The sequence below is a fragment of the Chryseobacterium arthrosphaerae genome, from assembly GCF_001684965.1.
GTDB lineage: Bacteria > Bacteroidota > Bacteroidia > Flavobacteriales > Weeksellaceae > Chryseobacterium > Chryseobacterium arthrosphaerae.
The window spans coordinates 1-115,343 of sequence record NZ_MAYG01000032.1 but is presented as its reverse complement, the minus strand read 5'-3'; the positions used below and the strand labels follow the sequence as shown (position 1 = coordinate 115,343).

102 protein-coding genes and 1 tRNA gene (1 of these 103 running past the window's edge) are annotated in these 115,343 nt (G+C 37.3%); 63 read left to right on the top strand and 40 right to left on the bottom strand.

Features of this window, described 5'->3' with window-relative positions; genetic code table 11:
• The 3 genes from BBI00_RS22660 to BBI00_RS22650 all read left to right on the top strand — a co-directional run.
• Positions 1-140, top strand: partial view of a S8 family peptidase gene (locus BBI00_RS22660; protein WP_065401108.1) — the end only. 1,117 nt of this gene lie to the left of the window's left edge; 140 of the gene's 1,257 nt are visible here — the last part of the coding sequence; the start codon falls outside the window, past its left edge; it ends in the stop codon at positions 138-140.
• 2 nt (positions 141-142) lie between these two features.
• On the top strand, positions 143-346 hold the full coding sequence (locus tag BBI00_RS22655; RefSeq protein ID WP_123902336.1) for a hypothetical protein: 204 nt from the start codon (positions 143-145) through the stop codon (positions 344-346).
• Between the two features lie 67 nt (positions 347-413).
• Positions 414-1,241, top strand: a complete 828-nt coding sequence (locus BBI00_RS22650) for an endonuclease/exonuclease/phosphatase family protein (RefSeq protein ID WP_065401106.1) — start codon at positions 414-416, stop codon at positions 1,239-1,241.
• A gap of 2 nt (positions 1,242-1,243) precedes the next feature.
• On the opposite strand, the gene BBI00_RS22645 is transcribed toward BBI00_RS22650, so the two are convergent.
• Complete coding sequence (locus tag BBI00_RS22645; RefSeq protein WP_065401151.1) at positions 1,244-1,930, bottom strand: response regulator transcription factor; 687 nt, start codon at positions 1,928-1,930, stop codon at positions 1,244-1,246.
• Entirely contained in the window at positions 1,920-3,239 is a 1,320-nt protein-coding gene (locus BBI00_RS22640) for a sensor histidine kinase (RefSeq protein ID WP_065401105.1), read from the bottom strand. The genes BBI00_RS22645 and BBI00_RS22640 overlap by 11 nt, the downstream gene beginning before the upstream one ends.
• A gap of 251 nt (positions 3,240-3,490) precedes the next feature.
• On the opposite strand from BBI00_RS22640, the gene BBI00_RS22635 reads away from it, so the two are divergent.
• Both BBI00_RS22635 and BBI00_RS22630 read left to right on the top strand, forming a co-directional pair.
• Entirely contained in the window at positions 3,491-5,860 is a 2,370-nt protein-coding gene (locus tag BBI00_RS22635) for an outer membrane beta-barrel family protein (protein ID WP_065401104.1), read from the top strand.
• A gap of 107 nt (positions 5,861-5,967) precedes the next feature.
• Entirely contained in the window at positions 5,968-7,833 is a 1,866-nt protein-coding gene (locus BBI00_RS22630) for a M1 family metallopeptidase (protein WP_065401103.1), read from the top strand.
• Positions 7,834-7,872: 39 nt separating this feature from the next.
• On the opposite strand, the gene BBI00_RS22625 is transcribed toward BBI00_RS22630, so the two are convergent.
• The 11 genes from BBI00_RS22625 to clpB form a co-directional block, all read right to left on the bottom strand.
• Positions 7,873-9,258, bottom strand: a complete 1,386-nt coding sequence (locus BBI00_RS22625; protein WP_065401102.1) for a phosphatase PAP2 family protein — start codon at positions 9,256-9,258, stop codon at positions 7,873-7,875.
• Between the two features lie 91 nt (positions 9,259-9,349).
• Positions 9,350-10,354 (bottom strand): zinc metalloprotease, encoded by a 1,005-nt coding sequence (locus BBI00_RS22620; protein WP_065401150.1) that lies wholly within the window; start codon positions 10,352-10,354, stop codon positions 9,350-9,352.
• A gap of 411 nt (positions 10,355-10,765) precedes the next feature.
• A complete protein-coding gene (locus BBI00_RS22615) occupies positions 10,766-11,782 on the bottom strand; it encodes a zinc metalloprotease (protein WP_065401101.1) in 1,017 nt (338 codons plus the stop codon).
• Between the two features lie 446 nt (positions 11,783-12,228).
• Positions 12,229-13,239, bottom strand: coding sequence for a zinc metalloprotease (locus BBI00_RS22610; protein WP_065401100.1), 1,011 nt, complete (start codon positions 13,237-13,239; stop codon positions 12,229-12,231).
• Positions 13,240-13,491: 252 nt separating this feature from the next.
• A complete protein-coding gene (locus BBI00_RS22605) occupies positions 13,492-14,130 on the bottom strand; it encodes a response regulator transcription factor (RefSeq protein ID WP_065401099.1) in 639 nt (212 codons plus the stop codon).
• Positions 14,127-14,912 (bottom strand): sensor histidine kinase, encoded by a 786-nt coding sequence (locus BBI00_RS22600; RefSeq protein WP_065401098.1) that lies wholly within the window; start codon positions 14,910-14,912, stop codon positions 14,127-14,129. The genes BBI00_RS22605 and BBI00_RS22600 overlap by 4 nt, the downstream gene beginning before the upstream one ends.
• Positions 14,891-15,535 (bottom strand): hypothetical protein, encoded by a 645-nt coding sequence (locus BBI00_RS22595; RefSeq protein WP_065401097.1) that lies wholly within the window; start codon positions 15,533-15,535, stop codon positions 14,891-14,893. Before BBI00_RS22595 ends, BBI00_RS22600 begins: the two co-directional genes overlap by 22 nt.
• Before the next feature lie 26 nt (positions 15,536-15,561).
• Positions 15,562-16,101 (bottom strand): hypothetical protein, encoded by a 540-nt coding sequence (locus tag BBI00_RS22590; RefSeq protein WP_065401149.1) that lies wholly within the window; start codon positions 16,099-16,101, stop codon positions 15,562-15,564.
• Positions 16,102-16,286: 185 nt separating this feature from the next.
• A complete protein-coding gene (locus BBI00_RS23490; RefSeq protein ID WP_165602580.1) occupies positions 16,287-16,439 on the bottom strand; it encodes a hypothetical protein in 153 nt (50 codons plus the stop codon).
• A 140-nt stretch (positions 16,440-16,579) separates the two neighbouring features.
• Entirely contained in the window at positions 16,580-17,485 is a 906-nt protein-coding gene (locus tag BBI00_RS22585) for a hypothetical protein (protein ID WP_065401096.1), read from the bottom strand.
• A 97-nt stretch (positions 17,486-17,582) separates the two neighbouring features.
• Positions 17,583-20,177 carry an ATP-dependent chaperone ClpB gene (gene clpB, locus BBI00_RS22580; protein WP_065401148.1) on the bottom strand — a complete coding sequence of 865 codons (2,595 nt, stop codon included), beginning with the start codon at positions 20,175-20,177 and terminating at the stop codon, positions 17,583-17,585.
• 277 nt (positions 20,178-20,454) lie between these two features.
• Here clpB and BBI00_RS22575 point away from each other — a divergent pair, with 277 nt between their 5' ends.
• The 21 genes from BBI00_RS22575 to paaZ all read left to right on the top strand — a co-directional run bounded on the left by BBI00_RS22575 (position 20,455) and on the right by paaZ (position 44,803).
• Positions 20,455-21,588: an ABC transporter ATP-binding protein gene (locus BBI00_RS22575; RefSeq protein ID WP_065401095.1), complete on the top strand. Its 1,134-nt coding sequence runs from the start codon at positions 20,455-20,457 to the stop codon at positions 21,586-21,588.
• 6 nt (positions 21,589-21,594) lie between these two features.
• Positions 21,595-23,037 carry a hypothetical protein gene (locus tag BBI00_RS22570; RefSeq protein ID WP_065401094.1) on the top strand — a complete coding sequence of 481 codons (1,443 nt, stop codon included), beginning with the start codon at positions 21,595-21,597 and terminating at the stop codon, positions 23,035-23,037.
• A gap of 5 nt (positions 23,038-23,042) precedes the next feature.
• Positions 23,043-23,621 (top strand): TetR/AcrR family transcriptional regulator, encoded by a 579-nt coding sequence (locus BBI00_RS22565; protein WP_065401093.1) that lies wholly within the window; start codon positions 23,043-23,045, stop codon positions 23,619-23,621.
• Between the two features lie 175 nt (positions 23,622-23,796).
• Positions 23,797-25,113, top strand: a complete 1,317-nt coding sequence (locus BBI00_RS22560) for a phenylacetate--CoA ligase family protein (protein WP_065401092.1) — start codon at positions 23,797-23,799, stop codon at positions 25,111-25,113.
• Positions 25,113-26,198: a 2Fe-2S iron-sulfur cluster-binding protein gene (locus BBI00_RS22555; RefSeq protein WP_065401091.1), complete on the top strand. Its 1,086-nt coding sequence runs from the start codon at positions 25,113-25,115 to the stop codon at positions 26,196-26,198. Before BBI00_RS22560 ends, BBI00_RS22555 begins: the two co-directional genes overlap by 1 nt.
• Positions 26,199-26,313: 115 nt before the next feature.
• On the top strand, positions 26,314-27,252 hold the full coding sequence (gene paaA, locus BBI00_RS22550; protein ID WP_065393409.1) for a 1,2-phenylacetyl-CoA epoxidase subunit PaaA: 939 nt from the start codon (positions 26,314-26,316) through the stop codon (positions 27,250-27,252).
• A 102-nt stretch (positions 27,253-27,354) separates the two neighbouring features.
• Entirely contained in the window at positions 27,355-27,636 is a 282-nt protein-coding gene (gene paaB / locus BBI00_RS22545) for a 1,2-phenylacetyl-CoA epoxidase subunit PaaB (RefSeq protein WP_002981782.1), read from the top strand.
• 70 nt (positions 27,637-27,706) lie between these two features.
• Positions 27,707-28,456: a 1,2-phenylacetyl-CoA epoxidase subunit PaaC gene (gene paaC / locus BBI00_RS22540; RefSeq protein WP_065401090.1), complete on the top strand. Its 750-nt coding sequence runs from the start codon at positions 27,707-27,709 to the stop codon at positions 28,454-28,456.
• Positions 28,457-28,495: 39 nt separating this feature from the next.
• On the top strand, positions 28,496-31,354 hold the full coding sequence (locus BBI00_RS22535) for a T9SS type A sorting domain-containing protein (RefSeq protein ID WP_065401089.1): 2,859 nt from the start codon (positions 28,496-28,498) through the stop codon (positions 31,352-31,354).
• Positions 31,355-31,375: 21 nt separating this feature from the next.
• Positions 31,376-31,843 (top strand): 1,2-phenylacetyl-CoA epoxidase subunit PaaD, encoded by a 468-nt coding sequence (paaD, locus tag BBI00_RS22530; RefSeq protein ID WP_065401088.1) that lies wholly within the window; start codon positions 31,376-31,378, stop codon positions 31,841-31,843.
• Between the two features lie 157 nt (positions 31,844-32,000).
• Entirely contained in the window at positions 32,001-33,755 is a 1,755-nt protein-coding gene (locus tag BBI00_RS22525; protein ID WP_065401087.1) for a Rossmann-fold NAD(P)-binding domain-containing protein, read from the top strand.
• A 182-nt stretch (positions 33,756-33,937) separates the two neighbouring features.
• Positions 33,938-35,773 (top strand): right-handed parallel beta-helix repeat-containing protein, encoded by a 1,836-nt coding sequence (locus tag BBI00_RS22520; RefSeq protein WP_123902335.1) that lies wholly within the window; start codon positions 33,938-33,940, stop codon positions 35,771-35,773.
• 192 nt (positions 35,774-35,965) lie between these two features.
• Entirely contained in the window at positions 35,966-36,766 is an 801-nt protein-coding gene (locus BBI00_RS22515; protein ID WP_065401085.1) for an enoyl-CoA hydratase/isomerase family protein, read from the top strand.
• A gap of 62 nt (positions 36,767-36,828) precedes the next feature.
• Entirely contained in the window at positions 36,829-37,980 is a 1,152-nt protein-coding gene (locus tag BBI00_RS22510) for a 3-hydroxyacyl-CoA dehydrogenase NAD-binding domain-containing protein (protein ID WP_228394822.1), read from the top strand.
• A gap of 72 nt (positions 37,981-38,052) precedes the next feature.
• Positions 38,053-38,361 carry a hypothetical protein gene (locus BBI00_RS22505; RefSeq protein WP_065401083.1) on the top strand — a complete coding sequence of 103 codons (309 nt, stop codon included), beginning with the start codon at positions 38,053-38,055 and terminating at the stop codon, positions 38,359-38,361.
• Positions 38,362-38,366: 5 nt separating this feature from the next.
• Positions 38,367-38,780: a PaaI family thioesterase gene (locus tag BBI00_RS22500; RefSeq protein ID WP_065401147.1), complete on the top strand. Its 414-nt coding sequence runs from the start codon at positions 38,367-38,369 to the stop codon at positions 38,778-38,780.
• Between the two features lie 54 nt (positions 38,781-38,834).
• On the top strand, positions 38,835-39,551 hold the full coding sequence (locus BBI00_RS22495) for a DUF6624 domain-containing protein (protein WP_083988625.1): 717 nt from the start codon (positions 38,835-38,837) through the stop codon (positions 39,549-39,551).
• Between the two features lie 123 nt (positions 39,552-39,674).
• Positions 39,675-40,880: a 3-oxoadipyl-CoA thiolase gene (gene pcaF, locus BBI00_RS22490; RefSeq protein ID WP_065401082.1), complete on the top strand. Its 1,206-nt coding sequence runs from the start codon at positions 39,675-39,677 to the stop codon at positions 40,878-40,880.
• A gap of 115 nt (positions 40,881-40,995) precedes the next feature.
• Positions 40,996-41,589: an acyltransferase gene (locus BBI00_RS22485; RefSeq protein ID WP_065401081.1), complete on the top strand. Its 594-nt coding sequence runs from the start codon at positions 40,996-40,998 to the stop codon at positions 41,587-41,589.
• A 71-nt stretch (positions 41,590-41,660) separates the two neighbouring features.
• Positions 41,661-42,239, top strand: coding sequence for a transposase (locus tag BBI00_RS22480; protein ID WP_065401080.1), 579 nt, complete (start codon positions 41,661-41,663; stop codon positions 42,237-42,239).
• A gap of 68 nt (positions 42,240-42,307) precedes the next feature.
• On the top strand, positions 42,308-44,803 hold the full coding sequence (gene paaZ / locus BBI00_RS22475; RefSeq protein ID WP_065401079.1) for a phenylacetic acid degradation bifunctional protein PaaZ: 2,496 nt from the start codon (positions 42,308-42,310) through the stop codon (positions 44,801-44,803).
• Between the two features lie 100 nt (positions 44,804-44,903).
• Here paaZ and BBI00_RS22470 read toward each other — a convergent pair whose 3' ends face one another.
• Entirely contained in the window at positions 44,904-45,593 is a 690-nt protein-coding gene (locus BBI00_RS22470; RefSeq protein ID WP_065401078.1) for a CPBP family intramembrane glutamic endopeptidase, read from the bottom strand.
• 142 nt (positions 45,594-45,735) lie between these two features.
• Here BBI00_RS22470 and BBI00_RS22465 point away from each other — a divergent pair, with 142 nt between their 5' ends.
• Both BBI00_RS22465 and BBI00_RS22460 read left to right on the top strand, forming a co-directional pair.
• Entirely contained in the window at positions 45,736-46,422 is a 687-nt protein-coding gene (locus BBI00_RS22465) for an SMUG2 DNA glycosylase family protein (RefSeq protein ID WP_065401077.1), read from the top strand.
• A gap of 53 nt (positions 46,423-46,475) precedes the next feature.
• Positions 46,476-49,157, top strand: a complete 2,682-nt coding sequence (locus tag BBI00_RS22460; protein ID WP_065401076.1) for a DEAD/DEAH box helicase family protein — start codon at positions 46,476-46,478, stop codon at positions 49,155-49,157.
• Between the two features lie 85 nt (positions 49,158-49,242).
• Here BBI00_RS22460 and BBI00_RS22455 read toward each other — a convergent pair whose 3' ends face one another.
• Both BBI00_RS22455 and BBI00_RS22450 read right to left on the bottom strand, forming a co-directional pair.
• Positions 49,243-50,064: a T9SS type A sorting domain-containing protein gene (locus tag BBI00_RS22455; RefSeq protein WP_065401075.1), complete on the bottom strand. Its 822-nt coding sequence runs from the start codon at positions 50,062-50,064 to the stop codon at positions 49,243-49,245.
• A 37-nt stretch (positions 50,065-50,101) separates the two neighbouring features.
• On the bottom strand, positions 50,102-50,653 hold the full coding sequence (locus tag BBI00_RS22450; RefSeq protein ID WP_065401074.1) for a phage tail protein: 552 nt from the start codon (positions 50,651-50,653) through the stop codon (positions 50,102-50,104).
• A gap of 315 nt (positions 50,654-50,968) precedes the next feature.
• Between BBI00_RS22450 and BBI00_RS22445 the strand changes: the two genes are divergently transcribed.
• From BBI00_RS22445 to BBI00_RS22400, 10 genes are all read left to right on the top strand, one after another.
• Positions 50,969-51,733 (top strand): enoyl-CoA hydratase/isomerase family protein, encoded by a 765-nt coding sequence (locus BBI00_RS22445; protein ID WP_065401073.1) that lies wholly within the window; start codon positions 50,969-50,971, stop codon positions 51,731-51,733.
• 140 nt (positions 51,734-51,873) lie between these two features.
• On the top strand, positions 51,874-52,491 hold the full coding sequence (locus BBI00_RS22440) for a hypothetical protein (RefSeq protein ID WP_065401072.1): 618 nt from the start codon (positions 51,874-51,876) through the stop codon (positions 52,489-52,491).
• Positions 52,491-53,138, top strand: a complete 648-nt coding sequence (locus tag BBI00_RS22435) for a hypothetical protein (RefSeq protein ID WP_065401071.1) — start codon at positions 52,491-52,493, stop codon at positions 53,136-53,138. Before BBI00_RS22440 ends, BBI00_RS22435 begins: the two co-directional genes overlap by 1 nt.
• Before the next feature lie 156 nt (positions 53,139-53,294).
• The gene (locus tag BBI00_RS22430) at positions 53,295-53,585 is read left to right on the top strand and encodes a winged helix-turn-helix domain-containing protein (protein ID WP_065401070.1); all 291 of its coding nucleotides are present in this window, start codon (positions 53,295-53,297) and stop codon (positions 53,583-53,585) included.
• A gap of 60 nt (positions 53,586-53,645) precedes the next feature.
• Positions 53,646-53,936, top strand: coding sequence for a hypothetical protein (locus BBI00_RS22425; protein WP_065401069.1), 291 nt, complete (start codon positions 53,646-53,648; stop codon positions 53,934-53,936).
• A gap of 25 nt (positions 53,937-53,961) precedes the next feature.
• Positions 53,962-54,801: a metallophosphoesterase gene (locus BBI00_RS22420; RefSeq protein WP_065401145.1), complete on the top strand. Its 840-nt coding sequence runs from the start codon at positions 53,962-53,964 to the stop codon at positions 54,799-54,801.
• Between the two features lie 5 nt (positions 54,802-54,806).
• Positions 54,807-55,100 carry a hypothetical protein gene (locus tag BBI00_RS22415; protein ID WP_065401068.1) on the top strand — a complete coding sequence of 98 codons (294 nt, stop codon included), beginning with the start codon at positions 54,807-54,809 and terminating at the stop codon, positions 55,098-55,100.
• Between the two features lie 12 nt (positions 55,101-55,112).
• Positions 55,113-55,598, top strand: a complete 486-nt coding sequence (locus BBI00_RS22410; RefSeq protein ID WP_065401067.1) for a Coq4 family protein — start codon at positions 55,113-55,115, stop codon at positions 55,596-55,598.
• An 11-nt stretch (positions 55,599-55,609) separates the two neighbouring features.
• Entirely contained in the window at positions 55,610-55,897 is a 288-nt protein-coding gene (locus BBI00_RS22405) for a hypothetical protein (RefSeq protein ID WP_065401066.1), read from the top strand.
• A 34-nt stretch (positions 55,898-55,931) separates the two neighbouring features.
• Complete coding sequence (locus BBI00_RS22400; protein ID WP_065401065.1) at positions 55,932-57,302, top strand: DUF4153 domain-containing protein; 1,371 nt, start codon at positions 55,932-55,934, stop codon at positions 57,300-57,302.
• Here BBI00_RS22400 and BBI00_RS23485 read toward each other — a convergent pair.
• Complete coding sequence (locus BBI00_RS23485; protein WP_165602579.1) at positions 57,296-57,451, bottom strand: hypothetical protein; 156 nt, start codon at positions 57,449-57,451, stop codon at positions 57,296-57,298. The two genes, BBI00_RS22400 and BBI00_RS23485, sit on opposite strands and share 7 nt — an antisense overlap.
• 19 nt (positions 57,452-57,470) lie before the next feature.
• Here BBI00_RS23485 and BBI00_RS22395 point away from each other — a divergent pair, with 19 nt between their 5' ends.
• Both BBI00_RS22395 and BBI00_RS22390 read left to right on the top strand, forming a co-directional pair.
• Positions 57,471-58,010: a hypothetical protein gene (locus BBI00_RS22395; protein WP_065401064.1), complete on the top strand. Its 540-nt coding sequence runs from the start codon at positions 57,471-57,473 to the stop codon at positions 58,008-58,010.
• A gap of 60 nt (positions 58,011-58,070) precedes the next feature.
• Positions 58,071-58,583 carry a hypothetical protein gene (locus BBI00_RS22390; protein ID WP_065401063.1) on the top strand — a complete coding sequence of 171 codons (513 nt, stop codon included), beginning with the start codon at positions 58,071-58,073 and terminating at the stop codon, positions 58,581-58,583.
• A gap of 138 nt (positions 58,584-58,721) precedes the next feature.
• Here the strand turns inward: BBI00_RS22390 and BBI00_RS22385 are convergent, their stop codons facing one another.
• From BBI00_RS22385 to BBI00_RS22370, 4 genes are all read right to left on the bottom strand, one after another.
• A complete protein-coding gene (locus tag BBI00_RS22385; protein ID WP_065401062.1) occupies positions 58,722-60,386 on the bottom strand; it encodes a S8/S53 family peptidase in 1,665 nt (554 codons plus the stop codon).
• Positions 60,387-60,599: 213 nt separating this feature from the next.
• On the bottom strand, positions 60,600-61,736 hold the full coding sequence (locus BBI00_RS22380; protein ID WP_065401061.1) for a serine hydrolase domain-containing protein: 1,137 nt from the start codon (positions 61,734-61,736) through the stop codon (positions 60,600-60,602).
• 36 nt (positions 61,737-61,772) lie between these two features.
• Complete coding sequence (gene dtd / locus BBI00_RS22375) at positions 61,773-62,222, bottom strand: D-aminoacyl-tRNA deacylase (RefSeq protein ID WP_065401060.1); 450 nt, start codon at positions 62,220-62,222, stop codon at positions 61,773-61,775.
• Positions 62,223-62,236: 14 nt separating this feature from the next.
• On the bottom strand, positions 62,237-62,695 hold the full coding sequence (locus tag BBI00_RS22370) for a hypothetical protein (protein ID WP_065401059.1): 459 nt from the start codon (positions 62,693-62,695) through the stop codon (positions 62,237-62,239).
• Between the two features lie 109 nt (positions 62,696-62,804).
• Here BBI00_RS22370 and greA point away from each other — a divergent pair, with 109 nt between their 5' ends.
• The 9 genes from greA to BBI00_RS22325 all read left to right on the top strand — a co-directional run bounded on the left by greA (position 62,805) and on the right by BBI00_RS22325 (position 72,269).
• Positions 62,805-63,275: a transcription elongation factor GreA gene (greA, locus tag BBI00_RS22365; RefSeq protein WP_047098138.1), complete on the top strand. Its 471-nt coding sequence runs from the start codon at positions 62,805-62,807 to the stop codon at positions 63,273-63,275.
• A 58-nt stretch (positions 63,276-63,333) separates the two neighbouring features.
• Positions 63,334-63,723, top strand: a complete 390-nt coding sequence (locus BBI00_RS22360; protein ID WP_065401058.1) for an HIT family protein — start codon at positions 63,334-63,336, stop codon at positions 63,721-63,723.
• 65 nt (positions 63,724-63,788) lie between these two features.
• A complete protein-coding gene (gene clpX, locus BBI00_RS22355; protein WP_065401057.1) occupies positions 63,789-64,976 on the top strand; it encodes an ATP-dependent Clp protease ATP-binding subunit ClpX in 1,188 nt (395 codons plus the stop codon).
• A 74-nt stretch (positions 64,977-65,050) separates the two neighbouring features.
• Positions 65,051-67,045, top strand: coding sequence for a T9SS type A sorting domain-containing protein (locus BBI00_RS22350; RefSeq protein WP_065401056.1), 1,995 nt, complete (start codon positions 65,051-65,053; stop codon positions 67,043-67,045).
• A 6-nt stretch (positions 67,046-67,051) separates the two neighbouring features.
• A complete protein-coding gene (locus BBI00_RS22345; protein WP_065401055.1) occupies positions 67,052-67,288 on the top strand; it encodes a signal peptidase in 237 nt (78 codons plus the stop codon).
• 61 nt (positions 67,289-67,349) lie between these two features.
• Positions 67,350-68,642, top strand: a complete 1,293-nt coding sequence (locus BBI00_RS22340) for a peroxiredoxin family protein (RefSeq protein WP_065401054.1) — start codon at positions 67,350-67,352, stop codon at positions 68,640-68,642.
• 44 nt (positions 68,643-68,686) lie between these two features.
• Positions 68,687-68,760, top strand: a tRNA-Met gene (locus BBI00_RS22335).
• A gap of 372 nt (positions 68,761-69,132) precedes the next feature.
• Complete coding sequence (locus BBI00_RS22330) at positions 69,133-70,872, top strand: hypothetical protein (RefSeq protein WP_065401053.1); 1,740 nt, start codon at positions 69,133-69,135, stop codon at positions 70,870-70,872.
• A complete protein-coding gene (locus tag BBI00_RS22325) occupies positions 70,869-72,269 on the top strand; it encodes a hypothetical protein (RefSeq protein ID WP_065401052.1) in 1,401 nt (466 codons plus the stop codon). Before BBI00_RS22330 ends, BBI00_RS22325 begins: the two co-directional genes overlap by 4 nt.
• 54 nt (positions 72,270-72,323) lie before the next feature.
• Here BBI00_RS22325 and BBI00_RS22320 read toward each other — a convergent pair whose 3' ends face one another.
• From BBI00_RS22320 to BBI00_RS22275, 11 genes are all read right to left on the bottom strand, one after another.
• Positions 72,324-73,622: an HlyD family secretion protein gene (locus tag BBI00_RS22320; RefSeq protein ID WP_065401051.1), complete on the bottom strand. Its 1,299-nt coding sequence runs from the start codon at positions 73,620-73,622 to the stop codon at positions 72,324-72,326.
• A gap of 44 nt (positions 73,623-73,666) precedes the next feature.
• On the bottom strand, positions 73,667-73,861 hold the full coding sequence (locus tag BBI00_RS22315; protein WP_065401050.1) for a hypothetical protein: 195 nt from the start codon (positions 73,859-73,861) through the stop codon (positions 73,667-73,669).
• A 72-nt stretch (positions 73,862-73,933) separates the two neighbouring features.
• Positions 73,934-76,126: a peptidase domain-containing ABC transporter gene (locus tag BBI00_RS22310; RefSeq protein ID WP_065401049.1), complete on the bottom strand. Its 2,193-nt coding sequence runs from the start codon at positions 76,124-76,126 to the stop codon at positions 73,934-73,936.
• 83 nt (positions 76,127-76,209) lie between these two features.
• Complete coding sequence (locus tag BBI00_RS23480; protein WP_165602578.1) at positions 76,210-76,374, bottom strand: bacteriocin-like protein; 165 nt, start codon at positions 76,372-76,374, stop codon at positions 76,210-76,212.
• Positions 76,375-76,468: 94 nt separating this feature from the next.
• The gene (locus BBI00_RS22305; RefSeq protein ID WP_065401048.1) at positions 76,469-77,980 is read right to left on the bottom strand and encodes a vitamin K epoxide reductase family protein; all 1,512 of its coding nucleotides are present in this window, start codon (positions 77,978-77,980) and stop codon (positions 76,469-76,471) included.
• Between the two features lie 234 nt (positions 77,981-78,214).
• Positions 78,215-79,309 carry a grasp-with-spasm system SPASM domain peptide maturase gene (gwsS, locus tag BBI00_RS22300; RefSeq protein ID WP_065401047.1) on the bottom strand — a complete coding sequence of 365 codons (1,095 nt, stop codon included), beginning with the start codon at positions 79,307-79,309 and terminating at the stop codon, positions 78,215-78,217.
• The gene (locus BBI00_RS22295) at positions 79,306-79,491 is read right to left on the bottom strand and encodes a hypothetical protein (RefSeq protein WP_065401046.1); all 186 of its coding nucleotides are present in this window, start codon (positions 79,489-79,491) and stop codon (positions 79,306-79,308) included. The genes gwsS (BBI00_RS22300) and BBI00_RS22295 overlap by 4 nt, the downstream gene beginning before the upstream one ends.
• Positions 79,488-80,390, bottom strand: coding sequence for a grasp-with-spasm system ATP-grasp peptide maturase (gene gwsG, locus BBI00_RS22290; RefSeq protein ID WP_065401045.1), 903 nt, complete (start codon positions 80,388-80,390; stop codon positions 79,488-79,490). The genes BBI00_RS22295 and gwsG (BBI00_RS22290) overlap by 4 nt, the downstream gene beginning before the upstream one ends.
• Positions 80,368-81,261 (bottom strand): hypothetical protein, encoded by an 894-nt coding sequence (locus BBI00_RS22285; RefSeq protein WP_065401044.1) that lies wholly within the window; start codon positions 81,259-81,261, stop codon positions 80,368-80,370. The genes gwsG (BBI00_RS22290) and BBI00_RS22285 overlap by 23 nt, the downstream gene beginning before the upstream one ends.
• A 72-nt stretch (positions 81,262-81,333) precedes the next feature.
• Positions 81,334-81,540, bottom strand: a complete 207-nt coding sequence (locus BBI00_RS22280; protein WP_165602577.1) for a TIGR04139 family peptide modification target — start codon at positions 81,538-81,540, stop codon at positions 81,334-81,336.
• A 242-nt stretch (positions 81,541-81,782) separates the two neighbouring features.
• Positions 81,783-83,528 carry an AraC family transcriptional regulator gene (locus tag BBI00_RS22275; RefSeq protein WP_065401042.1) on the bottom strand — a complete coding sequence of 582 codons (1,746 nt, stop codon included), beginning with the start codon at positions 83,526-83,528 and terminating at the stop codon, positions 81,783-81,785.
• Between the two features lie 205 nt (positions 83,529-83,733).
• Here BBI00_RS22275 and BBI00_RS23475 point away from each other — a divergent pair, with 205 nt between their 5' ends.
• The 5 genes from BBI00_RS23475 to BBI00_RS22260 all read left to right on the top strand — a co-directional run bounded on the left by BBI00_RS23475 (position 83,734) and on the right by BBI00_RS22260 (position 89,593).
• Positions 83,734-83,904 carry a hypothetical protein gene (locus BBI00_RS23475; protein ID WP_165602576.1) on the top strand — a complete coding sequence of 57 codons (171 nt, stop codon included), beginning with the start codon at positions 83,734-83,736 and terminating at the stop codon, positions 83,902-83,904.
• Positions 83,905-84,106: 202 nt separating this feature from the next.
• A complete protein-coding gene (locus tag BBI00_RS23470) occupies positions 84,107-84,277 on the top strand; it encodes a hypothetical protein (RefSeq protein WP_165602575.1) in 171 nt (56 codons plus the stop codon).
• Between the two features lie 74 nt (positions 84,278-84,351).
• Complete coding sequence (locus BBI00_RS22270; protein WP_065401041.1) at positions 84,352-86,556, top strand: prolyl oligopeptidase family serine peptidase; 2,205 nt, start codon at positions 84,352-84,354, stop codon at positions 86,554-86,556.
• A gap of 1 nt (position 86,557) precedes the next feature.
• Positions 86,558-88,738 carry a lantibiotic dehydratase family protein gene (locus tag BBI00_RS22265; RefSeq protein ID WP_065401040.1) on the top strand — a complete coding sequence of 727 codons (2,181 nt, stop codon included), beginning with the start codon at positions 86,558-86,560 and terminating at the stop codon, positions 88,736-88,738.
• A 9-nt stretch (positions 88,739-88,747) separates the two neighbouring features.
• Entirely contained in the window at positions 88,748-89,593 is an 846-nt protein-coding gene (locus BBI00_RS22260; protein ID WP_228394821.1) for a thiopeptide-type bacteriocin biosynthesis protein, read from the top strand.
• 71 nt (positions 89,594-89,664) lie between these two features.
• Here BBI00_RS22260 and gwsS (BBI00_RS22255) read toward each other — a convergent pair whose 3' ends face one another.
• The 4 genes from gwsS (BBI00_RS22255) to BBI00_RS22235 form a co-directional block, all read right to left on the bottom strand.
• On the bottom strand, positions 89,665-90,744 hold the full coding sequence (gene gwsS, locus BBI00_RS22255; protein WP_065401039.1) for a grasp-with-spasm system SPASM domain peptide maturase: 1,080 nt from the start codon (positions 90,742-90,744) through the stop codon (positions 89,665-89,667).
• A 192-nt stretch (positions 90,745-90,936) separates the two neighbouring features.
• Positions 90,937-91,839 carry a grasp-with-spasm system ATP-grasp peptide maturase gene (gene gwsG, locus BBI00_RS22245; protein WP_065401037.1) on the bottom strand — a complete coding sequence of 301 codons (903 nt, stop codon included), beginning with the start codon at positions 91,837-91,839 and terminating at the stop codon, positions 90,937-90,939.
• Between the two features lie 43 nt (positions 91,840-91,882).
• The gene (locus BBI00_RS22240) at positions 91,883-92,788 is read right to left on the bottom strand and encodes a hypothetical protein (protein WP_083988624.1); all 906 of its coding nucleotides are present in this window, start codon (positions 92,786-92,788) and stop codon (positions 91,883-91,885) included.
• 62 nt (positions 92,789-92,850) lie between these two features.
• On the bottom strand, positions 92,851-93,087 hold the full coding sequence (locus BBI00_RS22235) for a grasp-with-spasm system A modified peptide (RefSeq protein ID WP_065401035.1): 237 nt from the start codon (positions 93,085-93,087) through the stop codon (positions 92,851-92,853).
• 349 nt (positions 93,088-93,436) lie between these two features.
• Between BBI00_RS22235 and BBI00_RS22230 the strand changes: the two genes are divergently transcribed.
• Both BBI00_RS22230 and BBI00_RS22225 read left to right on the top strand, forming a co-directional pair.
• A complete protein-coding gene (locus tag BBI00_RS22230) occupies positions 93,437-95,161 on the top strand; it encodes a helix-turn-helix transcriptional regulator (protein WP_065401034.1) in 1,725 nt (574 codons plus the stop codon).
• Between the two features lie 166 nt (positions 95,162-95,327).
• The gene (locus tag BBI00_RS22225) at positions 95,328-97,559 is read left to right on the top strand and encodes a CocE/NonD family hydrolase (protein WP_065401143.1); all 2,232 of its coding nucleotides are present in this window, start codon (positions 95,328-95,330) and stop codon (positions 97,557-97,559) included.
• 523 nt (positions 97,560-98,082) lie between these two features.
• On the opposite strand, the gene BBI00_RS22220 is transcribed toward BBI00_RS22225, so the two are convergent.
• The 4 genes from BBI00_RS22220 to BBI00_RS22205 all read right to left on the bottom strand — a co-directional run bounded on the left by BBI00_RS22220 (position 98,083) and on the right by BBI00_RS22205 (position 101,809).
• Positions 98,083-99,039 (bottom strand): DUF3810 domain-containing protein, encoded by a 957-nt coding sequence (locus BBI00_RS22220; RefSeq protein WP_228394820.1) that lies wholly within the window; start codon positions 99,037-99,039, stop codon positions 98,083-98,085.
• A 94-nt stretch (positions 99,040-99,133) separates the two neighbouring features.
• Entirely contained in the window at positions 99,134-100,579 is a 1,446-nt protein-coding gene (locus BBI00_RS22215) for an MFS transporter (RefSeq protein WP_065401032.1), read from the bottom strand.
• Positions 100,580-100,618: 39 nt separating this feature from the next.
• On the bottom strand, positions 100,619-101,347 hold the full coding sequence (locus BBI00_RS22210; RefSeq protein ID WP_083988621.1) for a lysophospholipid acyltransferase family protein: 729 nt from the start codon (positions 101,345-101,347) through the stop codon (positions 100,619-100,621).
• A 3-nt stretch (positions 101,348-101,350) separates the two neighbouring features.
• Complete coding sequence (locus BBI00_RS22205; RefSeq protein WP_065401031.1) at positions 101,351-101,809, bottom strand: GtrA family protein; 459 nt, start codon at positions 101,807-101,809, stop codon at positions 101,351-101,353.
• A gap of 365 nt (positions 101,810-102,174) precedes the next feature.
• Here BBI00_RS22205 and BBI00_RS22200 point away from each other — a divergent pair, with 365 nt between their 5' ends.
• From BBI00_RS22200 to BBI00_RS22170, 7 genes are all read left to right on the top strand, one after another.
• A complete protein-coding gene (locus tag BBI00_RS22200; RefSeq protein WP_065401030.1) occupies positions 102,175-102,438 on the top strand; it encodes a hypothetical protein in 264 nt (87 codons plus the stop codon).
• An 85-nt stretch (positions 102,439-102,523) separates the two neighbouring features.
• A complete protein-coding gene (locus BBI00_RS22195) occupies positions 102,524-103,375 on the top strand; it encodes an ATPase (RefSeq protein WP_065401029.1) in 852 nt (283 codons plus the stop codon).
• A 15-nt stretch (positions 103,376-103,390) separates the two neighbouring features.
• Positions 103,391-105,679, top strand: a complete 2,289-nt coding sequence (locus BBI00_RS22190; RefSeq protein ID WP_065401028.1) for an NADP-dependent malic enzyme — start codon at positions 103,391-103,393, stop codon at positions 105,677-105,679.
• A 230-nt stretch (positions 105,680-105,909) separates the two neighbouring features.
• Complete coding sequence (gene ruvA / locus BBI00_RS22185) at positions 105,910-106,494, top strand: Holliday junction branch migration protein RuvA (protein ID WP_065401027.1); 585 nt, start codon at positions 105,910-105,912, stop codon at positions 106,492-106,494.
• A gap of 57 nt (positions 106,495-106,551) precedes the next feature.
• A complete protein-coding gene (gene sov / locus BBI00_RS22180) occupies positions 106,552-113,571 on the top strand; it encodes a T9SS outer membrane translocon Sov/SprA (RefSeq protein ID WP_065401026.1) in 7,020 nt (2,339 codons plus the stop codon).
• A gap of 106 nt (positions 113,572-113,677) precedes the next feature.
• Positions 113,678-114,055, top strand: a complete 378-nt coding sequence (gcvH, locus tag BBI00_RS22175; RefSeq protein ID WP_065401025.1) for a glycine cleavage system protein GcvH — start codon at positions 113,678-113,680, stop codon at positions 114,053-114,055.
• On the top strand, positions 114,030-114,407 hold the full coding sequence (locus BBI00_RS22170) for a VanZ family protein (protein WP_083988620.1): 378 nt from the start codon (positions 114,030-114,032) through the stop codon (positions 114,405-114,407). The genes gcvH and BBI00_RS22170 overlap by 26 nt, the downstream gene beginning before the upstream one ends.
• Positions 114,408-115,343 lie beyond the last annotated feature (936 nt).

The window sequence follows — 115,343 nt, the reverse complement described above, 5'->3', positions numbered from 1 at the left end:
TTTCAGGACTTGCTGCTTTATATATGGAACAGTTTTCCGGTTCATCAGCAAAAGAGATCTGGGCACTTATTGAAAATAAAGCCAGACCCATTGAGGGAATTAAATATAGAGACATAGGAAACGGACTAATACAAATATGAATATGATCACTTATCTGGCAGTTTTAAAAAAAGAGATCAATCTGGAAAAACTGAAAATCCTTCTCAAAAGCAGACATATCAGACTTGCTGCTCATTATACAGCCATCGGAGTTATGAAACTGGAGTGTGAACAGCCAATTTCAGCTGACGGATTTCAGGATTACTTCCTATCGGTAGAAGAAGATCAGAATAATTTAACAATATAATCATATCAGTAAGGCTTCCCTGTCACAGATAAGTTTTATTTTTGTCTCTTATTGATAAAATAAGCGTATGAATTTCAGATTTTCAATGATGCTCCTGATGCTTTCAGTATTGGGATTTTCGCAGGACCTCACCGTAATGAGCTTCAACATCAGGCTGAATGTTGAATCGGATAAAGAAAATGCCTGGCCGCAAAGAAAGCAGGACGTTGCTGACCTGCTGACCTATTATCATCCTGATTATTTCGGCGTGCAGGAAGCATTGCCGGAGCAGATGAAAGACCTCAAAACCGGGCTGAAAAATTATAACTATATTGGCGTAGGAAGAGATGACGGGAAAGAACAGGGGGAATTTTCTGCTATTTTTTATGATACCGGCAGGCTTGATGTGGTAAAATCAGGAACATTCTGGCTGTCCGAAACTCCGGAGAAACCTTCAAAAGGATGGGATGCAGCACTGAACAGAATCTGTACCTATGCGGTTTTTAAAGATAAAAAATCAAAAAAAGAATTCCTGGCCATGAATCTTCATTTCGATCATGTGGGAAATGTGGCAAGGGTAAAATCTTCAGAACTGATCCTTAAAAAGATCAAAGAGCTTAATCCAAAAAATCTTCCGGTAACGTTGAGCGGTGACTTTAACCTGACCGATGATTCCGAACCGATTAAAATACTTTCCAAAAATATGAAAGATACTTTCTATCACTCAGAAACCAAACATTACGGTCCGGTAGGAACCTTTACGGCTTTCAATGTGAATGAAATTCCAAAAGACAGAATCGATTATATTTTCACAAAAGGATTTACCATAAGATCTCACAGGCATATCAATGACAGAAGAGAAAACCTTCTTTATCCGTCAGACCATTTCCCGGTTATTGTGAATCTTTCCCTATAAAATCATCCGGCTGGAAAATCAACCTCAAATCCAATTCCTCTCAGGGATTGGATTTTTACTTCAGGATCATGGCTGAAATATTTCCGGATTCTGCTGATAAATACATCCAGGCTTCTTCCCGTGAAGTAATCGTTGGTTTCCCAGAGGTTATCCAGGATATTATCTCTTGTGATCATAGAATGATTATGCTTCAGAAGATAGAGAAGCAGTTCCTGTTCACGAACTGTCAGCCGCACATTCCCTTCAGGATGCGAAAGCTGAAGTTTCTGGGTATCCAATTGATATTGCCCGATTCTGATGTGAGTTTCTGTAACAGCCGGTAAGGTTCTCTTCAGGATATTTTTAATTCTTAAAACCAGTTCTTCCGGGTCACACGGTTTGGGAATATAGTCATCAGCCCCTATTTTCAGCCCGGTCAGCCGGTCTATTTTCTGATTTTTTGCAGTAAGGAACAGAAGCGGAAAATTACTTCTTTCCTTTACAATGATTTTAGCCAGAGAAAAACCGTCCATATGGGGCATCATCACATCTAAAATACCAATATGGAAAGGGAAACCTGAAGTTACAAGAGGAACAATATCTTCAGGATTCTGAAACCAGGTGACTTCAAAATCTTCCAGTTCCAGATATTGTTTCAGGATCATTCCGAAATCCGGATCGTCTTCTGCCAGAAGGATTTTAGTTTTCATAAGGAATTGATATTTTAAAAGTACTTCCCATACCAGGCTGGCTGGAAACATCTATTTTACCGTGATAAGAAGTGATTATTTTTTTGACAAAATAAAGCCCGAGCCCAAGTCCTTTACTGTTGTGCACATTATTGGACTGTATTCTGTAGAACTTTTCAAAAATGTTGGCAAGTTCCTTGTTTTCCATGCCCTGGCCATTGTCTGAAATTTCAATTTCCAGGTTTTGAGCGGCGCAACCGGTTTTTACCCTGACAAGGGAAGCGCCGTATTTGATACTGTTTTCACAAAGATTTTTAATGACGGTTTCCATAAGGTTTTTATCAAAAGGAAGCTTTCCTGTGACCTTATTTTCGAATGTAAATTCTGTCTGGGGATAGGTGAATGCCAGGTCCTGAATGAAAAAATCCCAGTCTTCAGGTTGTACAGCTGTGATTTCTTCAGGTATCTCATCCTTGTGGAGCTGGTACATCAAACTTTCAAGTCTGGAAATCTGCCGGTCAATAAGGGGAAGGGTATCAGGGTTCCAGCCTTTTTTTAAAGTTTTGGAAGCTATCTTTAAAGTGGCTATAGGGGTTTTAAACTCATGGGAAATATTATCCACAACGGTATGGAGAACTTCTACCTGCTTTTGCTGTCTGATCAGGTTCCTGATCGTAAAAATATAGAGAAGCAATACACTGGCAAGCAGGATAATGCAGCATAAAATCAACAGGGTAAGTTCTTTGAAAACAAGAAATTTTATATTCTGAATTTCAAAATCGGTCTGGCTGCTGACAAAAAATGTTTCTCTCTCCCGGTTAATTTCTTTCCCTATATTTTCCTTGGTAGAAGAAGTTCTCCAGGTTCCTGTAGTAGTAATTTTAGGCTTTTTTACTTTAACTTTTGTTTCGAAAATAATGATGGGCTGACTGATCAGTTTAATGCTGTCCGGAAGATGAATGATAGAAGTGTACTGAATTCTGGCAGATATTTGATAACCGTCTTTTTTCAGGCGGTCCTCGATATAATTATTCAGTCTTTCTTTTGAAGCTTTTCTGTCTTCTATAAAATGACGGATAAATTCCTTCTGGCTGATTTCCTTATTATAGTATTTGCTGATGTTCCTCTGAAGGGTATCACTTTTCATTTCCTCAGCATCGTGAATGTTTTCAAGCTTGTCCGCATAGCTGCTAAGACCGTCACTTACGGATCTGTAAATATCTCTTTCCTTGACCTGGTAGGTTTTGTACATAAAGTAAACCTGTATTCCCAGCAGAAGAAGGAATAAGGTGGCAAAGAGGAAGATCAGATTTTTGCTCTTGGATATCATCTAAACAAAGATAAAGCTTTAGCCATTTTCCTGAAATAATATTGAGGGATTAACCTTTCATTAACCATATGATAGAGGTGAACTGTAAAAGTAAGTCCGTAAGAGAATAAGGTGGTTTGCCGGGAAATTTTCAGGCAAAATGGCATTAACCCATTATTAACCTTCCATTAACTGAAATTCTCCCCGCCAATGTAGAATTTTGCCCCGTAAAACAACCGCAATATTGTTTGCATCCATAAAAAACAATGATTATGAACAAAATTATTCTTTTTCTGTGTTTTCCCGTGTTGGTTTTTGCCCAGAAGCAAAAGATTGGCGGAACAGTTGAAAACCCGGAAAATGAAAAACTCCAGGCGGTAAAAATTGAGCTTTTTAATTCTAAGAATGAACTGATCAAAGAATTGAAAACAGACAGCAAAGGGAACTTTATTTTAGAAGGGATTGCAGAACAGAATATAAAACTGGTGGCTACGGTGAAAGGATATTCTTTATATGAAGAACTGCTGAACCTGGAAAACCCTGAAGACCTGCGGATTATCCTTAAAAGGGAAACCCGGGAAATAGAAGGGGTTGTCATGACGAAAAGAAAACCACTGGTGAAAAGAAAAGTGGACCGCCTGGAATTCAATGTGGAAAACAGCAATATTTCTTCACTGAATGCCTGGGAAATTTTAAAGAATACTCCCAATGTGAGTGTCAGCAATAACGTACTTACAGTGAAAGGAAGCACGGGAATCCTTGTGACAATCAATGATAAAAAAGTAATGTTGACGGGAGACGAACTCAAAAACCTTCTGGAAAATACACAGGGAGATGAGATCAGATCTGTAGAAGTGATCACAAACCCGCCTGCAAAATATGAAGCTTCGGGAAGTGCCGTGCTGAATATTGTGATGAAAAAGAATAAGATTGAAGGCTACCGGGGAATTCTTTCGTCCAGGTATATACAGACTCAATATGCGAAAGGAGTTTTTGGCCTTTCCCAATATTATAAAAAAGATAAGCTTTCCGTTATGGCAAGCTATTACAGGGGCTTAGGAACGTACTACAGAGAAGGGACAGACTATGTCAGCTACTCTGAGAGCCAGACCAGATGGGGCAGTACGATGAACAGGAAGGATAAAAACAATAACCAGAATACCCTGAACTTCAACGTGGAGTATGAGTTGGACAGTCTGACCAACTTAAGCCTCAACTATTCAGGGTATTTTTCTCCGAAATCTTTTGGAACTTACAACGTTCCCACCTATATCTACAATGCACAGGACATAGCAGAGTCTGACTATGCTACGATTAACGATCATCACTCCCGGGCAATCAATAATTCTTTGAGCTTTCAGATAGACCGGAAACTGAATAAGAAAAGCAGTTTGTCCTGGATCAGTTACTTTACAGGAAATAATGCCAGAAAATATCAGAATGTGGCAACCCACCTGAATTTTGCTGGTCAGCCGCCGAGAGAAGATAATTTCATGACCCAGAATAAAGCAGATGTGCAGCTGTATTCTACTCAGCTCGATTATCAGTGGAAAAATGAGCAGTGGGAACTGGAGTCCGGTACAAAATACAGTTTTGTAAAAACCGGCAGTATACTGGATTTTTCAGACAATGAAAACGGATCATTGGAATACAGACCTGAAAAGAGCAGTATTTTTGATTATAAGGAACATAATTTTGCCCTGTATTCTTCACTTTCCTACAACATCGGAAAGTGGAATTTCAAAGGTGGACTTCGTGCTGAAATGACCAGTCTTGAAGGGGTCGTCTCTGAGCCTTACGAACTTAATAAAAGCGATTACTGGAAGTTTTTTCCAACCTTTTATGCACAATATACCACAGAAAATAAACAGGAATTCGGATTTTCGTATGGTAAAAGAATCAGCAGGCCTTCCTATTCATGGCTGAATCCGGCGAAATCTTACTATAATTTGTTTTCATACTTTCAGGGAGATCCACGGCTAAAGGCAACGATTACGCACAATCTCAATCTTACCTATTCCTGGAAGAACTGGAATGTGGATCTGTACTACCGTAAAGAACTGTTTCCGTCTATGGAAATTTCTTATCAGGTGCCTGAGACCAATAATGTAGTGTATCATTTCACCAATATTGAAAAAGGACAGGCATTTGGCTTAAGCTTATATAAAAATTTCGAGATAAAGCCCTGGTGGAATATTATTGTGTCTGAAAACCTTGAGCATAATGAAAACTATTTTAATGGAGTTGACGGAATCCTGCACCGGAATAAAGTATGGAACCTGAGTTCCAATATTTCTACAAGTTTTACTTTGGATAAGGCAAGCGACTGGAAAATGGAAATGGGTCACCGTTATTATTCTCCGGGAATCCAGGGACCTTTCAGAATTTCAAGTAACTGGTCCGCATATTTTGTGATGAACAGGAAATTCTTTAATAAAAAGCTTGAAGCATCTCTGATATTCAGTGATATTTTCAGGACAACAGGCCAGAAGGTCAGTACAAAGTATGCCAATCAGGACAATTACTTCCTGGATTATACAGATGCACAGGGCGTTACGTTTTCATTGAAATTCAATTTCGGAAACCAGTCTGTGAAAAATGTTAAAACAATCAGGAAGACTTCTGAGCAAGAAAGGCTGTAAAATATTATAAGTGAAAAATTAATTATCATAAAACATTATTACAAAAGAAATTACCACCCGCTGTCACTTTTTCGCTATTTTTGATACCTATCTTTAAAAGGATCGATATGAAGAAAATTTTTTCCGGAATGCTGGTGGTCGTTTCGCTGATGCAATGGTCTGCGCAGGAGTTATATATGCCCAGAAATATCAAAAAAGCCTATGAAAAAGGAACCCGTGATGTTTCAGGAGCACCTGGTAAAAACTACTGGCAGAATAAAGGAGTATATAATGTAGAAGTAAAAGTGGATGCCGGAACAAAGGTAGTTTCCGGAAAAGAAACAATTGTGTATACCAACAACAGTCCGGATGCATTGAATGAGCTGGCTATAAGATTTGTGAACAACCTTCATAAGCCGCAGTCGCCAAGATCTGGATTTGTATCTAAAGATTTTCTCTCTTCCGGGCTCAGAATCAAATCTTTCATTGTGAATAATGAGAAATATGATATTGACAGCGATGACTGGGGGACTGTGGAAAAAGTAAAATTAAAATCAGCTCTGAAATCAAAATCTAAAGCTGAGGTTAAGATAGAATGGGAATATCCCCTTTCTGTACAGAGCGGAAGGGAAGGGCAAATAGATCCTGAAACGTTCTATGTAGCGTATTCTTTCCCGAGGATTTCCGTATACGATGATTATAACGGATGGGATATGCTTCCGCATTCAGACAGGCAGGAATTTTACAATGACTTTAATGATTACAGCTTTGCCATCACGGCTCCGAAGAATTATGTAGTCTGGGCAACCGGTGATTTCCTTAATCCGGAAGATGTGCTTAGCACAGAATACCTGAAAAGGTATAAAGCTTCGTTGAAGAGTGATAAAGTAATGCATATTGCTACGGAACAGGAAATGAAATCCGGGAAAGTTACCCGCCAGAACAAATGGAATACCTGGAAATTCAAAGCTAATCATATTACAGACTTCTGTTTTGCTATGAGCAATCACTATGTATGGGATGCGGCCAGTGTTCAGCTGAAAACAAAGCGGGCCAGCGTACAGGCCGGATACAAAAACGGAGCAAAAGATTTCGAACAGTATGTAGGGTGGATGCAGTATAACCTGGATTGGTTTTCTAAAAACTGGCCGGGAGTAGAATACCCTTATAATGTAATGACTGCAATCCAGGGATATGCCGATATGGAATACCCAATGATGATCAATGATACCAGCATTCCTGATGATTTGAGAGATGCAAGGCTTACGGCTGACCATGAAATAGCCCATACCTATTTCCCTTTTTATATGGGAATCAACGAAACGAGATATGCTTTTATGGATGAAGGCTGGGCAACTACACTTGAATATCTTATCGGAATTGATGAGAACGGAGAAGAAGCAGCTAAAGAATTTTATAAAAATTTCCGTGTCAAAAAATGGATCACTGATCCTTCAGCAGAACAGGATCAGCCTTTGATTACCATGAGTACCCAGGTAAGCGGAGCCGGATACGGAAACAATTCTTATGTAAAAGCTTCCCTTTCTTATCTGGCCCTGAAAGATTATCTCGGGGACGAGTTATTCAAAAAAGCATTACATCATTATATGGATAACTGGAACGGTAAACATCCTGTGCCATGGGATTATTTCAACTCGATGAACACAGGTTCCGGAAAAAATCTTAACTGGTTTTTCCAGAACTGGTTCTATACCAATAATTATATAGATCTGAAAGTGGAAAGAGCTTCTCAGCTGAATGACCTGCTTACAGTGAATGTAACGAATGTAGGAGGATTCGCTATTCCATTTGATGCAGTGCTGACCTATGAAGACGGAACAACTGAAAAACTGCATTTCTCACCTTCTATCTGGGAAAAAGATCAGAAAATGACAGATCTGGTCATTCCTATCAAGAAAAAAGTGAAATCTGTAAAGCTTGATGGTGATATTTTCATGGATTATACCCCGGGAGACAATACAAAAACATTATAAAAATGAAAGCCTTCATAAATATCTGAAGGCTTTTTTATTTTAAAAATACGCAGTTAACCGTAAACCTAACGTGACGTAATTGATCTTTTCTTTGGTGATCAGATGATTGAGTTCTTCATTCATTTCAGCACTTTCTTTGATGTCGTCACTGAAATGATAACGTATAGTAGAGTTGATCTGAGTATAATCTGTATAAAAAGTAAGTCCAAGTCCCGGATTAAATTTATAGGTCATAGAAGCTCCTGTATTCCATCGGAAAGCCGGTTTAGGCTTGTATTTCGCTATCTGGAGCTCATGGTTGGGAGCATCAATCTCATCTCCTTTTACAAACACTTTGCCACTGGCGGTTGCAGAATATCCGGCAGTTGCTTTTACCATAAGCTGCCATTTATCTGAAAATTCATGAGAAAAATAAGGACCTATCCCCGCTGCCAGGAACCCCATAGACTGGGTTCTGATGCTATGGTCCCCAAAGTCCTGTCCGTCATCAAAAGTTATTCTTTGAGGCTTAATAGGAAAACTGCTGAAAGTGATATCTGCTCCTACACCCCATTTTTTTGAAAAGAAGTAAGCGCCCTCAAGCCCGCCTTCAAAACCGGTTTGTTTTTTGTCATCCAGTTCTGATTCCCGAAGGAAATTGGTGGTACCTAATGCTGCCCCCATTTTTAGAGAAAGGAAAGATGGGTAGTCGTTGCCTTGTATTCTGGACAGAATACTTAAATTATCTCCTTTGTTTTTATAAATTTTATCGATGAAGAAATAGCCTAATTCTGTAGAAATAATCCCGATCCCTGCACCGGCAAGAATATCAGGAACCCAGTGCCTGTTATTTAAGTTCCGGCCAAGACCGGTAATGGTTGCGGCACTATACCCGCCAATGCTGTATGCCGGGTTTACGAGTCCATATTCTTTATGAAGGAAACTTGCATTGGTGAAAGCCATGGCCGCATGTCCGGAAGGGAATGAATTATTTTTGGAACCATCCGGTCTCTCTACTTTTGATGTATATTTAATGGAGTTTACCAAAATAGCCATGATTGCCAAACTGGTACCATATGAAAGCGTAGCTCTCCCAAGGTTGTTCCGACCCTTTACTCCGGAGAGTTTTAATCCGTATACGGCCACAGCAGGCGCATACTGAAGATAGTCGTCATATTTGACTTTAAAATTAGGAAGATAGCGGTTTCTTACCTCACGGATATTTTCTTTTTCGCCCCATGTAGCAGCGGCAGCTGTGAAAAGAATAGCAGGTGCCACCGATTTCTTTACCCATTCCTTTTTAAAGAATGGCTTTTTTTCCTGGAAAGGCATATCGGAACGGATCATTTCAAGATCTGCCTGGAGATTTCTGGTCTGAATGGTGTCTTGTGCTTTATAACAGTACAGATGCAGTAATATGCATGATGCCAGTGCTATTTTTTTCATCGCTATGATCCCTGAGATTTAAGTGGCGTAAAAGTATAAAAAAAATCTATCCCATAGATGAGATAGATTTTAAATATATAAAAAATTGATTTTAATATACTCTTAATCCGGATCTGGCACCGGTAGAAGCTACTACAGCCTGCATTCTTGTTTTTTGGCCGGCAGAGAACATAAACATGGCTCCGTCATCTACATAATCCATATAATTCATGAACATCACAGATCTGTTGACACCACCGCAGGTATTATAAAGAGGATAAGTAGGTTTTCCGTAATTAGCCGTTGTCTGGGTAGGGGTGTCGCTTACCTGGTCATTTCCGCAATTGGCATCTCCCCAGATGTGTCTTAGATTCAGGTAATGCCCTACTTCATGAGTCGCTGTTCTTCCTAAGTTGAAAGGAGAAGATGCGCCTGTTTTGCCAAAAAATGGTGCGGCAATTACAACACCGTCATTGGATAATCCGGCAGATTCAGGGAATGTAGCGTATCCCAGGATTGTTCTTCCCTGGCTGGTCATTTTGCCTACCACCCAGATGTTCAGATAATTTGTAGGATTGGTAGCATTAATTCCTCCTTTCGATGCCTTTTTCATATCGTCATTCGTAGACCAGCTTGTTTTGGAGGTCGATTTTCTGATGGTGTTTACCAATCTGAACTTTACCTTCGTATCACCGGAGCTTACAGACTGAAATTCCGAAGGAATTTTGCTGACATCACTGTTTGTACCGGAGTAATCGGCATTTAAAACAGCAATCTGCTCTGCAATCCTTGAATCGGAAACATTTTCTGCTGTTGTTTTGTAGATGACATTGACAACTACAGGGATTTCCACGGTTCCGTCAGCAAGCACTCTTCCGAGTTTGATATCGTTACTGAATTTTTCTGTATTGTTTTCCAGGGCTGCGAACCTTTGTCTGAGTTCAGGGCTGTTTTTTAAAGCTTCCTGACGTATTTCTTCAGAAGCACATCCTCTCTGGGCTATACCAGCGGAAAAGGCAGTTTCATCAGCCGGAGCTTCACTTTGATTATTAATGTTGTCGCTGTTACAGGCAGACATTACGCCGAGCATAAGTGCTCCAAAAAATAGTTTTTTCATAATCATTATTTTGAATTTTTGAGAAAACTAATTTATGTACTTTTTACTTTATTTACAAATTATATTTGTAATTATTAATTTAATTACGTTTTATTTGAGTATAATTCACTGTATTTATATTTGTTTTGAATTTTAATTAATTTAATTTAAAGTTGATGGATTTCAAATTAAAGTTTGTTTTTAAATGTAAATAATTTTATTTTTTATTAAATATATAGAATATTTTTAATAGAAATGAAGATCAGGATAGATGTGATTTTTGTTTTGTCATAAAATGGATCATGTGTTCCCCGGTTTTTGAACCTGATCCCAATAAAATATGCGTTATGATACGTTCACTATGGACCTGAAAAAAATCTATCCCTGATAGAGATAGATTTTAAATGTTTTTATTGTTAATGAAGATGGTGATTATCTTAAACCGGATCTTGGGCCAGATGCTGAAACTACAGCCTGCATTCTTGTTTTCTGGTTGGCAGAGAACATGAACATGGCTTTATCATCTACATAATCCATATAGTTCATAAACATCTGAGAACGGCTTACGCCTCCGCAGGATCTGTTAAGGGGATAAGTTGGAGTTCCATAGTTAGGGCCGGGAGAAAGCGGTGTGTCATTAGAGTAATCTGTCTGGCATCCTGCATCGCTTGATCCCCAAAGGTGTGGAAGATTCAGGTAATGTCCTACTTCATGCGTTACTGTTCTTCCAAGATTGAATGGGGCAGAAGCTCCTGTTTTCCCGATATAGTTGTAGCCAATTACAAGACCGTCATACCATTGTCCTGCATGTTCAGGATAATAAGCATACCCTAAGGTCCCCGGCTGATTATTTTCGTCAAGTATTGAGTTGACTACCCAGATATTCATGTTTTTGGTTACATCAGTAGCTGTAATCCCTCCTGTACTGGCTTTTTTCATTTCTTCAAGATCAGATCGCCAGCCTGTTTTTGAGCTTTGCTTCCGGTTGGTCGCCACCAGTTTGAAACGGATTTTTACATCACCTGCTGCTGAGGGCTGAAATGCTGAAGGGATCTTAGTAACATCGGAGTTGGTGCCGCCGTAATCAGCATTCAGAACAGCGATCTGTTCTGCGATTCTTGCATCAGAAACATTCTGGGTTGCAGTGTTGTAGATTACATTAAAAACAACCGGGATCTCTACGGTTCCATCTGCCAGAACTTTGCCTAGTGCAAGGTTATTGGCATATCTCTCGGCTCCGACTTCAATTTCATTCATTTTTTGTCTCAGGGCAGGGTTTTTCTGCAGCATTTTCTCTCTTATTTCTTCTGAAAGACAGCTTCTTTTCGCAGCGCTTCCTGCAGGAACCTCATCCTGGTTCATAGGGGTTTCATTTTGATTGGTAAGGCTGTCGGTATTACAGGCCGACAGTAAGCCCAGAATCAGGGCTCCAAACATGAATTTTTTCATATCACTATATTTTGAATTTGAGGATGTGAAATTATATTATTTAAAATTGATATACAAATTATTTTACATTTTATTTAAATTATTCTTATTTAATCAGTGTTTTAATTGATTATATTTTATATTAATTGATTATATTTTGAATTTTAATCAATTTTATAGATTTTTAGTTGTATTTCACTGTTAAGTGTATTTTTAAATGTAAATAATTTTGTTTTTTGTTTAATTAGTAGAATGTTTTTTACTATAATTTCAATCAGAAAACTATTTTTTAAGCAAAACAAAAGGTCTGAATGTCATGGTTTATTCTTCTTTTTAATGTTTTTATAATAATATTATCATTCTATTGTTGTTTTTGCTGATTTTCTGAGATTTAACAGGCGTAAAAGGATAAAAAAAATCTATCTCAGAAACCGAGATAGATTTAAAATATTTTAAAGGTTATGGGCTTAGTATTCTCTTAATCCGGATCTGGCACCGTTAGAAGCTACTACAGACTGCATTCTTGTTTTTTGTCCGGCTGTAAACATAAACATAGCTGCGTCGTTTACATAATCCATATAATTCATAAACATTACGGATCTGTTTTTCCCGTTACAACGATTGTAAAGCGGGTAAGTAGGGGTATCGTAATTTTCTGAGGTTTGTGTTGGGGTATCAGCTACCAGGTCATCACCACATTTTGCATCCCCCCATATATGTCTTAGATTAAGATAGTGTCCTACCTCATGGGTTGCTGTTCTTCCCAGGTTGAAGTTGGCTGCGGCTCCTGTTTTTCCAAAATAAGGGGCAGGAATTACAACTCCGTCATTCCATAATCCGGCAGACTCAGGGAAGGTGGCGTATCCAAGAATGGTTCTTCCGTCACTGCTTACTACTTTACCCACTATCCATATATTAAGATAATTGGCCGGGCTGGTAGCATCTATTCCGCCGTTAGCTGATTTTTTCATGGTGTCTTTTACCCAGCTTGTAGTGGTTGTGGACTTTCTTACGGTATTGGCCAGTCTGAATTTTACTTTTACATCTCCGGCTTTTACAGGCTGGAATTCTGAAGGAACTTTTGTGATGTCTGTATTGGTGCCGCTGTAATCAGCATTCAATACTTCAATTTGTTCTGCAATTCTTGCGTCAGAAATATTTTCGGCAGCATTGCTGTATAAAACATTTACCACTACAGGAATTTCAACAGTACCGTCTGTAAGAACTTTTCCCAGTTGTATTTCATCGGAGAATTTTTGGGTATTGGCTTCCAGTTCGGCAAATCTCTGTCTCAGTTCCGGACTGTTCTGTAAAGCTTCCTGTCTTATCTCCTCAGAAAGACAGCTTCTGCTCAGAGAGGCAGCTCCTGCAGCCGGAACAGAAGTATCTGTGGATTCTTCATTCTGATTATTCACATTGTCACTGTTACAGGCTGTCATTAAACCAAGCATAAGCGTTCCAAATAAGATTTTTTTCATATCACAATTTTTTTATTTTTTTGAGGGTATGAAATTATATTATTTGAAATTAATATGCAAATGATTTTATTATTTATTTAAATTATTCCTATTTAATGATTGTTTTTATTGAATATATTTTATTATTTTTAATTTAATATTGAATTTTATTTAATTTTGTAAAAATGGTTTTTGTTTTTAGTTTTTGTGATTCTTTTTAAGAAATAATTTCAATATTAATTATTATTGTAAGAATATTTTTAATGTATCTTTTTAGCCTGCAAATCCATTTTTAATAGCAAAAACAGCCAGCCCCACACGGGTTTTAAGATCCAGTTTTTCACAAAGCTGATCCCTGTAGCTTTCTACGGTTCTCGGGCTGCAGCACATTCTGTCTGCAATTTCCTTGTAACTTAGTTCTGTCACAGTATATTTCAGAAATTCTTTTTCGCGTTCGGAAATCTTTATCGACACTTCCGATTCTTCTTTGCCAAGATTGGAGAAGATGATTTTTGATGCCCACTCAGGATAGAAGAATCCATCGGTATTCAGTCTGGAAAGTGCTGTTTCAAGATCTTTCGGATGTGTGTTTTTCAGAAGATAGCCTTTTGCGCCGTTTTTGATCATTTTGATCACGCTGTTGTCGTCACCCTGCATACTGAGGGCCATGACCTTGATGTCAGGATGGTTTTTTGTAAGCCATGCTGCCGTTTCAAAGCCATCCATGATCGGCATGCTGATGTCTAAAAGGATAATATCCGGAATGCGGTTACCTTCTTCGAATTTTTCAATAAGGTCTTTGCCGTTTTCACAGACGTAAATGACCTCAAATTCACTGAAATTACTGATAATGCCTTCCAGGGCTTTGGCGATAAGTATATGGTCGTCAACGATTACAATAGATTTTTTCATGACTGCTTTTTAAAAATAATATTAAGTGTGGTCCCTTTGTTTTCCTGGCTTTCAAGACAGAATTGGGCACCTATGATCTCGGCCCTGTTCTTCATATTGGTAAGGCCGATCCCGTTGGAAGTTAGTTTTGTGGTGTCAAATCCTTTACCGTCATCATGAATGGTAAGTTCCCAGAGAATATCCTCCGATGTATTCAGGCTGATGAAAATATTCTGACAGCCGGAGTGTTTTATACTGTTCTGGATAAATTCCTGGGTAATTCTCAGAAGTACATTTTTATGAACAAAACCCAGATCAAGCTGATTGAAATTATGTTTAAAACTTACTTTACATTTCCTGAATGAATTGGTATTGTCTACTTCTTCCTGAATCAAAGTTACAATTTCCTTCTGGTTGATATTGTCATCCGTTAAGGTTTTTGAAAGACTCCTGAGATCCTGCAGAGACTGGTTGATGATCTGCGAGACCTGATCAATCCTTTCATTGGCTTCCGGTGCCCTATTTTCGTAGAGCATCTGCTGTACGTACAGGCTTACCAATGTCAGCTTTTGGCCAATATTGTCATGAAGCTCACGCCCGATCTGCTGCATGGTGGCCTGCTGAATCTCCAGCTGGGTAGACAGGAGTTCCCGCTGATGAAGTTCATTTTTCATCTCAATTTCATTCAGGTATTCCTTTTTGCGCCGTCTGTAGTTGATGATATAGATCATCACTGCAACGATGAACATTACAAAAAGTATATTAAACAGAATGATGACGATTAAGAGCTCCGTTTTCCCCATATGAATGAACTTGCAAATAAAATATACAATACGAACCCGGAGATCAGGAAATAACTGAAATAGATATCCCAGATCTCTTTGTATTTTACCAGAAGTGACATAAATGCCATAAAAGGTAACGTTCCTATATAGGCCAATGTAATCCCCAGGTTAATATAAAACATTTTGTTCTTATAAAAATTGAGAATTTCCTGTGAAGTAATTTGTTTATAATACTCCATGATTACCAGTATCATCAGCATAAAGCACCCAAATGTGTAATTGAAGGCAAATACTATTTTATTCTTCGCAAAATACAGCTCGTTGGGAATAAATGAAAGTAAATATAAGATGGATAATATCCAGAACAGCTTAGGTCTTCCTAAAGATTTTGCTGCGTACAGCCAATATAAAAATATGAACTGGATAGGTATTAAAAGATAATTATAATACTGGGCTTTGGTAACATGAGAAAAGTATCCCCATTTACTATATGCTTCCCCCAGAAAAATGATAACCAGATACACCACAAGGAGCTTCCATTGTAGTTCTTTTAAACGCCTGTAATATAAAAGTGCAACGAATGCAGCAAGCCCTTCAGAGAAAAGCATGCTGTTTTGAACAAATACCTGGAAATCAGTCATGTTGTGTTTTGAAATATAAATGGTAATTAATAAGATTCACCCATAGGTGCTGATGGCGGGATAAGCAGTCCGTGATTTTCCCCGATGGTTCCGTCATCATCTGAAGACCCGTCATTGGAAGTTCCTCCTCTTTTGGCTGCACTTAATCCTAAAGACCTGCCGCTGGCCTGAAGTGTATTGAAGTCAGAATGAAGAACATTTCCATCTTCATTGGTGCTTTTCACTGTAGGAATCATCACCAATGTATGTTTTTCAGCATATTCCTTAGGGACCGGATGGGAAGCCATGATATCCCAGTTTTCAGCTTTGGGATAGGAAGCGTAGTAAAATCTGATCCCAAGATCCTCATCGGTAGTTTCAGGATTGGTTTTAAGGGCTTCTGCTTCTACCATTGCAATAAACCTTTTCAGTTTCGGAAGATCAAACCATATAGAATGAGCGTCTTCTATTCCTAAGTTATTTTTAATAACAGTCAAGTGGTTCTGGCGATAATTGTCTACTAAAACTTTAATAAGACTGTTAGACATTACACCTGGTTGTAGGGGGTTGTTTGATTCTGTACTCATAGCTTTAGTGTTTATAATATACATTTCAGTTAATATGCAAATTTCGTGAAAAATTTCCTAGAAAACACATGGATGAAATGGGAATTATACTGTTAATTTTACCGGGTTTTTACGGATTGTGCAAGTACAGAAACAGTTGTGAATGATATAAAAAGCGGAGAATGATCTCCGCTTTAAAATTTTCCTTAAATGCAAGGGTATTTCCTCCAGTCCCTGCAGATGTATCCTTGAGTGCAGCACAGATTGGGTGGGCAGTTCATATTTTCATCACACATGATGATCGGCGCAATGACTCCGCCGTCAATTTTCTTTAATTCACTTCTTTTTAACTTTTTCATACTGATTTTGTTTTAGTTAATAATTTGTTGGTGTATTAAAGATAGTAATATTTCACATTAAAAGGATAAATATGATCTGGAATTGTTGGATAGATTAATTTATTACCGGGAATAGATGATGTTTATATTAAAAATACGGATTACTCCTGCATCTTAAAGTCACGGATGTCAGTCATCTGCAGTGTTTTGTCATTGATTTTGAGCTCTGTCCGGGAACTTACGGTCCAATACGTTATATACCACATCGGAATTCTGTCATCACTTTTAAATTTTTGAGTGCTTTTTTGGGCGTACTTTAAAAAATTGGCTGCCATTTCTTTAGCCTGAAAATCACTGATCCGGCTATCATTACTTTTGATCTTTTTCAGGATATGCTGCCGGACTAATTGATCACCGGCTGCCAGCACCTGGGCTTTATTGTGTCTGAATTCCTTTTCCCAGTCAGCTTCAAACAGAAGTTTTCCGATCATGTTGTACTCTTTCGAAATTCCTGTGATCTCCCGTTCTGCGCCTTCCTGTGTTGGAAGAATATAGGAATCGGTTCTTTTCAGCTGGCCGTTGCTGTTGAAATATTGATTGACTGTGGCTATTTTTTTATTATGAAGATATTCAGTGTCTGTATCTTTTCCGAATACATATTCTATTGTTACATTCTTATGATCAGAAAGAATCAGTTTCAGGGTATCGTAAATATAGAAATCATATCCTTTTCTGTTCGTGGTAAAATAGGCATATTGCAGATAATATTGCTTGTTGCTTTCTGCATTCTGAAGAGCTTCCCCGGTAATTGCAGAAGGATCAACCCCTTTTCTGATCCATTCCTGTCTTATGATGTCATGCTTTATGGCATTGACACTGTCCAGTTTCTTTTTTGAATAGTAGAATCTGTTTTCAGGAACAATATCCGGATTATTCTTGATGGCTTCAAGGTACTCAGTACGCATATTCTGATAATCGGTAAGAGAAAACGGGGATGTCAGTTTATTCTGAGCACTGGCAAGAAGTGATGTTAATAAAAATAAAAAGGTTATTAATTTTCTATGCATCAGCAAAAATTTGCCTTAAAAGTACAGAAAAAATAAGTGCCGCAGATTTCTCTACAGCACTTATCTACAAAAATTAATGTATATGAAAAAAAACTATTTATTGTTCGGTAGGTCTGAATACCAGGCCTGTTTCAACGAAGTAATCCAGTGTAATTCTGTCACCGTCGTTCACTTTTCCGGCAAGGATTTCTTTAGAAAGCTTGTTCAGCACTTCCTGCTGGATCACTCTTTTTAAAGGTCTTGCCCCGAAAGCCGGATCATAACCTTTATCCATCAGATAATCTACGGCATCCTGGGTAAATGTCATCACGATATTCCGTTTTGCTAACATATCATTGAATCCTCTCAACTGATACTGAACGATTTTTCCGATTTCTTTTTTTCTTAAAGGCTGGAACAATACGATCTCATCAATCCTGTTCAGGAATTCAGGACGTAAAGTCTGTTTCAGAAGATCAAAAACCTCTTCTTTGGTTTTTTCCACAATCTCATCCTGGTTTTGCTCGGTAAGATTTTCAAAATTCTCCTGAATCAGATGCGATCCTAAATTCGAAGTCATGATGATGATTGAATTTTTGAAATTCACCACACGCCCCTTGTTGTCAGTCAGACGTCCGTCATCCAAAACCTGCAGTAATGTATTGAAAACATCAGGATGCGCTTTTTCAATCTCATCCAGAAGTACAACCGAATAAGGTCTTCTTCTCACAGCTTCAGTAAGCTGCCCGCCTTCATCATATCCCACGTATCCCGGAGGCGCACCTACCAGCCTGGAAACACTGTGGCGTTCCTGATATTCACTCATATCAATCCTTGTCATATTATTTTCATCATCAAACAGGAATTCTGCAAGTGCTTTGGCAAGCTCGGTTTTTCCGACTCCGGTTGTTCCGAGGAATAAGAAAGATCCGATAGGTTTCTTATCATCGCTCAGCCCGGCTCTGTTTCTTCGGATAGCATCCGCTACGGCTTCAATGGCTTCATCCTGTCCTACCACTCTGTGATGGAGCTCAGACTCCAGATTCAACAGTTTATCTCTTTCTGATTGCAATAACTTGGTAACAGGAATGCCTGTCCATTTAGCAATAACTTCGGATATATTTTCTGCGGTTACTTCTTCCTTGATCAGCTCATTCTGGTGGTTCTGCATTTCCAGTTCCACTTTGGCAAGCTCGTCTTCTTTTTCACGGAGTTTTCCATATTGGATCTCCGCTACCTTTGCATAATCTCCGGCTCTGGAAGCTCTTTCTGCCTCTAATTTCAGAGATTCAATATCTTTTTTGATCTGGGTAAGATCTTCACTTTTTTGTTTTTCTTTCAGCCATTTGGCATTGATTTCATTTCTCTCTTCAGAAATTTTAGCAATATCTTCTTTTAAATGGTCGATTTTTGTCTGGTTACCCTCCCTTGAGATTGCTGCCAGTTCAATTTCCAGCTGCATCAGTCTTCTGTCTAAAACATCCAGTTCTTCCGGCTTGGAGTTGATCTCCATTCTCAGTTTGGCAGAAGCCTCATCAATAAGGTCAATCGCCTTATCCGGTAAAAAACGGTCAGAAATATATCGCTGGGACATTTCTACAGCAGCAATAATCGCTTCATCTTTGATTCTTACCTTATGGTGAGCTTCATATTTATCTTTGATCCCACGAAGAATGGAAATTGCAGACTCCGTATCCGGCTCTTCTACCATTACCTTCTGGAAACGTCTTTCTAATGCTTTATCCTTTTCAAAATACTTCTGATACTCATTCAGCGTTGTGGCTCCGATGGCTCTCAGCTCACCTCTTGCCAAAGCCGGTTTCAGAATGTTGGCAGCATCCATGGCGCCTTCGCCGCCACCGGCACCTACCAATGTGTGGATCTCATCGATGAACAGGATGATCTGCCCGTCTGATTTAATCACTTCGTTGACTACAGATTTCAGACGCTCTTCAAATTCACCTTTGTATTTGGCGCCGGCGATCAGTGCTCCCATATCCAATGAGTATAAAGTTTTATCCATCAGATTTTCAGGAACGTCACCGCTGATGATTCTGTGGGCAATTCCTTCAGCAATTGCTGTTTTACCTACACCCGGTTCACCAATGAGGATCGGGTTGTTTTTTGTTCTTCGGGAAAGAATCTGCAAAACCCTTCTGATCTCTTCATCACGTCCGATCACAGGATCCAGTTTTCCTTCCGCTGCTAATTCATTGAAGTTTTTAGCATATTTATTCAGGGATTGGTAAGTCTCTTCAGAGCTTGCAGAAGTGGCTTTGCTCCCTTTTCTTAATTCTTTAATTGCTCCCTCCAGTAAGCTTTTGGTTACGCCCATATCTTTCAGCATTTTGGAAACTTCAGAACCTGTCTCCAAAAGGGATAGCCATAAATGTTCAATCGTTACATATTCATCGCCCATTTTTTTGGCAATATTGGGTGCGTCCAGCAAAACTTTGTTGGCGGATTGTGAAAGGTAGATGTTCCCTCCCTGTACTTTAGGGAGTTTTTCCAGGCTTTCACGGTTACGCTCTCTCACCAGGTTGGCATCTGCTTCAGATTTTTTAAGTAAGAAAGGTGATATATTTTCATCTACCTGAAAGATACCTTCAAGTAGGTGTTGAGGTTCAATACTTTGGTTGCCGAGTTCCATGGCAACCTGTTGTGCTGCCTGGATGGCTTCTTGTGATTTTACAGTATATTGGTTTAAGTTCATATTTTTATATTTTTGTAATGATATGTTCCGGTTTAATTTTCCTAAAAACATCAAGAAACTAAATTTTCAGGCTCAGTTTCTTAATGCCATCAATTATTTAATCATTTAATCGATTAGCTTATCGCAAAAACTGTTCAATTATTAAATTTACAAAAAATTAGGACAAAATTTCCGGATTTGTTATTTTTAACGTAAAATTAACTTGACAAAATTTCCGGATTTGGTATTGTGGAGGAAAAACAAATATTTAATATCTTTTCGTCCGAAATAAAAACCGATGAAAACTTTTCATGAGCATAAGGAAGAAGTAACGGAACAGATCAGTTCCGGAAACTATGACCACGCCCTGAAGCGGATCATAGATTTTACCCTGGATACCGAAAATATCAAACTGTATAAAAAGACCAATGCATTTCTTGCATGGTATGATTCTCACCAGAATTCTGAGGAACTGTCCCGGAAGCTTACGGCACTTTTGTCTGAAATCAGCAGTGAGCTGCAGAAAAAAGAGCCCTTGGACCGCCATATCCTTACCAAAATGATCGGATGGGAGAAAAAATACTCCAAAGCTTTTACACTGGGACCCATGAACCTGGAGATCAGAACCGGTGAGATTGTAGGCCTGGTAGGGGAAAACGGTAACGGGAAGACCACACTCCTCCGGTCTTTGTGTGGCGAACTGAGGGCTGATAAAGGAGAGCTTTATTATCTTTTTCCCTATACGGATACCTATGACTTACGTTCCAAACTGATTTATATTCCACAGCGTACCCCATCATGGCGGGGAGGTCTTCTGCAGAATCTTTTATTTACAGCAGTTTCATATGGTTATTCTCCAGGTGAAGCGGTTGAAGTTACAGAACTTATCATGGCAAGACTCGGACTGAGAAGATTCAGAGAATATTCCTGGAAAAATCTGAGCTCAGGATATAAAATGCGGTTTGAACTGGCCAGAATGCTTTTAAGAAAGCCAAAGATCCTGCTGATTGATGAGCCGCTTGCCAATCTGGATATCATTGCTCAGCAAACCGTTTTGGAAGACCTCAGGCAGATCGCAGGTTCACCGTTCAGACCTTTGGCGGTAGTGCTCAGTTCCCAGCAGCTGTATGAAGTTGAAAAGAATTCCAGCCAGATTATCTTTCTTAAGAACGGAAAACAGCAGGATCTGAACAGGGGCGAAGTTGTATCCCTTATTATAGAGTTTGAAACTGATGAAAATATTACCGAACTTAAGTGTAAGCTCTCACAGCTTCCTCTTCAATCTCTGGAACAGAACGGAAGTACTTTTGTAGCTGTTTTCCACAAAGAAATGAAAAGGGAGGATTTTATCCGTTTCTGTCTGGAACAAGCTGTCAATATTGCTTATTTCCGTGATATTTCAAAATCAAGCCGGGTTTTCTTTTTAAAATAGAGTCTTATGTTTAAAAAAATTGATACTGCATTACTGCTTCGTTTCCCCATGCTATGGAATACCAAGTTTCCTTATATGATTATAATAGGACTCCTGTTTTGGCTGCTCGCCTTCTTTATAGGTTTCTGGTTCAATGATTTTGGTGAAAACCTGTATGATCAGAATACTTATTTTAATAGAAACCGGGATATTGCAGCAGCAGGAACCGGAATTACAGGAGGAGTTATTGCACTTGTATGGTTTTTCTTTTATATCAGGAATAACGGTTTCAAATCATTATATCCCAAAAAGAAAACGGATCTTTTTAAGGAATGGCTGATCGTATTTATCATCCTGTCTTTTCTTTCAATGGCATTCTTTTGTGTGATGCTTGGAAGTAAATACGCCGCCCTGACTGTCTTTTCACAGGATGAGCTCAAGCGGAATGCTGAAATTGCCTATAAAGGCAGGTTGCTTTTGCTGAATGACGATTATAATAAAGAAAGGCAACAGGTTCTTTATTTTAAAGATCCGGTGGATTCTATAAGCTACAGCGCAGACAGTGATGTCTTCAAATATAAAGGCCGTGAGTATCCCTGGAAAAGCATGATCGCCAACCAGGACCGGGATGTTTATTATTTCAATAGCGATATGGATTCTTTATATACGGATCAGGTCAGGATGCTTTATTATAATAATGATTCTGTACGGTTGGAAAAAACATTGAAACAGTTTTTTGAACTGCTTAAAAGGCATGACTTAAAAACTAACGTTACTCCCGCAATATGGTTTAAGTATTTCTATCATAAACCGGATTTTGTATCCAACGTACATATTTACGACGGAAGCGAATATACTGTTTCATTTCCTGAGGAATCTATAAATACAAAACAGCTGTATGTAGAATCCTATCTGCTGAAGAGCTATTATGAAAAAATCATCAACAGCCGGGAAACTGAGATTTTTAATCCTGAGGTTTTTGTAGCCTTATTATATCTGGCGCTTAGCCTTTCTACGGTTGTTATTGCATTCAGGGTTTCTTCAATACGGCAGTGGTTTGTTTCTTTAGTCACAGTATTAGTGATGGTTCTAATTAATGCTGCTTTACTGGGGCTTACCGGAGACTATTTCACCGACTTTAAAAATTTTTTGATAGCTTTGCTCGCGGAATTAATTATTTTCGTGTTGCTCATTCTTGTATCCGGATACAGGAAAAATCTGTCTGCAGTGGCACTGAATGTACTTATTTTAGGCTTTCCTTTTGTGGTTCCTTTTATCGCTATTGTAGTTTATAAAGTGTTTGGGAGTTTGCAGGATCGCCAGTTTGAGATACCATACATTCAGGGTGAATACTATAGTAATGACAGTTTTTTAAGAGATGTGGCAGCCGTAAATCTTATTGTAGTAGGTATGGTATTGTTCTTTTTACTGAAAACGGTACGGAATCGTAAAGCCCTTCCAGGAAACTGAGAAATATGGAACTTAAAGAAAAACAAAGAAAAATATTAGACGTAGCCGTAGAACTTTTCAAAGAGAAAGGTTATATGGGAAGCTCTGTAAGGGATCTCGCTACGAAACTCAATATCAAGGCGGCATCGCTGTATGCACATATCCGTTCAAAGGAAGAAATTCTGGAATGGATCTGCTTTGGGATTGCTCAGGAGTTTTTCGATGAGCTTCAGGAGGTTAAAAATACTGAGATTGAACCCAAAGAAAAACTGAACCTTTTTCTGGATAAACACCTGTCTGTTGTTCTTAAAAACAGAGATGTTACTCATATCTATTCCAATGAGTGGAGACACCTGGAAGAAAGACTTCCCGAATTTGTAGAACTCAGGAAAAATTATCAGCAGGAAGTGGAATCGCTGATCTCAGAAATTTATCAGGCTGAAAAATGGGAACTGAAATCCCCGTCATTTACTACAAGATTTATTCTTCATACGCTTAACAATTCCTATTTCTGGTTCAAAAGAAACAGTGATTCTACAGATGAAATTACAGAAGAAATAAGGGATAAGATCCTTTATGGACTTTTAGGAAACCAGAATAGATAAGACCCTCTTTGCTCTTCTGACAATCGAAGGTCACAGTATTAAACTTCTGTGTCTTAACAGCTCACAATTTCAGGCAGGTTATTTAGAATCATTCAAAATATGACGAAAATCATAAAAATTTTGTCACCTTCCAAAATCTTTTTAAATTTACACCTAACAAATGTTAGTTAGTTTTATGGATTTTTCAGTTGAATATCTGGAGCTGGATCAGTTGAGACAGCTTCAATCCGGCCGGTTGATCAGTCTGATCGATTATTTGGGAGAGAAGTCGGAATTTTATAAAAAGAAATTTGATGAATTGCAGATCTCTCCACAGGAAATAAGGTCGATAGAAGATATTACGAAACTTCCGATTACTTACAAGCAGGATTTAAGAGATAACTATCCCTTCGGACTGTTTACTGTTCCTAAAAGTGAGCTTCAGAGAATTCACTGTTCAAGCGGAACAACCGGGAAACCAACAGTAGTGGGATATACAAAAGAAGATGTAGACCTTTTCAGCGAAGTGGTGGCCAGATCTTTATATGCAGCCGGAGCCAGACCTGGGATGCAGCTTCACAATGCCTATGGCTATGGAATTTTTACAGGCGGACTGGGACTTCATTATGGTGCTGAAAAGCTCGGGATGAGTGTTCTTCCTATCTCGGGAGGTATGACAGCCAGACAGGTGGATCTGATTATGGACTTTAAACCTGAAGTGATCTGCTGTTCGCCGTCTTATGCGTTGACCATCGCTGATGAATTTGCTAACAGGGGGATCTCTGCACAAGATATCAGCCTTAAATATGCTGTATTAGGATCAGAACCCTGGACGGAAATTATCAGAGGTCACATTGAGGAGAGGTTAGGAGTTCATGCCACCAATATTTATGGATTAAGTGAAATTATCGGGCCGGGAGTTTCCATGGAGGATTTTGAAGAAAAAGGCGGCTCTTACATCTGGGAAGACCATTTTTATCCTGAAATTCTGGATCCGGTAACGAAACAGCCGTTACCTTTCGGAGAAGAAGGAGTTTTGGTGATCACTACTTTAACGAAGCAGGCGATGCCGCTTTTACGGTACTGGACAAATGATATCACAAGCCTTTATTATGACGAAAATGCCAAAAGAACCATGGTGAAAATGAAACCGATTATTGGCAGAGCAGATGATATGCTGATCGTAAGAGGAGTAAACGTTTATCCCAGCCAGATTGAAGATGCTTTTTCACATGTAAAAGGAGTGGTTCCCAATTACTATCTTACACCGGTTGAAAAAGAACAGATGTGTGTAGCCTTAGATATTGACGTTGAAATTGATGACGAACTGGTAAAGGCTCAGAAAATAGAAGCAGATACCGACGATTATTTTAATTTTGTCGGAAGCTTCGGAAAAAATATAGAAAACGAAATCAAGAAAAGGGTTGGCATCACTACAAAAGTGAAAGTTCATGCCCAGGACAGTTTGCCGAAGTGCGAAGGTGGAAAAATTAATAGAATACTAAAAAAATAATGAATTCATTTTATAAACTTAAAACGGTCAGAGTTCAGAAAGATACTTCAGACGCTGTTAACGTAGCGGTGGAAATTCCTGAAGAGCTGAAAGACAAGTTCAGGTTCAAACAAGGACAGTACCTTAATTTCCGGATGATGATTAACGGAAACGAAGAGAGACGTTCTTACTCCATCTGTAACGCTCCAAGCGAAAAGGGGAATACCCTGGAAGTATTGGTGAAATTATTGGAGGGAGGAAAGGTATCAGGATATTTCAATGAGCATCTTCATATGGATGAAATGCTGGAAGTAATGCCTCCGATGGGTGGTTTTAATACGTCTTACCACCCGACCAACGTAAAAACTTATATCGGGTTGGCAGCAGGAAGCGGAATTACTCCGGTGTTGTCCAATATTAAAGAAAGTCTTTATCAGGAGCCTAAAAGCAATGCTTATCTTTTCTACAGCAACAGAAGTATGAACCATGTTTTGAGAAAAGCTGAGATTGATAAGCTGGTAGAGCAGTTCAACGGAAGGCTTAAAGTGATTTATCTGGTAAGCCGTGAGAAGCATGAAGATCCTGTTTTTGAGGGAAGAATTTCTGCTGAAAAATTAGATCAGCTGTTTGAAAGATATTCAGAGATCGATGTAAAAGAAGCAACTTATTTTATCTGTGGTCCTTCAGAAATGATCAAAGGAATTGCAGATTACTTAAAGAAAGATAAAAAAGTACCTGCCATCCAGGTTTTATTTGAATATTTCACCGCTCCTGACGAAGAAAATACAGAGGAGATGAGTGATGAATTCAAGGCAATTGCCAATATTGAAAGTATGGTAACGGTGATCATTGATGATGATGAATATTCGTTCCATCTTAATTCCAAAAAAGAGAGTATCTTAGATAAAGCATTGAAAGACAATCTTCCTGTTCCTTTTGCATGTAAAGGAGGAGTTTGTTGTACGTGTAAGGCGGAAGTTCTGGAAGGAGAAGTTTTCATGGAGAAAAACTACGCACTTACCGAAGAAGAAGTAGCAAGAGGCTATGTTCTTACCTGCCAATGTCACCCGACGACAAATGTGGTGATGCTTAATTATGATGTTTAGGATAATTTGAAAATGAGTCAATGGGTAAATTTGAAAATGTCATTATCGTATTTTAATTTTCAAATTGCCTGATTCTCAAATTTTCAAATTAATTAATTTTTCAAATTAAAAAATTATGGACTTAGAAAAATTTGTTCAATACGTTCACGAAGAAAATAAAGTAGAACCCAAAGATGTAATGCCGGATGATTACAGAAAACTATTGGTTCGTCAGATTTCACAGCATGCCCATTCTGAAATTGTAGGAATGCTGCCGGAAGCCAACTGGATCTCCAGAGCCCCTTCATTGAGAAGAAAAATGGCTCTTCTGGCTAAAGTTCAGGATGAGGCAGGACATGGTTTATACCTGTATTCTGCTACTGAAACCTTGGGAGACGGAAGCATCAGGGCAGACAGAGATGCTACTTATGATGATATGCTGGAAGGAAAAGCAAAGTACTCAAGCATCTTCAATTATCCAACGCTAAGCTGGGCAGATATCGGTGCGATCGGCTGGCTGGTAGATGGAGCGGCTATTATGAACCAGGTAATGCTGATGGGGAATTCTTACGGGCCTTATTCAAGAGCGATGGTGAAGATCTGTAAAGAAGAATCTTTTCATCAAAGACAGGGATATGAAATCCTGATGGCACTTTGCCGTGGTACCAAACAGCAGAAAGAAATGGCTCAGGCTTCGTTAAACCGTTTCTGGTGGCCGGCTTTAATGATGTTTGGCCCGAATGATGACAGCTCACCCAACTCTAAAATCTCTATGAACTACAGGGTAAAGAGAGAAAGTAATGACAGCCTTCGTCAGAGGTTTATCGACGTTACCGTTTCTCAGGCTGAATTCCTGGGATTGACGATTCCTGATAAAGATCTGAAATGGAACGAGGAAAGACAGCATTATGATTTCGGAGAACTTCCCTGGGATGAATTCATGGAAATCTTAAAAGGAAACGGACCTTGTAATAAAAAACGTATCGAAACAAAGAGAAAAGCGCAGAGAGAGAATTCCTGGGTAAAAGAAGCGGCAATAGCCTTTGCAGAGAAACAACAAAAAGAAGTAATATAATTTAATGCATTCGTTTGAAAATGGGCAAATTTGAAAATGTAGCTGCTGCAGATTAATTTTCAAATTACCTGATTTTCAAATTTTCAAATTCTCAATTAAAATATGGCAAATTTAGATATGTGGGAAGTGTTTATTCAGACTAAACCGGGATTATCTCACAAACACGTTGGAATTGTACAGGCGCCAACAGCAGAAATGGCCTTACAAAACGCAAGAGACGTATACACAAGAAGAAAAGAAGGAACTTCTGTATGGGTAGTACCAAGTAAGTATATCGTGACTTCAGAAGGAGTAGACAAAGAAGCTTTCTTTGATCCGGCTGATGACAAACTGTACCGTCACCCTACTTTCTACGAAATCCCAAACGATGTAAAAAATATGTAAAACATCTATTGGCTGATAGCTGCCTGCAACCTGCCAAAAGCTATACGCCAAAAAACAAAAGCTAAAAATAATGAACCCATTATATAATTATCTATTAAAATTAGCAGACGACAGTTTCATTATGGGACAGCGTCTGTCTGCGTGGTGCGGTGAAGGTCCTTATCTGGAGGAAGATATCGCATTGACGAATATTGCGTTGGATGAACTTGGTCAGGCGAATAACTTTTATGTGTATGCTTCAAGAGTGATTGACAACGGCAAAAGTGAAGATGATATCGCATTTTTGAGATATGAGCACGAATATCTAAATGCCCACTGGACAGAACTTCCCAACGAAGACTATGCACAGACAATTCTTAAAGTATATGTGTTTTCTGTATATCAGAAGCTGATGTATGAAGCATTGTCAAATTCTTCTAATGATGAACTTTCTGCAATTGCCCAGAAATCACTGAAAGAGGTAAGATACCACTATACGCACGCTTCTTCCTGGATGAAAATCTTTGCCCAGGGAACAGAAGAAAGCCGCCAGCGTCTGGAGAAAGCCATCGAAAATATCTGGGAATATACCAAAGGCCTTTTTGCCAAAACAGAAGGTGAAGACGATCTTGTTGCTTTAAATATCGTTCCGGATACAGATGTTCTTTATGAAGACTTTCTTACGATAACGAAGAAAGATTTCCAGGACTTTGGGCTAGAATATCCAACCAATCTGTTTATGCAGCCAAAATCGAGAACAGGATATCATACGGAATACTTCGGATATATTCTTTGTGAGCTTCAGTATATGCAGAGAGCGTATCCTGGGTGTACGTGGTAGATTAAGTTTCCCTTTCATTCACACTAATAACCGAAAAATATGAAATACTTTTGCAGCCTATTACTTTTTTCTGCCACCTTAGGAGCACAGGTGCAACCTGTTATCTATGATACCATAGCTCTAAACCTGGGGAATGATACTATTAAGGCTAATAATACTACAATACAAAATGTAATTACGCTTAGTAAAACATTTAGAGGACTTCCTAAACTAATAAAGATTGATACGGCTAATAATTATCAACCGGTTTTTAGCAGTGATACGTGGCCGCCAGGTGCATGGTCAAGAGGTTATTTTAGTGGATATATAGGGAACTACAAAAAATTCTATGAATATGATCCGGATGCAAAGTATTCTGGTTTCTGGAGTAGCCATCCCCAACCAAGAGATACAAGTAAGCAGATACGTGCTATGATTCACTATGATAATTATTATTCAAACTCCCAGAATTCTCCTACAATTATTCAAGGATTAGAATATTTAATATCACAACAGGTTAAAAATCCAGCTAATAGTTTAGCATTTGGTGGTTATATTTACTGGTGGTCAAGAGAAGGTAAAGATATATTTGACCAAATTGATACCCTAGGAAATATATCCCAGAATAGCGTACATGTATTTGAAACAGGCAGTGCTATAGCAGGGCTTTGTGAAGGGTATCTATATTTGAAAAAAAATAATATTCAACTTCCGGGAGGTTTATATGACGCTATTGTTAATGCTGCGGATAACTTAAATACGGTAGATCTAATTGGATATAATTCTGAAAATTACACTGCTTTTGGATTATGGGGGCTTACAAAGGCTTATAAAATAACACAGAACTGTAAGTATTTAGAAAAAATTATTCAGCTTAGTAATTGGTTGCTAGATCAGCAGTCCAATGAAACAGGGATATGTAATGGCACCTGGAAGAATGGTGTAGAAACACTTCCTAATGGTCAAAAAGTATATCATGAATCAAAAATTAATTACCATGCAATTATTTTAAGGGGACTAATTGAGTCTTTAGACGGGATCCCCAAGTCAAATGTTGTATTAAGAGAGAGACTGATTGCAGGTATTAAAAAGGGTATTAATCATATTATTAAATATAGGGTGGAATATGAAAATGCTTCTTATTTAGGAACTTTAAGCACTTTTTATAGTACCATAGAGTGTGAGAAAATAGCTAATTTGAATAACAAAGACTATTATTCTTTTTTGTACTCTGATGATATTGTTGAGATGTTTGCGCTTTTGGCATATTATGCAAATTTTAATAAAGATAATTTTAGTCAAGCAGAAAATGATAGGTTAAAGAAACTTCTAAATATCATAAGTATTCATGCACAAACACGAATAGATCCGGATAATAATGGTGTACCTCCAGAGTTGACTCCTGATGAAAAAAAAGAAGACCAAAAAAGAAGAGCAGTCGATCAGATGGCCTCATTAGCTTACTATTTAGACTATACAAAAGCAATTAAAAACAATACAAAAGTCTTTGAAGTAGACAATACCAACTTCTTTGATTCAGAAAAAACATCAAAACCTGTTTCTTTAGATTTTGATCATGATGGGGTAAGAGATGAGGTAGCCTATTTCAGTACCAATGGGGATAAAACATTTTTAAATGTGGCTAAAATGGCCCCTGACGGATCTATATCTTCCGTGAAAAATGTTTGGGGATCCGCGGGATATCCGCTTGAATTATTTTCAGATAGAATCGTTTCCGGAGATTTTAACGGTGATGGCTATTTTGATGATATAGCTGTGATGTATTATTATGGAGGAGGAGAAACAAGGATACATGTATTTGAAGGAACCGGATCCGGTTTTATTTATAGTAATGAAGCCCAGGGATGGTGGAAAGAGACAGGTTATTATGCTAATCTGATTGGTGACAGGATGGTATCCGGAGATTTTGATAATAATAACATTCATAATGATATAGCTGTAATGTATGATTATGGAAATGGAGAAACAATAATACATGTATTTCAAGGACAGGGAAGTAATAAGTCTTTTAAATACCTTGGGGCGGATGGTTTTTGGAAAAGTACATCCTATCCAGCAAATAATATCATAAGTAATATTGTATCCGGAAATTTTGATAATGACGGCAGACATAATGATATTGCAGTTTTCTATAAAAATAGTAACGATGCCACTGCTGTACATGTGTTTCAAGGAATGGGCTCAAGTTTTGTTTTTCATCAATGGTGGGCTGATAGCGGCTATCCTTTTAATCAGTTTGCCAAAAGGATTGTTTCCGGTAATTTTTATGATGGAAACAAAAGAGATGATATTGCGGTACTTTATGAATCTGATCCGGAGCATACAAATCTGCAGCTTTTCCAGGGAAAGGGAGATCACTTTAATTATTTAGGATCTACAGGATATTGGGCGTCCACAAACTATGATTCCAAAAAGATAAAAGGAAAACTTGTTGATTTCAATATTGAAAATGATGATAAATCCCAGATTTTTGCCATGTATAATGTTTCAAACAAAGATTCAAAACTACAGGTATTTAAAAATAATATGTACAACACACCGCCGAATTTTGCGCTCAGTGAGGTAAAGGACTGGTGGAAGAATACATGTTATGGGGATGTCAATTTACAGAATCAGCATGTACCGTCAAGCGTAAGCAGAATGGTCGGTAGACCTTCAGAAAAGGATACTTCAGATAAAATTTCGGACATCAGGATATATAAAGATTCCGGCTTCTATGAAGTGGTATCTCAGGAGAAAATAAAAAGTATACAGATTGTTGATTTCTCAGGTAAGGTGATACAGGAATACACTGGGATTTTTTCAAACCGATTCAGGTTTGATATTTTAAAAGGAAACTATATTGTAAAAGTATCTGATATTAATAATAAAATTTCAACTAAGAAAATACTTGATTAATAGTATTTTCAAATTTAAAATATGCAAAACAATATTTTAAACTTATTAAAAACCATTCCCGATCCGGAAATCCCGGTGATTGATATCGTGGAGCTGGGAATCGTAAGAGATGCACAAATCACAGGTGAGAATACTTGTGAAGTAACGATTACGCCTACTTATTCTGCATGTCCTGCAATGTTTACCATTGAAGAGGATATTATCAAAATGATGAAAGAGAACGGATGGGATGCCAAAGTAGTCACCAAAATGTTCCCGATATGGACAACAGACTGGTTGACAGATGAAGCGAGAGAAAAACTCCGGGCCTATGGAATCACTCCCCCGGAAAAAGGAGCAGACGAACACCACATCGGGAAACCGAAAAAATGCCCGCGTTGCGGTTCTGAACATACCAAACAGATCAGCCGTTTCGGGTCTACACTTTGTAAGGCTTCTTACCAGTGTTTAGACTGCCTGGAGCCGTTCGATTATTTTAAATGTCATTAGAATAATTCGTGTTGCCTGTTTATGTTCTGTGAGATCTCAATTTACTTTTTAAATAAAAAAATAATACGACGAGTTTTGTCGTTAACGGCCATTAGTTTTGTTACAGTATCATTCTTTAATGATCAGATTAAAAAATTAACTAACACAAACATTAATTATGACAAATTGTAACAAACCTACATTTCCTTTAATTTGTAATGATGCAGATTTTAGCGAGCTATTTCACAATACGGGAGAGCAGATCTATTATCAGAAAATTGATCCTGTGCATGCCAGCCATGTAGATGGAGTAGTTCTTCTTGAAAGAAACGGAAACTATTATAAAGCGATTTACACAGAAAACACCATCAATATTGAATGGTACAGATGTCTTTATACAAACCCGTTGATTGATAATGATGAAGCTATGATCACTCAGGCGATTAAAACTGCAGCATATTTAGGAGCAACGTTAAGATTTGATGCAAGAGAGTATATTGTAAACAGACAATTGGAATTTCAAAATCTTTCCTGCTTCAAGCTTTTGGGAGATGGACAGCGTACATGGATCAAATCAAGTAGTAAAGAAAAGATTGAAGGAGCTTATTTCAATTTTACGGACTGTGATAATTTTATTATAGAAGGTTTGAAGTTTGACCTGAATAAAAGTAATCTACCTGTTTATAATTCTGTAGATAATTCTACAGATAAAGAATATAATGGGGGAATATTCATTACTAAATCATACAATATAAAAATTACAAACTGTCACTTTTTTGATTTGTATAATCGTGCAGTACATATTTATTCTTGTCTTAAAGGGAATATTATTGTTAGTGATAATCTTTTTGAAAGCGGGCTCCAGGAACAATCTTACATGATGGAGCATTTGGTAATTGCGCAATGTAGCTGGGCAAATGTAGTTGTAGAAAATAATAATTTCATAAATGCTGAAAACCATAATCCTGATCATGGAGTGGTAGCTATTTATGCTTTTGAACTTGGTGAGTTTGGATCTGTGCTAATAAATAACAATAATTTTGAATATTGTGGAAGAAATCATGCGGGGGGGCACAGGCTTTATGCAATTGATTTCTATGATTATGTCGATAATTTTATTATTTCAAATAATACATTTAAAAACTTAACCTGGGGAGCTATTAGATTTGATGGAACCCGAAAAAATGGCATTATCTGTGATAATATTTTTCATCAATTGATCGCAGATGAGGACGGAATGATTATGGTAGCTTCAAGAGAAGAAGAAAAATATAATCAAACAGTGTTCAAAAATATCAGAATTCATAACAATATCCTGGACTCTGAAAATGAACTAAGCTACGGTATTACAGTACAAGGTCTTTCTCCTTTTTGTGCAGCAGAAAATATTGATATTTCAAATAATACAATGTACAATCTAAGATATGGAATTACAATTCATGGAGATGTAAGTGTTGTATCAATAAGTAATAATCAGGCTTTTAATCTTATAGGAATTGGTATTAGGGTAAAAGGATTTAAAACAGGACATGGAGATGTTCCTTTACAGCCTAAGAAAATAGAAAAAATTTATATTAATGATAACCATCTGAATGGGAGACAGGAACTTAGTTACAATGGATTTGTAGGAATCCAAATAGATGGATTAGATGTTGCAGATAAATTCATGGGTAGGGTACTCATTAATAATAACTTTATTTCGGGGAATACTACAGGAATGGGAGTAGTTATTAATATTGGTAAAACACTTGAAAACGTTGTTACTATTGCAAATAATACTCTTGAAAAACTGAAAACAGGTTTTTTCATACGAACAAAACAGGTGTTTGTTAAAGATAATTTGATTTATAATACCTCTGAACCTATTAGCGATGCAGATGTACCCGGCCAAACAATTTATCATGAAAATTTTAATAATAATGTAATGATTTAAAATGATTGCATTATAGTAGATAAAAATGATACGACAAGTTTTGTTGTTGATAGCGCTTAGCTTCAGTATCATTTTTAAATCTTATTTAAAATAATCGAAAAAAAATAATTATGACAAATTGTAACAGCCAGAAATTTCCTTCAACGTGTACCATTGGCAATTATGGGCACAAGGAATTTTTCATGAACACAGGAGAAGAAGTTTATTATCAGAAAATCACGGGAAGTAATTTGCCGGAAGATGACGTAGTTATCATTCTTAGAAATGGAGAGTATTATAAAGCTCTTTTAAACGAAAATACTATTAATATTGAATGGTATAGGTGTAATAAAAGATATACCAATGATGAGGCTATGATCACTCAGGCGATTAAAACTGCAGCATATTTAGGAGCAACGTTAAGATTTGATGCAAGAGAGTATATTGTAAACAGACAGCTTGCTTTTGAAAATCTCAATTGTTTTAAACTTTTGGGAGACAAACAGCATACTTTGATTAAGTCAGATACAACTGAGCGTTTCCGGTCTTATTATCTGAAATTTGTTAATTGTAATAACTTCATTATAGACGGAATTAAAATCGATCAGAATAAAAGCCATATTTCTCAGGTTTATACTGAAGCTGATTATAACATTATAGGGAGTGATGATACATTAAGAGACTTTAATGGAGGTATTTATATAACATTTATTCAGGATAGTTATACCGGAGGAACCATCAATATAGAAATTAAGAATTGTAGTTTTTTGGATCTGTATACGAGAGGATTGCAGTTCTATAATTGTAATACGGAGGGAGAAATAAAAATTACAGATAATTATTTTGAGAGTGAGATACAGACCCAAATGTATAGAATGGAACACCTGACGCTTTCTCAGTCCCATAATATAAACTTTACAATTGAAAATAACGTTTTCAAAAATAAAGTTCTAAGAGAAGCAAACGGTACTCCAATACCTAACTCGGCTCAAATGCCTTGTGGTATTTCTGCTTCCGATTGTGGACTGGTTGGTTCATTGTTGGTAAATAATAATTATTTTGAACTTTGTGGACGTGATAATACTGGTCACCATAGACTATTTGCAATAGATTTTTATGATAATGTAGATAATTTTATCATTTCAAATAATATTTTCAAAAATACAACATGGGGGGCAATACGTTTTGATGGCACTAGAATGAATGCGATTATTACGGATAATTATATCCATCAATTGATTACAAATGATAGTGGTATTATTAATTCAGCGACTAGAGAAATAGAGGGTGGTGTTGTCAAAAACTTCTCAATTTGTAATAATATTATTGAAGGAGTTGTTGGTAATAGTTATGGAATTCTTGTACAATCACAGGTCAATAACACAATAGTGGAGAATGTTAATATATCGAATAATACTTTTGATTATTTAAAAACAGCTGTACTGATTGTTGGAAGCATGAATAATATAAATGTTTCAAATAATATAGCTACTAATATGAGTGGAGTTGCTGTTGATTTTAAAGCTCATACTTCAATCCATACTTATGATTCTAATGGAAATATAATATCATCAGTACATCGCATTGCAGTACCTTTAGGAAAAGTGATGGTAAATAATAACAATTTTAAATCAATAACAACAGGTGAAGGGTTTGTTGGAGTTCAAGTAGATGGACTAAGTATACTTTCACAACAAAACTTAGATCATTATAAAAACTCGACAAAACGTATTGTAATTTCAGATAATCTATTGTATAGTAATAATGAAGGATATGGGGTTATCGTAAATTCAGTCCCTGAAATTTGGCCGGTCCCAACCTCAGGAGGACAGACTCTTCCAATCTTAGGAAGCTCATTAGATGGCAAAGTAACCGTTTCCGGGAATGAAATTAATGATGTTAAATATGGACTCTATTTAAGAGCTCATAAAACAATAGCAAAAGAAAATATTCTCTTTAACTGCAGTGTACAACCACTTCTGGAAGATTATATAGATAATATAAAGTTCAATAATTATTATAATAATATTCCAGTCTAAATTAAAAAGAATAAATAAAATATCACCAAAACGAATTTATAATTATTTAGTCATGAATATATTTATTTAACAATGTGAAAATACAACAGCATCAATAATGTATAGCATTGAAATATTCAGCTTTTCATTTGTGAATTGTTAATGCATATGCCGTTAAATGATTATATTTATCTGATTTAAAAATGATTTTTTATGTATACACAACTTGATATTGAAACGCATTTTGACGGAAAGCTCAAAATCGCTTATCTAAATCAGCCTGAAACGATGAATGCCCTTACAAAGCCGGCTTTGGCAGATCTGAAAGATTTTGTCAAAGAATGCAGCGAAGACGAAACCGTAAGATGTGTTGCCATTTCCGGAAGAGGAAGAGCGTTCTGCTCAGGGCAGAACCTGGATGAGGCGTTTGTAGTGGGAAAAGAGCATCATGATAATGACATTATCAGAAAAATTGTAGTAGATTACTACAACCCATTGGTAATGGAGGTGACCCGTTGCAAAAAACCGGTTATTGCTTTGGTAAACGGTCCTGCAGTAGGAGCAGGTGCAATGCTGGCATTGATCAGTGATTTTGTGCTGGCACATGAGAAAGCTTATTTTGCACAGGCGTTTTCAAATATCGGTTTGATCCCTGATACAGGAGGAACATATTTCTTACCGAAACTTTTAGGCAGACAGCTGGCCAATTATTTAGCCTTTACAGGGAAGAAGTTATCCGCTGAAGAATCTAAATCTTATGGCCTGGTAGCAGAAGTTTTCAGCGAAGAAGAATTCGGACCAAAATCAATGGAAATCCTTGAGAGAATGGCTAATATGCCGACAGCAGCACTTAAGCTGACCAAGAAAGCCTTTGCTCATTCTTATACGAATACCTTGAAAGAACAGTTGGAACTGGAAGGAGATCTTCAGCAGGAAGCTGCAGAAACTGAGGACTTCATCGAAGGTGTAAATGCCTTTTTACAGAAAAGAAAACCTAATTATAAAGGAAAATAAATAATAGAAACCAGAAGTTAGAAGTGAGATCTTAGTGAATCGAACTTCTAACTTTTGGTTTTTTGCATCATCTATTAAAAATGAAAAATGTAGGAATTATCGGTGCCGGAACAATGGGAATCGGCATTGCACAGGTAGCCGCAACGAACGGATGTAAGGTTTGGGTATATGATGCCAATCCGAAACAGGTAGAAACGGCAACCGTAGGTCTGGAAAAAACATTAACAAAGCTTGTTGATAAACAGAAAATTTCATCAGAAAAAATGGTTGAAATTTTATCCAATATTTCCATTGCTACAGAACTGAAAGACTTCAAAGATTGTGAACTGATCATTGAAGCGATTATTGAAAACAAAGAAATTAAGACCAAAGTTTTTACAGAACTTGAAACCCATGTTTCTGAAAACTGTATCATTGGTTCCAATACTTCATCCATTTCCATCACCTCACTTGGTGCCGAGCTCAGAAAGCCGGAGCGTTTTATTGGGATACATTTCTTCAATCCTGCTCCACTGATGCCTTTGGTAGAAGTTATTCCATCTTTATTAACAGAAAAGAGCTTACCGGAGAAAATCTACAGCCTCATGAAAGAGTGGGGAAAAGTACCTGTAATCGCTAAAGATATTCCAGGGTTTATTGTCAATAGAATTGCAAGACCTTATTATGGAGAAGCGCTGAGAATTGTTGAAGAAAATATCGCAACTCCTGAACAGGTGGATGATGCGATGAAAACCCTTGGAAACTTCAAAATGGGTCCTTTCGAACTGATGGACCTTATTGGTGTTGATGTCAACTTTGCTGTGACAACAACCGTTTACAAAGACTATTTCTACGATCCTAAATACAAGCCGTCTTTACTTCAGCAGAGAATGTCTGAAGCCAGACTGCATGGAAGAAAGACAGGAAAAGGATTCTATGATTACAGTGAAGGAGCAGTAAAATCAGAAGTCCAAAAGGATGATGCACTTTATCAGCAAATCTTTTTAAGAATCATTTCAATGCTGATTAACGAAGCTGTAGAAGCCAAAAGATTAGGCGTGGCCAATGATGAAGATATTGAACTGGCCATGCAGAAAGGAGTAAATTATCCGAAAGGATTACTGAGCTGGGGAAAAGAAATCGGGTATTCTAAAATTTCCGGAACCCTGCAGGATCTTTACGGAGAATATCAGGAAGAAAGGTACAGACAGAGTCCTTTACTTCGTAAACTATAAAAAAAAATTTTACCAATATGTCAAACTAGCTTATTGATAAACTGAGATATATTGGTAGTTACATTGAGAAAAATGAATATAGATGAATTCAGGGCTGAGCTGGAAACAAGGCTTTCGATAGAAAAACAGTATTTAGCTCAGGAAGCCTATTCTGTAGATAAGCAGGAAAGGCTTGAATTATTGGGGAAGTTTAACGAAAAATATAAAGAGGTGATCAGAAGATTAGCTCAGGAAAATGGAATTGATTTAGAGGCTTCCTATCCAGCAGAAAATTCATCAGATTCAAAAGCTCTTTCATATGAGCAGATCATTCTGGGAAAAACTATGAATGTTTATGACAGATTATCCGATGAGCTGTATGAAGAAATAACAAACCTATGACAGAAATGAACCCAAGACAGGTAGCAGATTATATGCTCAATCAGGATGAGTTTTCCCAGTGGATGAATATCAGACTGATTGAAGTAAAAGAAAACTATTGTTTAATAGAAATGCCCATCAGGAAAAATATGATTAATGGGCTTAAAACGGTACATGGCGGTGTTACATTTGCCTTTGCCGATTCCGCACTGGCATTTTCATCCAACAATACCGGGGATGCAGCAGTTGCACTGAACTGTATCATCAATTTTACCAAAGCCGGCCGGGAGGGAGATGTTTTCAGGGCAGAAAGTATTTTGGTGAATGATACCAGAAAAACAGCCGTTTATGACATTAAAATAACCAATCAGAATAATGAATTGATTGCAAAATTTGTGGGGACAGTTTATAAAATAGGGAAAAAAGTAACAGAACTTTAGCCGTCCAGAGATCAATATTGTAAAAAACTCATATTCCGGTAAAAAACAATTATCATGAAAAAAATATTTTTACTTTTTTTAGGACTATCTTCATTTCTGATGAGTGCTCAGCAGCAGAAACTTAATGAAACACTGAAGAAAGAGTTGAAGGATATTTATTATTGGGATCAGATCTATCGGGAATATTTTGATAACTCGATTTCAGCAAAAAGGAAATCGGAGATTAAAAATGAACTTTTCAAAAAAGGGGTTGATACCACCAAAATGACCTGGGCATTAGCGGTGGAAAAAGACAGTGCCAACATGATCAGGGTGGAAAAGATTATTGAAGAATATGGTTATCCGGGAAAAACAATGGTGGGAGAACCGGAAAATAAAACGGTCTGGTTCGTTATTCAGCATTCAAAGAAAATAGGAAAGTATCTTCCCTTAATTAAAGAAGCCGGTAAAAAGAATGAAATTCCGTTCAGACAGGTGGCAACTATGGAAGACAGGTATCTTATGGACCAGGGGAAAGAGCAGATCTACGGTACCCAGGGATATGGAAGCTTTTGGAATGAAAACGGAAAAGATTACAAAACCGAGTACATCTGGCCGATCAAAGATCCGGAAAATGTGAATAAAATAAGGAAAGAAGCAGGCTTTACCAAGACCGTGGAAGAATATGCCAAAGATATTTACGGGAAAGATTTTGTGTATAAAGTATATACTTTGGATGATGTAAAAAACGGTAAGATCGAAATCAAAGAAGACAGGCGCCATCGGCACTGATAAAATTGAACCGGATAATGAAAAAACAGGATATCATCATTAAAAAAATAAATAAGATTAATAATAATTGAGCTAATGAAATAATTTCAAATTATCCCATTATCAAATTTTCAAATCAAAATTATGAACAACGTATACATCATAGATTACGTAAGGACTCCCATCTCAAAACTACAGGGAGGGCTATCAGAAGTAAGGGCAGATGATCTGGCTGCTATTGTTATTAAAGAAGTGGTTGCAAGAAACCCGGAAGTACCTGTTGAAGAAATTGAAGACGTTATTTTCGGCTGTGCCAACCAGGCAGGGGAAGACAACAGAAACGTGGCCAGGATGGGACTTTTATTGGCAGGGCTTCCTTATAAAATCGGGGGCGAAACAGTCAACAGGCTTTGTGCTTCAGGAATGTCAGCCGTAGCGAATGCATTCCGTTCCATTGCTTCAGGGGAAGGAGAAATTTATATTGCAGGTGGCGTAGAGCATATGACCCGCTCACCTTATGTCATGTCAAAACCCGGCGCTGCTTTCGGAAGAGACAGCCAGATGTTTGATACTACTTTCGGATGGCGTTTTATCAATCCTAAGATGAAAGAAATGTATGGTGTGGACGGAATGGGAGAAACTGCCGAAAACCTTGCAGATATGCACCATATCAGCAGAGAAGATCAGGATAAATTTGCTCTCTGGTCTCAGCAGAAAGCTACAAAAGCTCAGGAAAGCGGAAGATTGGCTGAAGAAATTGTAAAAGTTGAAATCCCACAGAGAAAAGGAGAACCTGTTATTTTTGAAAAAGATGAATTTATCAAACCCGGTTCTTCTATGGAAGGTTTAGGAAAACTTCGTCCGGCTTTCAGAAAAGAAGGAACCGTAACGGCAGGAAATGCTTCAGGAATGAATGACGGTGCTGCAGCCCTTATTCTGGCAAGTGAAGAAGCTGTAAAAAAATATGGGTTAAAACCAAAAGCTAGAATTTTAGGTTCATCCGTAGCAGGAGTAGAACCGAGAATTATGGGAATAGGACCGGTGGAAGCAACACAGAAACTGCTTAAAAGACTGGATCTTTCCTTAGAAGATATGGATATCATTGAACTGAACGAAGCATTTGCAGCGCAGGCTTTAGCAGTAACAAGAACTTTAGGGTTAAAAGATGACGATTCAAGAATAAATCCGAACGGAGGAGCTATCGCTATCGGTCACCCGCTGGGAGTTTCCGGCGCCAGAATTATCGGTTCTGCTGCAATGGAACTTCAGAAACAGAATAAGAAATATGCCTTGTGTACACTTTGTATTGGGGTAGGCCAGGGATATGCAATGGTAATTGAAAAAGTATAATCAATTTGAAAATGAGGTAATTTGAAAATTCCTGACTAAAATTTTACCGGAATTACGGCAATCTTTTAAATTCACTTTCAAATTATCCTATTCTCAAATTTTCAAATCAAAAAATATGAACATCTATTCGTACCACGGAATCCGTCCCATCATAAAACCTTCTGCTTATATTCATCCGCAGGCAGTTATCATTGGGAATGTGGAAATTGGTGAAGAAGTATATATCGGACCTAATGCAGTCATTCGTGGTGACTGGGGGAAAATTATCATTAAAGACGGAGCCAATGTTCAGGAAAACTGTACCCTGCATGTTTTCCCGAATATCGAAACCATATTGGAGGAATCTGCCCATATTGGCCACGGCGCTATTATCCATTCCGGACACATCGGGAAAAATTGCCTGATCGGAATGAATGCTGTAGTGATGGACAAAGCGTATATCGGTGATGAGAGTATCGTCGGTGCTTTAGCTTTTGTTCCTGCCAATTTCAGATGCGAACCCAGAAAACTGATCGTAGGAAGTCCTGCAAAAATAATCCGTGACGTTTCTGACGAAATGATCCACTGGAAAACAGAAGGAACAAAGCTGTATCAGGAACTGGCAAGAGAAGGCAAAGAAGCTATTCTGCCTTGCGAACCTTTTACTGAATATGTTCAGCAGACCCCAACAAAAACTGTTGATTACAGCATCTGGGACGATGTGAAGTAATGAGCACTCTAAACCTAACAGGTTTCAAAAACCTGTTAGGTTTTTAACATAAAACATCAATTTAAAATAGAATGATTAATACAGAAAATTTTGAATTTGAAGGCACTTACCACATTTTTTCTCATGGCAACGGGAAAGAAATGATTTTTCGTGAAACTTCAAATTATCAATATTTTCTGGAAAAATTAGAAAAATATATCCTTCCTGTCGCTGATATTTATGCTTATTGTCTAATGCCCAATCATTTTCATCTCTTGGTAAGATTTAAAAGCTTTAAAGAGATAGAAACAGAGGGTGAACATCAGTTTCTAATGAAACACTTTAGTAACTGCCTTAATGCTTATTCCAAAGCGTTCAATAAGGTATATAACAGAAAAGGCGCCCTTTTTCTGAATACTGTAAAAAGGAAAAAAGTTCAGGACGAAAAATACTTAATCAAAGTACTGCATTATATTCATAACAATCACATTAATCATGGTTTTGTAGATCAGATTGTAGATTGGAAACATTCATCATATAACTCATATATGAATCAGGATAAGCCAAGTAAACTTTATAGATCGGAAATTATGCAATATTTTGATACATTAGAGAACTTTATTGCTTATCACAGATCTAATGTGGAATATGATTTTCTAAGCTTAGAATAATACTTAAAAATAGCTAAACCTGACAGGTTTTTAAAACCTGTCAGGTTTCTGTAAACAATAAAAAAGAAATGGAAAAACTGAAAAACTATATCTACGGCCAATGGGTAGAAGGAACAGGAAACGGAGTTCCTTTGTACAATGCTGTTACCGGAGAACAGGTAGCTGTTTCCGATACGGAAGGGCTGAACTTTGAACAGGCTCTTGACTACGGAAGAACAGTAGGATACAAAAATCTTTCTTCAATGACTTTCTACGACCGTGGGGAAATGTTGAAAAAAGTAGCCCTTTACCTGTTGGAAAGAAAGAAAAAATATTACGAATTATCATATAAAACAGGTGCTACACATGTGGATTCATGGGTAGATATCGAAGGAGGTTTCGGTACATTCTTTACCTATTCAGGGCTGGCGAAGAGAATGCTTCCCAATACACCGTTCTGGGTAGATGGGGATACACAGAAAATTTCTGCCAATGGAACTCACCTTGGAACTCATATATTAACGCCGAGTGAAGGAGTTTCTGTGCAGATCAATGCCTATAACTTCCCGGTTTGGGGAATGCTGGAAAAATTATCCACATCATTGTTGGCGGGTGTTCCGTCTATTGTTAAACCGTCTCCTTTCGGGTCTTATCTTACCAATGCAGTATTTCAGGATATGATTGAAAGCGGGGTATTACCGGAAGGTGCTGTTCAGTTAGTATGTGGAGAGCCCGGAAATATTCTGGATTATGTTCAGGATGGAGATTCCGTATTGTTTACAGGTTCAGCCCACACAGGGAGAAAATTAAAATCCCTTCCGTCTGTTGCTGGAAATGCAGTGCGTTTCAATATGGAAGCAGATTCGTTGAACTGTTCTATTCTGGGATTGGAAGCAAAGCCGGGAACTCCTGAATTTGACTTATTCATCAAAGAAGTCCGCAACGAAATGACTACAAAAGCGGGACAGAAGTGTACGGCTATCAGAAGAATTATAGTACCTGAGCATTTAATCGGGGATGTTCAGAATGCTTTATCTAAAGCTTTAGATCAGACGAAGATTGGAAACCCGCTGAGCAGGGAAACAAGAATGGGATCTTTGGTGGGAAGACAGCAGTATGAAGAAGTACTGAGAAAGGTCAATATTTTAAAGTCCGAAACAGAGCTTGTGTATGACGGAAAACACGAACTGGTAGATGCAGATTACGAAAACGGGGCATTTATGAGTCCGAAGTTATTCCTGAACGATAAACCTTTCGAAAAAAATATATCTCATGATGTAGAAGCTTTTGGCCCGGTTTCAACCCTGATGCCGTATAAAGATGCTGAAGAAGCGGCTGCATTGGCAAAAAGAGGAAAAGGAAGTTTGGTAGGATCTATCGTCTCTCATGATGAAGACTTTATCGCAGAAACTTCATGGAAAATGGCTTCCCAGCACGGAAGGATTTTCGTTCTGAACAGAGACAATGCAAAGGAAAGCACAGGTCATGGTTCCCCACTTCCGACATTGATGCACGGTGGACCCGGCAGAGCAGGAGGTGGAGAAGAAATGGGCGGATTAAGCGGTTTGCATTTCTTTTTACAGAAAACAGCCATTCAGGGGTCTCCGGATGTATTGAAAGCAATTACTAAAATCTATCAGCAGGGAGCTGAGAAGAAATTCTCAGACAAACATCCTTTCCAGAAATATTTTGAAGAGGTAGAAGTGGGTGATTCTTTAGAAACGGCAGGAAGAACAGTTACTGAGGCAGATATCGTAAACTTCTCCAACGTTTCATGGGATCATTTTTATGCCCATACCGATGCTACAAGTTTAACGGGAACAATCTTTGACAAAACAGTAGCTCACGGATACTTCATTCTGTCAGCAGCAGCAGGATTATTTGTTTCCGGTAAAAAGGGGCCTGTAATTGCGAATTACGGACTTGAAGAATGCAGCTTCTTTAAACCTGTATACGCAGGAGATACCATTACGGTTTATCTTACAGCAAAAGAAAAGATCAACAGGGGAGTAAAAGGAAGAAATATTCCTTCCGGTGTTGTAAAATGGCTGGTTGAGGTTGTTAACCAGAGAGATGAGGTCGTTTGTGTAGCAACAATCTTAACTTTAGTAGCAAAACAATCTCCGTTCATTGATCTGACTGTAAAAAATGTTCAGAAAATAGTCAGCGGATTAAAAGAAAATACTCCTGCTCTTTGGGGTAAAATGTCTCCGCAGCAGATGATTGAGCATCTTGAACAGGCTCTGTTGGTAAGTCTGGGCGACCCGGAAGCAGATCAATGCTTCACCCCTGAAGAACACCTGGAAAAATGGCAGGATTCCCTTTACAATCATAGAAAAATGCCAAAAGAATTTACAGCACCGTTCCTGCCGGCAGATGGTAGCCTGCCGGATCCGGTACATAAGAATTTTGAGGTGGCAAAACAGTCATTCATTGACAACCTGAAGAGATTTGTGGTTTACTACAAAGAAAATCCACAGGCAGAACATATGAATTTCGTATTTGGAAAACTGAATAAGGAAATGTGGGAACTGATGCATAAAAAACATTTTACTCACCACTTCGAACAATTCGGATTGATATAATTCAGAATAAGAATACCATAAAAAACAGCATTTTAGAAATAAGATGCTGTTTTTTTGTTCTATATGTATACTTGACAAGGATGACTTCTCAAGGCTATTCTCAATTCTTACCCCTAGCCCGTTCCTTAAACTTAAAATACCCAAACACCAAAAGCGGCAAAGCCACTATCTGAAACAAAAAAACAAGCAGTGAAGGAATACCTTCCAGGTGACTTTCATTTGCTTTCATAAAGAGTTGCTTACCAAGCGGGCCGTTAGAGAATAGGACAATATTAAACAGATTCCAGCCCAGATGAAGGCCTATTGGCAGATACATCGATTTTGTCTTAGCGAAAGACACTGCAAGCATCCATCCAAAGATAGCTGTCATCACAAAGATAATCCCCATCTGAAAAGGATTTCCGAAAGCATTATAGGAAAACCAGTGATAGACTCCAAAGCAGACTGCAGAAAAAATACAGGCTTTAGTACTTCCCCATTTTTCGATGGCAAGATAGAGCAAAGCACCTCTGAAAAGTAATTCTTCAAACAACACAGATTTCAGAACCCACCATAAACTCATCAATGCGGCTGATAATGTGAATTGTTTATTCAGGATCCAGCTGTTGCTGATCAATGCGGTTGTCATCAAATGATAAAGACTGCAAACCGCTGCAGCCAGAATAAAACCAACGCTCCAATGAATGAGTCTTATTGAATTGGGTTTCAATCCTAAAACAGACAAATCCTTTTTTGCAATGAACCGAAGCAGGAGCCACGAGATGATAAGTTCAGTTATAATTCCGATCATGGTTAAAAGTTTTTGAGTTGATGAAGTCTTATTCCATTGAAAACGAAGTTAATAAAAAAAAGGCTACGAATGATAAGGCTATTATGATCCAAAAAAATTATCTTTAAATTTCAATCATGAACGAAAACCGGATCTATTGTTAATGAGTAAAACTTTCGCAGACCAGGTCATCGATTTTAACCGGAATCTTACCTATGCAGGAGAGCTTCCTGAAGATTTTGCCGTTTTAAACCCGTATCTGGATAATCCGGAAACGATGGAAGTGATGCAGAAATTTTATCACAAATATTATGATGACTCCGATAAAAGAAAATTTATTGTGGGAATCAATCCCAGCCGTCACGGAGCAGGAATTACAGGAGTTCCGTTTACAGATACCAAAAGACTGGAAAGTGTCTGCGGAATACCAATGAGATCTGCCTATACCCATGAAGTTTCTTCGGTTTTTATATATGATATGATTGCAGAATATGGCGGTGCAGAATTATTTTACAAAGATGTGTATATCAATTCTCCATTTCCTCTGGCTATCGTAAGGAAAACAAAAAACGGATGGCTTAATGCCAATTATTACGATGATAAACAATTATTTGAAGCCGTTAAAGATTTCATGATTGAATCCCTGAAGAAGCATATCAGCCTGAATCTGGACACTTCGGAAGTTTTCATTCTGGGGAAAAAGAATGCTGATTTTATTGCAAAATTAAACAAAGAAGCAAAACTGTTCGATCGCATGACTGTTCTGGAGCATCCGAGATACATTCAGCAGTATAAATCAAAAGAAAAACAGCTGTATATAGACAAATACATCCTGGCCCTGAAAAAATAAACGCTCCTTTTATTTTCCACAATGGAATGACTGTTTTTTATTAAATTGTGCTTATGAATGTTTTCCCAAAAGATGCAGGTTTCAAATACAGTTGGCGAACTTACCAGAAAAAGTTTCTGGACCATTTTGAAGAATATCTTGCAGACAGTCATTTACACGTTTCAGCACCTCCGGGATCCGGGAAAACAGTTCTTGGGCTGGAAATGATGCTGAGACTAGGCAGGCCCACACTCATCGTTGCCCCAACGTTAGCGATCAAAAATCAATGGATTCACCGGTTCTGTGAACTCTTCCTGAATACGGAAACCGTTCCGGAATGGATCTCTTCAGATATTAAAAAGCCGGGAATCATTACGGTAACAACCTATCAGGGACTTCATTCCGCTTCAGGAACGGATGAAGAAGAATCTGCAACAGAAAAATCTTCAAAAGTCTCCCCTGCAGAAATCATTAAACGATTAAAAAAACAAAAAGTAGGAACCCTCATCCTTGACGAAGCCCATCACTTGAAAAATGCCTGGTGGCAGACTTTGATGGAGCTGAAAGAGGAGATCAATCCTATCGTTGTAGCCCTTACGGCAACTCCTCCTTTTGATGTTTCCGGTGCAGAATGGCAAAAATACATCAGGCTCAACGGCCCTATTGATGCAGAAATATCTGTCCCGGAGCTGATGATAGAAGGAGACCTGTGCCCACATCAGGATTTGGTTCATTTTACTTTACCCTCACAGGAAGAACAGAAGAAGATCGAATATTACCATACACAGGCATCCGCTTTCTTTGAAGAAATAAAAAAAGATAAAGTCCTTCTCAACGCTATTGGGCAGCATCCGGTTTATCAGGATCCGACGGAGCATCTGGACTGGATCTATGACAATATATCGTCTTACACTTCAGGACTCGTTTATCTTCATTTCAGAGAAATAGAAATTCCGGATATTCATTTTGAAATTATTGGTGATCAGCAGAAATATGTTCCCGAATTTGATTTCTTCTGGATGGAAGAACTTCTTGACTTTTACCTGCTGACAGATGACGCCGGTTTTAAAGATTATGAAGAACATCGTACAAACCTCGGAAACCGGTTGAAAAGACTGGGCTTTTTTGAGCAAAAGACAATCAGTTTTTTCAACAGTAAAAATCTGAATCAGATCCTGAACTCAAGCATTGGTAAGCTTCAGGGAATACAAGATATTGCTGACTTTGAATTTTCTGTCCTTAAAGACGAGCTCAGGATGGTAATTCTTACGGATTTTATTAAAAAAGAATACTTAAGCACCACAGAAGAGAACAGCCTGAATCTTGACAAAATAGGAGCTGTTCCGGTTTTTGAAAAACTAAGAAGAGAAAACGTTCAAAATAAAAAATTAGGAGTACTCACCGGCAGCCTGGTCATTATTCCTGTGAGTGCAAAAGATATGTTTGATGAATGCTGTGCCCGGAAAAATGTATCAGCCGTTGCATGCTTTCCACTTACCTATGATAAGAACTATCTGATGATTGGTCTTACAGAGCAGATCCGGCATACTATAGTTCATATCATCACAGACATTTTTCAGGCTGGGGAAATACAGATATTGACCGGAACCAAATCTCTGCTGGGAGAAGGTTGGGATGCCCCTAAAATGAATACCCTGATTCTGGCAAGTTTTGTGAGTTCTTTTGTTCTTTCCAATCAGATGCGGGGGCGGGTAATCAGGACAGACAAAGACAACCTTCATAAAACTGGGAATATCTGGCATCTGGTATGCTTTGATGCAGCAGACGGCAATGGAGGTCAGGATCTCAATATCATGAAACGGCGATTCAAAACCTTTGTAGGAATTTCCCATAAGGAGGAGCCCACGATCGAAAATAACTTTGAAAGACTCAATCTTCAGGTTATAGAAAATACAGAAAGAATCCCCGCCGTTAATCAGGCAACCTTTGCCATGGCACAAGACAGAACAGGACTTGCCAGGCGTTGGAAACTGGCATTGGATAAAGGAAATATTCTGGTAGAAGAAATTCAGGTTCCTAAGGAAAATATGAGGGCAATGAACGAAATGAGAATGGATTATCTTGCCAGGATGACCGTAACTTCTGCTAAACTGATCGTTTCTTCCATACTCTTGTTCTTCCAGGATCTGCTGTTGGGACTGCTCAAAAATATAGATTCCGTAAGCTCTGTGAAAAGTTTTTCTATTCTGGCTTCTTTACTGGGGATTGCCGGTTTTATAGTGTATGGAAGAAAACTATACTTATCCGTACACCAATACAGGAAATGTAAGAATCTTGCCAGCCAGCTTGAATCACTTGCCAATGTTGTTATGAGCAGTCTGATCCATGAAAAAATAATCCGCAGCTCTATTGATAAGTTGAGAATTGTAAGCTCATCCAAAAAGGAAAAAAATGCGTTCTGCTACCTTGAGGGCGGAAGTCAGTATGAAAACGCTCAGTTTATTCAGACACTGCAGGAGCTGGTTTCTCAGATTGATAATCCCAGGTATATCGTGAAGCAGAAAAATAATTCAGCCTTTTTTAAAAAAGATCTTTATTATCCGGTTCCGGAAATCTTTGCAAAAAATAAGAAAAGTGCAGAATTCTTTAAAAAGACCTGGGACAAAATGATCGGAAACGCTGAACTGATCTTTACAAGAACCATCGAAGGCCGCAAAATTCTGTTAAAACTAAGATTTCAGGCTTTGTTAAAAAGAAACGGAAGAATAGAACATCTTCATAAATGGACCAGATAAAATAACAAAATCCCTTATTGCTAAGGGATTGTCATTCATGAATTAGAATCTTTATGAGAACAAATACGAATGTGAACTGTCTTTATTAATCTTTAATAACCTTGGTAGATTCATTTCCTGTCCTGATAAAATAAACCCCTTTCGGAAGATCAGAAATATCAGTTTCGTTGGTGCCTTTTTGAGTGGCTACCTTTCTCATCAGCTTTCCTTCCTGGCTATAAATACCGGTTTCTGAAGCCTTATCCGTTTGAATGGTAAGTGGACCTTTGGTTGGATTAGGATAAATAGCCTTATTTTTTTCAGAAACTTTTGCTTCAGTAGCGCCCAGTACAAGATTGCTGTCTTTTACCCAGGTGAAGGCATCAAGGCCAACATATCTGAATCCTCCGTTTGCAGTGATAACAAGCTCATCAATGACGATATTTGAATAATTCTGGCCATTCAGGTTGGCAAGGTCGATCAATGTGTATCCGTTATTGGTGGTGGTACTCGTATTGAACCCGCTTGTTTTTGTTTGGGTAAATTTTGTTATCCCACTCAGTTTCCCGGTTATGGTAAGTGTACCTGTTACATTCGGATCCAGATTCAAAGCAGAAAGATACATCCAGAACTTACTTACTTTAAACAGATTGGATGTTGTCCTGATGCTGAAAGAAGGAGGGAATTCCTGATTGTTGGAATTATCAATATATCTGTTATCATTTGCCGTTCCACTCCAGCCGGTACCGGGGAAGTTACCCTGAATATCAAAAACGCTTACATGAGAGATAATATTGAATATTACACCGTTATCAGTAAAACTTGTACTTCCGTGTGATTCCGTTTCAAAATACTCTGTACTGGTCTGCCCGAATGAAAAAATTGAAATGAGCAGACTACAAATAATTAAAAAGGTAGTGCTTTTCATGATTTCTGTTTTAAATGTTAGGTTGTTTATGAATGATTTAGCTGCGTGGAGGATAAATACCTTCAACACAGATGATATAATTGAGCCCAAGGTAAGGAGGCATATTATTCACGGGTAAATTCTGACCTACAAATGAAATACTCTGGCCGTTGATAGCCGTATCAGGATTGGCATTATTCACAAAGCTTGGGACAACATTGAAATCCCTTCCAACCTGTGTTCCTGTGATCGCAATAGATACTGCGGCGCTGGGAGTGGATGTGTTTGCATTTTTATTCGCTACTTTCAATTGAAAACCTCCTCCAATACTTGGGAGATTTGATGCTAAAAGTGTGTTTTGAGTCGTTCCCGAAACTATTCCCAAAGGATAATTTTCGCTGGAGTTTACAGTTCCGGCGCCTAATGCCATACGCCCTTTCAGATTAGGCAGAGCAAACGTAGTTCTTCCGTCCCCACCGTAAGTGGTTCCTAAGATTGAGAATAAAGCACTGTTTTGTGCAATACTTAGTAAACTTCCGTCACAGAACATCCATCCTCTTGGTGCGAAATTTCCTGCAAATAATTTGACAATTCCAATGTATTCTTCCATGGTAAAATAGTTTTCAGTTTAGTTTTTCCTACTCTTTTTCAATGGCTTTTCGGAGACCGCCGTTGGTTAATTTTGTTAAGTCAAAGGAACGATTAATGGAAAAGTGATGCTAGCGTAGAAAATACCAAATTAAATATTACGTATTTCTACCTACTGATAACTGAAAGAATCCGAAAACAAAGATAAGAGCCGTACTTCTTCTGCCAGTACTTCCAACTTCCTGCTTCCATCTCCATTCCCTTTCAAAAAATTCCGTTTAAGTTTCCCGGAAAGCACTGTAATTCGTATTTTTGTAATAATCCAATAACAATAAAAATGAGCGAATTTGTAGCATCAGAAATTAAAAATAATATTGCCGAAATTACTTTCGGAACCCCAAAAAGCAACTCCCTTCCGGGTGCCATTTTAGAAAAACTGGCTCAGACCATTCTGGAAGAAGGGGCAAAAGATGAGGTAAAGGCTATCCTGGTAAAAAGCGAAGGTGAAAAAGCGTTCTGCGCAGGAGCGAGCTTCGATGAGCTTTTGGCTATTGAAGAGCTGGAAGCTTCCACCCAATTCTTCGGTGGTTTTGCCAAAGTACTGAACGCCATGAGAAACTGCGGAAAAATAGTGGTGGTAAGAGTTCAGGGAAAAACAACAGGTGGAGGAGTAGGAATTGCCTGTGGGGCAGATTACTGTTTTGCAACAAAAGATTCAGCATTGGCACTTACAGAGATCAATCTGGGAATTGGTCCTTTTGTGATTGGCCCTTACGTAGAAAGAAAGATCGGTAAATCACAGTTCTCGGCAATGGCTATTGATGCAGATTTCAGATCTGCTGAATGGGCAGAGCAGCACAATATTTACCATTCCGTATCAGAGAATATTCAGGAAATGGATGAAAAGCTGGAGAAATTTTTACAGACACTGGCCTCAAGAAGCAGTGAGGCCCTGGCACTGATCAAAAAAGTGTCGTGGGAAGGAACAGATCATTTCAATGAACTGATGCCGGCAAGAATCCACATGAGTGCAAGCCTTATCCTGGAAGATTCTGCAAAGAAAAATATTGAAGCGATTAAAGAAAGACTGAGAGCAAAATAGTTTTTCCACTCATAAAAACAGACAGCCGTTGATTTCATCAGCGGTTTTTTTATTGATGGCTGTCTTTATATAATATATTTTCAAAAAAATATTTTGCAGGTTCATAAAAAATTATAACTTTGTAATTCAAAGTTCTTTCTATGGAAACAAAAAACTATCACGAAGACTTATCCCATATCCGTTCCATGATGGAGCGGTCTTCCAGATTTATTTCTTTGAGCGGATTATCCGGAGTTGTGGCAGGGCTGGCAGCTATTATTGGTGCGGCATATGTCTATTTTGTTTTTAAAAGAGAAGGGATTGATTACTTTGATGGTGACAGGAATATTTTCAAACCTGCCTTAGTGAGAGAACTTGTATGGATCGGTATCGCTATTTTAGTGGCAGCTATTTTCAGCGGATATATTTTTACAGCCAATAAAAGTAAAAAGAAAGGACTCAAAATCTGGGATGCAACCACCAAACGGCTTTTGGCTGCTTTTGCTGTGCCTTTGGTAGCGGGAGGATTTTTCTGCCTGGCGCTTCTTTATCACCACCTGTTTGTATTTATTGCACCGGCTACGCTGATCTTTTATGGGTTAGCTTTGGTAAATGCGGAAAGATATACCCTGACGGATGTAAAATATTTAGGATATTTTGAAATTATTTTGGGATTGATATCTCTTTTCTTTTTGGGTTGGGGATTGGTTTTCTGGGCAATTGGCTTCGGTGTCCTGCATATTGTGTATGGATTGATCATGCATAAGAAATATCAATAATGGGAATAGGGTTTGTCATACTGATACATCTTGTCATTCTCTTTATTCTGAGTTTGATCTGTGCTGTTATAGCAGGCATTGTTACATATTTTGTCAGTAATAAAAACAGGAGAAAGAGAAAAACAATACTGGCAATAGCAGCGCCATTTGTAGGATTGTATACATTCTATATTTGTGGAATTATCGGGTTTTCATTAGTTACGGATAAAAAGAAAGTAGATATAGGGATTGGTGATGCATGGTATGTTCCTTTGAGGAATAATCATCAGCTGCTATTTATTGATATTCCGGAGCAGGCAAGTATTAACGGGAAAAACGGAGAAACTCAGGTTTCAATGGTTGCAGAAATTGAAGAAGATGGAAATAAGATCCTGGGTAAAACTTTTGATAACGGGTACTTTTTGTTAGATACAACAACAGATGAGGTAAAAACTTTTAATACAGAAAAAGAATTGATTGCGGTGTATTCAGGTAAGAAGCCCAATCTGGCAGAGGTCACTGAATTTTATTCGGAAAGAAAAGACCGTATAATGGGCTTATGGCCGTTCTGTATCGGGATTTTATCTCTGATCATCAGTGGGGGAACAGTCTGTATTTTGAAACTGATCATTGATGGTCTTTTTGGAAAAGTACATACATTAAAATAGAAATCATAATCGTGAAGAAATAGATCCTGTTTTTAATCCTTATTTTTGCACCGTTTTTTGAAACGGAGAAAAGCTGCTAAGACGGAGCTTGTGCAGGATAGGGAAATATAAATAGTCAGGGGATGACGATTTCAGAATAAATAAGACAACAGTAAAATGATTAAAATAAGTCAGCTCAATAAAGAATTCGAAAGCCGTGTAAGACTGGGCATTATGTCCGTTCTTATGGTCAACGACTGGGTTGATTTCTCTGAAATGAAGGGGTTGCTTGAAATTACTGATGGCAACCTGGCCAGTCACAGTAATGCACTGGAAAAAGCCGGTTATATTGAAGTGAAAAAAGAATTTGTAGGTAAGAAGCCGAAGACCTCTTATCGGGTTACACAGAACGGAAGACAGGCCTTTACGGAGCATCTGGATGCCCTTGAAAAACTATTGGGACGTTAGTCCTATATTTTTTTTGAACATTAACTTTGAATTGCAAAGTACTTTATAAAATAAAATACAATGATAACACAAAAACAAAAAACACTCGCCATTTATGCATTTCCTTTGGTTGTGCTGACTGTTCCAATGTTGGGAAACATTTTCTCTAAAGAAGTTAACTGGACCGTCTCTGATTTTCTGGTAGCAGGAATTTTACTCTTTACAACCGCTTTTCTGATCAATATGGCCAGAAATAAAATCAAAAAGCAAAGCCTGAAAATAATACTCTGCATTTTCACTTTGCTGGCTCTTGTACTGATCTGGCTTGAACTGGCCGTAGGAATTTTTGGAAGTCCCTTCGCGGGAAGTTAAATACCGGATGTATTAGCTTATGAACATGACCAGAAAAGAATTTTTTAAAAGAATGATGTGGCTTTCGGTTGCAGGAATGTTTCCGGCATTATACTCATGGCAGATAGAACCTTTCTGGGTAGAATTTGTTGAAAAAAAACTGCCCATAAAGAATTTACCCTCATCGCTGGAAGGAAAAATACTGATGCAGATTTCTGACCTGCATGTGGGAGACCGTTTCGACTGGAATTTTCTGATTGAAACTTTTAAGGAAGCCAGAAGGTTTAATCCTGACTTTGTAGTGTATACCGGAGATTATGTGAATTATGGAACTGCGGAGGAGCAGAATGCCCTTAGGAAAGTTATGGAAAACTGCGTAATGGGAACAGCCGCAACTTTCGGAATACTGGGGAACCATGACTACGGAGTAAGCTGGAAAGATCTGGAATGTGCAGACCGGATCTGCGAAATTTTAGAAAACAGAGGAATTGTTATGCTCAGAAATGCTCAACAGGAAACAGAAGGATTAAATTTTATAGGATTTGATGATCTGTGGTCACCGGAGTTTCGTCCGGCAGAAGCCATGAAAGAATACGATCCCGCAAAAGCCAATATCATACTCTGTCACAATCCCGATGCCTGTGACCTCGATATATGGAACGGTTACCGGGGCTGGATTCTGAGCGGACACACGCATGGCGGACAATGCAGGATACCGGGAATTATCACTCCGGTTCTCCCGGTGAAAAACAAAAAATACACTTCGGGCGAGATTGATCTGGAAGACGGGAGAATGCTGTATATCAACCGTGCCATAGGACATTCTTTTCAGGTCAGGTTTATGGTGCGTCCGGAAATTACTGTTTTTACTTTAACGCAGGCTTAATAATTATGAAAGATCAACACATTTTAAACATCGCAAAAACGGTATTTGCCCTGTTTTTTCTGGCCGGAAATATTTGTCTTTTCGGATATATACTGACAAAAAATGAGTGGTTTGCAGGGTCAGGCTATATGGTGATCATCTTTGGAGCCATGTCAAGTCTGGCTGTTATACTGGCATTGCTGGTATATAGTTTTATCAACTGGGACCGGTTGGACATTTGCCTCAAAGCAATTGGTATCCTGCTGCTCAATATCCCCATTGCTGTTCTTTATGCTTTAATAGGAATCAATCTTCTTTAAATACAATATACTATGAAAAAAATACGGGTTCAGTTTCTGCTTTTTGTGTATGATAAAACTCAAAAGCTGTACAGAAAATACTTTAAAAAGAAAAAAAGACAATGGCAGTTCAATGAAAAACAGCTGCTGGAATTCCAGGAAGACTCCCTGGGCAGAAAGCTCGGAGAATTTTACAGGAAACACGGTTTTTCAATGATTCCCAAAATGGAAAATCATGATGTACACCATCTGATTACCGGCTGCGGGACCAACTTCGAAGACGAAATTGCCATGCAGTACCTTCTCCTGGGAAATGGTAAGCTCAATGCCCACCTTCTGGCGGCTATCGTATTGGGAACATTTATCTTGCCTGAATATGTGAAAATTTATATCAAAGCATACAAAAAGGGTCAGAATATGAGAACGTTTCATCACTGGGATTTTGAAGAACTCCTGTGGCAGAATTTTGACCATGTGAAAGACTTCATTCAGCAGAAAGAAACCGTTGTGCTTCACTAAAAAATAGCATTATGGATAAAATAAAATTCAGTCCGCTGGGAAAAAGAACATTTTTGATTTCTTTTCTGGCAGGAACATTTCTGTGGATTCTGTTTCTGATTACCCAGTCGGATTTTCTGGTAATGATTGGTTTTTACTATGTACTCACAGCAATAATCGTTAATGTGATCATCCTCTTGCAGGAGCTGATCATATTTATAACAAATGTCAGTGAAGAAAAAGCTTCAGGAAACTCGGTTGTTCTTCTGCTTGCCAATATTCCCATTGCACTGGTCTATCTTTTTATTATTCTCAACTAATAATCAGTTATTAACCTCCAAAGTTTTTAATCTTATGAAAACACATCACTATATATTCATCACAGCCCTTCTGTTTGTTATCGTATTCTACGATCAGGATACAGGGCTGAACCTTGCAATCCTTGGAATTGTTTATTCCTTATTGACCTGGTTTAAAACTCCGGGAAGAAATAAAACCGGAACCCTGCGCATTCTTTTAGGGACAAGCATCCTGTCATGTGCCGCATTCGCATGGTATGGCGATTTTGCATCCTTTCTCGCTCTGGTAAGCTCATTGCTTTTGCTGGGATACCGGGCCAGAAACAGAAATATGAAGATCCTCTTTCTCATTCCTGTTTTTATTTCCAATGGATGTACTTCGATCTGCCGGATCTTCAGCTTTGATCAGTGGCTGCCCAAAAGGAATGTTTCAGGGCTATGGCAGAAGACATTCGCCTTTATCCTGATTCCGTTGATCCTGATATCTGTTTTTTTCGGGATCTATTCTGCAGGAAGTGACCATTTTGCCGCTCTTTTTACAGACTATGAGCTTGATCTTAACCTCTGGCAGGTGTTCTGTCTTTCTGTTCTGGGATTTTTTATTGCATTCAACTACTGGAACTTTGCCGTTGAAAGGCTGATCTACAAAACCCACTGTATTTTGGATAATGATTTTCAGAGTACCCCCCGGATCCCGAAGGCTACCTATTCTTTTCTTGATCTGGATGCAGAAAGAATGAGTGGAGTGATCTCTTTCGTTTCATTGAATATTCTGCTGATCTTTTTCATTATCACCTACAACTACGAACAGTTTTACGAAGTATCAAAAACGCCCGTTCAGCTTTCTGAAGAAACCCATGAGAGAGTGAATGCCGTTATTTTATCAATTATCATGGCGATTTTGGTCATTATGTTTTACTTTAAATCAGACTTTAATTTTGATCCGAAGGCCGGCCTGATGAAAATTTCAGCAAAAATCTGGATTCTGCTGAATGCAGTGCTTGTAATTTCAGCAGCTGCGAAAAACTTTGAGTATATTGTCAATTATGGCTTTACCTATAAGAGACTTGGTGTTTTTTTATTTCTGATTTTAGCCCTTACCGGACTTGTTCTGACCTTTATTAAAATTCAAAAGAAAAAACGGAATGCCTACCTCTTCAATACAATGGCCTGGTATCTTTACGGGACCATCTTAGTATGCAGCTATATCAACTGGGGAGGCTTTGTAACGTCGCAGAATATGGCCCGAAGGAACTTTAATGTTTATTACCATCTTAAAGATGTTAACTTCAGTGAAAAAGCCCTGCTGAACTATGCCAATGAAAAAAATGACGGAAAACTTAAAAAGAATATCCATGATAAAATAAAAGGAGAAAAGTCCAAAACCTTTCTTTCTGAGATCCTTTATTATCAGACCATTCAATAGTATTTCGTTACAGCAGAATCCAGTCCTGAATGCAGATCCCGGAATGAACTTGGAACAATTTTAGCATGTAAAAAGAACTGATTAACCAGGATGGTGTTAATAGAAAGGAGAACTTCCATCTCCAGGCCTCCGGCTTTCATCTTTTTCACTTCCTTAAAATTAATTATTATGAAAAAAAGCTTATTGTTAATTCCATTGATTATCGTTGCCTGTAAAAAAGAACCTGCTGTGACTGTAACGCAGGATAAAGACTCTACCGTAGTCACTGAAATGCCGGATTCCGTTTATAAAACAGATTCTGCAGCATTGAAAACTAAAGATTCAATTATTAACAATGCTCCGGCTACCAAAGAAGTCCTGCGCAAAGGAGTGATGAGAAGCGAAAAAGAAGGCCAGATCGTGAGAACGGCTGATGCATCACAGCTTCCTTTTACATTAGGAGAAGAGTTTACTAAAGATGATCAGGAACTGGTATTGAAGCTGACTCATTATGACCAGGCGAATATCAAAGCAAAAATTTCAACCAAAGAAAAAGATTTTAATATCCGTTTCAATCAGATAAAACTCCCTAACGGGGACTATGACGGACCTTTCGGAAGAGAGATAACGTATGAAACTCCGGGAAAAGGAGAGGTGTGGCTCATCATCGGTAAAAGTAATATGGCTTCGGGAAACACCAAAGGAAGCTTTACCGTAAGTGTTGAATAAATTTCAGCTATTTTGGTACAGTTTCTGCAAAGTATACTCTGAAGTTTAAAATTTAATATTATGAAAAATATAGTTCTAACAGCAATGGCCGCTTCAGTTGTACTTGTAAGTTGCGGAACCGTACAGTCGCTGGTTCAGAATACCTTTCCCTACACAACGAATGTTCTGGTATCTACAGGAGTACCTGCTGATAAAGAAGTATCTTCAACGGCAACTGCTACCAATGTTCAGACCTGGTTCGGGGGAAATAACAATGCACAGATCAAGGATGTAAGAATTTCAGATGCTAAAATTTCAGTAGCATCGCCTTCAGGAGGAAATCTGAGTGCATTCAAGACCGTTAAAATTTATGTCTCGTCAGCCGGAACCGGTGAAAGACTGATTGCATCACGTTCGAATATATCCACCAATTCTTCCAGCCTGAATCTGGATCTTAATGATACCGGTTTTCTGGATGAGATTGTAAAAAGTTCAGGTTTGACTGTGAGAACAGTTTACGAACTGAGGAACCAGACTTCTTCAGATATGAATATTAAAGTTGCGCTGAATTTTAGCAGCGTACCTGCAAAATAAATTTTTGTTAAGACCATAAAGAAAATCCACCTTTCAGAATTTCTGAAAGGTGGGTTTATTATACAGCTGTTACGTTTTTCTATTTTGTAAAACAACATTTGAAGGAAGTATCATTCCATTCCTTCGGCGGACTGTCATTTACAGTTTCGTGAATTTCTCAACCACTCTTCTTGAACCTTCATTGATATTGATGAGGTATTGACCTGTTGGCAGTTGTGAAACATCAATTTTTTCATCCGGTGCAACCGTGCTTTTCATAACTGTTCTTCCCTGAAGGTTGATGATTTCAATATCCAGTTTTTTATCTTCATTACTTTGAATAGCGATATATCCGGTAGAAGGATTAGGATAAATCTTTACCGTTAAAGAAGGAAGACTTTGGGTTTTACCTGTAAATCCGCTTTCCAGCTTTAAAATGGCATTCTTTACATTAGGCAGCGGACCTATCTTTTGACCTGTTACCGTACCTCCCTGCGGAATTCCTGTAGAGATCAGAAGATTCTTCATTGCTGTCGGAGTCAGATACTGCCCGGTATTCTGATAATAGTAGGATTGTATCAATACAGCAGCAGAAGCTACAACAGGTGTTGCAGAGCTGGTTCCGCTGAAGTAATTGTAAGTCCTGTTGTTATCATTATCATATTTGGCATAAGAACCGTAGCCTGCTGCCAGAACACTGCTTCCCCAGCCCTGTACATCCACTCTGTTTCCAAACGTACTGAAGCTGAGTTTTGAATGCGTCGTATTAGGAGATCCTGCTCCTACAATGATGGCTCCGCTATTACCTCTTGACAGATATGAGGCATAGAAAGGATCATCCAGATTCTGGTTTCCGTTCCCTGCTGCTGCTATAATGATGATACCGGAATCTGTAGCTGCTTTGGTCAGATCCCAGATTACTTTGTCGTATTCTGCAGGACAATACTGGCCGTCTTTCCCACCGGTCTGCATTTCATATAAGATAATATCTCCGGCCTGAGAGGCATTGATAGAGCGGCTTACCGCTGAAGCCCTGTTATAGCCCAGAGTAGTCCATTCCATATATCCTTTGATATCAGAAGCGCTGTAAACAGAACCTGTGAGCCCGATATTGTCTTTTACTGAACCGAGGATACTGACTACAGCAGTGCCATGATCCCTGTAATTATTGCCTGATAATCCTGAGTTCGGACTGTATCCGGGTTCCAGTTGAATAGAATTTTGATTGGCCAGCATTTCGTGGGTTTTATAGAAACCGTATTCCACGTCACGGATGCGTATATTCTGACCTGTAATCCCTCTTGACCAAGCATATTTTGCATTGATTCCCGGATTATCATTCAGGTAAGTCTGTACGCTTTCCAGATCAGGAGTGGCTACAAACATATTGACCAAAGGAGGTTCTACCGGTACACTACTCATTACCGATACATATTCCACTTCAGGGAATCTTTCTAGGGCACGGACCAATTTTTGGGTAGCCTCTTCATTCTGCAGCGGAATATCTGCTTTGAAAATTCTTTTCAGTTTTTCCACAGACTCCCCGGAATTTCCGTTTTCCTTACTGCTTCTTGTCATTTCATCCAGTTTGTGATCCGAAAACCCAAGGTCATAAGTGAATGAGATTTTATTTTCCTGTGTAAACTTTTCCAGGGCAGCATTTCTGCTGAAAGCCGCTTTGTCTGAATGAATGCCTTTTGAAAAACATACATAGACAATAGCATTCTGGTCTGTGTTATGGATGGATTTGCCGGTTGGGTCCTGTCCGAAGGATAATGACGTGCAGAAGGTGAATAATGCAAAAAGTTTAATTTTTGTTTTCATATTATTTTTGTTAAATGGTTGTGAATCAGATTTGGTTTGATCAAAAATAATAATAAAATGAAAACAAATCACGTTTTTGTGAATTTATTTAAAAAAATAATATTATGCCGAAATTGTCAGTATAGTATCAGGGCTTCCGCAGGACGAATCCTCAAATGATTACCGGGCTTTTACAAAAAAACGTCTTTCAAATGTATTGAAAGACGTTTTGATTTAGTCAATATATTTCAGCTGAAGCAATATTCTTCTGATGTGGCCGGTAATAAATGCATTGTTATTCGTGAGCCAAATAATAGATATATCTTTTTCAGGGATCATTAGTAAATGGGATTTAAAGCCTCCCTGATCTCCGGCGTGCTCTATCACTTTTACTCGTTCTTCTGTTTTTATATCGGAATAAAAACCGTTATGAACAAACCAGGTGCCCGTATGGTCTGCAGGTTTATCACCCTTCCAGTTGACCGGCTTACGGACTGTCTGGGATTCTTTAATGCTTGTACAGTCTGTAAACTTACAGGCTTGAATGGCAGAGATATATTTTTTAAGATCATCAATAGAACTCCAGACCCCTCCGTTACCTGCCGCTGCAAATGTGGGACATTCACCATAGTCATATTCCTGGTACACTTTGTCTTTCAGGATGTAACCATGAGCTACATTTTTGTCGGGGAAGCTTCCATCAGTTATGGTACTGTTTTTCATTCCTGAGGGTTTGAATATATTTTCTGAAATAAAGCGCTGCCATTTCATATGGCTTACCTTTTCAATAATCAATGCCAGTCCATTGTAAACGGGATTGGAATATTCATATTGGGTACCCGGCTCGAATTTTAATGAATCGGCAAATTTTAAAGGCTTAAAATTTTCTTCATCTTTTGCTGTAAGATAAAAAATACTGTCTTTTTCAACATGTCTGAGATCCGGAAGTCCGGAAGTATGGGTGAGAAGATGCTGAAGCTTAATGGAAGATGCTATTTTCTTGTTTTTAAAATCCGGAAAAAAAGTGAGAAGGTTGTCATCAGTGGAGAGCTTTTTTCTATTCTGAAGTATTAAAATTCCGTAAGAAACAAATGTCTTGGAAATAGAACCTAAATTTGAAACGGTCTTACTGGTGAATTTTTCTTTTGTCTTAAGGTCAGCCAGTCCGAATGAATTTTCATACAGGATTTTGTTTCCCTGCTGGATCAGAATACTGCCTCCTGGATTATTAGCCTGAAAAACTGTTGAAAATGCGGAGTCTAGTTTTATTTTTAAAAGTTCCTCCCGGTTTTGGCCAGAGCACAAAAGTCCTGTACTGAATAAGACCAAAGCCAGGGATTTTAACTGAAGATTTTTGAGTATATAAATCATTAATTCGTTGATGAGGTAGTTCTTGTTTTTCTCTGATCAGCTTTTTGTGATAGAATCCATAACAATGGTCACAGGCCCGTCATTGATCAGGGATACTTTCATATCAGCCCCGAAAATTCCGCTTTCGGTTTTTAATCCGGACTTAGCCATTTCTTCTTTAAAATAGTCAAACAGCGGAACGGCTTTATCAGGTTTTGCAGCCTTAATGAATGAGGGGCGGTTTCCTTTTTTATAGTCAGCAATTAACGTAAACTGACTGATGCACAGGAGCTCTCCAGAAATATCCTTTACAGAAAGATTAAGCTTGCCATCTTCATCGCCAAAGATTCTGAGGTTCAGTACTTTTTGTACCAGCCAGTCTGCATCCGGTTTTTCATCATTTTCATCAATACCTACGAGCAGCATCAGTCCTTTACCGATTTCACCAACGATCTTTCCGTCTACTTTTACGCTGGCTTCTGAGACTCTTTGTATAACAATCTTCATGGGATTCTAAATAGTTAATAGTAAATACTTAACGTTTTGCTTACCGGATCATAATTGTAAGAATTATAAGTCTTTGGAGGAAGAGATGTTTTGGAACCTGATTCCGGCTGTCCGGTTCTTAAGATCCATCGTGAATTGTCTTTGGGACATACGATAATGATATTGTCTTTTACCTCAAGTGTTGTATCATTGTCCGGGCATATATGAGGAGCATTCCGGTCATATATTTTGAATGCGTTTCCGGTACGTACAGCAATTAGACCTCTGGTTCCCGACTGCTGTTCATTGATGTAAATCCATCCGCCGTCATAATTTAAATTATTATAAGCCGGAAGGTTCAAATTTAAAGTTACATTGATCGGGTTATTGGGAAAGCAGTTCACGGTATCTTCTCTGTTACTGCATGAGTTTATAGTTAAATTACTGATAATCAATAAGGTGAAAATAGCTAAGATTGAAAAAGTTTTTTTCATTTCAATTTAAATTTTTATATATTTGTAAAAATTAAACGATTACAACACGAAAACATTGTCCGGCAAATGTCGGATTATTTTTTTATACTAAAACTAAATTTTGAAAATTATGGCAAGCTATGTAACAAAGGAGGGCCTTGATAAGATGAAAGCTGAGCTGGAACAGTTGGAAACTGTAGAGAGACCAAAGATTACCCAGCAGATCGCAGAAGCAAGAGACAAAGGTGATTTGTCTGAAAATGCAGAATATGATGCGGCTAAAGAGGCTCAGGGAATGCTTGAAATGCGAATTTCCAAGCTGAAAGATGTTATTTCTACTTCTAAAATTATAGATGAAAGCCAATTAGATACTTCAAAAGTTTCTATCCTGACAACGGTGAAACTTAAAAACAATGCGACTAAACAAGAGCAGGTATTTAAATTGGTACCGGATAACGAAAGTGACCTTAAAACAGGAAAAATTTCTGTGAATACCCCAATCGCAAAAGGACTGTTAGGAAAAGCTATCGGCGAAACCGCAGAAATCACTTTACCGAACGGAAACAAACTTTCTTTTGAAGTATTAGACATTTCTCTATAGTCTGATACCCCTTTCTATTTCTAAACTTTTGATTACCTAACCTCTAACTTCTAAAAAAATGAGCACTATATTCACAAAAATCATCAACGGCGAAATTCCCTCATACAAAATTGCAGAAAATGAAGACTTTATAGCATTCTTAGATGCAATGCCTTTGGTGAAAGGACATACCCTGGTAGTCCCGAAAAAAGAAGTGGATCTGATTTTTGATCTTGAAAGTGAAGAATACAAAAACCTTTGGGGATTTGCCCAAGAGGTAGCCAAGAAGATCAAAACTGCAGTTCCATGTGTAAGAGTAGGAGTAGCGGTAGTAGGACTGGAGGTTCCTCATGCCCATATCCATCTGATCCCTTTGAATAAGATGGAAGACATGAATTTCAGAAATGAAAGATTAAAATTAACGAACGAAGAATATACAGAGATCCAAAACTCAATTATTAATTCTTAAAAAAACAGGAAAACGTAAAAAAGTGATTTTTTACGTTTTTCTTTAACATATACCTATTATATAATATGAACTCAAACCAATGTTCTTTCTGTGGAAGAAAAAGAAATGAAGTACAAATGCTGATTTCCGGGCAGAATGGTTTTATTTGCGAAAATTGTATAGAGCAGGCACATACTATTGTAAAAGACAGTGCCTCCAAAACAGGATACGCTCCGGCAGACAGTATGGAAGAACTTAAAAAGCCGAAAGAAATCAAAGTATTTCTTGACCAATACGTGATCGGGCAGGACCAGGCGAAAAAGCAGCTGTCGATTGCCGTATACAACCATTATAAAAGATTACTTCACGCTCAGGACGAAAACCGGGAAGTGGAGCTTGAAAAATCAAATATCATCATGATAGGGGAGACAGGAACCGGTAAGACACTCCTGGCCAAAACAATCGCCAGAGAACTTAATGTTCCTTTCTGTATTGTAGATGCTACTATTCTTACGGAGGCAGGATATGTAGGGGAAGATGTTGAAAGTATTCTTTCCAGACTTCTGATGGTGGCAGATTATGATGTGGAGAAAGCTGAAAAAGGAATCGTATTCATTGATGAGATTGATAAGATCGCAAGAAAGTCAGATAACCCAAGTATTACAAGAGATGTTTCCGGAGAGGGAGTACAGCAGGGATTGCTGAAACTGTTGGAAGGAAGTATCGTAAATGTACCGCCGCAGGGAGGAAGAAAGCATCCGGATCAGAAATACATCCAGGTGAATACTCAGAATATCCTGTTTATTGCCGGAGGAGCTTTTGACGGGATCAAGGAAATCATTGAAAGAAGAATGAATAAGCAGGCGATTGGTTTCAGCTCTGAAAAAATCAATAAAACTGATGAGGATGAATATGTATTAACAAATATTAATGCTATTGACCTTCGTTCTTTCGGGCTAATTCCTGAACTTTTAGGAAGATTTCCAATCATCACTTACCTTGATAAACTCACAAAAGAAACGTTGGTAAGAATCATGAAAGAACCTAAAAATTCAATTGTGAACCAATTTGTGGAGCTTTTCAAGATGGATGGTACGGATTTGGTAATTACAGATGGTGCTATTGAAAAAATAGTTGAAGAAACGATTGAAAAAGGATTGGGAGCCAGAGGTCTGAGAGGAACCACAGAAAAGGTTTTGGAAGACTATATGTTTTCAATCGGAGAAGAGAAAGAAATTATCTTAACGGAAGATAATATTTTGATTAATAGATAAAAAGTTTTTTTTTCTAAGAAAAAAATAATACCTTTGCGGGTGAAGATTGTATTAACACACAAATAATTTATACAATGAGAAAAAGTTTATTTGCTATAGGTCTTTTAGCCGTTAGCTATTCTGTTCAGGCGCAGAATGTTTTATGTCACGTAGATGCTAACGCTACTATGTATGTGAGCGACGGCACCCTAGTTTATAGTGGTGGCGGTGTACAAACAAGAGACAATGGTCTCATGGAAGTACACGGGAACGTAATGGTTGTAGGAACCGCAGCGGATGCTTTTAAAACAATTGATGCCGGTGGTGCGGATAAAACTACCGGAGGTAATATTGTTTTAAAGATGAATAATCCGTCAGGCTTTACTACTTCTACTTACGGACAACTGTACATTGACGGATTAACCCAATCCAACATTACAGGTGTTGTGACTAAAGAATACCTTGCAACAAACAACGGTACTACAAGTAATTATTTCCAGCAAGTTGCCCTTCCTTTCTCCGGTAAAGCCTTTAATTCACTATCTTCTGAATTAGGTAAGACTTTTAATATCGGAAGATACAGTAATCCAATTTTGAAATGGGATAATGAAAATGCTGTTGCCATTACTAACCTGAATCTGACTCCTACTGGGGTTACTTGGGATCCGTCAGGGTATTATATGCTGAAAGTTAGCAATAGTGACTGGAATCCAAGTGCTCCCGCTTCCGGAAATGTATTCAAAATTAACGGAAAACCATATGCACCATATTCTGGTGTTGTAACATTACAGAATGCAGGAAAGTCTAATGTAGGCACTTCTAATGTTGTGTTCGGAGTTAATGGTTATGGTTTAAACCAATACCAGGAACGTTACTACACTTATCTTGACGATTCTTTTGAATATACTGCTACCCCTTGGGCAGGAACATTTGGTCAAAACTGGTATCAATTCGGTAACCCTTTCCTTACAAATATAGATTTATCTAAGATTGGATATACTGAAAGTGCTACAGGATCTGACGGAAACGCAGTGAAAAATATCTGGGGTGTTGAATATAACCCGGGTACAATTGTTACGCTTCCAAATGGTTCTACTTACGCTACAGGAAATAAGGTTGTTACCTTCGTAAGTACAGGCGACGGAGTTGCTCCGGCTGTAGGTGATGTAGATTTGGTAGTAGTAAAACCAATGCAGACATTTAAAATCAAGTTAAGAAATAACACAGTTCAGACATTAAACTTTAATACACTAAGAAGATTTAAGTCAACAGCAAGAGCGGCAGGTATTGATTATGATGTAAATGCTGCTAAGATGACTAATGCAAATGGTAAGACTAATGCCAACAGCATAAAACAACTTGGTGTAATTGGTTTGGATGCGAACGGAAATGAACTTTCCAGAACATACTATGTGGTATCTCCGGACTTAACAACAGGTCACCAGATTTCTCCAGCAACTTCAGTTCAGGCTTCAGCAGGTGTAAATATCATCGGTACATTCGAAGAATCATTGAATGGAGGATATGATGATAACTATAAAAACAGCTACTGGTTATATATTAATGAAGCTAATGAGAATAACTTCCAGGGTAAGAATGTTAAGTTAAAGAACTTCTTCATGGATAAGGTGAAATCTTATAAATTCGAGATCAGAGAAAATACTGAGTTAATTCCGGCAGGTTCCCATCAGTTATCTTCAGGAATCGGTTTCTACTATAAAGCTGAAAACGGTAATCTTATAGAAGCTAAACAAGGAGATGTAGTACCTGTAACGAATGAGGAAGCTAACTTATATTACGGAGAACCAAGTAATATAACTCTGGGATTAGATAAGAATAAACCAAGTATTTCTAGTACACTTGTAATTTACAATCCGGCAATTTCAAATTATATTGTTAGATTTGATCCAAAATGGAAAAAAGCAGACATTCAAGTTTATGATATGAGCGGTAAACTGGTAATCTCTAAAAAAGCGGTTGAAACATCGAGAGATTTTGTAATCGAATTAGATGACTCAGTTAAAAGTTCATATGTTGTAAAAATTGTTTCTGATAAAGGAGAAACTGTTAATACTAAAATTTTAAAATAAACTACAATGAAGACTATTAATAAACTAGTATTGGCTTTTTTCATGATTATTGTATCTCTGGTAAATGCCGAAACCCCGCCGCAACCTGATGTACAACCCGCTTCTTTCGCAGGAGGAGGTGGTGGTGGAAATGGAACAGGAGCTCCTGCTTCGCCCATCGATATGTATGTATATATATTAGGGATTGTAGCAATTGCATTCATTTTCTATTATACTAAAAAATATAAAAGCGTAAAAGCATAAAATTTTATTAAAATAATATTAAACTCTCTGATTAGTCAGAGAGTTTTTTTATTTTTACTCTATGAAAAAGATTTATACGCTATCTGCGATTTTAGCAGCATTTGCTTTGCAGGCTCAATTTACAGTCACAGTTCAGACTCCTGCAGATTTTAAAGATCAAGATGCAATTTTATATACACTAAACGGTTCAAAGGATATTATTGTTACAAAAGAAAAGATTAAGAATAATACTTTGACATTTAAATATCCGGGACACTATATGGGCATGATGAAAATCTATTTCCCGGACTCCAATAATACGGTAAGCTTCATTTCTGAAAATAAAAATGTAAACTTTAAACTGAATACCCAGAATAATAAAGTTAAAGACGTTATTTATCTGGATGAAGCGAACGATTTGATGAGCAAACAGCAGGAAGGCTCCCAAAAGAAAGAGCTGATCCTGCCTGCACTGACGCAGATCAAAGAATATTATAAGGATAATACAGACTTCGGAAAAGCATTGAAAACGGAGATTGACAGGCTTTCCGGTACTTCTGCCTCTATTGATGCAGCACAACATCCGTTTATAGCGTATTACAACACCAATTACAGCAAGTTTTTAGGAAATCAGTCTGATCCATCCAAAAAAGTAAATCAGGACGAAATTATCAACTTTCTGGACAAATCCGGTGATATGCTCGAAAGTTCCTCTTTATTGAGACCCGTATTGGTTGCTTATCTGAACTCCGGAGGAAATACCAATGTTACAGGTTCTGTAGATAAACTTTTGGACCGTCTTAAAGTAGAAACTCCAAGAGGGCAAACCGTTTTATCCGAATTGATCGATATTTTTGATGTATATCAGATGGATGAATTTAAGAATAAATATCTTACCCAGGCGAAAAATCTTAAATGTACCATTAATGACAGACTTGCTTCTACATTAAAATCCAATGCTAATGTTGAAATGGGAGCTGTTTTCCCTAATACTAAGTTTGTGTCGGCTACCAATACCACCGCAAAAACATTACACGATATTAAGGCAGATAAGAAGGTGGTTGTCTTCTGGTCATCTACCTGCTCGCACTGTGAAAGTGAACTTCCAAAGCTTTTAGAAAAGTACAATGAGCTGAAAGCAAAAAATATTCAGGTTGTTGGCCTGTCTTTAGATGTAGACAAAAATTCTTATACCCAGAAAATCGCTGCATTTCCTTGGGTGAATGATTCAGAATTGAGAGGATGGAACAGTTCTTATGTAGATATGTATAATGTTCATGCAACTCCGACGTATTTTATTTTAGATGCTAACAATAAGATAATCAACAAACCAGATCATGTTGGAGATGTTTTAGAATATTTTAAGGCAAAATAATTTTGGAGGTAAAAAATATTTTTCTATATTTGCACCACCAAAACGGCGAGGTAGCTCAGTTGGTTAGAGCGCAGGATTCATAACCCTGAGGTCACGGGTTCAATTCCCGTCTTCGCTACAATAAAAGGAAAAGCAATGTCGGCTTTTCCTTTTTTCTTTTATATACTTTTTGAAAATCCATTCTTTCAATTTATTCAGCTTGCTTCCATTTTAGGGCATTTTTCTAAACTCAATATCATTACATTTTATTATTTTTCACATTAAAGGGAAAAAATACGTATTTATACGTAAAAGATTCCGGCAGATAATTTCTAGTTTTGAAGTAGTAATCATCACTTATATGATCATGTTGAAAATTACCCGAAAATATTCAGAGGATAAGTGATCCGCTCAGATTTCTGAATTTTGAGTGTAATCATATTCCTTCTACGGGACCAATATAGATTAAAATATTCATCAATTATAACTCCAAAAACTAAAAATTGAAACCATGAAAAAATTTAACACCCCCGCCTATCAGGCCGAGAAGGATTTTAAACAGTATCCGCATTTAGGAGAGCAGCTTGAAAATGCCTGGAGCAATTATGTAAAATACTGTACCATCAATTCAATCATGGGAAATCCCTGGTCAAGTACGTATGATCATCCCAGAAGCTGGTATTATAATCCTCTGGTGGATGATGTCGTACCTACAGAACAGAATACCGTTCCTATACAGTGGAATGCCTTTCCCAACAGGATCAATCATTATTTTACCGGGCTTTTCACCAAACAATTTGGCAGCACTGAATATGAAGATAAACTGCATGAGCTGGCTGATATAGGTCCGGCTGCTTTTGGAAAAAAATATAATATGGATCTTACAGTCCCTAAAAACCCGTGTGATCCTTCTGATACCCGTACGAAACCATTTGGCCCGTCAGGACCTCGCGGGTGGCAGGATGAATATTGTGAATGGGCTGTTACAAGGGATGAAAACGGGGATATCACAGCTGTTGATTTTACCCATGAGAATCCGGAGTACTGGTTTCATATGTGGAAAGTTTCTCCGGATATAGTGGTCGCACTTTATCAGGAAATCCTCAATAATAAGAACGTTAAAAAAGAAGACCTGTACCTGCTGGACAGCACTGGAAATCCAGTTATCGTAAGAGAAACAGGAGAACCTGCCTACAACCCGATTAATAAATGGAATAATGGCCCGGAGGCAACTCCTGAAGGCGGAGGAGCCGTACATCTTACAAGTCCTCCAAATTCATTGGGTGCTGAAATCTACCTTGGAGCGGCAGCCACTATCTTACGGGTAAAAAACAATCAGGTGATTACAGACGCCAATGCTTTGATCTGCGCTGCCCAGTACGGACAAATTTATAGAAACAGTGATCCCCGCATAGGACAGAATGTTAATTCATTGGTGTATAACCATAAGCAACAAATAACTTTAACCAATCCTATTGCACTCTATGGGCAGGTTCCGGATTTCGATCAATTTGAAATGCCTTCTACCGCCGGCAGTTACAAAATTCAGGATTGCTATACTGTTGTACGAGGGGAAGAACGGAATAAAGGAATTACTTTCTATCCTTTTAATATGCTTTTGCACACAAGATTTTCTGTTCCGAAAGGCGCCAATTTTAAGCTGAGTGAAATAAAAGTAAAAGGAAAGCTCTTAAAATGGGGCTCACAGATTGCTGACACCTTTTTCGTACAGCTGGCAGGTACCGGAAAAAGTCCCGGGGCCGGAGAGCAGCCTGAAAAATTTCCTCCGGTAGGAGATCCCGCAACAACTCTTCCTAATGTACAATATCTTTTGGATAACAATTTGCTGCAGGCAAGTCTTTACAATAAACTGAATACTTTTTCTAATCTGACATCCTGCATTACACAGATTGAAGCAGGAACGAGTACTGAAGGTATTGCTGTTCTGACGAATGCGGCCACGAAGGAAACCCGGTTTGATTTCGGTCCCGGAATCAGTGTTATGGTCACTGATTTCCAGAATATCGATGAGGATACACAACTGTTTCTGATTACGATTACAGCAGATGCTGATACAAGCCTGGGAGAAAAGCCATTGAGCCTGTACAATAATGCTTCAGATCCTAAGTATGCTCTATCCGGAGTATTGGAGGTAGTACCCAATGGTTCTTTACCTAAAATGAATACAACTCCTAATCTTGCATTGCTTTCGGGGCAGCAAGTTGAACAAGTTAAAAAAATATTGAAATGAAAACTTTAGTATTTTCGCTTTTCATATTGAGCTTCATCTCATGTGAATCCGGTAAGAAAGACCAGCGACTGAATTCAGCAACCGGTTTTTCAAAAGTAGCAGACAGTGAATCGATCTATTGCGGTGCGTTTTGTGATCCTCCTTCTATTACTTATAAACTTGCCGGGGATTCCACCTGTGCACACAGTTCGCAGGATGTACTGAATTGTTTTGCATGGAAGAATTTTATTGCACTAAACTGGGCTGCTTCTGCTCAAAGAGGTGTTCCGGATACCACTGCAACAGCAGCCAATTATGGTATGCCCGGGGATTACAGCCCTACAGTTTGGGAGAGCTTTGCTAGCAATGACGAAGTTTTTGCCCCCAAAAATCTTCTAACATGGAACCTGAAAAGTAAGAATGGGTATGTAAAACAAATTAATGAGATTAATAAGTTTACAGATATTAATATCAGTATTCCCAAAGCTACTCTCAGAGCTGCAGTAGGAAATAGTAATGTTGATGAAATATTACAGGCTGAAGGTTCCTGGCTTACTGATCAGAGCGGAAATATTGTTTGGTATGAAATTAAAATCAACAATATTGAAAGTGATTTTATCCGCCGGAATAAGCTTTACGATTATAATAGTCTGAAAGAGTATGGTACTGCAAATAACGGCGTGTGGCTGCCCATGGAGTCTATAGAACTTAAAGCTGCCTGGCGTATCATTCCTGAAGATAAACTTGACTCTTTGAAAAATTATTATAAAATTTCAAAAGCCATGGTTCCGGAAATTAAAGGTTTTAAAGATAAAAAGCCTGTTTTTGGAAAATCCACACAGAAATATTTGGGACTGGTGGGCCTCCATATTATCCGGAAAACTCCACAGTCACCTCAGTTTAACTGGATGACATTTGAGCATATACATAATGCTCCTAATGAAGGACAGGCTGACCCCTCTGTAAGGTATTGCTTCTACAATCCTAAAAGTACAAAGACTCCCAATATCGCTCCGGTAATAGGGCAGGACAGTCTGAATACTCCTGTTCAGGTCGTACGGGTGAACAAAATCAAAACAAAGCTTCAAAAGCTGAACACCCAGATGCAGCAGCTTATCAGGGCAAGTAACCCCAAATCAGTATGGCAGTATTACCAGCTTGTGAATATCCAGTGGCCGGAAAATCCGATACAGGATAATGGAAATAATAAGTCTGCTCCACTTATGGAAGGAGGGATTACCCCTTCGGATATTTCGAATACAACGATGGAAACCTATGCTCAACAAAAACAGTGCATGGACTGTCATAAGTATGCTTCAGTGGTGGGGAGCGGTATGCCGCCTACCGATTACAGTTTTATATTTTTAAAGGTAAAACCGGAAAAGCAGATTCCAAAAGGAAAAACTCCTGTAAAATAACATAAAAAGTAAACCCGCAAGATTGCGGGTTTACTTTTTTTATGGTGTTGTGGTTTAGCTTTGGTAGCCGAGTAATTTTCTGATCTGATAGAAAAATCTTTCAATAAGTCTCAGATCTTCAGTTACAATTTCTGCACTTCCTCTAAGTTCCTTATCAAAGGTAAGTGTCTTATTGTAGCTTGTTTTTAGTCCTTTAGGCAATACAACATCTACATAGTAATTTCCTTTTTCGTCAGGGATCAGGGATATGTTCTGAACTTTTCCTTCTATGATTCCATATTCCTGGAAACGGTAATTATCAAGTTTGATCAGAACCTTTTCTCCCGGAATTATCTTTCCGGAGTTGGTGGTAGGTACAGACATTCTGCCGACTAATTTCTCCTTATTTTCAGGAAGGATAGATAAGATAGGCTCACCGCTTTTTACAAACTGATTTTCGCCAAAAAACTGCTGGAAGCTGGCAACGCCATCTGTAGAAGATATGACAAGATAATTCTGTTCCCACTGTTTTAAAGATTTTCGCAGCTGTTCAAACAGCTGTAAGGTCTGTGATGAGTAAGTAATTTTGTCTTTTTCCGTATTAATGGCAGTTCCGCTTCTGGTTTTATTCAGGTTTGAAATTCCTTCCTCAGCCTGGGAAATGGAGATATTGATATTTTCAAGGTTTTGTTGAGCCTGAAGATATTTGATCTTTTCATTTTCAAGTTCCATGGCAGAGATAACTCCCTGGTTGAAAAGTTCCTGGGATCTGTTGAAATTTTTCTTTGTCAGATCGTATTTTAAAGATTCAAGATTTTTTTGCTGCTTTAAAGTGGTCATTCTGACTTTATATTCCGAAAGGCTCTGATTGGTTGCCAGGTTTTCCGGAGCATAAGGCTGTAGTCTGGTAAACAGCTCTTCATCCTGAAAAGCCTTAGCAAAGTTGTTATATTCCCCCTGCAGTTCCCCAAGCTTAAATCCTGCCGTTCTGTAAATAGGGAAGGAGTACAGCTGATTGGGAGCGGTGGAATCTACTATTTTCTTCAGCTCTAAAATATCTTTGTAATTGGCTGCAGACTGCATCACCATCAATACTTCATTTTTCTTAACCGGCTGATGGTCTTTGATGAATATTTTCTCTATTTTGGAACTGATCCTCGCTTCTATTTTCTCCGGTGGATTCTGAGAGGTTACAATAATAGGAGCGGGTACGAATTCCGGGTATTTTATAATGTAGCTCATCACAAGGATAAGGAGCAGGATAATAAATATAACGGTATTTCCCCAGCGGATCATCCAATGGGGTGGCTGGGTAAGAATATCCTGTACGCTTTCTGAGCGGAGTTCAATATTGTCTAAAACGTCTTCTTTCATTTTTCTGAGGTAAAATTTCCCCCGATGTTTCAGGGGAATATAATTTAAATACTTGGGCAGGTCCCGTCATACCATGACGGCGGTGAAGTATCTGCATCAGGCGGGCATGCAATATGCTCCATATGGCAGGACATCCAGCTGCCAAGGCACCATGATCCACAGCAGCCCTGATCCGGATATATTACACCTCCGCTGACAAATGCTAAATCTTTTCGGGTAAGTTTTTTTAGATTTTTCATAATTAACAGATGTTTTTTATTTCCTACTCTATAAGCTTTTCGGAATCCGCTATCTGGTGTTTTTGGTGTTGATTAGCTTCCTAACTCAAGCTGATTTCTTACCAGCCTGTAATATTCTCCCCGTAGATCTACCAGTTCTGCATGGCTGCCTTCTTCCACTACCTTTCCTTTATCCAGCACAATGATTTTATCAGCATGTCTTACTGTGGAAAGTCTGTGGGCAATGACTACTGCTGTTTTGCCTTTAAAGAACTGCTCAAGGTTTTCCATAATGACTTTCTCATTATTGGCATCCAATGCTGACGTTGCTTCATCGAACAGGATGTACTCCGGAGATTTGTATACGGCTCTTGCAATGAAGAGTCTTTGTTTTTGTCCGCCGCTTACCCCTACCCCTTCATTTCCGATCTTTGTATTATAGCTTAACGGAAGACTCTCAATAAATTCTTTGATATTGGCAATTTCTACCGCCCTTCTTAGTTTCTGCTTGTCAATATGATCTTCGCCTACAGCAATATTATTGGCTATTGTATCATTAAATACATATCCTTCCTGCATTACCACGCCGCAATGATCTCTCCAGAATCTTGGGGAAACGTTTTTAAGATTGGTATTTCCGATTTTGATTTCTCCCTGATCCGGATCATAAAATTTCATCAGGAGTTTCAGAAGAGTTGTCTTCCCACTTCCGCTGGCTCCTACAATAGCTGTAGTCTGGCGGTAAGGAATGGTAAGGTTCAGATTTTCAAAAACAGGAACATCAGACCCGATGTACCTGAAAGACATATCAGTGATCTCGATGTCTTTTTGCGGAACATCCATTGCATAATGTTCGTTCTTATCTTCTTCGTCGTCTTTATCATGAATCTCACCTAATCTTTCAAGGGAAATTTTGGCATCCTGGGTTTGTTTGATAAAGTCGATGAGCTGTAGAAGAGGGCTGTTCAGCTGTCCGATAATATACTGTACGGAAAGCATCATTCCCAGGGTAAGATTACCGCTTAAAACAAGCTTGGCAGAAAGGAAGCTTACAATGATGTCCTTCATCTGGTTGATGAAGTTTCCTCCTACAGACTGCCATTGCTCTAATGAAAGCGATTTTATTCTGATCTTAAACAGTTTTACCTGTAAAAATTCCCAGTCCCAGCGTTTCTGTTTTTCAGCATTATGCATTTTAATTTCCTGCATTCCGTTGATCAGCTCTATCACTTTACTCTGTTCCTGAGAAACCTGGGAGAATCTTTTGTAATCAAGTTCTTTTCTTTTTTTCAGGAAGAATGTGATCCATCCGATGTAAGATACGGCACCTACAAGATATACAATGAAAAGCCTGTAATCATAAAATAAAAGGACAATACTGAAAATAATAAGATTGACAAGCGAGAATAAAGTATTCAGTGAAGAGCTTGTCAAAAGCTGTTCGATTCTGTGGTGGTCATTGATCCTCTGCATGATATCACCGGTCATCCTTGTATCAAAGAAGCTTATAGGAAGCTTCATCAGCTTGATAAAGAAGTCGGAGATAATCGAAATATTGATTCTTGCAGACAGGTGAAGGAGGATCCAGCTTCTGATGGTTTCTATCCCCATTCTTCCAAGGAACAGCATGACCTGGGCAAGCAATACCAGATAAATAAAATTAATATCCTGATTCTGTATCCCGACGTCTACAATACTTTGGGTAAGAAACGGAAAGATCAGGGAAAGTAAACTCCCTGCCAGTAATCCTACGGCTAGCTGTATGACAAGTGTCTTATATTTGAAGAGGTATTTGGAAAGAAACGTGAAGCTGGCTTTGCTTTCTTCACTGTCAAACTCTGTCTGAAAGAATGACGGGGTTGTTTCCAGGATCAGAACAATACCTTCTTCCGTATTTTCATTGGCATTTTCACCAATCCAGAATTTGATGAATTCGTCACGGGTATAGGTGATCAGCCCATAGCTGGGATCTGATATATAGACCTTATTATTTTTATCAATTTTATAAACGACAACAAAATGATTTTTGTTCCAATGTGCAATACAAGGGAAAGGGACCTCTTCTGCGAGGGTATTGAAATCTATCTGGACTCCCATTGAACGGAATCCCAGATTTTCTGCAGCATCACTCAAACCAAGGAGACTGCTGCCCTCACGTGTCGTTTCAGAGAGGTTACGGATCTGCTGGAGCGATATACTTTTGCCATAATGCTTGCTTACGATCCTCAGGCAGGTAGGCCCGCAGTCTTTAGTGTCCGGTTGCTTATAAAAAGGAAATTTTTTCAAAACTAATGTTCATTATAAAATGCCGTCAATAGGTGACGACATTTTTAATTGTATTCAATATTCTAACTCAGTGAAATGGCTGCCTAGTAATAGCACCATTTGTTGCAGGCGTTTATTGCCCCTTCTTTAGGCGGATTGATTTTAGATTCGCAATAGCTTGCTTCACTCTGAATTCTTGCACATTCTTCAGTAATTCCTCCTTTTAACACGCTTAAATTAGCTCTCGTAAGTTTTTTTAGATTTTTCATAATAATAGTTTTTGTTTGTTGAATTTCAGTTCTTTTCGTATATCGATTTGTTTTTCCTAAGATAGTGAAATTTTTAAACGGACGGATTTATTTGTTATATCTCCTCATCATCAATTAATTCATCAATGAAGAACGGAAGATCTTCACGATCATACTTATCCGGAAACTGATATCCGTTGATGATAAAGATGGGGGTAAAGCTTAATCCGGCGTTACTGTTTTCTACTGACATTTCTACCAGAGGATTCAGATTTTCTGATGTAGGTACTCCTCCGGACAGGGCATTGATCTTACTTTCATCCTTGGTTTCAAACCATGTTTCTACAGCATGAAGGAAGTCTTTTTCAGGTTTATTATGGTAGATATGGGTAAGATCGGAAATTAGCTGTGTATATTTGTCATGGGTTCTGTCTGAGAAATAATTGAACCGCATCTGCAGGGAAATATCATCAGGATACTTTTCCAACAGTCCTTCCGCCAGTTTATGGGCATCTTTACAGAATCCACAGTATGGATTTGAAACAATAGAAATGCGGAGTTTTGAATCCTTCCGGCCTACAGAAAATGTTTCGGTATCCTGGAATACTATTTTGTCATTCTGCTGAAGCTGGCTTTTAAAAAGTTCGTAATTTCTTTTAAATCTAAGGTTCTTTGCGTTGGCTTTCTGCAGAGTTTCTTTCTCTTCAAGTAACGTGTTGAAATATTTTACGGCAGAGAAAATAAGTCCCCAAAGGATAACCGTCAGCAGAAGTGCTCCGATTCCAAAAGTCAGATTCTGGAAAAATACTAAACTAATGATCAGCTGAGCAGCAAGAATCGAGATAATCAAAAGACAAACCCTGCAAAATGTTTTTTCTACAAAAGCCTGAACGTAAACCGAGTATCCTATTGCAATCACGGAAACTAAGGTAAAGCCTTTAACGATATATGCTGTTGCCGGTAAAAACAGTCCCAGCACGGCAAGTCCTGTAAAGTAAATCAGTGAGAAATCTGAAAATTTTAATCCCAGAATACTGGTTTTATCCTGTTTGATAATCTTATCACAGGAATTGACAGTCTGCGCAGCTGCCGCTCCGCCACCGCATATACTTCCGATCACCGTAGAAGTATTTCCGAATTTCTGATTGAAAATTTCAAGGGAAATATAAACTCCTGCCAGCGAAAGGATATTAAAAATAGCTTCAAATATGGTTTGACTTATAAAAGAATAGGCAATGATAACTGCAAAGATGCCATACAGTACCGGCTTGAAATTGAAGACGGATTTATTCTCTGCTTTCTCTGTCTTTTCAAATAAGAGTACGAAGTCTGTAGATTTTTTATAAAGTTCTTCTTTTTCAAATGTCTTTGCTTTCTCTGAATAAACGGCATAACTGCTTCCCGATTTTTTTACGAGAGAGAATGAGTTTTCAACAATCGCTATAAATTCTTCCGGAAGTTCGTCCCAATATTCTTTGTCAAGTTCATAAGCATCATTTTTCACCCCCATAAAGTTTAATGTATCGCTAAATGCCAATGCAGAAGGATAATTAGGGTGGGAGTTAAACTGGAAAATAAACTCCTGTTTATCTAGTTTGAGATAGTTAATTAGTTTGTCAAAAATCATATTAATATTTTTATCTAAAATACACAGATGTTTTAAATATACAAAAATATTTTTCTTTTATTAGTGAGATATAGGTGGTTGTTGGTAGATTTGTTTTGAGTTTCAATATTTTATTTTTCATTGTTGATTTGAAGATATTGTACAAAGCCGGTCCTGTTTTTTTGATAAAGCTCTAAAAGTAACATCTTTTACAGGCAGTTCCACTCTAATTTTTGCACACGGATATTTTTCCGTTTAAGAAGATATCTGATGAGAAATATTTTCCAGTCTATAATGCTGTATTGCCTTTTGTTTTAAAGGATTTTTCGCCCAGTCTTCCCAAATTCCCGTATAAGGATCATAACCGCACTTTAAAGGTTTTGAAACATCAAGCTCTTCCTGGTTATAGCTGGTCCTTTCTGTGTAAGCTCTGCAGTCTGTACATACATATCGGAATTCACAGTCTTTACAGCTTTCTATATGATCTTTGGTGAGATTCCAGTATTTTTTTAACCCTTGTTTGTCCAAAGCTTCTTCAAGACTGATTTGATGTATATTACCAAAGTTTTCCTGCATCAAAGGACAGTTCCTGATATTTCCCTCTATATCAATTCCGATTTTCTTGTGTAAGCAGGAGTTATGATGAAGAGCTTCAGTTATTTTTGAAAGATTGGTGTTGAAATATTTCAGATCTACTTTTCCACAGGCTGATATCTGAATGCTTTCGGGGCTGAAAATAACATCAAAATTTAACGGATCTGTGAGAGAAACCGGAGTCTTTGTACAATTATAAAATACAACACGGTATATTCTGGATAGATTATTATTAAGCTCATTTATACCTTCTGAGGTTATAGTACTATGAAAAGGGCAGTATATCTCAATACCGGTAAGTGTGGAATCCTGAAACTTGTAATCAATTTCCTGAATTTCTTTCAGAAGAAGTTCCTTTGCGGAGTAGATAACTAAATGTTGTATTCCGAGGTTGTCAATAGAATGTTTTATTGTATCAAGAACTGACAGACTGTCGAGTTCAATGAAAATATTTGAAACCTGGCTTGGCTCATGATATTTCAGTGAAAGAGGGAGGAAATTCTTATCCCAATTTCCGTCAGTGATGAAACCGTATTCTTTTTCAAGTAGCAGATTTATGTACTCATGAATAATTTGCTGGGACTCTTTATCATAGTCTTTCAGAATATCTTCAATAGAATTGTTTTTTAATTCTTCAATGACATCAAAGAACTCTAATGGATACAGGTCAGAAGAATTTCGCTGCAGATCGGAAATAAGGATCCTTGTAGCTCCTTTCGCTATTAAAATATTACTGAATATGTTGAAATATTTCATAACAGTCTTATAAATGATTTGATCGGTCTTTCTTTGAGAAGATAGTCGGTTTGGTACTTTTTGCATGGTACATATCTGATGGTAGCCGTATTGTTGTCAGAGTTCTTTTGGGTTCTCAGATGTTCTGCATATTTGATGGTAAGCGGTAGCTTATTTTTCTCTTTGTGGAATAGGTTCTTCATAAGTACTGAGCAATTTCTTTTTCTAATGAATAATTACAGATTGTAGATAATCCCAAAAACTGTCCTACGGGGTTTACTTCTAAAAAATAGAAATAATCACCACTTTTGATAAAGTCTATTGAGCCACAGTTCAGATCTAAAGAACGCATCAGCTGACGTGTTTTTTCTTCAATACTTTCAGGTAATCGATAAGGGATTCTCCTGTTGGGTTTTTTTTGATTGTATTTCCTGAAATCTGTTTTGGTCTGCTCATCATTCTGGGAAAAAATAGCAGTGGACCATAGTGTACCCTCCAGATAAAAACTTCGTATTTCAAAGTCTTTTTCTACTTTTTCCTGAAAAAAGGTGATGAAAAAATCTTTGTATTCTCTTTCTTCTACCACAGAAGTGTACAGGATAGCATCAGAATATTGATCAATAGCATCCAATATTACATTTTCTGTAATGGCTTTGGTAATGGTTTGGCCAATCTTTACTTCATCAGTATTTTCTGCCAGAAAAAAATGAGGGACATCTAATCCCGCTTCCTGGGCCTTTTTCAGTACCAATAGTTTATTAACATGGCTGTTACTCTGTTTATTGATGCTTTTTTTTGATTCCAGAGTTTTAATTACATAGTCTTCCAGCCAATGCTGGGTTTCATCCATATGAATATGCAGCGATTCATTATTATAAGATAATCTTTTAAATCGTATTCCTCCTCTTCTGTACCATGTACTGGTAATTTCATCCAGGAAAAACCTGTTTCTGTCACTGATCAGATAAATTCTTTTTTTTTCTGTTTTTATTTCAAAAACTTCATCTTCATGTACCCGGATCAATTGTTTTCCCATAGAAGAAAGCTCGCGGATGACTTTCGTTGTGGTGGTATCTCCGTTATTCGATATAATGAGTATCATCTTCTTTCAGTTTTTTAAAAAAATCTTTTCTTATTTTGGAACTGTGCTTCATACTTGGGATACCGATTGCTTTTCGGTTACGGTTGGCTTCTGCAGTATCTTTTACGATAATCATATTAAAGCCATAGAGCGTAATGTTTTTCTTATTCCCCATGTAGGCATCATCCATTAATGCGTAATCATGTGGAGTAAGATCTCCGGACTTAACGTATTCCAACAGTTTTTCTTTGATGAAGGCATAATGCTTTTTAGATTCATTCATGTGGGTAAGCAGGGTAGGCATAAAGAAACCTCTTCCGTTATTTCCCATCATTCCTATCTTTTGTTGTGAAGGAAATCCATATTCCTTGAATGTCCACATAAAGAGTCTGGCATTCTTTTCTACATTTTTTCTTACCGTTGCAGTATCTTCAGGCCGCCCTATCTGATCTCTAGTGGCGGCTATGGTAAAAGAATCAATAAGCTGTTTGTTCAGACTTTTTTTCCATTCTCCAACCTTTTGATCTGCTTCTGTATTGGAGATTCCGTATTTATTGAAAAGAGGCAGATACTTTTTATATTTATTACCATACGGGGCAACCAGTTTAATTAATGTATACAAACTTTCTTTTCCTCCGAAATCTTCATGATACTGGTCTGCAAGAGTGATGTAAGTAGAATACTCTTCAATACGTTCCTGATTTTTGGGATCATATTCCTTGAATAATGTCCGGTACTCTTTTATAGCCAGTTTAGGATCATTGGCCAATCTGTAAATGCTGTCTATTTCATTTACTTTATTATAATAGGTGATATAGTTTTTTTTGCAGGATGAAAGGAGCAGTAAAGAGACAATTGAAATGCTATATTTTATGGATCGCAGTGTTTTCATAGGTGATTTGGATTTTATAGCAAGATAATCATTAATAACAAGGAGGGAACAAGCCCTCCTTTATTATATAACTTAGCAAACTGTTACTCTTCCTCTGTACGGACCACCGTTATAAGCATAGTGGTCAGATTCATAACATCCTGCTGGCGCTGTATTAGACTCGATCGTATAGTCTGCAAGGGCAATAAGACTTCCGTTTACAAATTTCAACTCACTTCTTTTGATTTTTTTGTTTTCTAGTGAAGAAAAACTTTTCTTCATTCCCATTAATTTTTTCATTGTTAGAATTTTTTTAATTAATACTTTGTCTGCCATATAATCCCTGGCGGAGGAAGGTGAAGTGCTGATCAGCTTTTATATTTAAATCCTGTACTGTACACATACAGAAAATAAATCTTTGCGTTTTACCTGGAGCAAAGATGTAGGAATGAAATGTATTGTACAAAAGGAAGATTTCTAAATTCATGAAATTAAAAACTTTTTTCATGAATTTAGAAATTTTAAATCATTGAATATGAGTGCTAAACGTTTTTATCTTTCGCTTTATCAATTTCTTTCAGATAAAGAGAAAGTGGGATCCCTGTTCTTTTTTTGAATGCCAGCGTAAAAGCCTGCTCATTATTATACCCTAATTCTTCAGCTATAAAAGGAATTTTATAGGAACGGAATCTTTTGTCCTGAGTAAGTCTGTTGATTGCATAATCAATACGGAGATCATTGAGATAGGCCGCAAAGTTTTTTCTTTTATGGGTATTAATGATTTCAGACAGGTATTTTGAATTGGTCTTTATTTTTTTTGCAAGACTTCCCAATGTTATTCCTTTGTTAAGGAATTGTTCTTTACTCTCAAAGATTTCAAGCTCTCTGAGAATAGATTGGGTTAGCTCTTCAGAGATAATACTTGTGTTCTTGTCTTTTGTTTCTTCTTTCTGGTCAGGTGTCTGCTCTGTCTCTGGTTCCTGCTCAAATGTAATAGGTTCTGGCTGAGGAAGTGTATCGTATTGAATACTATTGTTTTCATGAACCTTCTGAATAAGTTCCTGAGCTATTTTAATCTGTTCTTTTTCTCTTTTTTTAGATTTAAAGTATAAATAAGAAAGAAGAATCAGTATGATGATCAGGATGCCTACAGAAAGATATAATATGGTTCTTTTACTTTCCAGGTCACTGATGATGTCTTCTTTTTCCTTTAATAGATTCGGGGTATCATACTTTTTGGGTAATTCTTTTGACAGGTACCAGTGCTGGGAATCAAGTCTTTTATCTATATCCAGAAAACGTTCAATATAATACAGCTGTTTTTCTTTATCGTTTTTTTCTTTGTAATAGTCTATTAAATAGGTGTATACATCCCGTATTTCCGGAAAAGAATTATCTGTTTTCTTTACAACAGAGTCAATTTTGATGAAGTTTTCTACGGCCTTTTCCTTCTGTCCTGCGCCTGCATAGGATCGCCCGAGATACATAAGGGCATAGTTAAGGGCCATGTCATTATTTTTTGTCAAAAAGAACTTTTTACTTTTGGTAAGACTGTCAATGGCCGTTTTATAATTCTTTTGTTTTAAACATGATAAGCCAAATAGAGATAAATATTTATTGTGCAGATATTCATCATTTTTAGTAAACTGAAGACCTTCTTTAATTAAAATATTGGCAGAATCCAATTTATTGATATCCTGGTAGGAGCTGGCGAGATTTAAATGAATGTCCTGAAGCTCAGATTCATGTAAATAGTCTGTATTATAAAGGTAGTACCTGAATGTTTTTATAGCATCCTGATGCTTTCCCACATAATTATTCATATGGGCAATGCAGATATCGGCAATTGCAATCTGCCTTACATTCTTTTTTTCTTTGGCATATTTTAATCCGATCAGATAGTTTTCTAAAGCCTTTACCTGATTGTCGAATTTAAAATATATATTTCCTTTCAGGAGATAAACCCTGGCAGGGTAAGTATTTTTGGTAGAGTTTTTTGTGCTGACCGCAAGACTGTCGAGGTATTTTAAGGCATTGGCTTGATTTTCATTAAAGTGCATTAATACGTAGCCTTCTGAAATCTGATCTTTATTGTTTTCTTTTTTTGCCTTTCGAAGGTAGTATTGAGAAATAAGCCTGGCCTCTTTATTTTTATCTATACTGTTGTAACTGTAAAACTTATCTTTCAGATCCGTATAAGTATATTCTTTTAAAGTATCAACAGAATTATTCTGAGCGAAAAATAATTTAAAAATTAAAACGAGGAATATACTGCACTTGAATTTCATCTTCTGAGTCTTGGTCGTAACTAATATACAAAAATATTGATTTTAGGTTCTAATTATTACTTTGTGGTTTTATTTATGATTTTATTTTTATTAAACATTTGTTTATCAGCTGTTTATTTTGCTGTTTTCATGAATTTATAAATAATTAAATGAAGGGTATGGAAAAAAAGGTTTTCTTTGTCCTGCAACTTTAAAATCAATTTCAATGAAAAAGAACAATGCAAACACAAAAAAATTATCATTAAAGAAACTGCAAATGGCTAAGATAAATAACCCTGGAAAGATATTCGGAGGAACTCTTATCGGTTTGGAAGCTGAATGTACATTTACATCCAATGGAAGTAAACCTCAGGGGGGCGGCGGCGCTACAATATAGGAAATACCTGTTTCTTTTTCTTCTGCGGCTGTGATGCACAGCATATATTTCATATTCCAGTGATCGATATCGGCTTTGTGTATTATACAAATGTCTGTTTATCAGTTTTTTAAATTATTACATTCATGAATTTATAAATGGTGTGTTTTTTTGTGGCGAAAAAAAAGCGTTCTTTGTTAGAGAACTTTAAAAAAGATTTACAATGAAAAAGAGAACTCAGAATGAGAAGAAATTATCATTAAAAAAACTACAGATGGCTAAGATAAATAATCCGGGAAAAATACTTGGAGGAACTCAGTTAGTTTTTGAAAATGGTTGTACGTTTACCCCAAATGCCAGCAAACCTCAGGGAGGAACTAATTCTACCGAATAATCTTCCGGATTAATATCTAATTTCTTATTATTGTTTAATAATAGAATTTATTAGACAATGTAATTTTGATGAGTATGCAAAATAGAATAATTATTATTCCTATCTTATTTTTTTCTTGTTTATTAAACGCTCAGTCTGATAATTTACCACCATCTGTTCCTGTTACAGATACCTATTTTGACACAAAAGTAGTCGATGAATTCAGGAATCTTGAAAATTTTGATGACCCTCAGGTGAAGGGCTGGATGAAATCCCAATCTGAATATTCAGAAGCTGTTCTGAGCAAAATTCCTAACAGGGATTATCATACAATACAAAGGCTGAAGCTGGATAAAAGACAGGGATACTCAGTCTCATATCTGAGAATAACAGGGAATGACAAATATTTCTATTTAAAAAAGTACGGAAATGAAAAAGTAGGAAAACTGTACTACAAAGAAGGAATTAATGGTAAAGAAGAAGAACTGTATGATCCGGTTAATTTTACTTCATCATTGAAAAACAATGATAAAGATAGCGGTCATAACTTTATTATTAATTTCATAAGCCCTAGCTGGGATGGTAATAAAATTGCCATTTCCATGTCTGAAAACGGAAAAGAAATGTCTGAGGTAATTGTGATGGATGTAAATACCCGAAAAGTATATCCCCACGTAATTACCAATACGGCTCCGGCTAATATCGCCGGAATTACCTGGCTTGAGGATAATTCCGGCTTCTTTTATATTTATTACCCGGTAATAGACCCGCTCTCAAAGCAGCTGAATAAAAACATGCAGTCTGTTCTTTACAGAATAGGGAAGGATCCTAAAGAGCTGCATCCCGTTTTCTCAAGATCCAATAATCCTGATCTGAATATTTCTGAAGAGAAATATCCAGCTATTCTTGCATTCAATCCGGATGATCGGTATTATATAGGAATATTGGTAGATGCTGAAGATTACAGGAATACATTCATTATTAAAAAAGAAGACCTGCTGAGCGGTAAGAAAAACTGGAAGCCGTTGTATGATAAAGAAAGCAAGGTATATTATTTTCGGCTGACAGATGATGAGATCATCTTTTTTTCCGGATACAATTCCCCCAATTACAAATTATGTAAAACCAATATACGCAATCCGGATTTTAAAAACCCTGAAGTCCTGGTGCCGGAAAAGAAAGATGAAGTTTTCAAAAGCCATGTGGTAACAAAAGACGGTATTTACTATGTTACTGTTAAAAACGGTGTTGAAGCGAAACTTTATCTGTACCGGGATGGTAAAGAAATCCCCATTAAACTTCCATACACTTATGGAAATATCAATTTACAGTCAAAAGGAAAAAACTTCTCAGATCTGTGGGTGATGGGATCAGGATGGCTTAATCAGGAACAGCGCTTCCGTTATGATTTACAGAAAAATACATTCACCCTTGAAAATATGGCTCCTGCTGTAGAATATCCTGAATTTAAAGATATCGTAGCAGAAGAAATTGTCGTTAAATCTTATGATGGAGCAGAAGTTCCCATGTCTCTGATCTATGACAAAAATATAAAAAGGGATGGTTCAGCTCCTGTACTCATGCGAAGTTACGGCGCCTATGGAGATTCCTTTTATCCTTTTTTTGCGATCAGTTATTTACTATGGGCAAAACAAGGCGGAGTAATTGCAGTGGCGCACATACGGGGTGGCGGAGAAAAAGGAACCGAATGGCATACCAGCGGACAAAAAGAAAATAAACCTAATTCATGGAAGGATCTTATTGCCTGTGCGGAATACCTGGTAGAGAAAAAGTTTTCAGTACCTAAAAAAATGGCAATATGGGCTGCAAGTGCAGGTGGAATTACCGACGGAATGGCGGTGATTGAAAGACCTGATCTTTTTAATGCCGTGATCATAGAATCAGGTATTTTGAATGCTTTAAGAAACGAACTGGGAGGGGTAGGGCAGACTTCTATCCAGGAATTCGGGTCTGTAAAAAATGCTAATGAATTTAAAGGACTCCTGAAAATGGATGCTTACCAGAATCTGAAAAAAGGAATTCAATATCCAGCTGCGTTCATTACAACAGGGATTAATGATCCCAGAGTAACCCCTTGGCAGTCTACTAAATTTGTAGCTCAACTGTTAAAAAATACTACATCTGATAAACCTATTCTTTTAAAGATAGATTATGAAGGAGGGCATGGAGGAGATATTCCGGTTATTCAGCGTTATGCCAACTTAAGTGATATCTTTGCATTTGCTCTTTGGCAGACAGGCCATCCGGATTATCAACCCAAAGACAATACCCCAAAATAAAATGTCCCGATTTCCCTATCAGTTTTTTGATCAGTATATCTTTCGTTCACCATTGTTTACGCTTCAGGATTTCCTGGAAAAGGCTGATCATGATCGTATTTCAGAAAACGAGCTGAAAACAATCTTTTCCGATCCTGTTTATATGGAAGCCGTTTATCTGGCCTCTCCTTACTTACATGATGAGATTGAAGCATGGAAATCAGGAAAAAAATTAAGTTCCGGGAAACAGGAAAAATTAATACAGACTCTTTTAAAATACCATAACCGGATCAGCACCCGATGTACACCGTTTGGTTTGTTTGCGGGAGTAGGATTAGGCCATTTTACAGATCAGGAAAAAAATAATTCTGATCGTAGCTGCATAAGAGATACCAAATTAGATATGCAGTTTTTAGTGGGCTTATCCCAGGATCTGGTCCACATTCCGTATATAAAAAACAGGATTCTTTTCTTTCCCAATAACAGTATTTATAGAGTAGGACGCCGTATACGCTATGTAGAGTATGAATATTCTGAAGGAAAAAGGCAGTATATTATTTCATCCGCTCTCCGTTCAAAAGAACTGGATGATGTGCTGGAAACTGCCATAACAGGCAAGACTATAGATCAGATCATTCAAATCCTGGTCACTGATGAAATTACGTATGAAGAGGCAGCAGAATTTATTGATGAGCTTATTGAGAGCCAGATTTTGGTCAGCGAACTGGAACCCAACGTTTCCGGTGAGGACTTTTTTAACAGCATGATCAGGGTATTAAAAAGAATCGGGGCAGAAGGAGAAGCAGGTACCATGATTTCTATTCGACAAAAACTTGAGGAGCTTGATCAGAATATTGGAAATTCAGTGGAACTCTATAAAGAGATTGAAGTGCTGATTAAAACTTTTAACACCGATTATCTTCAAAAACATCTTTTCCAGACGGATATGTATTTTCAGAACGAGCACACATTACCGAAGTATTGGAAGAAAGAATTAAAAAAAGGTATTGCCTTTCTGAATAAGATAACCCCATTCAATACACAAAGCGTTTTTGAAAGATTTAAAAAAGCCTTTAGCGAGAAGTTTGAATCAGAGGAAGTATCACTATCCTATGCGATGGATACGGAAATAGGGATAGGCTACCGGCAGAATAATCCGGGTAAAGGTCTGCATCCTTATTTGGAAGACCTTGATATTTCACAACCGGCCACACAGCAGAATATTGATATTCACTTAAATCCTGTACAGTTAATTTTAAATAAAAAAGTACAGGAGAGCCTGTTGAAAGGTGAAAATATCATTCAGCTTTCTGATGGAGACTTTAAAGATTTTAACGAAGACTGGGAGAATCTTCCGGAAACCTTCTCTGTAATGGCAGAATTGGTTGCTTCCGGAAATCAGGAAAAACTTTATCTCTATGGAGGAGGAAGCAGTGCTGCGAATCTGTCTGCCAGATTTTGTTCAGAAAAATCAGAAGTAAAAAACTTTACGAAGTCGGTCACAGATAAAGAAAAAGAACTTGATCCGAATGTACTTTTAGCAGAAATTGTTCACCTTCCTGAGGCGAGAATCGGAAATGTGATCCGCCGTCCTCTGCTCAGGGATTATGAAATTCCTTATCTGGCTTTTTCATCATTACCTGTAGAAAATCAGATCACAGTAGATGACCTGTATATTTCTTTAAGAGGTAATAAAATAGTGCTGCGTTCCAAAAAACTGGATAGGGAAGTGAAACCTTATCTTACGAATGCCCATAATTATTCACTGGATTCATTACCGGTGTATCATTTCCTTTCAGATTTGTCATCACAGGGAAAACGTCCGGGAGTGGGTTTTCATTGGGGGGATCTTAAAAAAATGTATTCCTTCTTACCCAGAGTGGAATATAAAAACATCATTCTGTCTAAGGCACAATGGGAGATCAGAAAAGAAGATACAGAAGTATTGCTGCAGCATATGGATAATAACAACCGCTTTTTATCAGCAATGAAAGACTGGTGCGAAATAAAAAAAATACCTCAGTGGGTACAGTGGGCATATGGAGATAATACTCTGGTATTGAATCTGGGCAATTATGATCTGGCCAAATTACTTGTCGATACAGTACAGGTAAAAGAATCGATCGTTATTGAAGAATTTCTTTACAATCAGGATGAAGATTTTATGCATCAATTTGTATTTTCATTATATAAAGATCAATAGATGATGGAAATGCTGAGAAAATTTACTCCGGGAAGTGAGTGGTTGTATATCAAACTCTATACAGGGATAAAAACGGCAGATATCGTTTTGGAGGAAGCTGTAATCCCTTTGTTAAATGATCTCCGGAATAAAGGGCTGATAAAGAAATGGTTTTTTATCCGTTATCATGATCCGAAATCCCATTTAAGAATACGGTTCGATCTTTCCCAATCAGAAATGTTCGGTGAAGTTCTGGCATTGGGCAGAGAGTATTTACAGGAATACATAGATTCCGGGGAAATTTCAGGTTTTACATTGGATACTTATCAGAGAGAGGTCGAAAGGTATGGGAAGAAAACAATGGAAGATGCCGAATTTTTATTCTGGAAAAGCAGCGAAAGCATCCTAGATGAATATCTTCATTTTGATGATGAGGAGAAAATTGTGGTGTCAATGTTCTATATTGACAGGATGCTGGATTATCTTGGATTATCCGTTCAGGAAAAGCTAACCTGGATCAGAGAATATAACCTTGCCTTTAAATATGAATTCAATGCCGATAAAAAACTCAACAGTCAGCTGGATAAAAAATACAGGGCATTCATTCCAAAATATACAGAGTTTGTAAGCTCTGATGAATACCTGTCCTTTAGACAGTATATCGTATCAAATATTGCTGATGCAGAAAAACAACTGCAGAACATTATTGAAAATTATAATGCACCCTTATCAAAATTCTTCCAAAGTATATTTCATATGCATATCAACCGGATGTTTATATCTGATCAGCGGGTTTTCGAAATGATCATCTATGATTATCTGTTCCGGTATTATAAAACGCTGGCCTTTAAAAATACTGTACACGGAAATTTATAAAATTTGTTTTTTTTGGCATTAGACATTATAGGTTTTTTTTTAAAAGGAATTTTATGGAGTCGAACCTTTTATTATTTAAAATGATTTATACCATAATCTTTAATTATTTTTTGCTTTAAAGGATTTTTAGTCCAGTCTTCCCATATTCCTGTATAAGGATCATAGCCGCACTTTAGAGGTTTCGAAACATCAAGCCCTTCCTGGTTATACTGTGTTCTTTCCGTATAAGCTCTGCAGTCTGTACACACGTATCTGAATTCACAGTCTTTGCAAGTTTCTATATTGTTTTTGGTCAGGTTCCAGTATTTTTTGAAGTCATTTCGGATAAATGCTTCTTCGAGATTTGAACTATGAATGTTTCCATAGTTTTCAGTCATCAACGGACAGTTTTTTATATTACCATCGATATCAATTCCTATTTTTTTGTGTAGACAGGAATTATGATTGAATGCTTCTGTTACTTTGGGCATATTAGTGTTGAAATGTTTTATATCTACTTTTCCACAAGAAGTTATTTTCAGATTTTCTTTTGTGAAATTGATTATAAAGCTGAGGTTCCCCTTTGTTTTAAATGGTATTTTTTTACAATTATAAAAGTAGAGACTATATATTCTGGAAGATTTGTTATTCAATTCTTCCATATTTTTCAGATTGATTCCTGCATGAAAAGGACTGTAAATTTCTATATTTTCCAATGGAGTTTGGTCAAATAAACCGTCAATCTCTAAAAATTCCTCAAGTAAAAAATTGATTTGAGAATAAATAACTAAATGTCTTACTTCTAAGTTTTCTACCGAAGGTTTTATTGTATAAAGGGTATTTATATTTCCAAGTTCTATAAACAAATCTGAAATTTTATTATAATCATTATATTCAAATGATAATGAAGGAAAACTATGATCCCAATCGTCTTCTGTAATAAAACCATATTCATTCTCCAAGAAAAAGTCTATATACTCCCAGAGTATTTTTTGAGATTCTTGATCGTAATTCTGAAGAATATTTTCAATAGGGTGAGTTTTTAATTCATTCAGTAGCTCATACACTTCAAGAGAAAACAGTTCTGAAATATTTCTCTGTAAATCGGAAAGAAGTATCCTGCTGATTCCTTTTGTAATGAAAATGTTTGAGAATAGATTAAAGTATTTCATAAAAGACGGACTATTGATTTTTGAGGTTTTTCCTTCATGTAAAAATTTGTTCTATATTTTTTACATTCTATATAATATGTAATCTCAGAAGATTTAATTAATTCTCTTTTTTTTATCATTTCTATATATTTGAATGTCACGGGTAGCTTGTTTTTTTCAGTGAATTTACTTTTCATTAGAATAAAATAAAATTTATAAATATTCAGCTATTTTTCTATCTAAAAGGTAATTGCAGGTTCTGGATACATTGAGGAATTGCCCAATTGGATTTACTTCAAGAAAATAAAACGTGTTATTTCTTTTTATAAAATCAATAGATCCACAATTTAAATCTAAAGATTGCATCAGCTGATAGATTTTCTGTTCAATACTATCAGGAAGTTTGTATGGTACATTTCTGTTGGGCTTTTTATCGTTATATTTCCTGTAATCTACTTTTGTTTGTTGATCTTTTTGCGAAAAAATAGCCATGGACCAACATTTGCCATTCAGATAGAAAGTTCTGATTTCGAAATCTTTTTCTATTTTTTCCTGGAAAAATGAAATAAAAAAATTACCTTTTACATGTTGATCTATCACAGTAGTGTACATTACTCCATATGCTTTTTCACTCATGTTTTCTAATGTCGGATTTCCTGCAACAGGTTTCACAATGGTTTGTCCCAGTTTTACATTTTCTGTATTTTCAGCAAGATAATAATGGGGAATATCCAGTCCTGCATTTTCAGCTTTTTTAAGAACAAGTAATTTATTAATGTGGCAATTGCTTTGCTTATTGATATGCTTTTTAGACTCGAGTGTTTTAATGATATAATCTTCCAGCCAATGCTGGTGCTCGTTCATGTGAATATCAACAGAAGGATTTTCATATTGCAGCCTTTGGAACTTTAACCCGCCTCTTCTGTACCAAACACTAATTATGTCATCAATAAAAAAACTGTTCACATTACTTTGAACATAAATTCGTTTTTCTTTGGTCTTAATTTCAAAAACTTCATCTTCATTTACCCTTATGAACTTTTTACCCATAACTAAAAGCCATTTAATGACTTCATCAGTTGTGGATTCTTTATTTTTAGTAATAATAAGTATCATTCTTGAATTTACAGATTATAGTATTATTAAATCTAACAAAGTACTATTGCTTATCATTGAATATTGGTGGCCTATTTCTTAAGGAATTGCTTTTTATTAAAGCTGTATAATTTATACTTGGAAGTCCTATACTCTTGCGATTACGGTTGATTTTTGCTGAATCTGTTGATACATTTGGATTAAACCGATAAACACCTTCTTTATCTTCTAAAAAGGCTAGATTATCAACCATTAATACATAATCACGAGGAGGGCAATCACCAGACTTCACATATTCATACAGATTTGCTTTTATCTGAGGATAATATTCCTTTGTCTCATTCATATGGGTAAGAAAGGTTGTCATCGCAAAAAAGGTATCATTAGGTCCCATGGTTCCTATTTTTTGAGGAGTAGGGTAACCATATTTCTTGAACGTCCAGAGAAGAAGTCTTGCATTTTTCATTACATTCTTCTGTGCCAAGGCTGTATCAAGTGGTCTTCTTCCTTCTTGATCCCTTTTCATAGCTACTGTAAATGAATCAATAAGTGTTTGATTCAGGCTTTTTTTCCAATCTGAAATCTGTTCTTTTACATCAAGACTATCAATTCCGTACTTTTGAAAAAAAGGGAAATATGTTTTATAGTAATCTCCATAAGGAGCAATTAAAGAAATTAATTTATTGAGACTTTTTTTACCTCCAAAATCGATATTATATCGATCAGCTAAAATAAGATAAGTTTCGTATTCCCATATTTTTTCTTGATTCTTGGGCTCATATAAACTGAATAGTTTTTTATACTTTTCTGCTGCCAGCTTAGGTTTTTCTGCTAGTCTGTATATACTATCAATTTCATTTACTTTCTGATAATAGGGAATATAGTTAACATTCTTTCTTTTGCAGCCAATCAAAAGGAGTAAATTTAAGATGAGCATCCATTTAAAGAATTGCAAATTTTGGTTATTCATAATTATTTTTTTGAATGTCAAGATAAAATTAAGGAAGAGTTTATTCTTCCTTAACCTTTTAATTAAAAACCTTCTGTTGGTTTTGCAGGGCCAACCATTACTGAAGTTCTTGAGCTGTATGTCCAAACACCAGCCGTATCATCCTTATAGAAATCTGTATCATTTACTTGTCCGTCAGATGTAGTATACTGAGATGGTGAATTTCTGCTACTGGCAGATCCTCCAGAAATAGTTTGTAGATTTTTAAGTCTTTTGTTCTCTAGTGAAGAAAAATTCTTCATTCCGGTTAATTTTCTCATTTTGTTTTAATTTTAAATTTAATAATTTTTTTTGTCATATAATCCCTGACATGGGATTTGCTGATCAGCTTTATTTAGATTTTGTACTGTACACATACAAAAAATAAATCGTTGTGTTTTTACCTGAAACAAAGATGCATTTGGCTTTTTAATGATACAAGTAAAGTAGGTCTGAATTTATAAATTTTGGGAAGATATAACAATGTATTTATAAATTTAGATAGAGTAAATTGGATTTACTTTATTGGTTATCAGTTGTTTGTTGTTGAAGTCTAAAAACATACCATTAGTAATAAAAGAAATAATGCTAAGAGAAATTTTAATATGTATTTTTATATCAAAACACAATATGCAAAAGAAAGTCTTTACCTGTCTCTTGATTCTTTTCCAAATCCTATACTTCGCACAAAGTATAAAAAGATTTCGTATACCAGATTCATTAAAAAGTAGAAACATTGAAGAACTGCAGAAGGCTTATGATAAAGTATTCCGAATTGATAATAATAAAGCTGAGTTGTATGCAAATGTTATTCTGAAAAAAGCGAAAGAAGAAAAAGATAATGTTCTTATGTATGATGGGTATTATAAGTTGGCTTACAGTAAAGGATTGAAATCCGAAAATGGACATCCCTATGCAGATACTCTACTTACATTAACTCATAATTTGAATACAAGAGAATATCCTGCCAAGGCACATATTATTAAAGGAATTTTATTAAATTATGAATTTCGATACAATGAGGCGCTAAAGGAGTATATCCAGGCGAGGGATTTATCTAAAAATAAAAATCCTGATCAGTTTTATTATATAAAAAAACTTGTTGGGATTTTAAAACTGGCAACAGGAGAAAATGATGAAGCTCTATCTCTCTTTCTGGAATACTATCAATATGAGAAAAAAAAACTGGATACAGATAACAGAGATGTTAAAAGCTATATCGGTTCTGTTTTTTCAGTTGCCAATTGTTATAATAAGACCGGGCAATATATAAATGCTTTAAAGTACATTGATTTAGGGATCAGGGAGTGTAAACAATATAAAGATTATACTCATTATCCTTATTTTATCTCTGCATCGGGAATAGCTAACTATTACCTGAAAAATTATAAAGAATCCTCTGAAAAGCATTTAGAAGCAGAGAAAAAATTTATTAAAAATAATGACAATTGGAATTTAGGGATCACCTACTATTTTTTAGGTAAAATTAATTATGATACCCAGAAAGAAAATGATGCTGTGAAATATTTTATCAAAGCAGATTCGGTATTAACTGTATCTAAAAAATTTGACCTTTTAACAAGAAATGGATATGAAATTTTGATTGATTACTATAAGAAAAAGGGAGATAAAGAAAATCAATTGAAATTCATAAATAAACTTTTCGCTGCTGATAGTATTATCAACAATAGCAAGCAGCTTTTGTCGAAAGAAATCTATAAGAAATACGATACTCCTGCTCTTTTGGAAGAAAAAGAAAGATTAATAAAGGATTTAAATAATAAAAACTCTGTTCTTTATATTTTCTTAGGAAGCAGTGCTTTACTTATTGGGACTTTATTCTTTTTGTTTATTCGAAATAAGAGAAAAATAGAAGTTTACAAACGACAGGCTGAGTATCTATTAGAAAAATCTAAACTGGACAATACGTTGATAATACAGAATGAAGTCGAAGCAACTGATAATATTAAAAAACAGAAGTCAAAAAATGTACTGTCAGAGAAAAAATTAAAAGATATAAAGGCAAAATTAGAGAGGTTCGAGCAAAACAAAGACTTTTTACAAAAAAATATTACTGTTGATAGTCTTGCTAAGGAGTTTAATTCAAACCGGAATTATCTGTCAAAGTCAGTGAATGAACTTAAGATGAAGAATTTTCCGCAATATCTGAACGAGCTTAGGATTAATTATATTATTGATGAATTAAATACTAATGTAAAAATAAGAAAACATACGATTGCGGCAATTGCAGATGATATCGGATACAATAATTCGGAATCGTTTTCCAATGCATTTAGGAAAATAACGGGGACTTTGCCATCTTATTATATTAAATTATTAGATCAACAGGGGTGAGGGGTGATGTTTTTATTGAGGCTTTCACAATTTTATAGTGCCCAAAATTGATCAATTTAGAGAATGATACTTTTAATAAGTTATGTGAAAAAACTTATTTTGCTTAATGTTAATTTTTAAAAACAACATATAGCTGATGGAGGTATTGATCAACAATATTAAAAAAATGAATAAAAACAAATGGAGCTTGTTTTTTCTGTGTTTTGCATCTTATTGTTTTTCCCAGAAACTTTATTTTAAAAAGATAGAATTTGGAAATCCAGAATTTGAAAATAAATTACTTCTTCTTAATAAAGAGCTTATTAAAAATTATAAAGAAAAAGATTCTCTTAAATATCACGATAATTATTTTAGGTTTCAAATGCTTGATAAAGATTATAGTGGTGCTTTAAAAACCATATATAAGATACGTAATGCTTATAAGCAATCATATCCTTATTATTCCAAGATAATAGGTATTCAATTCGAACTATATTCATTAGTCAAAAACTCAACTAAAACTGCGGATATTGAACCTGTATATGAAAATATACTTAGAGAGAGATATAATCAGTTGCCAATACAGTCTAGATATTTAATTCCTGATTCATTTAAGTTTAAAAAAGACTTTAATAAAAATGAGGTAATTAAAATATTGAGTGATAGCATCAAAAATGATAGTATATCATTAAAAAATGCAGTTCTACTATGTAGGAATTATAATACTTATATTACTATAGAAAAAACTTTTTCTATAGCGGAATGTATCTTAAAAAAATTAGATAAAGAAGACATTTTAGCTAAAGATAGTATTATTATTAAAACACAAAAAGGTAATGAAATTGCCCTTTATTATGTTTTCAATAAAAGTGTAAAGCAACCTTCCATTTTACATTTTTCAGGCTATTCTCTTAATGGCGATTATTATAATTATAACTCAAAGATAAATGCTAATAGAGGTTATAATATTGTGAATGCATCAAGTAGAGGTATATATGCAAGTAATGATCAAATTATACCATTTGAATTTGAAATAAATGATGTAAACGAAGTAATAGAATGGATTACAAAACAGCCGTGGAGCAATGGAAAGATAGGAATGATTGGAGGAAGTTATGATGGCTTTAGCCAATGGGCGGCTACGAAAAGATTGCACCCTGCACTGAAAACAATAGTACCATCAGCGTCAGTAGGTTTTGGAATAGACTTTCCAATGTATAATAATTGTTTTAGTCCATACATGCTCCGCTGGTTAAGTTATGTAAAGAAAGAAACAGATTATAAACTCTTTAATGACGAAAAGGAATGGCTTTCTGTTTATAATTCTTATTATAAAAATGGAATTGCATTTAATAAACTGGATAGCCTTTACGGAGTAAAAAATCCTATTTTTCAGGAATGGTTGAAACACCCTTCTTTTGATAGATTCTGGCAATCTAAGATACCTTATAAAAAAGATTTTTCTAAGATTAATATTCCAGTTTTAACTTTTACAGGATATTATGATGCGGATCAAAGAGGTGCAATGTATTATTTTAATGAGCATCATAAATACAATAAAAATGCAGAACATTATTTGGTTATGGGCCCTTTTGGGCATGCTGGCGTAGTATCAGGAGTAGATGAAAATTATAAGGGATATGCAATTGATCCTGTAGCCAATATTGATATAGAAGATATTTCTTACCAGTGGTTTGATTATATTTTGAAAGGGAGTAAGAAGCCTGAGTTTTTAAAAGGGAAAGTGAATTTTCAAATAATGGGTGCTAATGAATGGCAGAGTGCTAAAAGCATCGATGAATTAAGCAGTGGAAAGCTGAAGTTGTTTTTTAATAAAACCAAATTACAGGAATCAAAGCCTGAACCGGGTTTTATTGCTCAAAAAATTGATTTCTTTAATAGAGAAGATACACTGAAGAGCCTGGATAGCGAAAAAATACTTGACACCATAATAGATAAATCATTCATAAAATATAAACTTATTTTTGAAAGTGATGTTTTTGATAAACCGGTTGAAATCATTGGTAATTTCACTGGGGAATTAATAGCTTCTATTAATAAAAAAGATATGGATATTACTATGGAGTTTTATGAGAAGCTATCTACCGGGCAGTATCTTAAATTAGCTCATGATTATTTTGCAAGAGCAAGCTATGCCAAAGATAATACTAAAAGGAATTTGTTAAAACCATTTGTAAAAGAATCTATTCCCATACATAATACTTTTTCTACAGGAAGAAGAATACAAAAAGGAAGTAAACTTATAGTGGTTTTAGGAATCCGAAAAAGTGCAGATGCTCAAATAAATTATGGAACGGGAAAAGATGTAAGTACTGAAACCATTGCGGATGCGAAAGAACCTTTGGATATTAAATGGTATACCGATAGTTATATAGAAGTTGCTCTTTTAAAAAAATAAAATGTTCCGATTTCTTATATTTGATAATTCAATAACTTCTGACATTTCTTATAAGAAATTTTAAAATCATATTTTCTCCGGAGACACTAGTATTTTTTAATCACAAAAATGACTTCATCTGAGGATAATTAATGGAATACAAATTTTAGAATTATATCATAATAAAAATGTAAATAACTCCAATTTTTCATCCGTTGAAAAAACAGGAAAATAGCGGTGTTATATTTTTAAACAAATGATTGATTTTGTAAAATATTTCTATGTTAAATCCCTTTTGGTTGAATTTACTTTGTAATATAGTGAAATTAATTGTGATTTATATGGTTGGTGATTGAACTCAAAAAAACTTAAAAAATCATAAAGTTTTCATAAAGTTTTAAAAAAGGAGATAAATGTTTTTGTATTTATAAAATATGTCGTACTTTTACATCGCCTTGAATGAGGGAACAAGTCAAGGTAATAAATTTTTTTTCATCATTTGTGTTTTTAGAATCGTATCGCCTGATACGATTCTTTTTTTATGCTATTTTTCGTAGTTGAGAAGAAGATCTATAAAGTAGGAATAGGTAACCGAACCTTCCTGCTGATTCGTTTTTAAAAACAAATTATTGGTGAACCCAAAGAATTCATCCAGCCATCCCTGGTGACGGAAGATGAAACTTCTCTCATAGGCACGGTCTCTTTTCATGGCAGGAGAATAATTGTTCAGGACAGACTTTACAAACTCAGGATCCTCTTCCGCAATGAACCTTAAAAGACTTTTCAAGGTAAAATATTCAGTACTGTATCTGAGGTCTGAATTGCCGGAGTGAATACCTAGTAAATAGCCCACAAAATTGGCTTCCTGTTCCCTGGCGAAACCAAGCTGATGAGAACTTTCATGAGCGGTGGTAAAAGGAACAAATGTGGAAGGAAGCTCAGAATTGTATTGCGCTTCCGCAGTGAAAGGATTATAATAGCCCAGAATGCCCGTAAAACTCATGATATTTTTAAATAAGCTGGGTTTGATTGCTAAAACCTGCGGTGCTTTTTTATCTGAAGTATATTGAGGCAGTTTTGTCTGCTGGTGAAGAATTTCCTGTTGTACAGATTTCAGGTCGGTAATCACGAAGATTCCATGATGATCTTCACGTACGGCAGTTCGTGATACCTTGCATTTTTCAAGATACCGGAGAGCCAGTTCTTTGGCTTTTGTGATATCAGGCTTTTTTTGATTTTCAAGCTTCCTGATGATAGGCGTCTGAAAATAGAGCATTCCCCAGAATACCTGATAGCTGAAATAGAAGATGTTCACCACGATCAGGATCTTCATCACGGCCATGCTCCTTTTTTTCTTCCAGAATAAACATATCAGACAATAAAGAAAAAAAACTCCCAGAAGAATATATATAAGATCCCCCATAGAAAACGGAATCCGGCTGAACAGCATCTGGTGGATTTTCTTTTGCAACTCAAAGAATTTTTCAAAAAAAGAAACCATCCGTGATGACTTCGAGAAACTGTAAAACAAAAGAAATTGGGCAAGTAATAAACCTGCCCAAAACCTTTTCTTCTTATATATTGTTTTTGTTATTTTAATGACCATTTCCTTTGGTTATCTTATCCAGATCAATGCCCTGGGCTTTCAGAATTCCCGTTACACGGATCGCATAGAATGCAAGATAAGCAAAACAGGCAACCCCTACAATATAACTGAAATGAATATTGGTAATATCAGCAATATATCCCTGGATAAAACTTACAATACCTCCTCCCATGATCATCATAATCAGGTACCCGGAACCCTGGTTGGTATGCTTTCCAAGTCCGTTAATTGCCAGAGCAAAGATGCACGGCCATAAGGTAGAACAGAAAAGACCTACACTGGTAAATGCATATACAGATACCATTCCTGAAGTAAACATTCCTATCAGTAAAGCGGTAATTCCTGCTAAAGAGAAGATCAGAAGCATTCTTGCCGGATTTCCTTTACTCATGATATCGCAGATGATCATTGCAATGATAACGAATCCATAAACGTAAAATGGAGAAAGATCATGCTTGGCAATAGCATTTACTAATAAAAATACACCGAATGCAAGATAAGGCGCTAAGAATCTTAAGATCTTTTTGAAACCGGCGCTGAAATCAAATGCCTCTACGGCACCCGTCCAACGGCCGATCATTAAAGATGCCCAGTATAAAGAGATATAGGGAGCTACTTCTTTGGTTTCAAAACCTAAGCCTTTTTCCATATAGGCAGGAAGGTTACTGGCGGTAGAAACTTCCACTCCTACATATACAAAAATCGCAATCATTCCCATGACCAGCTGAGGGTACTGGAAAGCAGAAGTTCTGTGCTCTCCCGGAGTTTTACTGTCTGTATCTTCAGTATTGGTAGGGGTCACGGCAGGAAGCGAAGAGAATTTAAGCATTAAGGCAACCAACGCAAAGGCAGCACCAAGGATCAGGTAAGGTGTCTTTACACTTTCGATGCTTGCTTCTGTATTGGCAGCGCTTGCAGAACCAAAAATGGCAAATGCAACGATAAGCGGCCCGATAGTGGTTCCCAGATTATTGATTCCCCCGGCCATTGTCAGTCTCTGAGATCCTGTTTCCGTAGGACCTACCTCAATAGCGAGCGGGTTGGCTACAATCTGTTGAAGAGAGAATCCTAAACCTACAATAAATAATCCTGAGATCATTAACGGGAAAGAGTGCATATTGGCTGCAGGATAGAACAGCAGCGTTCCCAGTGCGGAAATCAAAAGCCCCACAATAAGACCGTTTTTGTACCCGATTTTATTGATCAGGTCCTGTCTCAGGCTTTTTGAGACAATCATATAAATTAAAGAACCTACAGTATACGCAACATAAAAGCAGATCTGAACCAGCATACTTTCAGTTTGAGATAGATTGAAGGCTTTTTGAAAAACTGGGATAAGAATATCATTACTGGCTGCTACGAATCCCCAAAAGAAGAATACAGTAACCAATGGAATGAATTGGGCCCAATTGGTTTGTTTAGAATAATTTGACATATTTATTATAGATTTCACAAACAAATATAGCTATTTCCGTTAAATGGAATGCTTTAATAAAGTTTTTTTTATTTCCTGATAAGCCTCTTCTTTAAGGTCTTTGGGAGAATCGGAAGGCTCCAGAATTCCGTTGAAATAAACCCTGACTCTTCCAGGGTATCCTTTGCTGTTTTCAAAAGGAAACATCTCCTTAAGCCCGATAAATGTATACATGGCGATAGGAGAGTGATGTTTGGAAGACAGGATAAAAGCCCCGTCTTTAAAATCATCCAGAATTACAGACGTGTCATCAGGTACCCCTCCTTCCGGGAAAATTGCGATGCTGTTGCCTTCTTCCATCTTCTCAGCACATCTGCGGTATACATCAGCTCGGCTTCGGGCGCTCGTTCTGTCTACCATTACACATATCCTTTTATAGATCGTCCCGAAAATAGGAATCTTTACAAGCTCCTTCTTTCCCACAAAACAGATCGGATGATCGGGAAACAGAATGCAGGTAAGCATAATGTCCATGATCGATGTATGATTCGAGATGAAAACATATTCTTTATTTTTATCTTTCTTCTGTTCCGAAAGCTGGATGAGATCATACCGGAAACCCATTCCGTAAAACATACCATAGCACCAGATACGGACAAATTTATAAGCATACCGGTAATGCTTTTTATTGAAAGACAGAATATAGACAGGGATTCCGATAATTACCGTTAAAACAAATGCCAGTAGCAGAAGCCAGAATCTCCAGAGATAATTTAAAATTTTTGTCACCGCTTAACCGTTAAAAATTACTTTCTTTTTTACCGAATAGTTGAGGATGGACACCAGTAAGATTGCCGCAATTTTACTGATCATTTCCGGACTCAAGGTATAAAAAATTAAATTGATATTATCTTTAAATATAAAACTGTAAAATACCTGGAAGAAACCTAAACTCAGCAGCGTGGAAAAAAAAGAGACCACCATAAAATACGCAAACTCTTTTTTCTTGGAATGCTTTCCTCTTTCAAAAACAAACCAGATGCTCAGAAAGTAATTGGTAATGATCCCGCAGCTGGTCGAAAAGATGTTGCTTAACGGGTAGTGCACACCATAAAAATTGGTTTCTCTTGTCAAAAGCTGTGGGAGATAAGTGCTGAATAGCTTAAAGCTGCCGATTTCTACAACGGCGCTCAGTCCCCCTGCAATGATGAAGAACAGAACCTGTTTCTGGCGTATGAGTATTTCTTTCATTCAATTAATATAAAAACCTGAAAATGTATTCATACGGTGGCGGAGATCAGTCTTTTTTATAGCTGAAAAAATGCCTGACCTGTAGTATTCCGGCTACTGATCGTGGTTGATGATCACCGGTAATTACCATACATCCCCGTATGAGTATGCAAATTTATAACTATATGTTAAACACTGAAAAAAGTTGTTAAAATATTTTTTTAAATAAAAATTATTTCTAATTTTAATATTCAGAATGATGTAATAATAACCTGATAATAAATTCATTTTCAACGCCTTGTGTTGATGGTCTTTTCTATCTTGTAATGCGTGCTAGAGAGCATACTACTCCAAAATTTTATGACCCAACTGATAATAATATTTGTATGAAACGTCAAAACAAATACAGAAAATTCCAGCTTCAACAGAAAAATATTGAGGCTCTTGAGAAAGAAAGTTCCCGCTTCAAAAGAGTGTACTCCGAGTATGAAAATATGTCCAATGAACTTTGGAATCTTGAGAATTCCAGCGGTGAACCCGTTCCCGATGATTTTATTAATGCAATGGTTTTACAGGCTTCCTATCTGGAAGATGAAATTGAAGACTGGCTTCTCCAGTTCAACGAAAAAAAAACTCAGATTAAACATTAATGATTTTAGACAGCTTCCAGGTTGTTTTTAAACGCTAATTGAAGATAAATTCATAATTTAGCACCCTTAAATTAAAATCTAAAATATGGTTGCTATTGTAGATAGTGGTTCTACTAAATCGGATTGGGTGATCCTTGATGACTTTAAAAAAGTTTTTCTGAAAACAGAAACCATCGGCTTCAATCCGAATTTTATCAACAGAGAGCTTATTGCTCCGGAGATACAGAAAAATAGCAATCTGATATCGGTAAAAAATTCAATTACCAAAGTGTTTTTCTATGGTTCAGGATGTGGTGTGAAAAAAAACTGCGAAACCATAGAAGAAGAGCTGAAAAAGGTATTCGGAAAAGCAGACATCATCGTAAAAGAAGATCTGATGGCTGCTGCATATGCTGCATATAGCGGTAAACCTGCAATTGTGTGCATTCTGGGCACAGGATCAAACTCATGTTTTTTTGATGGGGAAACCCTGAAGATCGAACTGCCTTCACTTGGTTTCCTGATCGGAGATGAAGGAAGCGGCAGCGCTATCGGAAAGCAGTTGGTACGCAGATATTTTATGAAAAAACTGCCTGCTGATCTTCACCATGATTTTGAAGCAGATTACCAGCTTACCGTAGAAGATGCATTGAAAAATATGTACCATACGCCAAGGCCCAATGCTTATTTGGCCAACTTTACCAAATTTGTGATCGAAAGAAAAGAGCACCCTTATTTCAAAGACATGGTTTTTGAAGAAATGAAAAATTTCTTTGAATACCAGGTTCTTCCTTATGAGGAAGCTAAAGATGCTGAGATCAATTTCATCGGCTCTATCGCTTATTATTATGAAAATATACTGCGTTCTGTAGCTGCAGAACTGAATTTAAATGTGGGACATGTTGTTCAGAAACCAATTGAAAGCTTAGTAGATTACCACATTAAATATATCCTTTAACAAAAAACGAAATTTATGTCAAGTAACAACAATCGCGACGAAAAGAACTTTAGCCAGGCCGCGCTAGATTATCATAAAGCAGAACCTAAAGGAAAAATTGAAGTTATTCCATCGAAACCACACTCTTCTCAAAGAGATCTGTCATTGGCATATTCTCCGGGAGTAGCTGTTCCCTGTATGGAAATTCATGACAAGCCGGAAACCGTTTATGATTACACAGGAAAAGGAAACCTGGTAGCCGTAATTTCTAACGGTACTGCCGTACTTGGATTGGGAGACATCGGGGCTGAAGCTTCAAAACCCGTAATGGAAGGAAAAGGTCTTCTTTTTAAAATCTTTGCAGATATCAACGTTTTTGATATTGAAATTGATGAAAAGGATCCTGATAAATTTATTGAAATTGTAAAAGGTATTGCCCCTACTTTCGGAGGAATCAACCTTGAAGATATCAAAGCTCCTGAAGCATTTTATATAGAACAAAGACTGAAAGAGGAATTGAATATTCCTTTGATGCATGATGACCAGCATGGTACAGCCATTATTTCTGCGGCAGCACTGATCAACTCACTGCAGATTGCCAATAAGAATATTGAAGACGTGAAAATGGTGGTGAACGGAGCAGGTGCTGCTGCTATCGCATGTACCAAACTTTATATCTCATTGGGACTGAAAAAAGAAAACGTCCTGATGTGTGACAGCAAAGGAGTGATCAACCATAAGAGAGAAAACCTTACCCCTGAAAAATTAGACTTCATTGTGCAGACCGATATTGAAACACTTGAAGATGCTGTAAAAGGATCTGATGTTTTCGTTGGATTGTCTAAAGGAAATGTGATGACGCCGGAAATGCTGCTGGGCATGAACGAAAATCCAATCGTATTCGCTTTGGCTAACCCGGATCCGGAAATTGCTTATGACCTTGCCCTTGAAACCCGTAAAGACGTAATCATGGCGACAGGAAGAAGTGATTATCCTAACCAGGTAAACAACGTGCTTGGGTTCCCGTATATCTTCCGTGGTGCTTTGGATGTGCAGGCTACAGGAATCAATGAAGCGATGAAGCTGGCTGCCGTGCATGCTATTGCTGACCTGGCCAAAGAGCCGGTGCCGGAAGCTGTAATTTTGGCTTATAACGTTCAGAACTTACAGTTTGGAAGAGAATATTTCATTCCGAAACCATTTGACAACAGACTGATCACAAAAGTATCAAGCGCTGTAGCTAAAGCCGCTATGGAAAGTGGTGTTGCCAGAAAAGAAATCACTGACTTCGAAGAATACGAGCACCAGCTTTTAGACAGAATGGGAAGGGATGAGAGATTGGTAAGAATGATGCAGAGCCGTGCCAAATCCAATCCGAAGAGAATCACCCTTGGAAATGCTGAAGAATATAATGTACTGAAGGCTGCCCAGATCCTGTATGAAGAAGGAATCGCTTATCCAAGCCTTTTAGGAGATAAAAAATACATCAAGGAGCAGATGGAACGTTACGGAATCAGTCTGGATGTTCCGATCATTGATCCAAGTGATGACGATCAGAAAGAAAACAGAAAAAAATACAGGGAAACCCTTTGGAAACTTCGTCAGAGAAAAGGAATGAATGAGTACAAGGCGAAGAGATATGTTCGTCAGAGAGACTATTTCGGACCTTTAATGCTGAAACATGGTGATACAGACGGGCTTATCGTAGGATTCTCTAAAAACTATACTTCAGTATTACGTCCTGTTCTGGAAGTTATTGAAAAAGATAAAGGAGTAGATAAAGTAGCGGCGATGATGATGATCCTGTCTGAAAAGAAACCTATTTTCTTCGCAGATACTTCCATCAATCAGAACCCTACGGCTGAAGACCTTGTGAATATTGCTAAAATGGCAGAATTTACCGTTAAATCTTTCGCTATTGAGCCGAGAATTGCAATGCTTGGATTCGAAAACTTTGCTGCGATCTCTGAAACGTCCAAGAAAGTGGCTAAAGCAGTAAGCATCCTTCACGAGAAATATCCTAAAATGGTTGTTGATGGTGAAATTCAGCCTGATTTTGCAATGAATGCAGATCACCTGAGCGATTATCCATTCTCAAAACTGGGAACTACACCGGCCAATACATTCATCTTCCCGAATCTGGAAAGTGCCAACCTTTCTTATAAAATCCTGAGAGGAATGAAAGTAGCACAGGTAATCGGACCGATCCTTATGGGACTGAAGCAGCCGGTACACGTACTTCAGATGCGTTCAAGTGTAGACGAGATCGTAAACCTTGCCACTATTGCAGTATTGGATGCCCAGAGAAGAGAAAAAAAAGCTTAAGATGATGAGGAAGAGCTGATAATCAGCGATCCCCGTTCATATCTTCCAGATTAAAAAAGACACTTTAATAGAGTGTTCACATAGTACAGAGACTCCATATTTTGGAGTCTTTTGTTTTTATGTTAATTCCTTGAATTCTCATTTAAAATTTAAGTTAAAAGGCATTCGTACATGAAATGAAAATATTAATTAGTTTAAATTGCTATATTTGGGAGTTTTAAAAATTAATAATGATATTTTCTTTACAAGGCACAGTTCAGGAACTTACGCCTACCTACGCCGTTATCAATGTACAGGGAGTTGGTTACTACGTGGGAATCAGTTTAATGACCTCACAGACGCTGGTTTTGAATCAGCAGACCTTTCTATTTATACAGCAGATCATCCGTGAAGATGCTCATCTTCTCTTTGGCTTTAACACTCGTTCAGAAAAAGAAATGTTCAACCTGTTAATAAGCGTTAACGGAGTAGGAGCTGTTTCTGCCCTTATTCTGCTGTCTACATTAAGTCTTGACGAGATAGCATCAGCAATACTTTCAGGCAACAGTGCTCTGATTCAGAAAGCCAAAGGAATCGGTGCCAAAACTGCCGAAAGAATTATTGTTGATCTTAAAGATAAAGTGCAGAAATTCAGCGATCCTGCTTTGAATATTTCTGCTCCGGCAGATAATAAAATCAAGGATGAAGCGTTATCTGCATTAGAAGTTTTAGGGATTCCTAAACGTACCAGCGAAAAGATTGCCGACAGAATATTAAAACAGAATCCAGGCGTCTCGGTAGAAGAATTGGTTAAACAAATTTTAAAAAACATTTAACATTTGGTGGCGAATAATAAGCATCTTAACATATTTTTGTTCCTGTCGTTCCTGTGTATGTCTGTAAGTGCCTTTGCACAGCAGAAAAATGACACACTGATCATCAGAAAAGAATATGAAGTGGCCGACCCTACGAGGTATGAAGCCTACTACGATATCAAAACCGGGATGTACTATGTATACCCCAAGATCGGAAATACCATCACAGGACCTCCCACTGCCATGTCTCCGGAAGAGTATAAAGAATATATGCTCGCCACCCAGACAAAAGCATATTATAAGGAGAAATCTGATAAATATAACCTTCTTTTCAGAAAAGACAGGTCAGATGCAAGAAAAAAAGGGCTGATCCCCTCACTGTTGATCAATAACAGGCTGTTCGAAACCATTTTCGGAGGCAATAAGATCGAAATTATTCCTTCAGGATATGCTTCTCTTGATTTTGCCGGACTTTACCAGAAAATAGACAACCCGATGATCCTGCCACAAAACAGGACCAGTTTTACCTTTGATATTGATCAGAGAATCCAGCTGGGATTATTGGGGAAAGTTGGGGAAAACCTTCAGTTAAAAGCCAATTATGATACCCAGAGTGGTTTTGCCTTTGAAAACAGGATGAATCTCGTCTGGCAGGCAAAAGGAAGCTGGAAAGATTTACAGCAGAAAGGCCTTGGAGACATAGATAAACCGAATGCAGGCGGTGAAGATAAAATCATCAAAAGAGTAGAATTCGGTAACGTTAATATGCCGCTTTCTACAAGTCTGATCCGTGGTTCACAATCCTTATTCGGGGTGAAGACAGAGTTCCAGCTGGGAAAAACCTTCGGAACCGTTGTCCTTTCCCAGCAACAGGGGGAAGCCCGTAATATTGTTGTACAGGGAGGAGGTGCAGTGAACAATTTCAAAGTCAATGCCATTGATTATGAGGAAAATCAGCACTTCTTCATAGGGCACTATTTCCTGAATAAATACGATGGCGCCTTAATTAATTATCCGCAGATCAATTCCACCATCAACATCACCAGAATGGAAGTTTGGGTGCTGGATCAGGGAAATAGTAACCTGGCTTATCAGAAGAGTATTATCGGGATCCGGGATCTGGGAGAAGGAGCCGGTGGTTCTGCTTTTCCGGATAACTCTGTGAACAACCTGTATGACAACATATCAGCTGCTGCAGGAACCAGAGAAGCAGGTAAAAACTATGGAACGATTTTCCAGGGGCAGACATTTGGTGGAGTAACTTATGATAACGGAGAAGAATTTATTTATAATACCAAAGCCAGAAAACTTAACGCCAGTGAATTTACATTCCAGCCACAGTTAGGATATATTTCCTTAAACCAGAAACTTAATGAAAATCAGCTTTTGGCGGTTTCGTACTCCTATACGATGAACGGAAGTAATAAAGTATATAAAGTAGGGGAGTTCTCTGAAGAAAGCCCGGTGCTGATTACCAAAGTACTGAGAGTAAATAACAGAGTGAATACGGAGTCTCCGATGTGGAAGCTGATGATGAAGAATATCTATTCTATAGATGCCGGTCAGGTATCTCAGGATGGTTTCATTCTTAACGTATACTACAGAGATCCGGCTTCAGGAGGTAAAATCAATTATATTCCGCCTAAAAAAGAACAGAACCTATTGAGATTGTTCAACTGGGACCGTCTGAACATGAACGGAGACATCCAGAATAACAAAGACGGCAGTAAAGGAGACGGTATTTTTGACTTTGTCAACGGAATTACCATCAGACCGGAAACCGGCAGGATTATTTTTACCAAAGTCGAACCTTTTGGGCAATATATGGAAGACGTACTGGGAAGCAATGACCCGCAGTATGTATTCCACGACCTTTACGATAAGCAGAAGCAGTATGCTGTATCCAGTAACCTTTCACAGCGATATACGATGGAAGGCCGTTATAAAGGAGTTCAGGGACAGGGGATCTCTTTAGGAGCAGTAAACGTTCCGCAGGGATCGGTGAAAGTTGCCGCAAATGGAGTACAGCTTACAGAAGGAGTAGACTATACTGTGGACTATATGCTCGGAACAGTTACTATCATCAACGAAAATGTAAAACAATCCGGGCAGGCCATCAATATTTCACTGGAAAACCAATTAACCTTCAATACCCAAAGAAAAAGGTTCTTGGGATTAAACCTTGAAAGAAGATTTAACGAAAACTTCGTTTTAGGGGGAACCGTAATTAATTATTCGGAATCTCCGCTGACCCAGAAAGTGAATTTCGGACAGGAAGCCGTGAATAATACCATGGCAGGGATCAACCTGATGTATAACAACCAGGCACCTTTCCTGACAAGGCTTACGAATAAACTCCCGATGGTAAAGACAGAAGCACCATCCAACTTAAACTTTAAGATGGAAGCTGCCTATCTGATGCCGGGATTAAATAAAGGAACCAATAACCAGTCTTATATAGATGACTTTGAGCAGACAACCTCAAAGATCTCTTTAAAAGAACCGGCTGCATGGAGCCTGGCTTCAAGACCGGAGAAAAACAAATTGCCGCCATTCAGCAGTGTCCCGAACAATGATGACATCACAACCGGTTATGGAAGAGGATTGTTGTCATGGTATAATATTGACCCTAGATTCTGGGGAGTGGGAGGAAGAGCTCCGGGAGGAATTACCCCGCAGTCCGTATCCAACCACGCATCAAGAAGAGTTCAGTATTCAGAGATCTATAACAACAGGGATTTCGTAGCGGGAGAGCAGACTTTCACCAATACATTTGATATCTCTTATTATCCTAAGGAAAGAGGTCCATACAACGTGAATACTGCAACAGAGCAGGCACAGAGCAGATGGGCAGGGATCATGAGACCGATCAGCGTACCGAACTTTGTAACTTCCAATATCGAATATGTTGAATTCTGGATGATGGATCCTTATGCAGACGGTAATACCCTGGGAAATGACCCGAAACTATTATTACATTTAGGAAACGTTTCCGAAGATGTACTGAAAGACGGAAAAATGCTGTATGAAAACGGACTTCCAACATCGGGATCACCATCCTCAACGACGAGTTCCAATTGGGGAACACAGCCAAAACAGCCACCTATTCTGTATGCATTCTCTACAGAAGGAGAAGACAGAAGAAGACAGGATGTAGGATATGATGGTCTGAGCTCAGATCAGGAAGCAATGAAATTCGGGAATACATTTGTAAACCCGGTAACCAATGTGTCTGACCCGGCACTAGATGACTTTGTATTCTATCTTTCGGATAAATTTACCGGAAGCCAGGCCAGCTCTGTTGTTGAGCGTTACAAATACTTTAGAAATCCGGACGGAAACTCAGAGGCCAATTCACTGAATGTGGCATCACAGACTCCGGATGCAGAAGATATCAACAAGGATTATAACCTTGACCAGACAGAAAACTACAACCAGTATGTTATTAAGCTTGATAAGAGCAATCTTGTATTAGGACCGGATAATCATATTGTTGATGTAAAAACCGTAAAAGCAAACTTCCAGAACGGGCAGTCTGCCGATGTGAAATGGTACCTTTTCAGAGTTCCTGTTGCCAACTTTGACAAAGCCGAAGGAACAGCAGATCCGTCTGTTTTAAATAACGTAAGATTTGCGAGATTGATGCTGACAGGGTTTGACCAGACTTCTACTTTGAGATTTGCAACCATGGATCTTGTAAGATCAGACTGGAGAAAATATCCTAATAAAATATTCAGTTTCAATGTTCCTGGTAGTGTGGAAGGAACAGGGCTTGTAGAAGATCCTGCTTTTGAAGTAGGAAGTGTAAACATTGAAGAAAATGCTTTGAATACACCTCCATATGTGTTGCCTCCGGGAATTGACAGACAGGTACTGAGTGGAAATGCAGGAGCTCAGAGACAGAACGAGGCATCTCTTTACATGAGAGTAAGGAATCTGAAAGGAGAAGCAAGAGGGGTATTCAAGAATACAACATTGGATATGAGAAGATACAAGAAACTGAAGCTTTTTGTACACGCTCATACTACCGAGAGAGATGCTGATGATGGTATCATGGATCCTAAAACCAAATTCTTTATCCGTTTTGGTTCCGATGCTACAGATAACTATTATGAATATGAAAGCTCTTTGCAGTTAACTAAAACTACAGCAACGGCTCCTATGGATATCTGGCCGATGGAAAATGAAGTGAACTTTAATGTTCAGGATTTTGTAGACGCCAAAATAAGAAGGGATAAATCCGGAGTTGCCATTACGGAGAGAACAACAGATCCGGTATTTAATGAAACCAATAAAAATATTTACATTAAAGGACGTCCGAGTTTAGGGAATATTACCACCATTATGATTGGGGTCAGAAATGCTGACCGTGAAAAAACGATAAGCAGGGTTCTTTGGGTAAATGAAATCCGTCTTTCTGAAATTGAAAACGATGGCGGATATGCAGGAAATGCAAGCTTGAATTTCAACCTGGGAGACTTTGCAACCGTTAATACCAGCGCTTCCTATACATCCGTCGGTTTCGGAAATATAGATTCAAAACCTGCAGAAAGAAATCAGTCTACACAATCGGCATTCAGTATCAATACTGCGATCAATGTAGATAAATTCCTTCCGGAAAAAACAGGGGTGAAAATTCCTGTGAACTATTCTTACTCACAGACCATTGAAGATCCGAAGTACAACCCTCTGGATACCGATGTGGAATTCAGTAAGGCTCCCAACAAAGACCAGCTGAAGAAAGTAGCAAGAACTTATACGCAGCAGAGAAGTATCGGGGTGGTCAATATGCATAAGGAAAGAGTAAACCCGAATAAGAAACCTAAATTCTACGATATTGAAAACGTTTCGGTAACTGCCGTTTACAACGATGATTACTTCAGGGATATTTATACCAAGAGAAACTACAGACAATATCTGAGAGGGTATATAGATTACAATTATACCTTCAAACCGTGGGTGCTGAAACCTTTCAACAAGATGATCAGCGATACGGCAAAATCAACAAAATACCTGAGATGGGTGAAAGAATTCAACATCAATCCAATTCCTACAAGATTATCTTTCAGAACGGAAATCGACAGGAATTACAACGAGCTTGAATTCAGAAATGTAGAAGCGATTCTAAATGGTAATGCAGGAGGCGATTTTGATGCGATCAGAAACAGAAACTTCTATTTTGGATGGCAGTACGGATTAGGATTCAATTTCACAAAATCATTAAAACTGGAAATCAATTCTGCAACCAGAACCCTTAATGATAACCTGGATGCGAACTTAATGGACAGTAAGTCGATCTTCGGAAATGTATTCAGAGCGGGTAGACCGGTATTGTATAATCACAGAGCACAGCTGAACTATAAACTTCCGTTCCAGTATCTGCCTTATTTAGACTTTATTGACGCTGAGGTAGGATATGGATTTACCTATAACTGGAATGCAAGATCTACATCCATGTTAGGATTTGTAGATCCGAACAACAGACCGGTAAGCTTAGGTTCCATAGGCCAGAACACCAATGTGATCCAGGTTACCGGATCTGCAGATCTGCCTAAGTTCTTCGGACAGTTTAATTATTTTAAAAATATCAATGCCAAACTTCAGAAACGTAAACAGGAAATGGATTCCCTGAACAACGTCTATACGAAGCAGTGGGATAAAAACAGATACAGATATAAGAAATACAAATTCAAAAACAGATTAACTATCCCTCAGAGTGCAGCATTCTTCCTGACTTCTTTCAAGCAGTTGAATGTTAGCTATAACGAAAATAACGGTACTGTACTTCCGGGATTGATTTCTGCACCTAACTGGTATGGTTATGGCCAGACATTAGGAGGACCTACAATAGGATTCCTTCTGGGATCACAGGCTGATATCAGAAGAACAGTAATGGAAAACGGATGGGTAAGTAATTCCGAATTTATGACAGATCCGTATGTAAGAATGTCTACCAAAGAATTAAGGGCAGACTTACAGATGATGCCGATCAATGATTTCAGAATTGACCTTAATGTGCTGCATACGTATAACAGTAACTTCTCACATACAGGATTCAATTATACCAATAACGGAGTTTCGGATCCTGACTTTACATTTGCCAATGAAATGGTGACGTACTCTAACTCTACCATGCTGCTGAAGACTTCATTTAAAGAAGGTCAGGCAGTCTACCAGGCGCTTAGAGATAATGCAAGAGCACTGTCACAGCAATTGGGAGGTCCGGGTGCTGTACTGGATAATAATGGCTTTGCCGAGCATTACAGTATTGGAAATGCCTACGTATTGATTCCGGCATTCAAAGCAGCGATGGAAGGGAAATCCGTAACACCGCTGGGTAATCCTAAAAAAGCAGGATTCCCGTTGCCAAACTGGAGAATTACCTATTCAGGATTGAAAAACATCCCGATCATCAGCGGACAGTTTACTAAGTTTGATGTATTACACAGTTATACCGCTACTTACACCGCAACAGGAATTCAGAGGAACGTAGACTATCATGGTAATCCTAACGGATACTATCAGTCGGTAGATCCTTCAGGAACTGTTATCAAAAATGGAGGAGATAAGATCAATCCTTATACATTTGCTCAGGTAGGATATGTAGAATCTTTCTCACCGCTTATCGGGATAGATGTTACCATGAGAAACAATATGCAGTTTGGGTTACAGTACAACAAAACCAGAATGATGGTATTGGGATTGGTGAACCAGACACTTACTGAAGATGCCAATACAGAATATGTGGTAAGACTTGGGTATATTGTCCGAAACTTCAGATTGGGAACGGCCAACATCAGAGGAAGAGGAACCAGAGGAAAAGGAAGCGACCTGAACATCAGGGGAGATATTTCACTGAGAGACAGTAAAACTTCCATTATGAATATCCTGTTAAATGATTCTCAGGTGACAGGAGGGCAGAAGCTCATGAACATTAAACTTTCTGCAGATTATAATGTTTCCGAAAATCTTAACCTGAGGGTATTCTACGAACAGATGACCTCCAAATATAAAATTTCGACAGCATTCCCATTATCTACCATCAGAGCGGGTATTTCTGCAACATTTACATTCGGAGAGTCCGGAGGCGGATTCTAAAACCATACAAACATAAAAGTCCTTCAGCTTTGAAGGACTTTTTTTATATCCAATATTTGAAGCTACTATATTTTTGAATACATTTGTACAAAATAAAAATTTAAAAATGAACACACCATCAGAATTAAAGTACACGAAAGATCACGAATGGATCAAGATTGAAGGGAATGTAGCTACAATCGGTATTACAGACTTCGCTCAGGGAGAACTTGGAGATATCGTATATGTAGATGTAGATACTGTAGATGATGACCTTAACGGAGGAGACGTTTTCGGAAGTGTAGAAGCGGTAAAGACTGTTTCTGATCTATTCTTACCTATTGCAGGAAAGGTTATTGAATTTAATTCAGACTTAGAAGATCAGCCTGAGCTGTTAAATACAGATCCTTATGGAGACGGATGGATCATTAAATTGGAAATTGCTGATGGAGCAGATCAGTCTGAGTTACTTTCTGCAGATGATTACAAAGCGATCATTGGATAAGATTTCAAAAATATTCAGTAAGATATTGCCCATTTATTGGGCATTTCTTACTTATATGCTTCTCAAGCCGGGAGAAGAAAACCATGAATATTGGTTCATGTTCAGCGGAATAGACAAAGTTCTGCACCTGTGCATTTTTGCTGCACTCGGATTCTGTTTTATCGCAGCATTCCCCAAAATAAAATTTTCGTACTTTTTCCAGATCATCCTTATATACGCTTTTCTTACCGAAATCCTGCAGGAAGAAATGGGACTCGGCAGATCCATGGAAACCCTGGATATTGTGGCAGACACTATAGGATGCCTTATCGGTTACTGGACGTATAAGTTTTTGATGAAACGGTTTTTCTGATTCTTTTCAGAATTAAACTTTATCCGGATGAGGTTTCTGATCTCTCTCAAACTATTTTACTCTCAGCTATTCAATTTCTCAGCTATTTTCAGGAGCTATTTCCCGCTATCCACTCATACTCCTCACGCCTTTCGCTTCCAGGCTGCAAGCCGGCGGCTCTCCGGTCTATGCTGCGGGGTAACCGTTCCTATCGGGGCTAGGGTAGAGGTCATATTAATAACCATTAAGATGCTTGCCACAATTGTAAGATCTAAACAGGATATTTTTATTTAACACAATATAATTCAGATAAGCCTTGTATTGATCCTAAAAATAACAGATTTTAAAATTCGCAATAATTCTTATAGTAAACTTATTCAAAGGAGTCCGCTATTTTCTCCGGATTAACTTTTTACTTTTTATTCTCTATTCTTTATTATTCTGAATTGATCATTCAACACAGATCTATTTCTTTATATCATTACTATTGTTATCCACGGTCTATTGTCATCCTGTAAGGATCTGAACAACATATTTCCTCTGATCATGATTATGAAACAAATATAAATTCAATAGGAGCGGGCTTTAGTCCGTTCAAATAAAATAAGCTCACAACAACTGGCTGTAACTAAAACCTAGAAAACTCTATACAATATAATATATATAGTATTGATATCTGAAAATCCCTGTCATATCACCCCGGAAACGACATCAGAACCCTTTTGAAAAATAATTCCACTATTGTGGATAAGTGTTAATAAGTATGTAAAAGTAATTCAATCAATTATTTATGTTGTGCAGTTACCAACAATTGAATAATGTATGTAAACTTTATGTTAAATAAACTTGTTTTGCTTTATTATAAGTTGTTATCTTTGCCCCACTGAAAAACGAAAGACATTCAGTAAGCGCAGAAGAGCTTTTAGATAAGCAGAAACGATATACTTTTCAAGAGAG

Coding starts and splice junctions, on each gene's coding strand:
- BBI00_RS22655 (WP_123902336.1), top strand. CDS start 143: ATGATCACTTATCTGGCAGTTTTAAAAAAAGAGATCAATCTGGAAAAA.
- BBI00_RS22650 (WP_065401106.1), top strand. CDS start 414: ATGAATTTCAGATTTTCAATGATGCTCCTGATGCTTTCAGTATTGGGA.
- BBI00_RS22645 (WP_065401151.1), bottom strand. CDS start 1,930: ATGAAAACTAAAATCCTTCTGGCAGAAGACGATCCGGATTTCGGAATG.
- BBI00_RS22640 (WP_065401105.1), bottom strand. CDS start 3,239: ATGATATCCAAGAGCAAAAATCTGATCTTCCTCTTTGCCACCTTATTC.
- BBI00_RS22635 (WP_065401104.1), top strand. CDS start 3,491: ATGAACAAAATTATTCTTTTTCTGTGTTTTCCCGTGTTGGTTTTTGCC.
- BBI00_RS22630 (WP_065401103.1), top strand. CDS start 5,968: ATGAAGAAAATTTTTTCCGGAATGCTGGTGGTCGTTTCGCTGATGCAA.
- BBI00_RS22625 (WP_065401102.1), bottom strand. CDS start 9,258: ATGAAAAAAATAGCACTGGCATCATGCATATTACTGCATCTGTACTGT.
- BBI00_RS22620 (WP_065401150.1), bottom strand. CDS start 10,354: ATGAAAAAACTATTTTTTGGAGCACTTATGCTCGGCGTAATGTCTGCC.
- BBI00_RS22615 (WP_065401101.1), bottom strand. CDS start 11,782: ATGAAAAAATTCATGTTTGGAGCCCTGATTCTGGGCTTACTGTCGGCC.
- BBI00_RS22610 (WP_065401100.1), bottom strand. CDS start 13,239: ATGAAAAAAATCTTATTTGGAACGCTTATGCTTGGTTTAATGACAGCC.
- BBI00_RS22605 (WP_065401099.1), bottom strand. CDS start 14,130: ATGAAAAAATCTATTGTAATCGTTGACGACCATATACTTATCGCCAAA.
- BBI00_RS22600 (WP_065401098.1), bottom strand. CDS start 14,912: ATGGGGAAAACGGAGCTCTTAATCGTCATCATTCTGTTTAATATACTT.
- BBI00_RS22595 (WP_065401097.1), bottom strand. CDS start 15,535: ATGACTGATTTCCAGGTATTTGTTCAAAACAGCATGCTTTTCTCTGAA.
- BBI00_RS22590 (WP_065401149.1), bottom strand. CDS start 16,101: ATGAGTACAGAATCAAACAACCCCCTACAACCAGGTGTAATGTCTAAC.
- BBI00_RS23490 (WP_165602580.1), bottom strand. CDS start 16,439: ATGAAAAAGTTAAAAAGAAGTGAATTAAAGAAAATTGACGGCGGAGTC.
- BBI00_RS22585 (WP_065401096.1), bottom strand. CDS start 17,485: ATGCATAGAAAATTAATAACCTTTTTATTTTTATTAACATCACTTCTT.
- clpB (WP_065401148.1), bottom strand. CDS start 20,177: ATGAACTTAAACCAATATACTGTAAAATCACAAGAAGCCATCCAGGCA.
- BBI00_RS22575 (WP_065401095.1), top strand. CDS start 20,455: ATGAAAACTTTTCATGAGCATAAGGAAGAAGTAACGGAACAGATCAGT.
- BBI00_RS22570 (WP_065401094.1), top strand. CDS start 21,595: ATGTTTAAAAAAATTGATACTGCATTACTGCTTCGTTTCCCCATGCTA.
- BBI00_RS22565 (WP_065401093.1), top strand. CDS start 23,043: ATGGAACTTAAAGAAAAACAAAGAAAAATATTAGACGTAGCCGTAGAA.
- BBI00_RS22560 (WP_065401092.1), top strand. CDS start 23,797: ATGGATTTTTCAGTTGAATATCTGGAGCTGGATCAGTTGAGACAGCTT.
- BBI00_RS22555 (WP_065401091.1), top strand. CDS start 25,113: ATGAATTCATTTTATAAACTTAAAACGGTCAGAGTTCAGAAAGATACT.
- paaA (WP_065393409.1), top strand. CDS start 26,314: ATGGACTTAGAAAAATTTGTTCAATACGTTCACGAAGAAAATAAAGTA.
- paaB (WP_002981782.1), top strand. CDS start 27,355: ATGGCAAATTTAGATATGTGGGAAGTGTTTATTCAGACTAAACCGGGA.
- paaC (WP_065401090.1), top strand. CDS start 27,707: ATGAACCCATTATATAATTATCTATTAAAATTAGCAGACGACAGTTTC.
- BBI00_RS22535 (WP_065401089.1), top strand. CDS start 28,496: ATGAAATACTTTTGCAGCCTATTACTTTTTTCTGCCACCTTAGGAGCA.
- paaD (WP_065401088.1), top strand. CDS start 31,376: ATGCAAAACAATATTTTAAACTTATTAAAAACCATTCCCGATCCGGAA.
- BBI00_RS22525 (WP_065401087.1), top strand. CDS start 32,001: ATGACAAATTGTAACAAACCTACATTTCCTTTAATTTGTAATGATGCA.
- BBI00_RS22520 (WP_123902335.1), top strand. CDS start 33,938: ATGAACACAGGAGAAGAAGTTTATTATCAGAAAATCACGGGAAGTAAT.
- BBI00_RS22515 (WP_065401085.1), top strand. CDS start 35,966: ATGTATACACAACTTGATATTGAAACGCATTTTGACGGAAAGCTCAAA.
- BBI00_RS22505 (WP_065401083.1), top strand. CDS start 38,053: ATGAATATAGATGAATTCAGGGCTGAGCTGGAAACAAGGCTTTCGATA.
- BBI00_RS22500 (WP_065401147.1), top strand. CDS start 38,367: ATGAACCCAAGACAGGTAGCAGATTATATGCTCAATCAGGATGAGTTT.
- BBI00_RS22495 (WP_083988625.1), top strand. CDS start 38,835: ATGAAAAAAATATTTTTACTTTTTTTAGGACTATCTTCATTTCTGATG.
- pcaF (WP_065401082.1), top strand. CDS start 39,675: ATGAACAACGTATACATCATAGATTACGTAAGGACTCCCATCTCAAAA.
- BBI00_RS22485 (WP_065401081.1), top strand. CDS start 40,996: ATGAACATCTATTCGTACCACGGAATCCGTCCCATCATAAAACCTTCT.
- BBI00_RS22480 (WP_065401080.1), top strand. CDS start 41,661: ATGATTAATACAGAAAATTTTGAATTTGAAGGCACTTACCACATTTTT.
- paaZ (WP_065401079.1), top strand. CDS start 42,308: ATGGAAAAACTGAAAAACTATATCTACGGCCAATGGGTAGAAGGAACA.
- BBI00_RS22470 (WP_065401078.1), bottom strand. CDS start 45,593: ATGATCGGAATTATAACTGAACTTATCATCTCGTGGCTCCTGCTTCGG.
- BBI00_RS22465 (WP_065401077.1), top strand. CDS start 45,736: ATGAGTAAAACTTTCGCAGACCAGGTCATCGATTTTAACCGGAATCTT.
- BBI00_RS22460 (WP_065401076.1), top strand. CDS start 46,476: ATGAATGTTTTCCCAAAAGATGCAGGTTTCAAATACAGTTGGCGAACT.
- BBI00_RS22455 (WP_065401075.1), bottom strand. CDS start 50,064: ATGAAAAGCACTACCTTTTTAATTATTTGTAGTCTGCTCATTTCAATT.
- BBI00_RS22450 (WP_065401074.1), bottom strand. CDS start 50,653: ATGGAAGAATACATTGGAATTGTCAAATTATTTGCAGGAAATTTCGCA.
- BBI00_RS22445 (WP_065401073.1), top strand. CDS start 50,969: ATGAGCGAATTTGTAGCATCAGAAATTAAAAATAATATTGCCGAAATT.
- BBI00_RS22440 (WP_065401072.1), top strand. CDS start 51,874: ATGGAAACAAAAAACTATCACGAAGACTTATCCCATATCCGTTCCATG.
- BBI00_RS22435 (WP_065401071.1), top strand. CDS start 52,491: ATGGGAATAGGGTTTGTCATACTGATACATCTTGTCATTCTCTTTATT.
- BBI00_RS22430 (WP_065401070.1), top strand. CDS start 53,295: ATGATTAAAATAAGTCAGCTCAATAAAGAATTCGAAAGCCGTGTAAGA.
- BBI00_RS22425 (WP_065401069.1), top strand. CDS start 53,646: ATGATAACACAAAAACAAAAAACACTCGCCATTTATGCATTTCCTTTG.
- BBI00_RS22420 (WP_065401145.1), top strand. CDS start 53,962: ATGACCAGAAAAGAATTTTTTAAAAGAATGATGTGGCTTTCGGTTGCA.
- BBI00_RS22415 (WP_065401068.1), top strand. CDS start 54,807: ATGAAAGATCAACACATTTTAAACATCGCAAAAACGGTATTTGCCCTG.
- BBI00_RS22410 (WP_065401067.1), top strand. CDS start 55,113: ATGAAAAAAATACGGGTTCAGTTTCTGCTTTTTGTGTATGATAAAACT.
- BBI00_RS22405 (WP_065401066.1), top strand. CDS start 55,610: ATGGATAAAATAAAATTCAGTCCGCTGGGAAAAAGAACATTTTTGATT.
- BBI00_RS22400 (WP_065401065.1), top strand. CDS start 55,932: ATGAAAACACATCACTATATATTCATCACAGCCCTTCTGTTTGTTATC.
- BBI00_RS22395 (WP_065401064.1), top strand. CDS start 57,471: ATGAAAAAAAGCTTATTGTTAATTCCATTGATTATCGTTGCCTGTAAA.
- BBI00_RS22390 (WP_065401063.1), top strand. CDS start 58,071: ATGAAAAATATAGTTCTAACAGCAATGGCCGCTTCAGTTGTACTTGTA.
- BBI00_RS22385 (WP_065401062.1), bottom strand. CDS start 60,386: ATGAAAACAAAAATTAAACTTTTTGCATTATTCACCTTCTGCACGTCA.
- BBI00_RS22380 (WP_065401061.1), bottom strand. CDS start 61,736: ATGATTTATATACTCAAAAATCTTCAGTTAAAATCCCTGGCTTTGGTC.
- dtd (WP_065401060.1), bottom strand. CDS start 62,222: ATGAAGATTGTTATACAAAGAGTCTCAGAAGCCAGCGTAAAAGTAGAC.
- BBI00_RS22370 (WP_065401059.1), bottom strand. CDS start 62,695: ATGAAAAAAACTTTTTCAATCTTAGCTATTTTCACCTTATTGATTATC.
- greA (WP_047098138.1), top strand. CDS start 62,805: ATGGCAAGCTATGTAACAAAGGAGGGCCTTGATAAGATGAAAGCTGAG.
- BBI00_RS22360 (WP_065401058.1), top strand. CDS start 63,334: ATGAGCACTATATTCACAAAAATCATCAACGGCGAAATTCCCTCATAC.
- clpX (WP_065401057.1), top strand. CDS start 63,789: ATGAACTCAAACCAATGTTCTTTCTGTGGAAGAAAAAGAAATGAAGTA.
- BBI00_RS22350 (WP_065401056.1), top strand. CDS start 65,051: ATGAGAAAAAGTTTATTTGCTATAGGTCTTTTAGCCGTTAGCTATTCT.
- BBI00_RS22345 (WP_065401055.1), top strand. CDS start 67,052: ATGAAGACTATTAATAAACTAGTATTGGCTTTTTTCATGATTATTGTA.
- BBI00_RS22340 (WP_065401054.1), top strand. CDS start 67,350: ATGAAAAAGATTTATACGCTATCTGCGATTTTAGCAGCATTTGCTTTG.
- BBI00_RS22330 (WP_065401053.1), top strand. CDS start 69,133: ATGAAAAAATTTAACACCCCCGCCTATCAGGCCGAGAAGGATTTTAAA.
- BBI00_RS22325 (WP_065401052.1), top strand. CDS start 70,869: ATGAAAACTTTAGTATTTTCGCTTTTCATATTGAGCTTCATCTCATGT.
- BBI00_RS22320 (WP_065401051.1), bottom strand. CDS start 73,622: ATGAAAGAAGACGTTTTAGACAATATTGAACTCCGCTCAGAAAGCGTA.
- BBI00_RS22315 (WP_065401050.1), bottom strand. CDS start 73,861: ATGAAAAATCTAAAAAAACTTACCCGAAAAGATTTAGCATTTGTCAGC.
- BBI00_RS23480 (WP_165602578.1), bottom strand. CDS start 76,374: ATGAAAAATCTAAAAAAACTTACGAGAGCTAATTTAAGCGTGTTAAAA.
- BBI00_RS22305 (WP_065401048.1), bottom strand. CDS start 77,980: ATGATTTTTGACAAACTAATTAACTATCTCAAACTAGATAAACAGGAG.
- gwsS (WP_065401047.1), bottom strand. CDS start 79,309: ATGAAATATTTCAACATATTCAGTAATATTTTAATAGCGAAAGGAGCT.
- BBI00_RS22295 (WP_065401046.1), bottom strand. CDS start 79,491: ATGAAGAACCTATTCCACAAAGAGAAAAATAAGCTACCGCTTACCATC.
- gwsG (WP_065401045.1), bottom strand. CDS start 80,390: ATGATACTCATTATATCGAATAACGGAGATACCACCACAACGAAAGTC.
- BBI00_RS22285 (WP_065401044.1), bottom strand. CDS start 81,261: ATGAAAACACTGCGATCCATAAAATATAGCATTTCAATTGTCTCTTTA.
- BBI00_RS22280 (WP_165602577.1), bottom strand. CDS start 81,540: ATGAAAAAATTAATGGGAATGAAGAAAAGTTTTTCTTCACTAGAAAAC.
- BBI00_RS22275 (WP_065401042.1), bottom strand. CDS start 83,528: ATGAAATTCAAGTGCAGTATATTCCTCGTTTTAATTTTTAAATTATTT.
- BBI00_RS23475 (WP_165602576.1), top strand. CDS start 83,734: ATGAAAAAGAACAATGCAAACACAAAAAAATTATCATTAAAGAAACTG.
- BBI00_RS23470 (WP_165602575.1), top strand. CDS start 84,107: ATGAAAAAGAGAACTCAGAATGAGAAGAAATTATCATTAAAAAAACTA.
- BBI00_RS22270 (WP_065401041.1), top strand. CDS start 84,352: ATGCAAAATAGAATAATTATTATTCCTATCTTATTTTTTTCTTGTTTA.
- BBI00_RS22265 (WP_065401040.1), top strand. CDS start 86,558: ATGTCCCGATTTCCCTATCAGTTTTTTGATCAGTATATCTTTCGTTCA.
- BBI00_RS22260 (WP_228394821.1), top strand. CDS start 88,748: ATGCTGAGAAAATTTACTCCGGGAAGTGAGTGGTTGTATATCAAACTC.
- gwsS (WP_065401039.1), bottom strand. CDS start 90,744: ATGAAATACTTTAATCTATTCTCAAACATTTTCATTACAAAAGGAATC.
- gwsG (WP_065401037.1), bottom strand. CDS start 91,839: ATGATACTTATTATTACTAAAAATAAAGAATCCACAACTGATGAAGTC.
- BBI00_RS22240 (WP_083988624.1), bottom strand. CDS start 92,788: ATGAATAACCAAAATTTGCAATTCTTTAAATGGATGCTCATCTTAAAT.
- BBI00_RS22235 (WP_065401035.1), bottom strand. CDS start 93,087: ATGAGAAAATTAACCGGAATGAAGAATTTTTCTTCACTAGAGAACAAA.
- BBI00_RS22230 (WP_065401034.1), top strand. CDS start 93,437: ATGCAAAAGAAAGTCTTTACCTGTCTCTTGATTCTTTTCCAAATCCTA.
- BBI00_RS22225 (WP_065401143.1), top strand. CDS start 95,328: ATGAATAAAAACAAATGGAGCTTGTTTTTTCTGTGTTTTGCATCTTAT.
- BBI00_RS22220 (WP_228394820.1), bottom strand. CDS start 99,039: ATGGTTTCTTTTTTTGAAAAATTCTTTGAGTTGCAAAAGAAAATCCAC.
- BBI00_RS22215 (WP_065401032.1), bottom strand. CDS start 100,579: ATGTCAAATTATTCTAAACAAACCAATTGGGCCCAATTCATTCCATTG.
- BBI00_RS22205 (WP_065401031.1), bottom strand. CDS start 101,809: ATGAAAGAAATACTCATACGCCAGAAACAGGTTCTGTTCTTCATCATT.
- BBI00_RS22200 (WP_065401030.1), top strand. CDS start 102,175: ATGAAACGTCAAAACAAATACAGAAAATTCCAGCTTCAACAGAAAAAT.
- BBI00_RS22195 (WP_065401029.1), top strand. CDS start 102,524: ATGGTTGCTATTGTAGATAGTGGTTCTACTAAATCGGATTGGGTGATC.
- BBI00_RS22190 (WP_065401028.1), top strand. CDS start 103,391: ATGTCAAGTAACAACAATCGCGACGAAAAGAACTTTAGCCAGGCCGCG.
- ruvA (WP_065401027.1), top strand. CDS start 105,910: ATGATATTTTCTTTACAAGGCACAGTTCAGGAACTTACGCCTACCTAC.
- sov (WP_065401026.1), top strand. CDS start 106,552: ATGTCTGTAAGTGCCTTTGCACAGCAGAAAAATGACACACTGATCATC.
- gcvH (WP_065401025.1), top strand. CDS start 113,678: ATGAACACACCATCAGAATTAAAGTACACGAAAGATCACGAATGGATC.
- BBI00_RS22170 (WP_083988620.1), top strand. CDS start 114,030: ATGATTACAAAGCGATCATTGGATAAGATTTCAAAAATATTCAGTAAG.